At 36.4% G+C, this 115,343-nt stretch carries 95 protein-coding genes, 2 tRNA genes and 1 other annotated feature (1 of these 98 running past the window's edge); of the genes, 71 read left to right on the top strand and 26 right to left on the bottom strand.

The genetic code is table 11. The features are described 5' to 3' along the window. Both FC89_RS08745 and FC89_RS12905 read left to right on the top strand, forming a co-directional pair. Positions 1-579, top strand: the end of a protein-coding gene (locus tag FC89_RS08745) for an adenylosuccinate synthase (RefSeq protein WP_057872172.1). It extends 714 nt beyond the left edge of the window; 579 of the gene's 1,293 nt are visible here — the last part of the coding sequence; its start codon lies off the left edge, out of view; its stop codon occupies positions 577-579. Positions 580-821: 242 nt separating this feature from the next. After that, positions 822-944 (top strand): hypothetical protein, encoded by a 123-nt coding sequence (locus FC89_RS12905; protein WP_268872026.1) that lies wholly within the window; start codon positions 822-824, stop codon positions 942-944. Here the strand turns inward: FC89_RS12905 and FC89_RS08740 are convergent. Beyond that, positions 941-1,420, bottom strand: a complete 480-nt coding sequence (locus FC89_RS08740) for an acyl-CoA thioesterase (protein WP_057872171.1) — start codon at positions 1,418-1,420, stop codon at positions 941-943. The genes FC89_RS12905 and FC89_RS08740 overlap by 4 nt on opposite strands. Before the next feature lie 180 nt (positions 1,421-1,600). After that, positions 1,601-1,803, top strand: a binding site (T-box leader). A gap of 132 nt (positions 1,804-1,935) precedes the next feature. Between FC89_RS08740 and nhaC the strand changes: the two genes are divergently transcribed. After that, positions 1,936-3,348 carry a Na+/H+ antiporter NhaC gene (nhaC, locus tag FC89_RS08735; protein WP_057872170.1) on the top strand — a complete coding sequence of 471 codons (1,413 nt, stop codon included), beginning with the start codon at positions 1,936-1,938 and terminating at the stop codon, positions 3,346-3,348. A gap of 205 nt (positions 3,349-3,553) precedes the next feature. Here nhaC and FC89_RS08730 read toward each other — a convergent pair. From FC89_RS08730 to FC89_RS08710, 5 genes are all read right to left on the bottom strand, one after another. After that, positions 3,554-3,625, bottom strand: a tRNA-Asn gene (locus FC89_RS08730). A gap of 125 nt (positions 3,626-3,750) precedes the next feature. Continuing rightward, the gene (locus FC89_RS08725; RefSeq protein ID WP_057872169.1) at positions 3,751-4,590 is read right to left on the bottom strand and encodes an aldo/keto reductase; all 840 of its coding nucleotides are present in this window, start codon (positions 4,588-4,590) and stop codon (positions 3,751-3,753) included. Between the two features lie 573 nt (positions 4,591-5,163). Continuing rightward, a tRNA-Lys gene (locus tag FC89_RS08720) sits at positions 5,164-5,236 on the bottom strand. Between the two features lie 83 nt (positions 5,237-5,319). Continuing rightward, complete coding sequence (locus FC89_RS08715) at positions 5,320-5,874, bottom strand: ECF transporter S component (protein ID WP_057872168.1); 555 nt, start codon at positions 5,872-5,874, stop codon at positions 5,320-5,322. 12 nt (positions 5,875-5,886) lie between these two features. Next, complete coding sequence (locus FC89_RS08710) at positions 5,887-6,738, bottom strand: PfkB family carbohydrate kinase (protein WP_057872167.1); 852 nt, start codon at positions 6,736-6,738, stop codon at positions 5,887-5,889. 228 nt (positions 6,739-6,966) lie between these two features. Here FC89_RS08710 and yycF point away from each other — a divergent pair, with 228 nt between their 5' ends. From yycF to FC89_RS08640, 15 genes are all read left to right on the top strand, one after another. Next, entirely contained in the window at positions 6,967-7,683 is a 717-nt protein-coding gene (gene yycF, locus FC89_RS08705) for a response regulator YycF (RefSeq protein WP_057872166.1), read from the top strand. A gap of 32 nt (positions 7,684-7,715) precedes the next feature. After that, entirely contained in the window at positions 7,716-9,575 is a 1,860-nt protein-coding gene (walK, locus tag FC89_RS08700) for a cell wall metabolism sensor histidine kinase WalK (RefSeq protein ID WP_057872165.1), read from the top strand. Next, entirely contained in the window at positions 9,565-10,929 is a 1,365-nt protein-coding gene (locus FC89_RS08695; protein ID WP_057872164.1) for a YycH family regulatory protein, read from the top strand. Before walK ends, FC89_RS08695 begins: the two co-directional genes overlap by 11 nt. A 12-nt stretch (positions 10,930-10,941) precedes the next feature. Then, entirely contained in the window at positions 10,942-11,745 is an 804-nt protein-coding gene (locus tag FC89_RS08690; protein WP_057872163.1) for a two-component system regulatory protein YycI, read from the top strand. 46 nt (positions 11,746-11,791) lie between these two features. After that, positions 11,792-12,604: an MBL fold metallo-hydrolase gene (locus FC89_RS08685; RefSeq protein WP_057872259.1), complete on the top strand. Its 813-nt coding sequence runs from the start codon at positions 11,792-11,794 to the stop codon at positions 12,602-12,604. Positions 12,605-12,742: 138 nt separating this feature from the next. Beyond that, positions 12,743-14,026 carry a S1C family serine protease gene (locus tag FC89_RS08680; protein WP_057872162.1) on the top strand — a complete coding sequence of 428 codons (1,284 nt, stop codon included), beginning with the start codon at positions 12,743-12,745 and terminating at the stop codon, positions 14,024-14,026. A 213-nt stretch (positions 14,027-14,239) separates the two neighbouring features. After that, positions 14,240-15,697 (top strand): amino acid ABC transporter substrate-binding protein/permease, encoded by a 1,458-nt coding sequence (locus FC89_RS08675; protein WP_415600176.1) that lies wholly within the window; start codon positions 14,240-14,242, stop codon positions 15,695-15,697. Between the two features lie 469 nt (positions 15,698-16,166). Beyond that, entirely contained in the window at positions 16,167-16,646 is a 480-nt protein-coding gene (gene rlmH, locus FC89_RS08670) for a 23S rRNA (pseudouridine(1915)-N(3))-methyltransferase RlmH (protein ID WP_057872160.1), read from the top strand. A gap of 401 nt (positions 16,647-17,047) precedes the next feature. Beyond that, the gene (locus FC89_RS12900) at positions 17,048-17,182 is read left to right on the top strand and encodes a hypothetical protein (RefSeq protein ID WP_268872025.1); all 135 of its coding nucleotides are present in this window, start codon (positions 17,048-17,050) and stop codon (positions 17,180-17,182) included. 774 nt (positions 17,183-17,956) lie between these two features. Next, positions 17,957-19,291 carry an LA2681 family HEPN domain-containing protein gene (locus FC89_RS08665; protein WP_057872159.1) on the top strand — a complete coding sequence of 445 codons (1,335 nt, stop codon included), beginning with the start codon at positions 17,957-17,959 and terminating at the stop codon, positions 19,289-19,291. A 307-nt stretch (positions 19,292-19,598) separates the two neighbouring features. Then, a complete protein-coding gene (locus FC89_RS08660) occupies positions 19,599-20,852 on the top strand; it encodes a hypothetical protein (RefSeq protein WP_057872158.1) in 1,254 nt (417 codons plus the stop codon). Next, the gene (locus FC89_RS08655; RefSeq protein WP_235804404.1) at positions 20,845-21,687 is read left to right on the top strand and encodes an alpha/beta hydrolase; all 843 of its coding nucleotides are present in this window, start codon (positions 20,845-20,847) and stop codon (positions 21,685-21,687) included. Before FC89_RS08660 ends, FC89_RS08655 begins: the two co-directional genes overlap by 8 nt. A 30-nt stretch (positions 21,688-21,717) precedes the next feature. After that, on the top strand, positions 21,718-22,467 hold the full coding sequence (gene yaaA, locus FC89_RS08650) for a peroxide stress protein YaaA (RefSeq protein WP_057872157.1): 750 nt from the start codon (positions 21,718-21,720) through the stop codon (positions 22,465-22,467). A gap of 20 nt (positions 22,468-22,487) precedes the next feature. Beyond that, positions 22,488-23,351 (top strand): proline iminopeptidase, encoded by an 864-nt coding sequence (gene pepI, locus FC89_RS08645; protein WP_057872257.1) that lies wholly within the window; start codon positions 22,488-22,490, stop codon positions 23,349-23,351. A gap of 239 nt (positions 23,352-23,590) precedes the next feature. Then, complete coding sequence (locus tag FC89_RS08640) at positions 23,591-24,319, top strand: GntR family transcriptional regulator (protein ID WP_057872156.1); 729 nt, start codon at positions 23,591-23,593, stop codon at positions 24,317-24,319. Positions 24,320-24,595: 276 nt separating this feature from the next. Here FC89_RS08640 and FC89_RS08635 read toward each other — a convergent pair whose 3' ends face one another. From FC89_RS08635 to FC89_RS08615, 5 genes are all read right to left on the bottom strand, one after another. Continuing rightward, complete coding sequence (locus tag FC89_RS08635; protein ID WP_057872155.1) at positions 24,596-26,029, bottom strand: 6-phospho-beta-glucosidase; 1,434 nt, start codon at positions 26,027-26,029, stop codon at positions 24,596-24,598. After that, the gene (celB, locus tag FC89_RS08630) at positions 26,030-27,397 is read right to left on the bottom strand and encodes a PTS cellobiose transporter subunit IIC (protein ID WP_057872154.1); all 1,368 of its coding nucleotides are present in this window, start codon (positions 27,395-27,397) and stop codon (positions 26,030-26,032) included. It abuts the gene before it with no gap. A 130-nt stretch (positions 27,398-27,527) separates the two neighbouring features. After that, on the bottom strand, positions 27,528-27,854 hold the full coding sequence (locus FC89_RS08625; protein WP_057872153.1) for a PTS lactose/cellobiose transporter subunit IIA: 327 nt from the start codon (positions 27,852-27,854) through the stop codon (positions 27,528-27,530). Positions 27,855-27,856: 2 nt separating this feature from the next. Next, a complete protein-coding gene (locus FC89_RS08620; protein WP_057872152.1) occupies positions 27,857-28,171 on the bottom strand; it encodes a PTS sugar transporter subunit IIB in 315 nt (104 codons plus the stop codon). A 255-nt stretch (positions 28,172-28,426) separates the two neighbouring features. After that, positions 28,427-29,221: a MurR/RpiR family transcriptional regulator gene (locus FC89_RS08615; protein ID WP_057872151.1), complete on the bottom strand. Its 795-nt coding sequence runs from the start codon at positions 29,219-29,221 to the stop codon at positions 28,427-28,429. Positions 29,222-29,363: 142 nt separating this feature from the next. Here FC89_RS08615 and FC89_RS08610 point away from each other — a divergent pair, with 142 nt between their 5' ends. The 4 genes from FC89_RS08610 to FC89_RS08595 all read left to right on the top strand — a co-directional run bounded on the left by FC89_RS08610 (position 29,364) and on the right by FC89_RS08595 (position 35,138). Continuing rightward, positions 29,364-30,659 (top strand): PTS sugar transporter subunit IIC, encoded by a 1,296-nt coding sequence (locus tag FC89_RS08610; RefSeq protein ID WP_057872150.1) that lies wholly within the window; start codon positions 29,364-29,366, stop codon positions 30,657-30,659. A gap of 22 nt (positions 30,660-30,681) precedes the next feature. Then, positions 30,682-32,925 (top strand): glycoside hydrolase family 3 protein, encoded by a 2,244-nt coding sequence (locus FC89_RS08605; protein WP_057872149.1) that lies wholly within the window; start codon positions 30,682-30,684, stop codon positions 32,923-32,925. Between the two features lie 448 nt (positions 32,926-33,373). Then, positions 33,374-34,093, top strand: coding sequence for a deoxyribose-phosphate aldolase (deoC, locus tag FC89_RS08600; RefSeq protein WP_057872148.1), 720 nt, complete (start codon positions 33,374-33,376; stop codon positions 34,091-34,093). Between the two features lie 328 nt (positions 34,094-34,421). Further along, a complete protein-coding gene (locus FC89_RS08595) occupies positions 34,422-35,138 on the top strand; it encodes a GntR family transcriptional regulator (protein WP_057872147.1) in 717 nt (238 codons plus the stop codon). A 213-nt stretch (positions 35,139-35,351) separates the two neighbouring features. Here FC89_RS08595 and FC89_RS08590 read toward each other — a convergent pair whose 3' ends face one another. Continuing rightward, the gene (locus FC89_RS08590) at positions 35,352-35,792 is read right to left on the bottom strand and encodes a hypothetical protein (protein ID WP_157060695.1); all 441 of its coding nucleotides are present in this window, start codon (positions 35,790-35,792) and stop codon (positions 35,352-35,354) included. Positions 35,793-36,374: 582 nt separating this feature from the next. Continuing rightward, positions 36,375-37,241, bottom strand: coding sequence for a helix-turn-helix domain-containing protein (locus FC89_RS08585; protein WP_057872146.1), 867 nt, complete (start codon positions 37,239-37,241; stop codon positions 36,375-36,377). 127 nt (positions 37,242-37,368) lie between these two features. Here FC89_RS08585 and FC89_RS08580 point away from each other — a divergent pair, with 127 nt between their 5' ends. From FC89_RS08580 to FC89_RS08545, 8 genes are all read left to right on the top strand, one after another. Next, entirely contained in the window at positions 37,369-38,631 is a 1,263-nt protein-coding gene (locus tag FC89_RS08580) for a PTS sugar transporter subunit IIC (protein ID WP_057872145.1), read from the top strand. A gap of 30 nt (positions 38,632-38,661) precedes the next feature. Beyond that, positions 38,662-40,890, top strand: a complete 2,229-nt coding sequence (bglX, locus tag FC89_RS08575; RefSeq protein ID WP_057872144.1) for a beta-glucosidase BglX — start codon at positions 38,662-38,664, stop codon at positions 40,888-40,890. A gap of 762 nt (positions 40,891-41,652) precedes the next feature. Further along, the gene (locus tag FC89_RS08570; protein ID WP_235804403.1) at positions 41,653-42,807 is read left to right on the top strand and encodes an acyltransferase; all 1,155 of its coding nucleotides are present in this window, start codon (positions 41,653-41,655) and stop codon (positions 42,805-42,807) included. A 6-nt stretch (positions 42,808-42,813) separates the two neighbouring features. Further along, the gene (locus FC89_RS08565) at positions 42,814-44,325 is read left to right on the top strand and encodes an AMP-binding protein (protein ID WP_057872143.1); all 1,512 of its coding nucleotides are present in this window, start codon (positions 42,814-42,816) and stop codon (positions 44,323-44,325) included. 11 nt (positions 44,326-44,336) lie between these two features. Next, positions 44,337-45,308, top strand: a complete 972-nt coding sequence (locus tag FC89_RS08560) for an aliphatic sulfonate ABC transporter substrate-binding protein (protein ID WP_187329661.1) — start codon at positions 44,337-44,339, stop codon at positions 45,306-45,308. Between the two features lie 31 nt (positions 45,309-45,339). Next, positions 45,340-46,848 carry an AMP-binding protein gene (locus FC89_RS08555; protein WP_057872142.1) on the top strand — a complete coding sequence of 503 codons (1,509 nt, stop codon included), beginning with the start codon at positions 45,340-45,342 and terminating at the stop codon, positions 46,846-46,848. Positions 46,849-46,862: 14 nt separating this feature from the next. Then, the gene (locus FC89_RS08550) at positions 46,863-47,642 is read left to right on the top strand and encodes an ABC transporter permease subunit (protein ID WP_057872141.1); all 780 of its coding nucleotides are present in this window, start codon (positions 46,863-46,865) and stop codon (positions 47,640-47,642) included. A gap of 12 nt (positions 47,643-47,654) precedes the next feature. Further along, on the top strand, positions 47,655-48,377 hold the full coding sequence (locus FC89_RS08545; protein WP_057872140.1) for an ABC transporter ATP-binding protein: 723 nt from the start codon (positions 47,655-47,657) through the stop codon (positions 48,375-48,377). Between the two features lie 282 nt (positions 48,378-48,659). Here FC89_RS08545 and FC89_RS08540 read toward each other — a convergent pair whose 3' ends face one another. Further along, a complete protein-coding gene (locus FC89_RS08540; RefSeq protein ID WP_057872139.1) occupies positions 48,660-51,182 on the bottom strand; it encodes a PRD domain-containing protein in 2,523 nt (840 codons plus the stop codon). Between the two features lie 203 nt (positions 51,183-51,385). Between FC89_RS08540 and FC89_RS08535 the strand changes: the two genes are divergently transcribed. The 6 genes from FC89_RS08535 to FC89_RS08510 all read left to right on the top strand — a co-directional run bounded on the left by FC89_RS08535 (position 51,386) and on the right by FC89_RS08510 (position 55,437). Beyond that, positions 51,386-51,820, top strand: coding sequence for a PTS sugar transporter subunit IIA (locus FC89_RS08535; RefSeq protein WP_057872138.1), 435 nt, complete (start codon positions 51,386-51,388; stop codon positions 51,818-51,820). 15 nt (positions 51,821-51,835) lie between these two features. Then, positions 51,836-52,330, top strand: coding sequence for a PTS sugar transporter subunit IIB (locus FC89_RS08530; RefSeq protein WP_057872137.1), 495 nt, complete (start codon positions 51,836-51,838; stop codon positions 52,328-52,330). Between the two features lie 17 nt (positions 52,331-52,347). Further along, positions 52,348-53,220, top strand: coding sequence for a PTS mannose/fructose/sorbose/N-acetylgalactosamine transporter subunit IIC (locus tag FC89_RS08525; RefSeq protein ID WP_057872136.1), 873 nt, complete (start codon positions 52,348-52,350; stop codon positions 53,218-53,220). 2 nt (positions 53,221-53,222) lie between these two features. Then, a complete protein-coding gene (locus FC89_RS08520) occupies positions 53,223-54,068 on the top strand; it encodes a PTS system mannose/fructose/sorbose family transporter subunit IID (RefSeq protein WP_057872135.1) in 846 nt (281 codons plus the stop codon). Positions 54,069-54,099: 31 nt separating this feature from the next. Continuing rightward, the gene (locus FC89_RS08515; RefSeq protein WP_057872134.1) at positions 54,100-54,417 is read left to right on the top strand and encodes a hypothetical protein; all 318 of its coding nucleotides are present in this window, start codon (positions 54,100-54,102) and stop codon (positions 54,415-54,417) included. A 339-nt stretch (positions 54,418-54,756) separates the two neighbouring features. Beyond that, complete coding sequence (locus tag FC89_RS08510; RefSeq protein WP_057872133.1) at positions 54,757-55,437, top strand: fructose-6-phosphate aldolase; 681 nt, start codon at positions 54,757-54,759, stop codon at positions 55,435-55,437. Between the two features lie 130 nt (positions 55,438-55,567). On the opposite strand, the gene FC89_RS08505 is transcribed toward FC89_RS08510, so the two are convergent. Beyond that, complete coding sequence (locus FC89_RS08505; RefSeq protein ID WP_057872132.1) at positions 55,568-56,635, bottom strand: AraC family transcriptional regulator; 1,068 nt, start codon at positions 56,633-56,635, stop codon at positions 55,568-55,570. Between the two features lie 120 nt (positions 56,636-56,755). Here FC89_RS08505 and FC89_RS08500 point away from each other — a divergent pair, with 120 nt between their 5' ends. Together FC89_RS08500 and FC89_RS08495 are read left to right on the top strand one after the other, a co-directional pair. After that, complete coding sequence (locus FC89_RS08500) at positions 56,756-58,981, top strand: beta-glucosidase (RefSeq protein WP_057872131.1); 2,226 nt, start codon at positions 56,756-56,758, stop codon at positions 58,979-58,981. A gap of 40 nt (positions 58,982-59,021) precedes the next feature. After that, the gene (locus FC89_RS08495) at positions 59,022-60,278 is read left to right on the top strand and encodes an MFS transporter (protein ID WP_057872130.1); all 1,257 of its coding nucleotides are present in this window, start codon (positions 59,022-59,024) and stop codon (positions 60,276-60,278) included. 261 nt (positions 60,279-60,539) lie between these two features. On the opposite strand, the gene FC89_RS08490 is transcribed toward FC89_RS08495, so the two are convergent. Both FC89_RS08490 and FC89_RS08485 read right to left on the bottom strand, forming a co-directional pair. Further along, positions 60,540-61,196: a histidine phosphatase family protein gene (locus FC89_RS08490; protein WP_057872129.1), complete on the bottom strand. Its 657-nt coding sequence runs from the start codon at positions 61,194-61,196 to the stop codon at positions 60,540-60,542. A 186-nt stretch (positions 61,197-61,382) separates the two neighbouring features. Then, positions 61,383-62,825 (bottom strand): APC family permease, encoded by a 1,443-nt coding sequence (locus FC89_RS08485; RefSeq protein ID WP_057872128.1) that lies wholly within the window; start codon positions 62,823-62,825, stop codon positions 61,383-61,385. A gap of 225 nt (positions 62,826-63,050) precedes the next feature. On the opposite strand from FC89_RS08485, the gene FC89_RS08480 reads away from it, so the two are divergent. Continuing rightward, positions 63,051-65,174: a putative ornithine decarboxylase gene (locus FC89_RS08480; RefSeq protein ID WP_057872127.1), complete on the top strand. Its 2,124-nt coding sequence runs from the start codon at positions 63,051-63,053 to the stop codon at positions 65,172-65,174. A gap of 161 nt (positions 65,175-65,335) precedes the next feature. Here FC89_RS08480 and FC89_RS08475 read toward each other — a convergent pair whose 3' ends face one another. From FC89_RS08475 to leuB, 4 genes are read right to left on the bottom strand one after another with little or no spacing between them, the layout of a single operon-like run. Further along, entirely contained in the window at positions 65,336-66,685 is a 1,350-nt protein-coding gene (locus FC89_RS08475; protein ID WP_057872126.1) for an MFS transporter, read from the bottom strand. Between the two features lie 22 nt (positions 66,686-66,707). Further along, positions 66,708-67,292 carry a 3-isopropylmalate dehydratase small subunit gene (gene leuD / locus FC89_RS08470; protein ID WP_057872125.1) on the bottom strand — a complete coding sequence of 195 codons (585 nt, stop codon included), beginning with the start codon at positions 67,290-67,292 and terminating at the stop codon, positions 66,708-66,710. Position 67,293: 1 nt separating this feature from the next. Then, positions 67,294-68,670, bottom strand: a complete 1,377-nt coding sequence (gene leuC / locus FC89_RS08465; RefSeq protein ID WP_057872124.1) for a 3-isopropylmalate dehydratase large subunit — start codon at positions 68,668-68,670, stop codon at positions 67,294-67,296. Positions 68,671-68,677: 7 nt separating this feature from the next. After that, on the bottom strand, positions 68,678-69,727 hold the full coding sequence (leuB, locus tag FC89_RS08460; RefSeq protein WP_057872123.1) for a 3-isopropylmalate dehydrogenase: 1,050 nt from the start codon (positions 69,725-69,727) through the stop codon (positions 68,678-68,680). Positions 69,728-70,136: 409 nt separating this feature from the next. Between leuB and FC89_RS08455 the strand changes: the two genes are divergently transcribed. The 3 genes from FC89_RS08455 (at position 70,137) to FC89_RS12580 (ending at position 72,451) form a co-directional block, all read left to right on the top strand. After that, the gene (locus FC89_RS08455) at positions 70,137-71,174 is read left to right on the top strand and encodes an FIST signal transduction protein (RefSeq protein WP_057872122.1); all 1,038 of its coding nucleotides are present in this window, start codon (positions 70,137-70,139) and stop codon (positions 71,172-71,174) included. Positions 71,175-71,184: 10 nt separating this feature from the next. Next, positions 71,185-72,168 (top strand): methyl-accepting chemotaxis protein, encoded by a 984-nt coding sequence (locus FC89_RS08450; RefSeq protein WP_057872121.1) that lies wholly within the window; start codon positions 71,185-71,187, stop codon positions 72,166-72,168. Positions 72,169-72,289: 121 nt separating this feature from the next. After that, complete coding sequence (locus FC89_RS12580; protein ID WP_157060694.1) at positions 72,290-72,451, top strand: hypothetical protein; 162 nt, start codon at positions 72,290-72,292, stop codon at positions 72,449-72,451. Between the two features lie 81 nt (positions 72,452-72,532). Here FC89_RS12580 and FC89_RS08445 read toward each other — a convergent pair whose 3' ends face one another. Further along, a complete protein-coding gene (locus FC89_RS08445) occupies positions 72,533-73,006 on the bottom strand; it encodes a nucleoside 2-deoxyribosyltransferase (protein ID WP_057872120.1) in 474 nt (157 codons plus the stop codon). Between the two features lie 161 nt (positions 73,007-73,167). On the opposite strand from FC89_RS08445, the gene FC89_RS08440 reads away from it, so the two are divergent. The 3 genes from FC89_RS08440 (at position 73,168) to FC89_RS08430 (ending at position 75,917) form a co-directional block, all read left to right on the top strand. Then, positions 73,168-73,908, top strand: a complete 741-nt coding sequence (locus FC89_RS08440; protein ID WP_057872119.1) for a deoxynucleoside kinase — start codon at positions 73,168-73,170, stop codon at positions 73,906-73,908. A gap of 231 nt (positions 73,909-74,139) precedes the next feature. Beyond that, on the top strand, positions 74,140-75,066 hold the full coding sequence (locus FC89_RS08435) for a CPBP family intramembrane glutamic endopeptidase (RefSeq protein WP_057872118.1): 927 nt from the start codon (positions 74,140-74,142) through the stop codon (positions 75,064-75,066). Positions 75,067-75,464: 398 nt separating this feature from the next. Continuing rightward, positions 75,465-75,917 (top strand): universal stress protein, encoded by a 453-nt coding sequence (locus FC89_RS08430; protein ID WP_057872117.1) that lies wholly within the window; start codon positions 75,465-75,467, stop codon positions 75,915-75,917. Between the two features lie 311 nt (positions 75,918-76,228). Here the strand turns inward: FC89_RS08430 and FC89_RS08425 are convergent, their stop codons facing one another. After that, positions 76,229-77,311: a PTS sugar transporter subunit IIC gene (locus tag FC89_RS08425; RefSeq protein WP_057872116.1), complete on the bottom strand. Its 1,083-nt coding sequence runs from the start codon at positions 77,309-77,311 to the stop codon at positions 76,229-76,231. 858 nt (positions 77,312-78,169) lie between these two features. Here FC89_RS08425 and mnmE point away from each other — a divergent pair. The 9 genes from mnmE to FC89_RS08380 all read left to right on the top strand — a co-directional run bounded on the left by mnmE (position 78,170) and on the right by FC89_RS08380 (position 89,732). Further along, positions 78,170-79,561 carry a tRNA uridine-5-carboxymethylaminomethyl(34) synthesis GTPase MnmE gene (mnmE, locus tag FC89_RS08420; RefSeq protein WP_057872115.1) on the top strand — a complete coding sequence of 464 codons (1,392 nt, stop codon included), beginning with the start codon at positions 78,170-78,172 and terminating at the stop codon, positions 79,559-79,561. Positions 79,562-79,598: 37 nt separating this feature from the next. Continuing rightward, positions 79,599-81,506, top strand: coding sequence for a tRNA uridine-5-carboxymethylaminomethyl(34) synthesis enzyme MnmG (gene mnmG, locus FC89_RS08415; protein WP_057872114.1), 1,908 nt, complete (start codon positions 79,599-79,601; stop codon positions 81,504-81,506). 357 nt (positions 81,507-81,863) lie between these two features. After that, entirely contained in the window at positions 81,864-82,964 is a 1,101-nt protein-coding gene (pdhA, locus tag FC89_RS08410; protein ID WP_057872113.1) for a pyruvate dehydrogenase (acetyl-transferring) E1 component subunit alpha, read from the top strand. A 2-nt stretch (positions 82,965-82,966) separates the two neighbouring features. Then, a complete protein-coding gene (locus FC89_RS08405; RefSeq protein ID WP_057872112.1) occupies positions 82,967-83,944 on the top strand; it encodes an alpha-ketoacid dehydrogenase subunit beta in 978 nt (325 codons plus the stop codon). Between the two features lie 12 nt (positions 83,945-83,956). Then, complete coding sequence (locus tag FC89_RS08400; RefSeq protein WP_057872111.1) at positions 83,957-85,237, top strand: dihydrolipoamide acetyltransferase family protein; 1,281 nt, start codon at positions 83,957-83,959, stop codon at positions 85,235-85,237. A gap of 7 nt (positions 85,238-85,244) precedes the next feature. Beyond that, entirely contained in the window at positions 85,245-86,651 is a 1,407-nt protein-coding gene (gene lpdA / locus FC89_RS08395) for a dihydrolipoyl dehydrogenase (protein ID WP_057872110.1), read from the top strand. A gap of 27 nt (positions 86,652-86,678) precedes the next feature. After that, positions 86,679-87,692: a lipoate--protein ligase gene (locus FC89_RS08390; protein ID WP_057872109.1), complete on the top strand. Its 1,014-nt coding sequence runs from the start codon at positions 86,679-86,681 to the stop codon at positions 87,690-87,692. Positions 87,693-87,754: 62 nt separating this feature from the next. Further along, positions 87,755-88,894: an SGNH/GDSL hydrolase family protein gene (locus FC89_RS08385; protein ID WP_057872108.1), complete on the top strand. Its 1,140-nt coding sequence runs from the start codon at positions 87,755-87,757 to the stop codon at positions 88,892-88,894. A gap of 64 nt (positions 88,895-88,958) precedes the next feature. Continuing rightward, positions 88,959-89,732, top strand: a complete 774-nt coding sequence (locus tag FC89_RS08380; protein ID WP_057872107.1) for an epoxyqueuosine reductase QueH — start codon at positions 88,959-88,961, stop codon at positions 89,730-89,732. Between the two features lie 106 nt (positions 89,733-89,838). On the opposite strand, the gene FC89_RS08375 is transcribed toward FC89_RS08380, so the two are convergent. Beyond that, positions 89,839-91,191 (bottom strand): DHA2 family efflux MFS transporter permease subunit, encoded by a 1,353-nt coding sequence (locus FC89_RS08375; RefSeq protein WP_057872106.1) that lies wholly within the window; start codon positions 91,189-91,191, stop codon positions 89,839-89,841. Positions 91,192-91,469: 278 nt separating this feature from the next. Here FC89_RS08375 and FC89_RS08370 point away from each other — a divergent pair, with 278 nt between their 5' ends. From FC89_RS08370 to FC89_RS08350, 5 genes are all read left to right on the top strand, one after another. After that, on the top strand, positions 91,470-91,739 hold the full coding sequence (locus tag FC89_RS08370) for an ACT domain-containing protein (protein WP_057872105.1): 270 nt from the start codon (positions 91,470-91,472) through the stop codon (positions 91,737-91,739). Between the two features lie 13 nt (positions 91,740-91,752). Continuing rightward, positions 91,753-93,096 (top strand): PFL family protein, encoded by a 1,344-nt coding sequence (locus FC89_RS08365; protein WP_057872104.1) that lies wholly within the window; start codon positions 91,753-91,755, stop codon positions 93,094-93,096. A gap of 331 nt (positions 93,097-93,427) precedes the next feature. Beyond that, the gene (locus FC89_RS08360) at positions 93,428-94,183 is read left to right on the top strand and encodes a DeoR/GlpR family DNA-binding transcription regulator (RefSeq protein ID WP_057872103.1); all 756 of its coding nucleotides are present in this window, start codon (positions 93,428-93,430) and stop codon (positions 94,181-94,183) included. Continuing rightward, on the top strand, positions 94,180-95,097 hold the full coding sequence (gene pfkB, locus FC89_RS08355; RefSeq protein ID WP_057872102.1) for a 1-phosphofructokinase: 918 nt from the start codon (positions 94,180-94,182) through the stop codon (positions 95,095-95,097). Before FC89_RS08360 ends, pfkB begins: the two co-directional genes overlap by 4 nt. A 14-nt stretch (positions 95,098-95,111) precedes the next feature. Further along, positions 95,112-97,064, top strand: coding sequence for a PTS fructose transporter subunit IIABC (locus FC89_RS08350; protein WP_057872101.1), 1,953 nt, complete (start codon positions 95,112-95,114; stop codon positions 97,062-97,064). An 828-nt stretch (positions 97,065-97,892) separates the two neighbouring features. On the opposite strand, the gene FC89_RS08345 is transcribed toward FC89_RS08350, so the two are convergent. Beyond that, positions 97,893-98,345, bottom strand: coding sequence for an Lrp/AsnC family transcriptional regulator (locus FC89_RS08345; protein WP_057872100.1), 453 nt, complete (start codon positions 98,343-98,345; stop codon positions 97,893-97,895). Positions 98,346-98,435: 90 nt separating this feature from the next. Next, positions 98,436-99,914 (bottom strand): threonine synthase, encoded by a 1,479-nt coding sequence (gene thrC / locus FC89_RS08340; RefSeq protein WP_057872099.1) that lies wholly within the window; start codon positions 99,912-99,914, stop codon positions 98,436-98,438. A gap of 209 nt (positions 99,915-100,123) precedes the next feature. On the opposite strand from thrC, the gene FC89_RS08335 reads away from it, so the two are divergent. The 12 genes from FC89_RS08335 to FC89_RS08275 form a co-directional block, all read left to right on the top strand. Continuing rightward, positions 100,124-101,407, top strand: coding sequence for a homoserine dehydrogenase (locus tag FC89_RS08335; RefSeq protein ID WP_057872098.1), 1,284 nt, complete (start codon positions 100,124-100,126; stop codon positions 101,405-101,407). A 12-nt stretch (positions 101,408-101,419) separates the two neighbouring features. Continuing rightward, entirely contained in the window at positions 101,420-102,292 is an 873-nt protein-coding gene (gene thrB, locus FC89_RS08330; protein ID WP_057872097.1) for a homoserine kinase, read from the top strand. Positions 102,293-102,518: 226 nt separating this feature from the next. After that, entirely contained in the window at positions 102,519-103,163 is a 645-nt protein-coding gene (locus FC89_RS08325) for a sugar transferase (RefSeq protein WP_057872096.1), read from the top strand. Positions 103,164-103,185: 22 nt separating this feature from the next. After that, positions 103,186-103,962 (top strand): DUF4422 domain-containing protein, encoded by a 777-nt coding sequence (locus FC89_RS08320; protein ID WP_083485451.1) that lies wholly within the window; start codon positions 103,186-103,188, stop codon positions 103,960-103,962. 240 nt (positions 103,963-104,202) lie between these two features. After that, the gene (locus FC89_RS08315; protein WP_057872095.1) at positions 104,203-105,027 is read left to right on the top strand and encodes a LicD family protein; all 825 of its coding nucleotides are present in this window, start codon (positions 104,203-104,205) and stop codon (positions 105,025-105,027) included. A gap of 23 nt (positions 105,028-105,050) precedes the next feature. Beyond that, a complete protein-coding gene (locus FC89_RS08310) occupies positions 105,051-106,067 on the top strand; it encodes a glycosyltransferase (RefSeq protein WP_057872094.1) in 1,017 nt (338 codons plus the stop codon). A gap of 37 nt (positions 106,068-106,104) precedes the next feature. Continuing rightward, positions 106,105-107,250 carry a glycosyltransferase gene (locus tag FC89_RS08305; RefSeq protein WP_057872093.1) on the top strand — a complete coding sequence of 382 codons (1,146 nt, stop codon included), beginning with the start codon at positions 106,105-106,107 and terminating at the stop codon, positions 107,248-107,250. Beyond that, positions 107,247-108,209 (top strand): glycosyltransferase family 2 protein, encoded by a 963-nt coding sequence (locus FC89_RS08300; RefSeq protein ID WP_057872092.1) that lies wholly within the window; start codon positions 107,247-107,249, stop codon positions 108,207-108,209. The genes FC89_RS08305 and FC89_RS08300 overlap by 4 nt, the downstream gene beginning before the upstream one ends. Positions 108,210-108,236: 27 nt before the next feature. Continuing rightward, the gene (glf, locus tag FC89_RS08295) at positions 108,237-109,349 is read left to right on the top strand and encodes a UDP-galactopyranose mutase (protein ID WP_057872091.1); all 1,113 of its coding nucleotides are present in this window, start codon (positions 108,237-108,239) and stop codon (positions 109,347-109,349) included. A gap of 43 nt (positions 109,350-109,392) precedes the next feature. Then, entirely contained in the window at positions 109,393-110,592 is a 1,200-nt protein-coding gene (locus FC89_RS08290; RefSeq protein ID WP_057872090.1) for a hypothetical protein, read from the top strand. 524 nt (positions 110,593-111,116) lie between these two features. Continuing rightward, the gene (locus FC89_RS08280; protein WP_057872253.1) at positions 111,117-112,676 is read left to right on the top strand and encodes an APC family permease; all 1,560 of its coding nucleotides are present in this window, start codon (positions 111,117-111,119) and stop codon (positions 112,674-112,676) included. A 414-nt stretch (positions 112,677-113,090) separates the two neighbouring features. Beyond that, the coding region (locus FC89_RS08275; protein WP_420865002.1) for an N-acetylmuramoyl-L-alanine amidase family protein at positions 113,091-115,343 on the top strand (2,253 nt) is incomplete at its 3' end.

Below are 115,343 nucleotides of genomic sequence, written 5' to 3'. Positions count from 1 at the left end.
TCATCAAATCCAGTGGCCGGTGGAGTAACTATTGGTAGTGGTGTAGGTCCTTCAAAGATTGATAAAGTTGTTGGAGCTTGCAAGGCTTACACTTCAAGAGTTGGTGATGGACCTTTCCCAACCGAGTTAGAAAATGCTACTGGCGATTTTATTCGTGAGGCAGGGCATGAGTATGGTACGGTTACTCACCGACCACGCCGAATTGGCTGGTTTGACAGTGTTGTTTTACGGCATTCAAAACGAGTTTCTGGATTAACCAATCTCTGCTTGAACTGCGTTGATGTTTTAACTGGACTAGATGAAATCAAGATTTGTACGGCTTATGATCTAAATGGGGAACGAATTTATCATTATCCGGCTAGTTTAAAGCAATTGAGTCAGTGCAAACCTATTTATGAAACACTTCCAGGTTGGAAAGAAGATATTACGCATTGTAAAAAACTGGAAGATTTACCGCAAAATGCGCGTAACTATATTCATCGAATTCAAGAACTGGTTGGAGTTAAGATTTCAACTTTCTCAGTTGGTCCGGATCGTAATCAAACCAATGTTTTAGATAATATTTGGGCTAAAATTTAGTGAAATCGAGTTAAATAAAGACAGGAGTAAAGAGGAAACGAGACTTTTACTCCTGTTTTTTAGTTGGAAAAATCAGATTTGTAATAAAAAAGATTTAATCGCTAAAATGACTACTGCTAGTTAATCTGGACCTGTTTTAAAAATAATTTAGCAATAATTAAAGGTCGTTTTTTGAAAGGCCACGGTATAAAATAGCAAATAGAGTGAATTGACTCTCAGTTAAATTAAAGGAGAGATTTTTAATGGCTTTTTCGAAAACAACTAAACAAGCGGTGGAGATGGTAATGAAGCAGCGGTCTTGTTCATATGAAGAAGCTGTTGCCTTTTTAATTAAAGTTCTTGAGAAACAAAAATTAACAGATTAATTCAGAACAATTGAAGCTGTTAATTCTTTGTTGGCTAATAATTGTTGTTGCCGCAATTGGTGTCGTTGTTGGTAAGCATTGCAGACGGTTTGTTCTTCTTGGCTAACTGGTATTAATGTTGGGAAGGCTACAAGTTGTGGGGTAACAAAAGTTAAAAAAGCTGTTGCTGCTAAAAACTTTTTACCAAAAGTATCTTGATTGCCAATGATTTTGGCAAAAACTTCAATTGAACGTTTTCCAGCTCCACTAACATAAGATGTTATTTTAAAAGAGTCATGCAATTTAAGTGGGGCAATGAAGTTGAATTGATCAACAGCCGCTGTAACAGTTAATTGGTGAGCAAAATGGGCAGCAGAGATCGATGTTGTGCCATCAAGTAATTCTAATAAACGGCCGCCATAGACGGTACCATGTTCATTTAAATCGCCATTTATAATACGGTGCTCAGTAATTGCTAAAGTTTCTTGACATTTCATTGTGACTGACAGAATGATGCACTCCTTTTAAGTTGATTACTTATTATTTTGATACTTTTACATCTTTTGTGCAAGCAGCTTATTGGCTTGAAAATGTTCCACGTGAAACAGATTGGAAAATATTCTGTTATACTTAGTTGACAGATAAATTATAAAGTGTTAATCTTTCATTAATTTAATATGTGAACGTTGAAGACTGCATAAGTAGTTATTTTATCTGGGTGTCAGGAAGTTGGTGGTTGCTGCGAACCAATCAGGGTATGATAATGAAATACCGCAGTTGAGTTTTTGATAACGGGTGACACCGTTAATTGTCAAAAGAGTGAAAACTATTGATAGAAATAGTTTTAATTTGGGTGGTACCACGGATAATCGTCCCGATTGCGTTTAATGCAATCGGGATTTTTTTATATTTAAAGGAGTTTTTACTATGAGAAAAGTTGGGGGACTTCCGCGATATTGTATGTTTAATAATTATTTAGTCTAGAAAACAAACAATAGAGAGGAAAGCTAAAATGAAAAAACAGATGAAAATTAAGGGAATTGAGGCAGCAATCGTCCTAGCGATAGTTTTACTTATTATGGGAACAGGGGTTATTGTTTTTGGACTTTCGCCACAGGTACCAGTAATGCTGGCAATGAGTTTTGTAATTTTATGGTCACGCGTTCGTGGATTTGACTGGTTAAATGTTAACGCTGGAATTAGAGATGGTATTGAAAAGGGAATTGTACCGATTTTTATATTTATTTTGATTGGAGCAATGATCAGTACTTGGATTGCAGCTGGGACAATTCCTACCTTAATGGTTATTGGATTTAAATTAATCAGTGTGCGTTGGTTTTTACCTTCAGTATTTATTGTTTGCACATTGGTTGGGAGTGCAGTCGGAAGTGCGTTTACGGTAGCTTCAACAGTTGGAATTGCTTTTATGGGGATGGGAATTACTATGAATCTTAATCCAGCAATGGTAGCTGGAGCAATAATTGCTGGAGCAATTTGGGGTGATAAACTTTCACCTCTTTCTGAAACAAATAATTTAGCAGCGGCAGTAGTTGATACAGATTTATTTCAACATATTAAAGATCTTTTATGGACAATGGGGCCAGCCGGAATTGTTAGCTTGATATTATTTACCTTGATTGGTCATGACAATGCCCAGACAAGTCTGACAAAGATAAATCAAACAGTTCATGTTTTGCAAACTAATTTTAATATATCTTTTTGGGTCTTGCTGCCAATAATTTTGGTATTTGTTTGTGCAGGATTTAAAATGCCGGCAATTCCAACGATGTTATTAAATATTTTTATTACCAGTGGGATAATTTTTGTTCAGCAACCTAAATTAGGAATTACCAAGTTGGCAACAATTATTACTAATGGATATGTTGCTCAAACAGCTAACAAGTCGGTTAATATATTATTATCTCGTGGTGGAATTGTCAGCATGATGCCAACTGTTGCCTTGATTGTTTTGACACTTTCATTAGGTGGTTTATTGGTTAAATTTGGATTGATTACTGCTTTAATGGAACCGCTCAGTAAGCATTTAAATAGTCATCTTAAATTAATTATCGCAGGATTAGCGGCGTGTTTGGGGATAAATATTTTTGTTGGTGAGCAATTTTTATCTATTATCTTACCAGGCAGAGCATTTAAATCGGCTTTTAATCAAGGGGGATTAGCAAATGATGCATTAGGCAGAGTTTTAGAAGAAGGGGGAACAGTTATTAACTACTTAGTTCCTTGGGGAGTTGGTGGTGTTTTTCTAACAAATACTTTAGGAGTAGCTACCATTAATTATTTGCCATTTGTTTTCTTCAGCTTGCTTTGCCCGGTGTTTTCAATTATCAGTGCCTTAACTGGAATTGGATTATTAACCAAAGAAAAAAATCGGAAACTTAATAAAGTAGTAAAATCGAATGTATAAAATTAAATAAGCTTTTAAAAAAGATAGTTATGAACTTGTAGTGATCCTCCTCCAAAAAAAGTTAGACTAAAAATCTAATTGGAGAATTGCCAGATTAAGTACTATCTTTTTTAGTTACTTAAATTAATGTTTCATGTGAAACATTAATTTGAAAATAATTTAGAATATTAAAAAAGCATGGTATCAAATACCATGCTTTACTTAGCTGCTCAGGCAGGGTTCGAACCTGCGACCTCTTGATTAACAGTCAATTATTCTACCACTGAACTACTGAGCAATTAAATTATCAACATATATAATTAAATCATATCCTTAGCATTTTGTAAATACTTTTTTTGAAATTTAATCAAAAGGTTCAGTAATAGTTAATTGATTGTTTCAAATTCAAAAAGAAACTAGTAACTAATCAAATTCTTCGTACTCATTTGGATCTTGGTTGTTAATTCTTCCAGTTGGCTTATTTAAAGCGTTGATTGATTTGATTTCGGATGTGGTTAACTTGAAATCAAAAGTATCAAGATTTTGTCGTTGATGTACCAAACTGCTGGATTTAGGAATTGGGACAATTCCACGTAATTGATGCCAGCGGAGAATTATTTGAGCAGGTGATTTTTTATATTTATTTGCTAAGTCAATAATAACTTTTTCTTTCAAAGATTGATTACCACGACCTAATGGGCTCCATGCTTCTGTGACAATATTGCGTTTCTTATTCTCTAAGAGCATTTTTTCCTGTACCCAATAAGGATGAATTTCAATTTGATTAACGGCTGGGGTAACTCCCGTTTCAGTAATTAATCGATCCAAGTGTTCTGGTTCAAAATTTGATACGCCAATTGAACGAATCAATCCCATTTTTTGAGCGATAATCATTGCTTTCCATGCTTCAAGATAAAGCCCACGTTTAGGAAGTGGCCAGTGAATTAAATAAAGATCAAAATAATTGAGCCCCATCCGGCATAATGATTCTTGAATGCTCATCAAAGTATCATCAAAATGGTGATACCTTCCAGGAAGCTTAGTGGTAACAAAGAAATTGGCACGCGGGATACCTGATCGGCGAATAGCTTCACCCACGATTCCTTCACTATTATAATTGGTTGAAGTATCAAGCAAACGATAGCCATCTTGGATTGCTGAAAGAACTTGATCAATTCCTTGACCGCCACGGATTTGATATGTTCCTAACCCAATAGCTGGTAAAAAATGACCATCATTAAGTTCAACGTTGGGAATACTCATATAAATACCTCCTAAATCAAAAATGTAATTTAAGCGTATGCTAAAAAAGGACTTTTGTTAAATAAAGTGACTTGATAAAAATAAACAATATGAATGTAGCTGAGTGATTAAATAATTAAATTAAACAATAAAACCGAAAAAATAAAAGCAATGAGTTACATTAACAGATGTGACAATGCTCAGAGAGTAAGTTTAACTACATGAAAAATAAAGTGTACTAAATATTTTTGCAGAAAGCTATGGCTTAACGGTTGATTGATTAGCAATAATTTGACACATTGAAGTTGTAAAAAGTGAGTTAAACAGTGTTAGACACCTCAATCCGTTGCAGATTGGATAAGCTACACAAATTAGTATATTATAAAATAACCAGTCCATAATTGGATTGGTTATTTTTGCACTAAAAAACTGCTCTCGATTGAGTAACAGCCACCGCCGCCAGAAGATTATTTGTGGTTCTCTCTGTGGTTCTCTTTTTTTATTATTTATTAGAAATAGACGAACATATATAAAAACAAAACCAGCAATAAAAGCGATTGTAGCGCTTATTATTACTGGTTAGTAAACCTCTGATGGGTGGCCAGGGGATCGAACCCTGGACCCACGGATTAAGAGTCCGTTGCTCTGCCAGCTGAGCTAGCCACCCAATTCATTTATCAACAAGAAATATACTATCATAAATGAACCGAGTTTAGCAATAGCAAATCCAAAAAAAATGAAAAAAACTATTTAATTGCTGAAATGAGCAGCTAATAAAACTTTTTTTAACAAGAAATACAGCAGCGGAACACAAATGGCAGTTGAAATTGAGTTAATGACGGTTGCTGGTAAACTCAAAAAAGAGGCAACAATAGCAGTTTTAAAACTAGTTCCAACCATTAACGCTTCAATAATGGAGGTGCAATATGAGGTGAAAATTTTTGTTGCACCGGCAGCAATTGCAATAATAATAATTTGTTTTCGATGATCTTGATAATCAAAGAAGCGAAAGAGCAATTCGATTACAATGGCTACGACTAAAACCTCCAACATGGTCAACCATGATGTTGCCGCGTATCCGTTTAAGATATCGAATCCTCCAAGTCCAATTACACCAGCTAAAGTACCATTACGAAAACCAAGAAATAAAACAGCTAGAGCGGCTAAAGTGTTGCCAAAATGAATAAAAGGACGACCGACCATTGCCGGAATAGGAATTCTTAAAATAAAAATACCGATATAAATAATAGCTGCAAACAGACCAGTTAAAATAACACTTCTTAACGAATTCGGATGATCCCTCATAAAAGAAGCCCCCTAGAAAGTATTTAATTGTTTTAATAATAAGGGTAAACCATCGGAATAATCAAGCCCTAATCGAGAATCAATTTTAGGAAAAACCAATTCGCGTTGTTTAAGGTTGTCAGCAACAAAGTTCATTGCAATCTGAGCAGCTTTTTTTAGAGGAACTTTTTTTAAAACAGCAGCTGTTATGGCACTTGCAAAAAGATCACCAGTACCAAAATAATTTCCCGGTAATTTGGGTGTAGTTAATTGCCAGATTTCCCGGGAAATACCTTCACTGCCCAAAACAGCAATTTTTTGTTGAGATAAGTTTACTCCGGTGATCAGAATTGCGGAATGTTTGAATTTTTTTTGCAGATCCATCATTAATTGTTGAGCGTAGCCAATAGTTACAGTTCCAGAACTTAAAGGTCGCTGTAATAATAACTCTGCTTCGGTTAGATTAGGTGTCAGCAAGGCAGCATATTTAGCTAATTGGCAAACTTGAGCTGGATAGTCCTGATTAAAGCCCTGATAAAGCTTCCCATGATCACCCATTACAGGATCAAGTAGAATAGCTGATTCAGCTGTCAAAACTTGTTTGAGTTGATTTAAAATCACTGAGATAGCAGATTGTCCTAAGTAGCCCAAGTAAACATTGGAAAAAGTAAGTGGAATTGTTGACCAATGATTGATAATCTTTGTTAATTCAGAGCTTAGATCTAAAAAAGTGTTTTCACCAAAGCCCCCGGTGTGAGTTGATAGCAAAGCAGTTGGCAAAACGGTTGGTTGATACCCGGCAGCGCCTAGAATTGGAAGAGCACTACTTAATGAAACTTGACCAGCACATGAAAGGTCTTGAATTATTAATAATTTTTGGAGCAAAAAAATCACCACCCGACATTGAAGTATTTAAAAATCATTATAGCATGTAAAAATAAGCGGAAAGTGCCGTTTTGCTTTGATTTAGAGATAGGTTATAATATAGAAGGCGAACTTTGTAATTAAAGCAGGTATTTTAAAAAGTGCGATCTGTGATTTAATGCAAACAAGGCTTGAGTATAAAAATGAGATGGTTTCCCCTTGTGAAAAAAAAGAAGGGAGTTTGGACAGTTGAAAAAAATTTTAGTGGTTGATGATGAAAAACCGATTTCAGATATTGTCAAATTTAACTTAACTAAAGAGGGATTTGACGTTTATACAGCTTATGATGGGCAAGAAGCTTTGGATCAAGTTGAAGAAGTTAAACCTGACTTGATTTTATTAGATATTATGTTGCCAAAAGTGGACGGTCTTGAAGTAGCTCGAGAAGTTAGAAAAAAGTATGATATGCCAATTATTATGGTAACGGCTAAAGATGCTGAAATTGATAAAGTTTTAGGGCTAGAATTGGGGGCTGATGATTACGTAACTAAGCCGTTTTCTAATCGTGAATTAGTTGCTCGCGTTAAAGCGAATTTGCGACGCCAATCAACCGTAGCAGCCAATGCCAAGCAGGAAGAGGAAGAAAATAAGAACAGTGATATTACAATTGGTGATTTAACAATTCATCCCGAAGCTTATATGGTTTCTAAGCGTGATCAAAAGATAGAATTAACTCACCGTGAATTTGAATTACTTTATTATTTAGCCAAACATATTGGTCAAGTCATGACTAGAGAGCATTTATTACAGACGGTGTGGGGATATGATTATTTTGGTGATGTACGAACAGTTGATGTAACAGTTCGACGTTTGCGAGAAAAAATTGAAGATAATCCCAGCCGTCCTGTTTGGTTGGTTACGCGACGCGGTGTTGGTTACTATTTGCGCAATCCCGACGCGGAATAAATTTCCTCAGAGTTAATTGTTATGGAGCTTTCATGAATAAAAAAATACATTTTCTTCAATCAATTCATTTTAAAATAGCTTTAGTTTTTGCCTTGTTGTTATTGATAACTTTTCAAATCGTTGGGGCTTATTTTTTGCAACAGTTAAAAAGAGATGATTTGAAAACATTTAAGCAGCAAATTGAATTATCCAGTTATGTTGATAATTCTTTAATTGACAATTTGACTAAATCTTCCATTGGAGAAGCGGATGGCCGAATTCGCGATTTGTTGGAAGATATTAATAATGCTAATATTACTGAGGTTCAAGTCGTTGATACCAAGGGAACGATTCGTGGTGATAGCGATGTGAATAATCAGAACTTAGTAGGGCAAAAAACGACTGATGCTGATATTAAACAAGTTTTATATAATGCTAAAACGTATACTAAATTAACTTATGATCGCTCGGATAATAAACGTTATTATATTTCAATTACGCCGTTATTTAGTGCGGGTGGCAACAATAACACGTTAGTTGGGGCAGTCTATTTACGCGCGAGTTTAGAACCCGTCTATGCATCCCTCAACCGAGTAACCGCTATTTTTGTTACTGCATCTCTGATTGCAACCGGTTTAGGGTTGTTTTTAGCTATTTTGATTTCGAGTGCGATTACTAAACCGATTGATGACATGAAAAAACAAACTGCTCGAATTGCACGCGGCGATTACTCTGGTCAAGTCAAAGTTTATGGTCGTGATGAGCTGGGACAATTAGCGCAAGCAGTTAATAATTTATCGGTAAGAGTTGAAGAGGCTCAAGAAGCTTCAGAAGCTGAACGTCGTCGATTAGACAGTGTTTTGTCGCACATGTCCGATGGAGTTATCGCAACTGATCGGCGTGGAAATGTCATTATCATGAATGAAACTGCTTCAGAAGATTTGGATATTGATGCTAATACCGCCGAAGGTCAGTCTATTTTGGATATTTTAAAGATCCGCGGCCAATATACTTTGCGTGACTTGTTAGAAAATCAAGATCAAATTATTGTTGATTTGTCTGATGAACATCATGATCAAATTTTAAACGCCTACTTTTCTTTAATTCAGCGAGAGTCTGGCTTTATTAGTGGATTGGTATGTGTATTGCATGATGTTACCGAACAGCAGCGAATTGATCGTGAACGGCGTGAGTTTGTTTCAAACGTCTCACATGAGTTGCGGACGCCTTTAACGAGTATGCGTAGTTATATTGAAGCTTTAAATGATGGTGCTTGGAAAGATGAAAAGGTAGCGCCCGGATTTTTGAAAGTTACTCAAGATGAGACAGACCGCATGATTCGAATGGTTAATGATCTTTTGAGTTTGTCACGAATGGATTCAGGGACAGCTAAATTAGATTTGGAATTAGTTAATCTGAATGAACTTTATAATTACATTCTTGATCGGTTTGATATGATGCTGAAAAATGAACCAGATAATGGTAAAAAGAATAAGCGTTATAGCATTAAGCGGGATTTTACCCGGCGCGAGTTATGGGTTGAAATCGATACCGATAAATTTATTCAGGTAATTGATAACATTATGAACAATGCGATTAAATATTCGCCAGATGGTGGGATTATTACCTGCAGATTGTTGGAAACACACAGTCATGTAATTTTGAGTATTTCTGATCAAGGACTGGGAATTCCGAAAAAAGATATCGCACATATCTTTGATCGTTTCTTCCGGGTAGATAAGGCTCGTTCGCGAGCTCAAGGAGGAACCGGTTTAGGATTGGCAATCTCGAAAGAAGTAATTGAAATGCATGGCGGCAGGATTTGGGTCGACAGTATTGAAAATAAGGGTTCGACTTTTTATATTTCGTTGCCATATCAAGAGTACGAGGAGGATTTGTGGGATGAAGCTTAGAAATGTTTTGCTGCATAGCGGACTAACTATTACGGTTATTATCAGCATCTTCTTTACGGCAATTATTTGGCTTAATCCGGCAACTTTTCAGCGTAATTCAAAAGCAACAACGGCAACTGGAGATACATTTCAAAACAATGATCACAAAAAGATTGGTGATGTTTTTCTACCAACACAAACCGTATTAAATGAAAATGACGGTCTTTATCAATTATCTAGCAGTCGGATTGATTTAGTACAACTTTTTCGGCAGCAATTGGTTAAACAAAAAGTACAACGGATATCGCGACATGATTATCGAAGCTTGACGGATTATCAATCGCTTTTAAAACAAAGTAATGCGGTGGTTTTTAATTATGGGTCACCCATTACTGTAAAAATCTTTAATCAGGCTTTTAAACAAAAGATAAACAAATACCAGAATTTAAAATATAATCGAATTTTGGTCCCATTAAATAATAAGAAAGTAATTTATTTAATGAATGATGCTGACAAAAATGTTTTCAAAGTGACATTTAATAAATTGTCTTGGCATAAGCTGGAAAAGCAGTTGAAAAATAATGATATTCAACATTTGCCGGTTGATTATGAATTAGAGGGTAATCAGTATCGGTTAGCGTACAGACAGGCAATAACATTACCAAGCTATAGTTATTTAATCAATAAGGTTAATGCCAGTTCGTTAGTTCCAGAGTTATTAAATTCAGATGGTCAGTCAACGATAACCACTAAAGTTCAAAAAAATCAGACAATTTATTCGGATGGCGGTGATAATCGGATGGTGATCAGTAATCAGACCGGAAAAGTTACATTTTCTAGTTATTCTGATTTGAATTACTATACCGGACCGGCTGAATCGGCGCGAAAGCATGTAGAAAATTTAAGTTATAATGAATTGCTAAAACAAAGCTTTATGCGAATCAATTCAATTGGCAGTTCGCTAGATGATGTTCGTTTTGCCGGGTATGATTTAACTAATCAAACAGCTATTTTTCATAGTTATGTTGCTGGTTTTCCAATCATAAGTGATAATAATTATGGTGGTTTTAAAATTCAGATTTTAAATTCTGGTGCTCAGCAGTATAATTTTTCGATTTATAGTTTACAAGTGATGGTTCCATCTAGCGGCAAGGAAGTTACATTACCTTCCACATCACAAGTTTATCAGTCTTTGTTGCAGGAGGGATATTCCGCTGCGAAAATCAAAGGAATTAAAATTGGCTATCGCTGGCAGGTCAATCGTTCCTCAAAGCTGGTTGTTGATTTACTTCCGAGTTATTTTGTTAATATTAATGGGCAGTGGAGCAATTACCAGAATCTGCTGGGAAATTCTGCAACAGCTAAAACGCGTTAGGAGGAAAGTAGCATGAATTTTAAAAAGATCGAATTGATCTTCTTTATAGCCTTTATTATGCTTGATATATTCTTGTTTACCTCCTATATGCAAAAAGACGATTGGGTTGAATCAACGGTCAATACTTTTTCAAGTAACACGACGGATTCAATTATGAAAAGCATTAAAAATGATCAGATAACTTATGGTAATTTGTCAGTAAAAAAAAGTAGTGGCTATTATTTAGCAAGTCCAATTAAAGATAATTTACGAAATGAAGCAACTAGATTGCGAGATGTGCTCTGGACATATGATAATCAACGATTGACGGTATCATTTGATAATAGTGTGAAGTTGAAAAATCCTAAAGAACCGCAAACAACTTTGAACTCGCTAATTAAGGATAAAGCAAAAGTGCTGCATGGTGAGGACTATGTTTACAGTAAAGCACTTTCAACCAAAAGCATGGTAATATATACGCAAAAAATCGGGAAATTACCGGTATATTCACCTAATGGGCAAATTCGCTTTAATTTGCGGAATGGTTATATAACAGGGTACAGTCAAAGCTATTTATTAAATGTCCAAGTTCTTAAAGAAAAAAAGCCAGTTATTAGCCAAAAAAGAGCTTTAATTTGGTTATACCAGTACAACAAACTTGTTAATAATAGTACAGTTAAATGGGTGCATTTAGCTTATACTCGCTTATTAACGGTTAACGGAAGTGTAATTTATATTCCTACTTGGGTATTGGCGGTTGAAAGTAATTCTTCCGGCAGTGTTCAATATCGACGGATCAATGCTTTTACCGGTGCGTTCATGGAACAAAATCAATAACTAAGTTGGAAACAACAAAAGGAAAGCAGAAAGGTCGTTGCTAGATTTGACAGGTAAGCAAACAGATAATTTAAAAGTCAGTGTTTTAGCAAGCAGCAGTAGTGGTAATGTCACTTATATTGAAACACCCCAACGTCATTTATTAGTTGATGCAGGCCTGAGTGGGAAAAAAATCGCTAATTTAATGAAATCAATTAATCGAGATTTGAATGATGTTGATGATTTATTAGTTACTCATGAACATAGTGATCATTGTCGCGGAGTAGGGGTGTTGGCTCGGAGATATCATTTAAATGTTTATGCTAACCAGCCAACCTGGCAAGCTATGGCTAAAAAAATTGGCAAAGTTCCAGCTGACCAATGCCATATTTTTGAGATGGGTTCAACCAAGACTTTAGGTGATCTTGATGTTGAAAGTTTTGGTGTTTCACATGATGCGGCAGCTGCACAATTTTATCATTTGCATTACAATGGTCACTCTTTTGTTGTTCTAACTGATACCGGTTATGTTTCAAATCGGGTTGAAGGAGTGATCAAAGATGCTGATGGATATTTGATAGAGTGCAATCATGATCCTGAAATGCTGCAGATGGGTGCATATCCTTGGTCATTGAAACGACGAATTTTAAGTGATACTGGTCATCTTTCAAATGAAGATGGAGCTGAGACGATGATTGATGTTTTGGGCAATCGGACTAAAAAAATCTATTTAGGACATCTGAGTCAGGATAATAACATTAAAGAATTGGCACATTTAACAGTTGCTTCAATTATGAAGCAACATGATTTAGCAGTTGACCATGATTTTCAATTATTTGATACGGATCCTGAAAAAGCAACCAAATTAACAGTTATTTAAAATTAGTTAAACTCCCTTAAAACAAAAATAGGCTTTATTTCATGATTTTTTCAAAATTTATCGGTAAAATGAATATATCAAGATTGAAATTGAGAGAAGGGGGGAAGGTCAGGTTTAAGTCGGGCCTGACCATGACTCATGAACGATAATAAACAAGCTGATGATGAGGTGAAGACGGTTAAAAAAGCCCAAAAATCGCGATTCGGCTATGGAAAAATCTTTTTGGTTGCATTAATTGGTGGTATCTTAGGCGGTGGTATCGTAATTGGCGGATACCAATATTATCAGAATAATTCAGCAACAGTTGAAAACTCTAAAGGATCAACCAAGGTCAGCAATTTAAAAGTAAATGTTAGTACACAATCAACAAAGGCTTTTAATAAAATAAAAAATGCCGTTGTTTCAGTTGAAGCTTACTCTGAGAGCAGTAGCAACGATGCACTGGAAGGGGTATTTGGATCAAACCCAAGCAGCGGATCGACCGAAAGTGAAGGTTCAGGAGTAATTTATAAAAAAACTGGGAATACAGCGTTTGTGGTAACTAATAACCATGTGATTTCTGGGGCTGATAAAGTTGAAATTTTGTTGAATAGTGGTAAAAAGCTAAGAGCAACAGTAGTTGGCCATGATTCGATCACTGATTTAGCAGTTTTAAAGATTAATGACCAGTATGTTAAACAAGTTGCTTCATTTGGCAACTCCGATAATATTCAAGTTGGTCAAACTGCTTTAGCAATTGGTTCGCCACTAGGTTCGACGTATGCGACTTCGTTGACACAAGGAATTATTTCAGCTAAGAAACGGACAATTGATACAACCGATAGTTCCGGGATGACGACCGGGCAAACAACAGTTATTCAAACTGATGCAGCAATTAATCCTGGTAACTCTGGCGGTCCGTTGATTAATTTGGAAGGTCAAGTAATCGGAATCAACTCAATGAAGCTAGCTTCCACTGATTCAAGCAGCAGTACTTCTTCATCAACATCGGTTGAAGGGATGGGCTTTGCTATCCCGAGCAATGAAGTTGTTAATATTATCAATCAATTAGTGAAAAATGGCAAAATTAGCCGACCAGCATTAGGCATTTCATTGGTTGATTTGAGTTATGTATCTTCTTCAGATCAAAAATCAGTCTTAAAATTACCGAAGAATATAACCAATGGGGTCGTAGTTTTGAAGGTTTCAAGTAACTCACCTGCTAAAAGTGCCGGCTTGCAAAAGTATGATGTAATTACTTCACTGGGTGGAAAGAAAGTTAAGGGTCTAGCCAGTTTACGAGAAGCATTATATGAGCACAAAGTGGGTGATACAGTTCAGATACAGTATTACCATGATGGATCGTTAAAGACAGCTAGTGTTAAATTGAATTTGGAAGCAACTGATAAAAACACAACAACGTCATCAGATTCAGGAAATTAAAAATAAATAATTCAAAGATAAGCCTTGGTTGAAAATATTCAGTCAAGGCTTTTTTGAAGTCAATTAATATTTACTATCATAATTTAAGTTACAGAATGGTGTAAGCTCAGAGTTGTTGTTCTTTGATTTAGTTATATGGTACGATATAACAGTGCTTAAAATTCCATTAAGAAATTAAGCAGATTGTTAAGGAATTAATTAGAAGGGAATCTTTTGATGAAAAAGGGATTTACAGCCGTAGTTTTATCGTTGATGAGTATTTTTTTTCTGACACTGGGTTTAACAAACTCAGTTAAAGCCGCTAAAGTTTATCAAATTGGAACAGATGTGACTTATCCGCCATTTGAGTTTGCTAATGATCAAAATAAATATGTCGGAATTGATATTGATTTGATGAATGCAGTTGCTAAAGAAGAAGGCTTCAAGGTTAATATTAAACCAATTGGTTTTAATGCAGCGGTTCAATCTTTGGAATCTGGTCAAATTGATGGGGTCATGGCTGGAATGGCAATTACGCCGGTTCGGCAGCAGACTTTTGATTTTTCTAAACCGTATTACAAAACAGGGGTAATTATTGCGGTTGCTAAAAACAGTAAAATTAAAAGTTTCAAACAGTTGCGTGGGAAAAAAGTTGCCTTAAAAACGGGGACAGCAGCCGCAGCATATGCTCAATCAATTCAGTCTAAGTATGGTTTCAAAACGGTTACCTTTGATGATTCTGATACAATGTACAATGATGTAGTCAATGGAAATTCAGTCGCCTGTTTTGAAGATTATCCGGTAATGCAATATGCAATAAAAACTGGTTTGAAGTTAAAAATTGCAACTAAACCAGCCCAATCCGGCTATTACGGTTTTGCAGTAATGAAGGGTAAGAATCAAGTCTTATTACAAAAGTTTGATCGTGGATTGGTTAAATTAAAGAAAAATGGTACATATCAAAAAATTGTTAATAAGTACCTTGATACAGCGGCAACTAAAAAGGAACGTAAAGATAATTCTTCAGCTAAAGCAGCCAACCATACTTTTTGGGGATTGTTGCAGCAAAATCGTGGAGCTTTGTTCAAAGGCTTAGCCAAGACAGTTCAGTTGACGGTGCTGGGAATTATCTGTGCAACTATTTTTGGAGTTCTACTGGGGTTGTTGGGAGTAGTTCCGCATAAAACTGCTCAAGGAATTGCTGCTACGATCATTTACATTTTTCGCGGACTGCCGTTACTGGTTTTAGCGCTCTTTATTTATAACGGGTTACCAAGTTTGACTGGTGTGAAAATCTCTGCTTTTAATGCAGGAATTATTACTTTAATGTTGAATGAAGGGGCATATACCGCTGCTTTTGTTAAAGGTGGTATTGAAGCGGTCGATCCAGGGCAAATGGAAGCAGCTCGCAGCTTGGGCTTGCCGTTTAGTAAAGCAATGCGGCGGATTATATTACCACAAGGTATTAAAATTATGATCCCATCCTTTATTAATCAATTTATTATTACATTGAAAGATACTTCAATTTTGTCGATTATTGGGATTTTAGAATTGACGCAAACCGGTAAAATCATCATTGCTCGTAACTTGGAAGGTTTTCGTATTTGGACGATCATTGCGGTAATTTATCTGTTATTAATTACTTTGCTGACATTATTATCTAAAATGGTGGAACGACGAATTAAGGGTTAAGCTAGAAAATAAAAAAATCGAAAATTAAATCTTTAAGTGGAAACTCCTTCTTGGGAAAACAAACAATTAATTCAAGCTTGTTTTCGCAGAGAGGAGTTTTTAGCTTGTTTTAAAATTGAGCCCTGTGGACAAACTGTGATTAAGTTATAATTAACATGTTGAAAACTGAAGAGGTGACTACGAAAATAAGTTTTCATAGGATTTAAAAGTTATCCACAGACAGTGCTTTTACCTGTTATTAACTTTAAATTACACAATATTAATAAGCAATAAAAGCCGCTATTATAGTGTTTGTGCCATGGAAATAGTTAAGCTAGGACTTGTTGATAACTGTGGATAACTGATTTGGTATTGACAAAATCAGAATAAATAAATGTTGTGACGAAAACTTGTTCGTAACAAGATGTTGATTCAGTAATTGTGGATATGTGGATAACTCGGTGGATAAAGTGTGAAAAGGTGGTAAGTTATGAACATCAAATTAATTGTAGTTGGTAAATTGAAAGAAAAATATTTAAAACAGGGGATTTCAGAATATGCTAAACGAATGAGTAAATTTTGTAAATTCAAAATTATTGAGGTTGCTGATGAAAAGGCTCCAGAAAAATTAAGTTCAGCCCAAATGGAACAAGTAAAAGAAACCGAAGGAACGCGAATTTTGTCTAAAATTAAAGAAAAAGAGTTTGTCTTTGCTTTGGCTATCTTAGGTCAAGAACGAACTTCGGAAGAATTTGCTAGTGAGATTGAAAAATTAACAACCTATGGACATAGTGATTTAACATTTGTGATCGGTGGTTCTTTAGGCCTGAGTCCAAGCGTCTTGCAACGGGCTGATACCCAAATTTCTTTTGGGCGTTTCACCTTGCCGCATCAGTTAATGCGTTTAGTCTTGACGGAGCAAATTTATCGAGCATTTATGATTAATTCAGGCAGTCCTTACCATAAGTGATGCAGTTTTGTGAAATTGAGATTGGAGAAAATTGAAGATGCAAGCATTGATTAATTTCAACCAGTTTGTGGTTGCTATACTTGGCTCAGCTATTGGCGCAATTTTTAGTATTGTTGGACCGTTGGTTATTTATGCGTGTTAAGGAAAATCGAGAACGACGGCTTGAAGTGAAGCGGTTAGAGCCATGTATTGTGATTGATCATTCAGACGTCATAAGCATTTCTGATGATTATAAAGTGACTGATCCTAAAATTGAGGTATCTTTGTTCAACACTGGAAAAGGTTCAATCCTTACAATAGAACTAGAAATTGGATTCTCATAAAAATTGTTGGATATTCTTGATGTGCCAAATCCAAATGACGAACTCATAAAGTTGAATGATTTAGGGGGCGAGTCATGGATGAGAAAGTCGATAACATTAGAGCCTATTCCTGCTTTAGTTTCAGGCGAGTCAACTGTGATGACTATTCCAGGGTTGTTTTTGAAAACAATTGCAGGACGGTTAGTGAGAAAAAAATATAGAGAACCTAAATAATTTGATCGAACAAAAAAGATTAAATTTAGATGTCGGAATTAGTCTTCGTGATTCTTTGACGAATCAAAGAAGATACGCCGCAGAATCACAAGTACAACTAATGGTGATACATCCAAAAGGCAGTGGTATCCGAATTGATTGTAGCTTGGGGAGTTGATTCATTAGCTAGAGGTGGTTAGTCGATGTAGGCTGTGCTCAGTTATAATGGATATGAAGACGCTTATTCTTGAGAATCGAGAAATTTAGCGATGCACCAGTTAAAGTAATGGTCCTGATATATAGAAGTAAGACCTAGCACAGAAGTTTTACCCCATTAAATCATGTTTTTCGAAGTCAGCCCAAAACTCCAAGTACCGTTGTTTGGGGTTTTATTCTCGAGTTAGATGAGGATAGTTGGCTCTTAATTGGACCATATGCATGGAGTGATGTACGGATGTACGATACTGAAACAGGTGAAAATTACGAACCGATGATTTTGAACATGCCTAAGGGATATACATTTAAGAAACGATATCGCGCGTTTAAGAGAAATCAATGAATCAGATAGTTTTGGGCACCTCTAGCAACAGCAATTATCGTTGCAATATTTACGGCTTTGACGGATGCTTAGAATTTGAATTTTTCAGTGATGTTATGAATAGTGAAATACAGTCAATCCAGTACCATAATTTAGGTACTAATTATCTGAGGTTAGCATGTTGGCGTCTTTAGTTGATATGCGAGAAAATCATATAATCTGATCATAAACGTTATTTCAAATTAGGGGGTATGTGAATGAAAACAGTTACGGATTCTGATATTTTAAATTTGAGTATGATGACTGACTATTCAAGCGTACATGAAATTTTTAATGAGTATCAAGCAAATCGGATGAACTTTGAGAACAACGAACTTGAGATAAAATTTCTTTATGAATGTGGAAGTGCATTCCAAGAAGAACGACATCTCGTTCGACAAGTAATTCACCCCATGACTGATGATGACTACTTATCTGAATATTGCTACTTGTTGTTGCAACATAAGTTTGAACTGTTAAATAAGCAAAAACAAGCTGAAATAATTAATGTTTACCTAAGGAGCGTTACGAATCTAGGTGCAAATTATGCTGATGCATTTCGAACATCTTCAGCCATTCAAATGTTCACCAAAGCCTTGAAGCACGACGACCATTTTGATGTTGCCATTAGTGGACTATTGTTTGCTATTGACCGACATTATACAATGTTTGACTATCATGGTCATGCTGAGTTGTTTAATTATATGTTTCAGTTAGTACAACAGTTTGACACCAATCGTGCAAAGAAAGTAGCTGCGGCCGAGCTTGGTTCTTACTTTGAGGGCTTGAAAGAACATTTTGAAAATCTAAAAGAGTCTTTTATGAAACAATCGTGGTATGATCCATATGCAAAATTTGAATTGATGAGTAAAAATAATTCGTTTAAATATTGGAGCTGTCGAAATACTTTATTCTTAAACAATCTTAATGACCTAGGAGCTTTTCGCCAGGCAAGCTTTGACATTGATCTATCCAACCTTCTTTCCAAAGAATTTCTAGAATCTACTGTGGGAGGATGGCTTAATTCGTTAATTGTAAGCTATCAACGATCACGTAAGCAGGTATTTATTTTAAAGCAGTCACGTAAGGCTGATATCGAGGGTGTACAACGCGAATTTATTTGGTTATATGGTTTTTTCGATAAAGCCGCATATATTATTAACAAATACTTTAAATTAGGTATAAAAGATGAAAAAGTAAATTTTTATTCTATTTGGAATTCCGAAAGAATTCAACAAATTCCTAACACTTTCCTTCATGATCTTTTTTGGCTACAGAAAGAGGAAAAGAATCATCGGTACAATGGACTGATATCGCCCGATGCGATAAAGATGGATCTAGTAAGAAACATAATTGAGCATAGGCATATAGTGAGTACGACAGAAAATGGTGAAATTTCGTATACAAAACTAATTGGTGTTTCTATTCATTTATTGCTAGTTATCCGACATATGCTGATGAGTTTGGTAGGTACTATATACGTCGAAGAACAAAGTTCCGATATTCCAGAAAAGAAACGTTTGATAAAAATGAGTGAATTTGATCTATATTGATTTCTAGGTTCATTATTTTGAATTCAGAGGTAATATGTTAGAACTAGTTATTCTCGTATTGAGATTTATCAACCATTTTCAACTTTCTACCTGAATGGCGCATTATGATATGATACTTTGAACATGGTATGTGTGATAGTTTGATAAAGAGTATGTAGCAAACCGCCATATCGATTGATACGCAAGCCCTTACCATAAATAAGAATTCAGAGTCGACTTGCAGCGACGGTTGCTGTAAAATTTATGCCATAATTAATAAATTGAAGAGTAGAATTAGATTTGATTTTGGTGTTTAGAAGGTGCAGCAATGAAGTTAAACAATAAATTTGCTTTTTTAGCTAATTGGCGTGAAAGTTGTTGGCAGAGTTTGCGGTTAAGTGCCCCGCTGCTGTTGCTGGGATTATTTTTTGAGTGTTTGAATAATAGTTTTTTTCAACCAAGCAGTTTTTTTTATCAAATCTTTAATTTTAGCCATTGGCACTGGGTAATTGAATTTGGTGTGGTGACAACGGCTTTAAGTCAGATTTGTTTCAGTGCATTTTTGCTGCTGCTTTGCATGGCAACAGCAGCTTTTCATATTCAACGCTGCAGAACAGCTAATCAAACAGAAAGGCTGCAGAGTGCTTTAGCTGCCCTGTTGTTGTTGTTGACGATTAGTTATTCCCACCGAATTTTTTCAATCGGAGCCGGCTTGAATTGGTTAGGCGGACAAGCAACCTTTTTAGAGGCTATTTTAGTTGGCTTGCTGGGAGCAGCAACTTATTATGGATTACAGCGCTTATTTGTCCGAAAAAATTGGACATTGCAGCTTTGGCAAATTACGTTAGCTTCTTTATTTGAAGGAGGAGTGATTCGTGAAATAAACTATTTTCTGCAGTGTAATCATTGGTTTTTAAGTAATATTTTAAGTTATCTTAATCTTAGCAACTACCAATTGCCAGGAGTAATTGTTGCTAGTTGGCAATCCATTTTAAATACATTGCAATTATGGATTGGGGCTGTTAGTCCGGGAAATTTAACCGCTGATTTTAATGACGATGCAGCTAATAGTATAAATTTAGCGGCTGCACTGACTAAGAATAGTTTAAAAGATTTGCCACAACCGTTAAATGTCCACAGCTTGCTGGGTTCGTATGCTCTATTAGGTGGCAGTGGACAATTATTGGCCTTGCTGCTGGTGTTACTGCTGGTTGGAAAACAACAACAAAAAAGAGCCGCTGAACTTAATCTTTTTCCAGTATTTTTTAATTTAAATGGTGGCCTTTTAGCGGAATTGCCTTTGATCTTTAACTGGCGTTTACTAGGCCCATTACTGTTGGCACCATTAGTCAGTATTTGGCTGGCTGCGGCGGCGATAGCCCTTAATATCCTGCCGCCAGCAGTGTATTTGGTTCCTAATGGTACCCCAGCAATTTTAGGTGCTTTTTTAGGGACAAATGGCAGTTGGCGGGTTTTGATATTTACAATTTTATTGCTGCTCATTAGCATGCTGATTTACTATCCCTTTGTTAAGTCAAGTATGTGTTGTAAAACAAATAAGGGGGCGGCAAATCTTGCTTAAAAAGCAAAATTTAATTTGGGTGATTGGTTTAATTTTAATTACCATGATCTTAGCGCTGCCAGCGGCTGGCTGGATGAAAAAAGAAGTTAAATCAGATCGAGCTGCACATCGTTCAGCGCTTGATCCGATTATTATGGTGCCGGGTTCAAGCGCGACGCAGAACCGTTTTGATAGTTTAGTGAAAATTATTAATCATGACTCAGTTCATTCGCATAGTTTAATTAAAGTAACAGTCGAGCGAAATAATAAGTTGCGAATCAGTGGGAAATTATTAAGTCATGATCATCGACCATTTATGGTTATTGCTTTTGCTGATAATGCAGATGGTTATCAGCCAGTACAGCGGCAGGCAGCTTGGATGAATTTGGCAGTTAATCAACTTGAAAAAATTTATGGCTTTAATCGTTTTTCTGGAATTGGTCATTCAAATGGTGGACTAATATGGACTTTATATTTAGAAAAGTATTTTGATCAAAATCGTTTTTCGATTGATCGATTAATGACGATTGGAACTCCGTATAATTTTAAAGAACGTAATTTAAACAAGAAAACAAATATTTTAAAAGAATTAATAAACGGCAGAAAAAAAATACCCAAACATTTGATCGTTTATTCAATTAATGGCAGCATTAACTACTCAACAGATGGTCTGGTTGCCGCGGAGAGTGTTGCCGCGGGTAAATATGTTTTTCAGGGACAGGTAGCACATTATACCAGAATAACGGTAACCGGAGATAATACAGAACATTCTGATTTACCGCAAAATCGGCAAATTATCAAATTAATTGAACAAAATGTACTACGCACGCAAAAACCGCAATTAGAGCGAAAGTAACGACAGACGATAAACATTAAGGAGGTAGGAATGAAAATAGTTATTTCTCCGGCCAAGAAAATGGTGACCGATGATGAATTTGATTGTTCTAGTCAACCGCCTTTCTTAGCTGAAAGTCAGCGATTATTAGATTGGTTGCAATCGCTGAGTTATCAAGAAATTAAGAGTGTTTGGCGTTGCAGCGACAAATTAGCGCAGCTTAATTATCGAAATTTAATGTCACTTGAATTAAATCAGCCGCCGTTAACACCGGCAATCATGAGCTATAATGGAATACAATTTCAAGCAATGGGACCGCAGCTGTTTACTGCAGCGGCTTTGGAGCGCAGCCGGCATGACCTATATATTCTTTCGGGTTTTTATGGCATCTTACGGGCATTGGATGGAATAAAACCTTATCGTTTGGAAATGCAGGCTAAAATTAAGCTGGACGAATACCGGAACTTGTATGATTTCTGGGGTGATAAATTATATCGGGAACTTTTCAGGTCACATGATATGGTAATTAATTTGGCATCGAAAGAATATGCTAAAGCCGTCGAGAAATACTTGCAGCCAACCGACAAATGGGTGACATGTTTATTCAAAGAGTACCGTGACGGGAAATTACGTCAATTTGCAACTGCTGCGAAACGTGCCCGAGGGAATATGGTGCGATTTATTGTTGAAAATAAAATTAATCAAGTAGCAGATTTGAAAAAATTTTCAGTTGAAGGTTATTGCTTTTCAGCAGAATTATCAACGTTGACAGAATTAGTATTTGTTAAAAATAAACTATAAAGGAGACCTCAGTAGTGAAAATTCCTGTTACTACCGGCTATTTGCCATTTGGTAAATACCGGACTTTTTATCGTATCAGTGGTTTTAAAACTAATCAAGCTCCATTATTACTGTTGCACGGTGGTCCGGGGTCAACACATCAGTATTTTGAACACTTAGATGAATTGGCAGTTAAAAGTCAGCGACAATTGATTATGTATGATCAGTTAGGCTGTGGTCGTTCATCCCGTCCGGATCAGCATCCAGATCTTTATCAGGCAGCAACATGGGTTGCGGAGTTAATTAACTTACGGCAAAAATTAGGCTTGGCGCAAGTGCATTTGCTGGGACAGTCTTGGGGCGGAATGTTGGCAATTATGTACTTATGTGACCATGCTCCAACTGGAATTAAAAGTGTAATCTTATCCAGCACGCTATCAAATGCTGATTTATGGCAAAAAGAATTACATCGTCTACTTAAATTTATGCCACAAAACGAACAACAAATTATTCGCCAAGCAGAAGAACAGCAAGATTTTACTAGTGAAGCTTATCTACGAGCCAATCAACATTTTATGGAGTTGCACTGTCAGTCGGCAACCAAAACTGCAACAAACTTTGGTCAGCAAGCTTATTTGACAGCTTGGGGTCCTAACGAATATCACCCTAGTGGTAATTTAAGGAATTATAATTACACTGCTAAATTAGTTGAGCTCAAACTACCGGTTTTAATTATTAGTGGAACGGATGATTTGTGTACCCCATTAATTGCTAAAACAATGTTTGATCAATTACCACAAGCACGTTGGGAATTATTTGCTGGTTGTCGTCATCTGCCATTTATAGAGAGCCCTAGGAAATATCAGCAATTATTAAGCGAGTGGCTGCAGCAGCATGATTTTTAGAATTAAAGATGGGTACAATAGTTCAGCGAGTTATCAATGCTGTATTTACATTTTTAATAAATTAATTGTTGTAATTGGATTTGAGTTAAAACTTATAATGACAGGAAATGCTGGAGAAATCATGACATCATGCTGATACAGTTGAGAAATTCAGAATATAGATTACAGACGTGATGTTGCTTGCTTATTATAAGCATGTCATAATTAAAGTAGTAATTTATATGAAAGGAAGTCAAAACATGGTGCAGCATGAAAGGGCAACCGAAACATTAGTTAATAAATTAATTAAAGAAATACAAGCAAATAAAATTGGAGACGCAACAAATAAATTGCCTTCAGAACCAGAATTAATGGCTCAATATAATGTTACACGCTATACGCTTCGACAGGCGCTTGCTAAATTAAGTAACATGGGTTATCTATATCAAGCGCATGGAATCGGAACTTTCGTAAGACCACGACTAGATAATTCAATTATTTCTATTCAAAATTCTGCTGGATTAACTACTAAAGTATCTCGACAAGGCAAACGACTGACGACAGAGCATGCAAACATTAAAACAACTACTGTTCAAGAGGCAGAGTTCTTGCCATCAGCAAGCCGGCTTGATCCACAAGAATCGCTGTGGGCAGTACAACGTCTTCGATACCTTGATGGTAAACCATTTATTTTTGAGCGCTCGTATTATTTAAAAGATATTGTTGGTGATATGCCCGAGTCAGCCTTGTATGGCTCATTATTCGATTTCATAGAGAAAAATGATGCATTAAAGCCCGGATTTCAAGATGAAGCAATTGCTGCCGAAGCAATGAATAGTGCTATGAGTACTTTCTTTAAATTACCAATTGGCTCGCCAGTTCTATGTGTGTATGATGATTCGTATTTGAACAACGGGAAACTTTTTGCATTCTCTAAAATAAGTTATGACTCTCATTTGATGAAGTTATTTATGTTTAAGAAGATATAGGCACGATGATTTGATGAGCTAAATTTTATAATACAACATATATTTTTCAACGGGTTGTTTCGTCAAATTCTACTGTAATAACATAATTCCCTCCTTTAGATTTATATTTTAATTTGCATGCTAATTTTCATTAATACGCATCTGATTTTGATACCTACATTTTAAAGCAACGCTGAGTTTAGCTTTTTCAATAGACAGATTTTTATTTCGCAAACTAGATTAAACTGGGTATTAGAAAACGATATAAAAATAGACGGCTATGCCGTCTTGGATAAACTAGGCTAAGTTGTCACCATTTGAAGCAATGACTTGTTGAAACCATTTGAAAGAATCTTTTTTCATTCGATGCAAGCTACCTTCCCCGGCATCATTTTTATCAACATAGATTAAACCGTAACGTTTATCCATTTGACCAGTTCCAGCAGATACCAAATCGATAATTCCCCAAGGAGTATAACCCATCAACCGTACCCCATCAATTTTAACAGCTAACGCCATTTGTTTAATATGATCACGTAGATAAGTAATCCTATAAGGATCATGAATTTGACCAGCCTCCACTGTATCAAATGCACCAAGCCCGTTTTCAACGATGAATAGCGGTAAATCGTAGCGGTCTGTGAGCCAGTTTAACGCATAACGTAAGCCAATAGGATCAATGATCCAGCCCCAATCCGATGTAGGCAATGTTGGATTAGGGATGCTAGTGTCAGCATCTTGGGCCATAAAATCTACCGTTTCATTTTTGGAAGCTTGTACAACATGTGAAGCATAATAGGAAAAGCCAATGTAATCAACAGTTCCAGCACGTAAGATGTCTTGATCTGCTAGGGTTATATCTAGGTTATACTGTTGACGTTCAAAGTACTTAAGCAACCATGCCGGATATTTCCCTTTACATTGAACATCAGCATACCAATAGTTAGCTTGCATAGCTCGTTCAGATTTCATCATGTCATGTGGATCAGGACTTGCTGGATAAGCTGGTCCCATCGCTAACATGGCTCCAATTTGGAAATCTGGATTAATCTTGTGGCCAATTTGCACTACTAAGGCGCTAGCAACCATTTCATAGTGGCTTGCTTGATACATACTGCGTCGAATATCTTCACCAGATTGTTTGAGAATACCGGAGTTGGTAAAAAGTGACCAGTCATTCATCATACCGGATTGATTGTTAATTTCATTGAAGGTCATCCAATATTTAACTTTATTGCGATAACGTTTAAATACTACGGTAGCAAATTTGACAAAAAAATCGATTAGTTTTCGATTACGCCAACCGCCGTATTCGGTAACCAAGTGATAAGGCATTTCAAAGTGAGATAAAGTGATGACAGGTTCAATCCCATACTTTAGTAACTCATCGAATAAATTATCATAGAATTGTAATCCCATCTCATTAGGTTGATCTTCATCGCCATTGGGGAAAATACGAGTCCAAGCAATACTGGTGCGAAAACACTTTAATCCCATTTCCGCAAACAGTTTTACATCTTCTTTGTAATGGTGATAGAAGTCGATTGCTTCATGATTAGGATAGTTTTCGCCAGCTTTTATGCCGTTAGTGATTTGACGTGGCTTATTATTATCGCCAGCAGTCATGACATCGGCGATACTGATGCCTTTGCCACCATCTTGCCACCCACCTTCAAATTGATGAGCAGCTACAGCACCACCCCAAAGAAATCCCTTAGGAAATGTACTCATTTATTTATTACCTCCATTAATATTTTGAGTTAGATGAATCTTTTTTTGTTCATTGTAAAAAAGTTTATTGTCATAATGCTTGATGAATGGTAACCAGATTACAAATGCGACAATTACACAGACAATTGCTAATATTATGGTACGCCAGTCACCACCTGAGCCAATGAAACTGGATAATCCAATAGGCGTTGACCAAGCGACTTGCGCAATTGGCGGATTTACCATGTGCAATTTGGTTGCAAAGTACGCAATGGACATAGATGCCATTGGTGCTAGGAAGAACGGAATTGCAGTGTAAGAATTATATACTACAGGTGTTCCAAATAAAATTGGTTCATTGATATTAAATAACGCTGGGACTAGGGATGTTTTACCTAAATTACTAAGCTGTGCGGATCGTGCAAAAAAAGTTATATAAATTACCATGCCCAATGTTGCTCCAGAACCGCCAACAATAACGAAAGTGTTGTTGAACTCGCCAGCAAAGGGTAAATGTGCACCATTTTGATTAGCTGCTAAATTTACCAGCATAATCGGCGTTAGAAGTGATGTTACAATACTTGCACCATGAATACCAACAATCCATAAGACATGGACAATGAAATATACAATCAATAAGAACACCCAAGTATTTGTTAGGTTGGTCACAAGTTTAAATGGAATCGCAATAGATCTATATATATCAGTGTTGACTGCTATCAAGAAGCCATTAATTGTAACGACAACCAAAGCAATTAAAATAGTTGGGATTAAAAAAGCAATTGAATTTGATACACCAATTGGTACCATTTTAGGCAATCTTATTTTCCACTGATGTTTTACGCAATAAGTGTAGATTTTAACTGCAATAATTGCCATGACGATGGCGGTGAAGATTCCTGTAGCACCAAATCGAGTGATACCATTGCTGATGCGCCATCCATCAATGACAGTAGATGTATGGAGTAATGACATAACTCCTGACTTGAATACTAGTTCTGGTACACTGATGACGAAAGCCATCAGCGAAAGTAGTGCCCCATTCAATGGAACTAGATCAATTTTCTCTTCTTGTGCTTGAATTCGGGTGTATTCATATCCGAATGCTAAACAGAAGTATACTGCAACGATCCCCATGGTTGCAGTATTAATCAACTGGTATAAGTTAGCTACTTTATTCAATGATACTGACCAGAGTCCTGCTAAAAACGGAAAGCTTCGAGGAATAGCACTAATGAATATAAATATTGAGCCTGTGATAATGAAAGGCATAGATATCGTTCCAGCTGCTGTAATGCCCCTTACAATACGAAATTGTGAGAACTTTGTCATAGGTTCGGTTAATTGATTATTCAAAAATTGAAATATTTTGTTACTGCCGCTATTCATAGTTAGTCCTCTTTTCGGTTAATTCAAAACATTCTTCAGGTCAGTGAATCAACTAGCGCACTTTAAAGAAATAATATCTCATAATTATTTAAAAATTTGAATGGATTTCAAATTTTACTTCACCGATTCTTTATTTTGCTGAATTGTTGTCAAGACGTTGATATACGGAAACAAGTTCTCCAGCTAAATCACGGAAGGTAATAGCATTCATCACGTGATCTTGACCATGAACCATCAACAAGGATACTTGAGTATGTTGTCCTTGTGCTTCTGTTGTTAATAAATCAGTTTGTGCATTGTGCGCTTTGGCCAAAAAACTATCTGCTTCTTTTAATTTGGCTTGTGCCTGATCAAAAGCACCTTTTTTAGCTGCTTGAATTGCTTCGAAAGAGGAACTTTTAGCATTACCTCCATCCATAATTAGTTGCATTATGACTAATTGCTCTTCATCACTCATGACTAACCTTCTTTTTTAATTAATGTCAAAGCAAACTTCAATACTGCATCTCCGCGCATCATACCGTAATCTTGCATGTCGATTACTGCAACTGGGATAGAAAATTCTTTTTTAAATTTTTCCTCCAGAAATCGCACTTGTGGTCCTAGCAATAAGACTTCTGGATTTTCACTAGCTGCTTTATTAGCGGCATCTGCTGTAGATGTGGCAAAGATCGTTGCCTCGATTCCTTCAGATTTAGCAGCGGCGAGCATTTTCTGAACCAACATACTTGTTGACATACCTGCTGAGCAAACTAACATAATTTTATGTGCCATATTAACAATCTCCTTATTTTTAAACTCATCCGAATGACTTTCAACCGGATAAGCACAGTATATCACTAGCTAGATATATTTGTAAACGTATTCTTTTTATGTTTTTGTAAAAGCATTTTATTGTGTTGGTTTGTAAGTATTTATGATAATTTAATTGCAAAAATAAAATGGCTTAGAAATGTAAGCCATTAACATATATAAATTATGAAATTATTAATTGATGATGGTATAAGATTCTATTTATGGATAAGTTAATTAGCGTTGCAAAACAAATATTCTTCGTGCCATATAATCAAGTAAAAAGTTCATTGGATAGCTGCCAGCTTCAACATTAGTTTTTGAAGAGATTGGAAGGACTTCATCAAATACTCCAGTGTAAATATTACTACCAGGCATTTGTGTGACTAAAATTAAATGTGCATTTGATTGTACAATATGGCTGTACACTGTTGGCAATTTAGCAAAGAATGTTCCAAAGGAACTGAATACTATTGCAGTTGAATGTGATGTCAGATGTTTTGCTAGTTCAAGCTGAACATCAGGAGTTTCCCCTAGACGGACAATAATACCACAACTTAGCAAAGTAGATTGGAATATTCGCAACTCATCAATCATGATGTCATAACCAAATAGAATTACATCATCTGTCTGAAGAATGCGGTGTAACAGCATATCAATAGCCTCAAAGGGAAGAGTATTAACAGTGTCTTTGATTGATGTAATAATTCCATCAGCAAAAAGACGATAGAATTCATCAGGATGAGAACTAAGTTCCTTTAGACTCTGCTTAGTCATTCGATAAGTTACATATGGTTCTGAAATCGTCATTTCAGTAGCGATGCTATTTTTCATATCATCAAAAGAATGATAACCGAAATTACGGGCAAAACGGCTTACTGAAGCTGTTGAAACGTAACAACGTTGAGCTAATTCAATGATCGTCATATGTTGTAAAGTATGATAATGATTAAAAATAAAATGTATTAATTTGGTTTGGACATTCTCTTCTGTCTGATGATTTAGGTATTTAATCATGTTATGCGCTGACATTGCAATCACCTCAGTTCAATAATATCATATTTTCATGAATGTGAAAATAGCGCTATCAAATTGTAATACCGGTATGTTAGTTGAAAATCATATTGCTATGTAAGCGTTATACTAGTTTTATCAAATGAAAGGAGGAATTAAATTGACATTTGGTGAAAAGCTCCAAGCTGGCCTTGAAAAAACTTTGTCTCCAATTGCAGCAAAATTAGGTAGTAACAAGGTACTACGTAGCTTGTCTAACGGCATGATTATGACTTTACCATTAACATTAGGTGCGTCTTTATTCATGATAATTGCAAACTTCCCGGTTCCGGCATTCACAACATGGCTGACCAATATTGGTGTAGCGGCACAACTTAATGCAATTGCTGGTGGTACATTGAATATCTTGGCATTGTTTGTTTCTTTTACTGTTGCATACAGCTATACGAAAGAATTAGGAGGAAAGCCTGAAATTGGAGGTATGTTCTCCCTAGCAAGTTTCTTAATTGTTGCCCCTCAAACTATTGGTGAGGGGAAAAAAGCAATTACTGGATTTGCAGGTAGTTATCTCGGAAGTCAGGGTATTTTTGTTGGTATTATAATGGGTCTCATTGTGGCATTGTTATACGTCAAACTTAGCAATGTAAAGAAATTGACTCTAAAATTACCAGAATCAGTACCACCAATGATTGCTAATTCTTTTGCCCCATTAATGGTAGGAATTTTGATTTTTTTGGTAGATTTTCTTATTCGATTAGCTTTTGAGTTTACCAGTTGGGGAAATATTTTCGATTTTATTAATAAAGTAGTTGCTGCCCCTATTAGATCGGTTGGTGGTTCTGTCCCAGCTTTCATTCTGGTATATATGTTAGCCAACCTATTTTTCTGGTTTGGGCTACATCCAGCTCCTATTCAAGCAGTTATGGGGACTATTTCAACTTCGATGTTGTTAAGTATGGTTGCTCAAAGCCAGGCACATGAAACATTACAGTATCTTACTAATTACGTTGTTTTTGATTTTGTTAACAATGATGCAACTGGTAGTACGCTTAGCTTATTAGCAGCGTTATTAATCTTTGGCCGTTCTAAACGATATCGCTCATTTTCAAAGATTGCATTAATTCCTAATCTTTTTGGTATTAATGAACCGGTGGTCTTTGGATTACCTATTATGTTCAATGCAATTTTAGTAATTCCATTTGTTTTTAGCACATTATTTTCTGGTTTTATTGCTTGGATTGCAGTTAAAATCGGGTTTATCACAACGTTACATGCAACTGTTGCGATGAGCATGCCATGGACGATGCCAAAGTTTGTAATCAGCTTCTTCGTTTATGGGTGGCAAGGAATGGTTTTACGGATTCTGATTTTTGTTATTTTGATTTTTATATATTTGCCATTCGTTAAAATTATGGACAACAAAGAATTGCAAACAGAAGTACAGGTTAAGGAATAAATAATTTAGGGGTGAAGGATAAATGACATTATGTAAAGTTTCAAATAATGATGGTCCAGAACTAGTGTATGATTCTGAAAGTAGTCTTAATATTATTCAAAAAGACGGCTTGAACTTTAAAGATAATGACCGTACAGGTATATTAAAACCTTTTGAAGATTGGCGATTAACTCCATTGGAACGTGCTAAGGACTTGGCGGAACGGTTGAGTATTGAAGACATTGCTGGTTTGATGTTGTTTACATCTCATTTAGCAATTCCCGCAGTGGGGGATCGCAAGTCTAAATATAATGGTAAAGTATATGAAGAAAGCGGTAGCGCGCCAGATGCATTGAGTGATTTGCAAAAAAAATATTTCTTGGAAAGTCGAATAAAACACACGTTAGTTACTTCTGTGGAGTCACCGGAAATTGCTGCAAAGTGGAATAATCGTGTGCAAGCTTTGTCTGAAGGGATGCCTTGGTCATTACCAGTAGTCAATGCAACTGATCCACGCCATGGTTATAATTCAGATACTGAATTTAATGAGGGCAGTGGGGGAGTAGCTTCTCAATGGCCAGAATCAATTGGGCTTGGTGCTACATTTGATCCTGAAATACTTCATCAATTCGGTGAGATTGCTTCTATAGAGGATCGAGCGATGGGAATTTCTATGTATCTTGGGCCACAAGTAGACATGGCAACTGAACCCCGCTGGATGCGCTTAGAGGGGACTTTTGGTGAAAGTGCAAAATTATCTTCCGCACTTGCAAGTGCATTAGTATGTGGACTTCAGATTACGCGTAAGAAAAATGATTGGGGTAATGAAAGCATCAGCACTACGACCAAGCATTGGCCTGGAGGCGGTGTAATTGAAGGAGGACGAGATGCACATTTTGGATACGGAAAATATGGTGTATATCCTGGTGGTCATCAGCAGTATCAACTGAAGCCATTTGAATCAGTAATTGATGCTAAGAAACGTGACGTAGAACGTACTGCGGGAATCATGCCATACTATTCAATTTCAACGGATTTCGCTCCAGGACAAAGTGAAAATGTTGGAAATGCATACAGTCACTATTTAATCACAGATCTTTTGCGACATCAATATAATTATGATGGTGTTGTTCGAACAGATTGGTGTATTACGTCTGAGGAACCGACCGATATTGAAAACGTTCTATCTGGTGATCAGTGCTGGGGAGTGGAGGATGGTTTTACAGTCGGTGAACGTCATTTAAAATTATTGCTGGCGGGCGTTGATCAATTTGGCGGTAATAAGGATCCTAAACCAATTTTGTGGGCATACAAAGAAATGGGAAAATTGATGGGTAAACCTTGGGCTGAACGTCGTTTCCGTTTGTCTGCCCAACGAATTCTCAAAAATATGTTTCAATTAGGCCTGTTTGAGAACCCATATACAGAGCCAGAGATTGCTGCTAACGTTGTCGGACGTCATGATTTTGTTGCTGCTGGATTGGATGCACAAAAGAAGTCAATTGTGATGCTTAAAAATCATAGTGTTCTACCATTGACTTTAAAAACCAAAGTTTATATTCCCAAACGTCAATATCCTGCAACTCATGGATGGTATTTAGACCCAATAGCAGGGTATGTTAAGGAACCCTTCAATCTAACAATTGCGAAGCAGCATTTTGAACTTGTTACTGATCCTAATGATGCTGATGTTGCGTTGGTTAAAATTAAATCACCAGAACGGGATTTAAAAAAATATAATGGATATGACCCTGAGCGTGCTAATGCAGGTGAGACGGGATATGTTCCAATTACATTGCAGTATCGACCGTATAAGGCAAAATATGCGCGTAAAGTGTCTATAGCTGGTGATGCAAGGCCTGGCAAGGTACGCAACCGTACTTATAAGGATAAGACCGTAACAACATTAAATGAAAGTGATTTAGATTTAGTGATCAAGACGAAACAGCAAATGGGTAAAAAGCCAGTGATTGTTTCTGTAACAGCACAAAATCCTTTTGTTCTATCGGAAATTGAACCATATGCCGATGCTATTGTCTTAGACTTTGGGGTAAGTGATCGTGCGCTCTTTGACGTCTTAGATGGTACATTTGAGCCATCAGGATTACTTCCTGTTCAGATGCCAGCTGATATGAAAACTGTTGAGACTCAGAAAGAAGATACGCCATTTGATCTTGTGCCATTTACGGATAATGATGGTAATACCTATGATTTTGGATATGGTTTGAATTATTCAGGTATTATTCATGATTGGCGGACCAAAAAATTTACCAAGGATGTTTTTTGATTTTTATTGATGAACAAACAAGTTTATACGGGATTAGAAGTTAACCTACTTCTAATTCTGTTTTTTTACTATTCAGGTAATGTCAGTAAATTTGTGTAAAAATGATTTGTCTATTCTCTATAAAATTAAATCTTTTTAGTTAGGAAGTAACTCTATAATGTTTTAAATAGTTGGGAGAATTGCGAATGGAAAAGCCAAAAAAGCTAATAATTCATTTTCAATAGATTTTTTACTTTTGTGCAAATTATTTCATACTTTCTATTACTTGTATTATGTTCGTACATATAATTAAATTATGTTTTTTAAATATTTATTTGATTTAAAAATCCAGACCATTTTGTTTCTTTAACAGTATATTTGAAATGCAACTTAGTAATTGTTGACATTTTGAACAGCACCTCCTATATTAAATATGTACTTACATATTTAATATAGGAGGTGCTGTTTTATGGATTTTTCATTAGAGCAATTAGCAAAGTTTATCGATCATACTAATTTAAAGCCTTATGCTACATTTAAAGATATTGAAACTTTATGCGATGAAGCAAAAAAATATCATTTTAAGATGGTCGCAGTTAATCAATTTCAAACAAAATTTTGTCACGAATTATTAAAGGATACAGATATTCATGTTGGAGCTGCAATTAGTTTTCCTTTTGGTCAAACAACTATTGAATCAAAGATATTTGATGTAAGAGATGCTATAGGTAACGGAGCAGATGAAATTGATTATGTTATAAATATTACTGCACTAAAATGTAAAGACTATAATTATATAAAGAATGAGATGCAACAAATTGTTTCTATATGCAATGAAAAGCATGTTATTTCAAAGGTAATTTTTGAAAATTGTTATTTAACTGATAATGAAAAAATATTATTGTCTAAGATTGCTAAACAAGTTAAGCCTGATTTCATTAAAACTTCAACTGGGTTTGGATCAGGAGGAGCGATTGTTCACGATGTAAAGTTAATGAAGGATGTAGTAGGAGTTGATGTAAAAGTTAAAGCAGCGGGAGGAATTAGATCAACTAAAGATTTTATTTCAATGATAGAAGCTGGGGCAGATAGAATAGGTTGTAGTGCAGGAGTTTCAATAATAGAGAAATTTAAAAACCAGTTTAAACAAGACAATATAAAACGTTTAAAAATAGATAAAAAGTATTAGAATATATAGAAATGTTTTTTGAGTTGTCAAAAAGTGCAACAATCATAGAATTAGCTTATTAGCGATAATTTAGCCGTCTTTGATGTACCCAAATAGTCCATGGTGTTTTTAAATTAATATTGTTTCTAGTCACTTTTCGATTAAAATTCCGTTCAATCAGGGGGAGTTCTCGTAACTGTAAAACAACACAACACATCGTACTAAGAAAATAATTTCTTAAGCCAACAAGATTGGTACCTAGTGCTTATAGTTAGTTATTGTTAGTTAATAGAAATATAGTCAGACCTATTGGTTTATTGAATCGTGGGAAAAAGGGGATTTTATAGGGTTGAAATCTAATAAACCTAAATATCAGTATGTTTTAGAAGAAATATTTAAAAAAATACAAAATGAACAATATTCAGTTGGGGAATTAATTCCTAAAGAAATAGACCTATCTAAGCAATTTAAAGTTAGCAGAGCTACAATAAGGCAAGCTATTCAAATACTAGTGAATAAAGGATATCTTGAGAGGAAGAAAAGACGTGGAACAATAGTACGACAAAAAAAGATAGAACAAGATTTTACTCATATTATTGAAAGTTACAGTAAAGAGATGTCTTTTAAAGGGCTTGTTCCGCAAACCAAAGTTCTTTTTTTTAAAGAAACACGAGCTGATAAAAATGTAGCTCTTCAATTAAAAATTAAACAAAGTGATTTTGTGTATAAATTAATTCGTTTAAGATATGCAAATGAGCAACCAATTGTATTAGTAGAAAGCTTCATTCCAGAGAAAATTTTTCCTGAATTAATAAATTATGATCTAGAAAACATGTCATTATATGATTTAATGGAAAAAAACAAGTTAAAAGTTCGATATGTAAAAAGAACCCTTGAAATTATGAAAGCAGATGAAACAGTCTCAGAATTACTAAATGTTTCCAAGAATGATCCTATTTTTTTATTCCACACAGTAGGTCATATTGATAATGAGATACCCATTGAATATTCTATAGCTAAATATAGAGGAGATATTAATTCCTTCAAAATTGAAATAAGAAAATAATTTTAGTGATAAATAATCAAATGTTGTTCAAAGTAAAGGTGAAATTTACAGTTATTGCTATAACTACGCATAAAATTATGACGCTCAAAAGTACTTGTTTGATGATTAGCTACAGTGCCATGTTATCAAGCCAGTCTTCTTTCGGAACACCATTCATAAAGTGAAAAGCCTCTATCAAACATTCAAATAAGGTATCTTGTTTTTGATCAAGTATTAATTTAATAAATTTTCTTTTTGAATATGGTAATACATAGAAAAAATGCTGAATGTATGTTTCACGTTATTTTTGTTATACATTAGCACTTTTTCTTTCCAATCAACTTGGGGACTAAGATCAATTGTACGCTCGATATGTGTTGTAGCTTTCTTGATTTCTTTTTCCTTGTATTGTCTGCAGTAGGTTTTAACAATTGTATATTTTCCTTGAAATCCTTTTCCACAAATGAAATTAAAAATAGCTCTGACTGAACATCCTGCTTGATATTTGACTTTAATTAAATCTCTGAAACCATCAAGTTTACTTTTCCTGCTTTTTCTTGTTCTTCTCTTTACTATTCCACTCAACGCTCGTTGATAAGCTGTTTTAACAGTTCGAGGATCAACTTCAAGCTGCCTTGTGACTCCACTATAATTAAGTTTTATTTCATCAACCACGAATTTTTTCATCCTTTCAAAAATATCTCAATGTATGATTTTATACTCACTCCTTAACTTAAACATTAGGATAAATATAAAAAATACAGAAAATTCAGCAATTTTATTCCCCCGATTTCCTACATTTTATAACTGCCCGTTACACCCAGCTTATCGTTGTCCTATTTGTCATCGAAAAAAGCTGCGTAATGGTTTTAAAATGATTAAATTTTATTGAGTATGCTTGCCAATATTGTTTTGGATGACATCAAGTCAGAAATAATTGTTCAAAGTAATATAGGATTTTTAGTGGTAAACATCATTAGAGGTAAGACAAGTTTATATTTAGAAAACCTTTTTCAGCTAGACAGGTGGACACACGCTTAGCGAAATTGTATTAGATGTGAATCACATCAAAATATCAATTAGTCTAGAAGAATGCTACTTTTTCACAAGATATGCAGAGTATTCAAGGTCGCATGTAGCATAGTTTACAACGTAATCAAAAAGATTGAGGAAGCCATAATCACGCTGTAAAGAAACTAAGAATTTGGGAATTTTGATGTCTTAGTGTTTTTTTGAAGATTAATTATGAACAAAGGGCTAGATTGAGAAATATTGTCTTGAATTTTTGCGATATTCATTGGGGGATACTTGATATACCCTACAAAAAGCATTATAGAAGTTTCGATAAGTGATAAAACCACTTGATTGAGCGATAGAATCAACACTTTGATCACTATTGACAAGTTTACTGACCGCATCATTAAGTCGTATTGAAGTAACAAAATCATGAAAGTTCATATTGAAGTTTTGTTTAAAGATGCGTGAGAAATAACTATCAGAGTAGTTAAACTCCTGCGCAACGCGATGTAGGGAAAGCTGTTCGCTCACATGATTATTAATAAAGTGCGTGACTTGATTCATCAATTGAAGTGAACTCGAATGATGACTGTTCGATTTTGTGAAAGTATAAACAGCGTTAAGTGATAATATATTAGATATTACCGTTAATATAAGTGCTTCCTCTTCTACTTTATCTACTAATGGCCATTCATGGCATTTATTTTCATAAATATCAGCTAGTCTAATTAGTGAATTACGTACTACCGTAAAATCGTCTCGATGGTCTTTGACTGTATTAACATTAAATCTAAAATTTAGGTTAAATTGATTCTCTGTCAGTTCCTGAAGGAATGTTAGAGGTAACTGAACAACGAGTACATGATTGGCTATAGGGCTTTGAGTTGAATGAACAGTATTCGGGTTGATAATTAATAAATCTCCCTTGGACATACGATAATGCTTTCCTTCAATCCAAACGTCTAGTTGGCCACTCTGGCAGTTGATTAACTCAGTGCTTTGATGCCAGTGTTGTGGAATTAAACGGCTTAAATCACGTGCACGGAAAGTAAATACATTAAATGGTAACGCAACAGTTTTTTTAATTAGTTCATGTTCAAGTTTCATTTTGCCACTCCTATATCAAAATAATACATATATGACGTCATCTAAAAGCATTGTTGCATAGATGAAACCGTTTTACAATTACATTGCAATCATTGAGATGTATTTAATAAATATTGGGAGGATAACCATGAAAGACAAGGTAAAGAACTTTTTTAATAAAATTTCACCAGTACTTAATAGAATTGGATCAAACAAATATTTACAGACAATAACTGCTGCTATGATGGCTACATTGGGACCAACTATTCTTGGATCATTCGCTATTTTGCTAGGTGTTTGGGCAGGAAACGAGAAATGGACGAAAATTGCAACTATTGCTAATAATATTGGTAATGTCACAATTAATTTGCTAGCACTTTATATTGTATTTCTGATTGCAAAAAATTTAGTGCCACACTTTTTAGAGAATGATGATGGGAATGCGGCTGGTATTATTGCCATGATGAGTTTCTTCATTTTGACGCCAATGGGCCAAATCAAGGATGGTAATAACTTAATCAATGCATTACCAACAACTTGGCTTGCATCACAAGGTGTATTTTCAGCTATGATTGTTGGTGTTCTGGTTGCACGGTTATATGTATTCATTAAACAGCATGGTTGGACAATAAAGATGCCGGCAGGCGTGCCACCAATGGTTTCAGATGCGTTTGCCACTCTAATTCCAGCACTTGTTTGTGGTATTATTTCTGGATTAATCAGTTTTGGATTTCTGTTTACAGATTGGGGAAGTTTTCATCAGATGATTTATTCTTTGATTCAAGTCCCATTACGCGGTTTGGGTGGGTCTCTTGGAGCAATGATTCTCATTAGTCTTCTTCAGCAAATTATATGGTTTTTTGGCATTCATGGCAGTAACGTAGTAATGCCAATTGTTACCCCAATTTGGCTATCAATGGATATGCAGAATCTAGCTGCATTACAAGCGGGGAAACCTTTGCCTAACATTATTGGTTTAGCCTTTTTTCAGATTATTACTTGGAGTGGAACGGCATTAGGTCTTGTCTTGCTAATGTTAATTGCAAGGTCAAAACGTTATCGAGACTTGGGCCGATTAGCAATTGTGCCTGCTTTATTTGGAGTTACAGAACCGATTATTTTTGGTACACCATTGGTCCTTAACTTTGATTTAGCGGTTCCATTTATTACCAACAACACTATTGCGTTAATTATAGGTTACATTGTAACGCGAATTGGATGGGTAGCAAGATTCCCTGGTGTCCAGCAAGTATTTGGTTTACCAATAGGTTTTCACGCGGCAGTTGAAGGTAAAGTGTCTATCATTGTTCTGCAGTTAATTATTCAACTTATTATCTCCCCGTTACTTTGGTATCCTTGGCTTCGACATGCTGACAACAAGGCTCTTAAGTTAGAGAAAGACATGGGTTGATTAATAAATATATTAGGAGATGATGAGAAGTTGAAAAAAACTAAACTTAAGGAATTACTGAATTCACTTACGCTCGAAGAAAAAATTGGACAATTAATCCAATTGTCAGGGGAATTTTACAATGCATCAGATATATCGCTAGGACCGCAGCATAAGCTGGGGATAACTCAACGTATGGTAGATCTCTCGGGTTCAGTTTTAAATGTTACAGGTGCTAAAGAAATTCATCGGTTGCAGCAAAAACATTTAGCGAAGAAGGGACACGCAATCCCATTACTGTTTATGTCTGATATCGTATACGGCTACAAGACTGTCTACCCAATTCCGCTTGGGATGGGTGCAACTTGGAATCCTGCTCTTGTTAAAAAGGCATATGAGAACGCTGCCGAGGAGGCATATGCCGGTGGTCAACAGGTGGCTTTTGCACCGATGGTTGATCTTGTACATGATGCAAGGTGGGGTCGAGTTTTGGAGTCTACGGGAGAAGACCCGTATTTAAACTCTTGTTTTGCTAATGCTATGGTAAGTGGATTTCAAAGTGGTCTTGAAGATGGCAAGGGGATTGTTTCTTGTGTCAAACATTTTGCAGCTTATGGTGCTGTAGAAGGCGGCCGTGAGTATAATTCTGCAGATATGTCTATAAGTAACTTATTTCAAAATTATTTACCATCATATAAAGCTGCCATTCAAGCCGGAGCCAAAATGGTAATGACATCACTCACAACTCTAAATGGTGTGCCAGCAACGGCTGATAAATGGCTATTAAATAATATATTGCGTAAAAGTTGGGGATTTGATGGTGTAGTAATAAGTGATTATGCCTCCATCTATGAACTAACTCAGCATGGATTTGCATTGAATGACCAAGATGCTGCGTACAAGGCGCTTGATGCAGGTGTTGACATTGACATGAAATCGCCTTGTTATGCCAATGGGTTGAAGCCGTTATTAGAAGATGGCCGGCTTAGTGAGTCCAAGATAGATGAAGCGACATGGCGGGTTCTATCGTTGAAGAATGATTTGGGCCTGTTTGAAGATCCATTTCGTGGGTCTTCAGAAGAATTAGAAAATCAAGATTTGCTGACATCTTCAAAGAGAAAACTTGCAAGAGAACTTGGTCGAGAATCCATGGTCCTTCTCAAGAATGATAATAAAGTTTTGCCCCTTAAGGCTCATAGTAATCGAAAAATTGCCTTAATTGGGCCTTACGCTGATGAACAGAGCATGTTGGGGCTATGGGCAATTCATGGTGATACTAAGAATACAGTAACTTTTAAAGCCGGTATCAGTGAGTATGTAGATACCGATAATCTTGTAGTTGAAAAAGGAACTGATATTATTCGTGATAAAGACTTTTTCATCCACTCAGGTAGAGATGAAGACAGAGTGGAATGTGTTATTTCAGATGCTGCAACTGAAAAGTTGAATCATGATAGAGCCATTGCAGCTGCAGCGGACGCTGATGTTATCATTTTCGCAGGGGGAGAGCATACACTTCAAAGTGGTGAAGCAGGCTCTAGGACCAAGCTGCGACTTCCTGACAACCAGCAAGAGTTACTCAATGAACTAGCTACATTGGGAAAGCCTATCATCTCCGTTATTATTAGTGGCAGACCGCTAGTTTTGACTGATATAATTGCTGATTCTGATGCGGTGATTGAAGCTTGGTTTCCTGGCATTGAGGGCGGTCATGCGTTGGCTGATATCGTTTTTGGAACATATAACCCTTCCGGTCGATTGTCTATGAGTATGCCTTATGTTGAGAGTCAAGCACCTATCTACTACAATCACCTTAGCACTGGACGCCCACAGAAAACCTCTCAGCATGTCGGAAGATTTGTTTCTAGATATACTGACGCACCAACGGGTCCATTATTTTCGTTTGGATATGGTCTATCGTATGGTTCGGTTATCTATCATAAGCCAAAGATTGACAAGACCAGCATCAAGGAAGGCGAATCAGTTACGTTAAGTGTTGCAGTGGAAAATTCGTCTAAGATTGACAGAACTGAAACAGTTCAACTGTATTTTCATGATGAAGCAGCATCAGTCGTTCAACCTGTCAAACGATTAATTAACTTTAAACGTGAAATAGTACCAGCTGGGAAAACAATCAATGTTGTTTTTGAAGTTAAGCCCAAGATGCTTGGATTCTATAATCAGTTAGGCGAATATATTGTTGAACCCGGGAAATTTGAATTAATGGTTGGACAAAACTCGAACGAGACACAAACAGTTAAATTTTATTTAGAGGACTAGTTTAAATGGTGTTAAAGGCTTAGAGGATCGCTAATTTAATGAACCACGGCAGCTACCACGACTGGAAATAGCTATGCTTCTCAAGATCATTTGCGAGCGTTCAATAACAGACTGGTTTATAAACAAAAAATAGATCCAATACTGGTGAATGAATTATTTGATTTGCAATTTAGATTGGTATACCTTGTATGCTTAAACTATCTGTTTCTCGGAATAGATAGTTTTTTGATGCAACAATGTTAATTCAAGTCTACGTATTTTAGACTGAACAATATTAATATTTCTATCAATACCAAATATTATAGAACCCATTCTGGCAATCTATCTCACGCTGAGATCAGATTTGCCATTTTTTTGTTGCAATAATATACAAGTTTCTCTATAAATATAATATTTTTGCAAGATAGGTAATTTAAAAACCACTTTCTTATGCTTACTGTTTTGTTAATATCAATGCTTGAGTGGTCATACTTTTCTGCTTAGATGATCCATGTATAAATCACTATTATCGTAAAATATTAGGTTCTGGATTGATTCTCTTCTGAGGTTTCTTAAATTTATTCACTTATTAATCATGCTTTTTTCAATAAATAATTAAAAAAAAGTAATAAATTTATAAGAAAATAACGATAGTAAAAGTAAAGTAAGTATTTACTGATAAAAAAATTACTAAGTTTAAGTTGAATTTTTATAATTTTAGGACTTAGTTGGTAAATATCTTTTCGAAGTTTATGAAAAAAGTTGTTCTGGAGGAAAATAAGATTGGGGACAAAGAAGAAACATCCGTACCTATATGAAGTGGATTTGATGCGCTGCATTTTTATTTTTGGAGTTTTGGCAAATCACACAACATCAGTTTTTATTGCAAATATGACGGATAGCTATCCGCGATTGATTCTTTTAGCAACGCATTTGATGCTTCATTTTACCCGGATGGGATTTATGTTCATTACTGGTTTAGTACTTTTTTTGCAGCACTACAATAATTTAGACATGAAGTTATTTAAATTTTGGAAGAAAAGATATAAGGGCTCAGGTATTCCCTACTTATTTTGGAATGGGTTTTTCTTATTTTTTACGGCTTGGATGACCGGAGAAAAATTAGGCTGGGGAAATTGGTTTAGTAATTGGATTTGGGCTGTAATTCATGGCGATCATTTTTATATGTACTACATTTTAGTTACCTTTCAGCTTTATTTACTGTTTCCTATGATGTTATGGCTATTTAGAAAATTCAAAAATTATCATGTACTTATTTTGGTTATTAGTGCTTTGATCCAATTGTTTTTCTTAATTTGGGCGAAGTATATTTATCCAATCCAAAATCATGATAATTGGCCGTATTTGTTTCGTTATTATGGAAACTTTGTTTTTTCATATCAATTCTATTTTATTGCCGGAGCTTTCACATCTATTCATTATCAAAAAATTAAACACATCTTTACTACACATCGGCGAATAATTTACTCAATAACAGGGTTGTTGGCCTTAGGGACTTTAGGACTTTATTACATTAATGAACGAATTTTAAAACTCAGTGAGCATTATACCGAATTAATTCATCAACCGTATTTGATGATTTACGCGTCAATGATGATCTGCAGCGTCTTATGTATTAGTTGGGCATACGATCAACATCGGCTGGAACCTAGATGGAGCTGGTTTGAACAATTAGTGTCTATTTCATCAAAACTTTCATTTGGTGTTTATTTAACGCAAACGGTGGCTTTAACTTTTTTGCTTAAGTTTCTGGGATCCCTAAAAGGAGAGCTGTCTAATTGGTTGTTACTACTTGGATTGCCCCTAGGCTATATCGCTGTTTTAGGAGGAGCATGGCTGATTTCTTATTTTTGTTACAAGGTTCCGCCATTTGGAATATTGATTGGTCGCCCTCAAAAAATTTTTAGAAAGAAGTAATTTAAAATGACTAGATTAACTGATGAATTGACAAAGCATATGGAAAAGAATCGAAAGCGAAAATTTGTTAAAGATGAACGATTGAATAAATGGTTTGATGGATCAGAATTGACAGCTGATATACAAAAATTGAAAAAAATATTTTCAGCTGCCGGTTTAGGTCGAGGCGATGTTGTTTTTATGTGTTTGGACAATTCGGCGGTGTATTTGCCAATCAATCAAGCACTTTGGCAACTTGGTGTAGTTGCTCATCCAGTCTCGGCGACAACTTCGACAGTAGAATTAGTAAAAGATTATCGTGAAAATAATTACTTAGCGATGATTTTTGAACCACAGACTGCTACCGCATTTATGAAATTTTCTGAGTTAGCTCGACAAGACGTTAAATTAAATACTTTTGAGGACTTGGTTATTTTTAACAAAAAGAATTTGGTCAATAATAACAAGGTAAAAACACCCCTTGAAAGTTCGTATGGTTGGATCTTAAATACCTCAGGCACAACCGGTAAACCCAAGAAAGTTGGGTTGACTCATGAAATGATGTGGCGAGCAGCTCAATATGATTTGATCAGTCACCGTTTAACCAGTAAAGATACTGTTCTAATTGTAATGCCCATGTTTCATATCAATGCGCAAGAATTGATAGTTATTTCAACTTTGCTAACAGATGGGAAACTAGTAATTGCTCCTAAATTTAGTGCTCATAAATTCTGGCCACAAATTTTAGATAATAACGTCACTTGGTCCTCAGTTGTTCCAACAATCGTAACTATTCTATTAAAAAATGAAACTGCTAATGCAGCTTTTTCACCAAATCATAAATTGCGATTTATTCGTTGTGCTTCTGCAATTTTATCAATTAATCGCCAAAAAGAATTTACAGAACGCTATGGGGTACCAATATTAGAAGGCTATGGAATGACAGAATCATGCAGTCAATGTACGTTAAATCCATTAGATCATATTAAGTTGGGCTCAGTTGGTAAACCATTTCATACTGATGTTGCCATCATGCAAGAAAATGAATTTACAACCGAACCGGATATCCATGGCGAAATTGCCGTTCGTGGGGATCATGTAATTACGGATTATTTAGATCATCATCCCGAGTCATTTAAGGCTGGTTGGCTAAAGACAGGAGATTTAGGTTACTTTGATCAGGATGGCTATCTTTGGTTAGATGGTCGTCAAAAAGATATTATCAATCATGGTGGCGAAAAAGTCAGTCCAGCGGTAGTTGAAATGGTGATTAGTGAGTTGGATTTTGTTAAAGATGTGGCAGTTGTTCCAATCCCGAATCCCGTTTATGGGGAAAATGTTGCAGCAGCAATTATTGATGAAAGCACAGATCTGAAGATACAAGCTGAACATAAAAGTAAAATCCTGGAATATACTGAAACACATTTAGCTAAATATCGACGTCCAACAGAGATTTTTTTTGTTAAAGATTTCCCCCGGAATGCCACCGGTAAAATTCTACGTTCGCAACTAGCAGATAGTTTAATTAATTTACAGTAAGAAGGTGCACAATGACACACACACTAAGAAAAACACTGCTCTTTATACTTTTGTTTTTTTGGATATTAATAACAGTTTATGGTTGGTTCCAAATTCGCGAAGAAAGCAATCCGACTTTAAAGACAGTAACAATTGGTTTTCAAGCCGGAGATGAATTTGATATCGCTAAAAGCCGTGGTAAATTTGCTACCAAAATGGAAAAAAAAGGTTACAAAGTTAAATTTAAGGAATTTCAAAATGGTGCAGCAATGATGCAGGCTTTGGCAACGGGGAATATTGACTATGCTCGAGTGGGAGATACCCCACCGGTTTCAGCTTTGGCTGCAGGTACTAAATTAACATATGTAGCTGCAGGCGGTACAAAGGAAAAAGGTAGCGGTATTGTGGTCAAAAAAAATTCTGGTATTAATTCAATGGCAGATTTAAAAGGCAAAAGAGTTGCTTACACTAAAGGTACTAGTTCCCAATATATGGTTTTGCGTGCTTTAAAAACTGCTGGATTAGGAATTAATGATATCAAATGGGTCAATTTGGATCAAGACGCTGCGGCAGTCGCGTATTCCAAGAATAAAGTTGATGCTTGGGCAAACTGGGATCCAACAGTTGCTCAGGTTGAGATAACAGAAAATTCTAAGTTGTTAGTTAATGGTCAGCAAGCCGGAGCGGTTAATCGCAGTTTTATTGTTTCTCCAAGTAAATTTGCTAAGAACCATCAGTCACTTAGTAAGTTGGTAATTAAGTATGGTGAACAAGATATGCATTGGGCTAATACCCATCATAAACAAGTTATTAAACTGATGACGAAGGAACTAAAACTGTCTAAAAAGGTTGTTACTCTAGAAATCGAACGCCGCACCTTTGGAATTTATAAAATGAATGATAAATATGTTAAAGAAGAACAAGAAATTGCGGATATGTTTTATCAATCGGGTGTTTTAAATAAACAAGCTACAGTTGCTAAACACGTGGATTATCTGAAATAAAACTTTTAGATAAGAGAGGAGGCAGGATCAAGTGTCGAAGCTAACTTCAAAGATTTCAGAATTATTATTAGACCAACCAAACAAAAAGCTGATTAAAGATTTAACCAGAAATGTATGGTTGACTCGTTTTCAAGTTGAGCAGGCTGTTCAACAATTGTTAAATTTCTTTCATGAGAAAAAGTTACAGCCAGAAGATAAAATCTTGCTTAGTTGTTCAAATAGCATTCTTTACCCGTTAGTAGTGTTGGCAGCAAATCAATATGGTCTGGTAGTTCACCCTGCTGCACCAACGTTGACCATAACTGAATTTAACGACCTATTAACGGATACTGATTTTAAATTAGTATTTCCAGCTGAAATTCAAGTTCCTTGGCTGCATAAAAAGCAGGCTTGGAGAAAAAATGAACTTACATTGTTGGATTTAGATGCAACGGTTGTTTTTAATAAAACATCAGCGTTAGCAAAATCATTTAATGATTCTGCTGCACCTACGGACAATACTCCGTCAATTTTAATGTATACCTCGGGTACAACTGGAACACCCAAAAAGGTAATTTTAAATCATGCTAATCTTTTAGCTGCTGCACAATATGTTATTAAAGGTCAAAGCTTAACGGAAAATGATTGCACTTTAATTGTGTTGCCGCTATTTCATATAAATGCGCTAATAATCGTGATGCTGTCAACCATATTAAGCGGGGGTAAATTAATTATACCTGCCAAATTTAGCGCAAGTCATTTTTGGCAGCAAATCAAACAAGAAAAGGTTACATGGGTTTCTGTTTCACCCAGTGTAATTTCAATCTTGTTGATCAATCAGCAGGCTCAGAAAAATTTTTCACCAATTCGATCTTTAAGATTTTTAAGAAGCGCATCAGCGCCGTTGAGTGCCAAGACGCAACGACGATTTGAAGATAGGTATCAGGTACCAATTATCCAAGGATATGGGATGACAGAGGCAGCTGGGCAAATTTGCGTAAACCCGCTTGATCATCCGAAATATGGATCAGTTGGTAAACCGGTAGGAACTCAGGTCAGTGTGTTATTTGATGGAAAGCTAACTTTAAGGCCGCATGTGACAGGTGAAGTTGTCTTAAAAGGGAAAAATGTAATTTCCATGTATGTTGGTCGTAATTCAGCACAAGATTTTATTGCCGGTTGGTTAAAAACAGGAGATACTGGCTATTTTGATGAAGAAGGTTATCTTTTTTTAACGGGAAGAACTAAGGATTTGATTAATTACGGTGGACATAAGATTAGCCCAATTAAAGTTGAAACAGTTTTATTGCAGGCAGATTTTGTTATAGAAGTGGCAGTAGTTGGGATCCCAGATCAGATATTTGGTGAGAAAATTGTTGCTGCGATCGTTTTAAAAAAAGGAATTGTCCAACAAGTAGCACGAGAAAAATTAACTAGAATAATTAGAACGAATTTAGCTGAGTTTGAAAGGCCCAAACAGCTTATTTTTATACCAAAGATTCCAAGAAATAGAATTGGAAAGATCTTACGGATTCAGTTGCAACGGGAATTAAGTAGCTAGGGAGGTTATCCATTATGGATAATACAATAATATTAAAAAAAATAAACTTTTCATTTCGAAAAATTATTCCATGGATTATTCCAATAGTAATTATTTTGTTTTGGCAATTAATTGTCAGTGTCGGCTGGGTGTCAGCAACGATTTTGCCTTCACCTTGGGATGTTTTAAAAGATGGGGCCGAATTAACGGTTAGTGGTGAATTGCCTAAGAATATGGGTATTAGTTTGTATCGAGCGACTGTCGGATTTGTGATCGGTGGAAGTATCGGTTTTGTTTTGGGGTTCATCAATGGTTTATCTAAAATTGCTCGGCTAGCTTTTGACAGCACGGTACAGATGTTACGCAACATTCCACATTTAGCCTTGATTCCATTGGTAATTTTATTGATGGGAATTGGTGAACCGGCTAAGATTTTTTTAGTAGCAATTGGTTGTATGTTTCCAATATACATTAACACCTACCATGGAATTATCTCGGTAGATCAGAAAATTATTGAGATGGGGCATGCATACGGCTTGAAGCAGTCGGCAATGATTCGCAAAATAGTTTTTCCGGCAGCACTGCCGACAATTCTAATGGGATTTCGGTATGCCCTTGGTGTAATGTGGACGACTTTAATTGTGGCGGAAACAATTTCTTCAAGTTCAGGAATCGGTTATATGGCAACTAATGCAGAACAATTTATGGATATGAAAACGATTATCTTATGTATTTTGATTTATGCTTTACTAGGAAAATTATCAGATTATATTGCCAAGAATTTTGAAATTATTTTTTTAGAGTGGCGCGGATAGGAGGAAAAGCGAATGAAAAAAGAAATTTTAATAACTATTCGTGGTGTTAATAAATCTTATGTAAAGCATATTGTTTTGCGTGAAATTGATCTTGATGTGTATCGTCACGAGTTTTTAGCATTTGTTGGGAAAAGCGGAGGAGGAAAGAGTACACTATTACGTTTAATTGCCGGACTTGAACAGCCAAATGCCGGAAAAATCAAACAAGGTGGGCATTTGATAAATAAAATTAATGACCAAGCACGGATGATGTTTCAAGAAGATCGACTATTGCCTTGGATGTCAGTTCAAGATAATGTTACTTTTGCCAGTAAAAAGCCTGATGATCAGAAAGAAGCTAAAAAATTATTATCTTTAGTTGGCTTGACAGAATATGCTAATGCTTTTCCAACTAAGCTTTCTGGTGGTCAAAAACAGCGACTAGCTTTGGCCAGAGCTTTGTTTTCACACCCAGATCTGTTGTTACTGGATGAACCACTTGGAGCACTAGATGCACTGACGCGACGTAATATGCAGGATCTGATAATGAAAATTTGCCAGCAAAGAAAAATTACCACCATTTTAGTTACACATGATATTAATGAAGCTGTAAGGATGGCCAATCGAATTGCCTTGATAAAGGATCAGCTAATCAAAGAGATTTTTGACAATCCATACAGGGGAATTGATACGAACGAAGCCAAAGAGAAAAGAGCTCTAATTTCTGATGAAATATTAAATAAAATTTTAAATTAGCGATTACAATATAAATAATACTTATAATGATGACTTAAGATAGTTTGTGTAAATAAAAATTATGTTGAAAGAAGGATAATTCTCTCACCCGATTGGATTATCAAGTTAAATTCAAGTAAAAAATTTCTTCCAAACCTTATTAGCAAATGATAAAAACGTTGCGTATTATTTTGAAAAGCTGAATTCATTAATTAACATTGATATGCTTGAAATAAAGCCCCCAAAAAATTTAAATTTTTTGGGGGCTTTTTTGAACACATACAAAGGTCATTGCTTAATAGCTTAAGCAAAAATGAAATCTTTAAGCAGTTGATAAAGCAATTCTATTTCATAATCTTGAATTTTAATATTGAACTTTTGCTCAACTGGTTGGAGTATTCCTTTTGAAAGAGAGATAAATTCTTTTTCTCTTGGGCTTAGTGACATATCTTTTAATGAAGTTGTCGAACTTGTCGAACTCGTTAGCATCCGTTCAACCATCAGCGATAAGTGCATATACAGGTTAAGTTTTAATTTGGGTTCAAACCGTACATTATAAAAATCTTCGTAATGCGATACGATCGTTTGGCTTTCTTGGATAACAATGTCTGGATTTAAAATCTTCAAACGATCACGAATACCCTCGATTGATAAGAATTTTAACATTTTTTCAATTAATGAATTGCTGGATTGCAGGCTTTCTCCGGCATGAAGTAAAATTCTTTGTAATTTCAACGAAACTTGTTTATCGAAAATATTGTAAACATTTATAATATTAATTCCCATATCATCATCAATATTTGTGGTTGTTAAGATTAATTGTGTTTTAGAGAAAAATTGCCGATTGTTATTTTTTAGTAGGACATATAGGTGCTTATAATCAAAAGTAATTACTTCTAGCGAAGGGGAAAGAGTTGTTTCGATCAGTTTCTTTATCTCTTTTGAAAGTCCCACTCCAGAAATGCATGAAACAATAATATTTTTTTTATTTGATAATCCTTCATAATATTGTGCATCAGTTGTTGAGCCATATTTTTGACTGTTTTCAGCAATTGATTCGAACATTTCATTTTGTTGAATGCGAAGACCGATATCAAGAGCCATTGCAGTTGTAATGTTATTTACAACTAAAAGCTTTTGATCAGATACTTTCTTGATTTCTCTAAATATTTGTCTCAGAGAGCCCATATCAAATAAGATAATATTTCCCTTAGTAGATGGTCCCTGATCTACTAAGTATTTTTGAACATAGGAGCTTATTTTATCAGCAGAAATATCGATCGGCATATTAAAAGCTTCAAAAATATAATTACCACAGAGTGTATTAATAACTTGTTGAATGCTTGATGCAGTAGATTCTCCATGTGCTAATAAAATTGCATTATAATGTATAGATTCTATTTTTTCTACATGTTGTGCCATAAGTACAAAAAAGGGGATGTAGTAATAAGGATCTTTTACATATTTAGGGTATATCTTGTTAATGAATTGCTTATATAAATAATAACTTCTAGGATAACGACTTTTAGTTTCAAACTGAATTGAAGACTTTGTTTTAATAGTAACTGAATTATCATTACACATATTTGCCAGTATAAATGCAAGTGCAACATAACGCCAAAATTCAGTTTCTTTTTGGAAGGTAATCCCGTATCTATGAGTTATATTTTTTTTAACACTTAACTGGATCGTTTGTATAAGTGAATTTAATAAAGATTCATCAGTCCCGATTTTAATTTGATTAAGGACTTTAAGCACAAGAAAATTTTGTTCAACTATAGTTTCTCCATTAGTAAGTGATTCAATAACTTTGTTAAGCAAATCGTTAATGGCAGGGCTTAATTGAAGCGCTTTAGTGATTAAAGCAGCTACTTCTTTTTGCAATGATTGTTGATTTGGCGTTATGCGAATGGTATTTTGATTAGCTAGTTTGCTAAGAATTAACTGCTTATCTTGAGGAGCATTAGCATATTTTTCTGCACATAATAGCTGAATGTGGTTGTTAAGCTCAGTAATGCTATTGATCGTAAGGTTGGCTAACTTGATTATAAAATGGAAAGATGTTAAAAACTGTCTGTTTAATTTATTGGCTTGATTTTGCAGAAACAAACAACTAAAAGCTATTCTTTCCGCAAATGGTCGTTTATTAAACGGATTTAAATTAATTTTAACAATAGCGTATTTAAAATTCTCATATTCAGTATCAACGGATTGGTTAGTTGTAGAAAAAATAAAACGAGTATTTAATTCTTCTTGATTAATAGCATAGTTAAGAAGATAACGTTGTGTTTCATGATTAAGGACTTGTAAATTTTTAACATACAAATATCCATTTATATTTTTTTGGGATACAGAAAAATATTCATTAAATGTTTTTTTGTTTTGAAGTAATGTATTAATTTTATTTTTGTATTCTGCACAATCAATTATTTTAAAGAGTGAGTTTTCAGAGAATATTTTCCTGCGAATGGCTTCGCGATAAATAGTATGGGCAAATAACAATTTTCCGGTACCACGAGAACCACTAATAAGAATAGGCAGTCCATTAGTTGGATAAATGATTGCTTCTATAGCGTGCTTGATATCTTTTTTTAAGCTGCCATGGTAACCAATTAATTTGTCAAAAGCAGTTTCTTCGCATTTAACTTGCCAATATACTGGACGACTACCGGTTTTTAATAATTTACCTTGTTTTTCCAGCTTTGATAAATAACTACTTGTTACGCCCCGAGTTAGACCTACAGCATTAGCTGCTTGAGCAGTTGTAATGCGTTCATCAGAAAATTGTTGAGAAATTATCGTATAAACCCTTTCAAGTGCCTTCAATATAATCCACCCCTTAAGCACTATTATTAATAATTAAGCACAACATTCAAGTGACTTTTTGTTGTTATATGCTTAATATAATCATTGTAAGCATTTTCTTTATTTAAGTCTAGACAAATAATGAGAAATGATTTTACAAATTTTTAATAAAGAGAAGGGAAAACAGCTTTCAAATTATACTTTTGCAGTGAGAGGGAATTCAAATGAAATATTTATTATTAGTTAGTCACGGTGATTTTTCAAGTGGATTGAAACAAACGCTAAGCATGTTCTCAGGGGATGTTATTAATTCAGTGATTGCAGTGGGATTAAAGCCTAATGAAGGCAGTCCACTTTTAAAAAGTCGCGTAGAATCAATTATTAGCAAACTGCCAAATAGTTCAGAGTTTGTTGTTTTGGCTGATATTATTGGCGGCAGTCCACTTACTACTGTTTGTGACGTCTTGAATGATCACGGGAAATTAAACGATAGCTTGATAATGGGTGGTATGAATTTTTCAATGGCATTAACTGCAGTAATGTCGAAGGATTCGATGAAAAATGATGAATTGAAGGCAAAAATATTAGCAGAGGCTAAACAAGCAATTAAGGTTTTAGACATAGTCAAAACATCAGAAACATCTGATGATGATATTTAAAGGAGAGTGTGGATAATGTCGATTTCTTTTGTAAGAATTGATGATCGTATGATTCATGGACTAATTACAGTTCGTTGGGGTAAAGAATATCCTTGTGATGGGATCATTGCAGTGAATGATAAAGCTGCTAATAATAATATTTTATCTGAAGCATATAAAGCTGCTTCAGACAAAAAAACATTTGTTTGGACATTAGATCATTTCGAAAAGGTAAAGGATAGAGTCTTAAGTTCTAAAACAAGATACTTTTTGATTACTAAAAATCCACAGGATATGAAAAAAATTCTGGTTGATATGGACTTTAAACCAAGTGATATAAAAACTATTATTGTGGGTCCAGGTAATGATCGAGAAAATACCATAAAACTTGGAGATAATCAGTCCTTTAATCAAGAAGAGGGCGCTGCTTTTGAAGCAATTGAAAATAAGGGATATAAAGTAGAATTCGCATTGTTACCAGATCAACACTTAGGAGATTGGGGTAAATTCAAATCGAAGTTTGGTTATTAAAATAAAGGGGTACAATCATGACGATTAGTTGGATTCAAGCGGCAATTTTAGGATTGTTTGCATGTTTATGTTCTAATTCTTGTATGGCTGGTCAAGCAGTAGGTAATTATACCATTGGTCGTCCTTTGGTAGGTGGTCTTGTTTGTGGGATTGTTTTAGGTAACCTCAAATTAGGGATTGCTTGTGGTGTAGCTATGCAGTTAGTTTACATTGCGCTTGTTACTCCAGGCGGAACAGTTTCAGCTGATGTGCGGGCGATTTCTTATATCGGTATCCCATTAGCTATGGTTGCTATTACATCGCAAGGATTGAATCCACTGGCAGGAAGTGCTGCAAACCTTGCAAAATCAATCGGGACGTTAGTTGGAACTGTTGGTACGGTTCTTTACTACGCAGTTGCAACTATGAACTTGGTTTGGCAGTCATTTGGATGGAAAGATGTTCATAAGGGGAAGCTTGATAAGTTAACAGCTGTTAATTTTGGTTGGCCATGGATTTCTCACGCAATATTCTCATTTTTGCCAACAATGATTCTTACTTACTACGGTGCAACAGCTGTAACAGCTTTGCGAAACGCTTTACCAATGGATGGAATAGCTATGAAGACGCTATTCACAGTTGGAGGTATGTTGCCTTGTGTCGGAATTGCAATTTTGCTTCGTCAGATAGTTAATCATGCAGCTGACTTTATCCCGTTTTTCGTTGGCTTTACATTAGCAGCTTCATTACATTTGAACTTGGTTTCGGTCACCGTTGTTTCACTCTTGTTCGCGGTTATTATGTATGAAGTTGAAATGTCTAAGGGTTCACAGGGACCACAAGGACCTCAGGGAAAGAGTGGTCCTGTTCCTGAAGCAGCAGGCACTGATAGTGAAGAGGAGGACATTTAACCATGGAAAATACGAATAATTTAAAAAAACTTGATAAAAAAACATTAACAAATTCTTTTCATCGTTGGTTTTGGGGAGCGTTAACCTGTTTTTCACAAGAACATATGCAGACATTCGGTTATATGGCTTCTATGTTACCGATTCTGAGAAAATTATATCCGGAGCATAAGGATCAGGTTAAAGCAATTAAAGCATATACAGCATTTTTCAACACTAATCCAATGCTGGGTTCGGTCATCGTTGGTATTACTGCTAGTATGGAACAAGCGAGAGCAAATGGTAAGGAAATTGATGGGGAAACCATTAATGATATGCGTGCTGGTCTTATGGGACCAATTGCCGGAATTGGTGACTCACTAATTGATGGAACACTTATCCCTATTCTTTTAGGAATATCTCTTGGGATGTCAACCGGCGGCTCGCCATTAGGAGCAATTTTCTATATTGTTGCATGGATTCTCATTGCTTATTTTGGACAACGTTTCTTGTATTTTCGTGGATATAAATTTGGAGATCAAGCTGTTAGTTTCTTAGTTGGAAAACAAGGTGCAGCTGTACGGCGGGCAATAAGTATTGTTGGAAGTATGGTTGTTGGTGGTGTCTTGGCTTCTTGGGTAAATGTTACGACTTCACTTAAATTATATGGATCAAACGGTAAAGTATTTCTAAACCTTCAAGATAAATTAAACAGTATCTTCCCCGGATTATTAACGGTCGTTGTAACTTTGTTTTGTTGGTGGTTAATGACAAAACGCCATGTATCAGCTATTTGGACCATGTTAATTCTCGTTGTTATTTCATTCATTGGTGTCTTGGTCGGTTTCTTCAATCCTGGTCTTTCTTATTGAGGTACAGCAGATAAAAAAGGAGAAGGTAGATATGACAATTCAAGAAATGGAAAAAGGATATAAAGAAGAAATCACCTATCAGAAGCGTATGCTTAAAAACTTAGGATATTGGTTTCAACTTAATGCTATTATCAGTGGCATTGGTATTGTCTTAATTTACTTTTTTAATCACCATAATTTATGGCTCAATATATTGGGAATTGCTTTATTTATAATAGGTGCCTTAGGGATGTTGATGTTTGGATATGCAGGATGGAAGGGACAACAGAATATCCATGCAATAGTTAATGATTTTGATCAGAAAATTAATTATTTTCGTAAGAATTATCCTAAAAAACAAGTTCATTAGTAAATACTGATTTTCAGAATCTTGATTTTACCGCAATTTATTATGAGGGATGCTTACGATAACACCAAATATTAACACACTAAAAGCAATCATTGGTTTCAAGAAATTTTAAGTAACAAATGGTTGTTAGGCTTTAATTATAAAAAAGCAAAGTAAGTAGTGAAAAATAATTATAACCAAAGTTTTACTTGGTAGCATTATTTTCCAATAAGACTTTAGCTGGATTTTTAGCAATCTTCATGGAGAATCTCTTCGTCTTTGATAATCATACAGGGGGAAGAGATTCTTTTTTAATTTAGTTTTTATTTATTTCTATTAATTATGAAAGAGGTGGTTATAGTGGAATTTATGTTAGATACTGTCAATTTACCGTTAATTGAAAAGTATAGTAAAATAATTAAGCTTAGTGGGGTAACTTCTAATCCATCTATTATCAAAAGAGAGGGAAAAATAGATTTTTTCAATCATTTACGTAAAATCAGAAAAATAATTGGTCAAACTGCTAAATTACATGTTCAAGTAACCGGAAGATCAACCGCTGATATGATTACTGATGCACATCGGATTCTTGCAGAAATTGACAACGATGTTTATATCAAAGTTCCAACTAATGAAGCGGGTTTAGCGGCAATAAAGCAATTAAAAAATGAAGGAATTCATATTACCGCAACGGCTATTTATTCAGAGTTGCAAGGCTTTTTAGCAGTAGCAGCCGGTGCAGACTATTTAGCTCCGTATTATAATCGAATGTTAAATATGAATATTGATGCGGCCTATGTTATACGGGCTCTAAACCATGAAATAAGCCAAGAGCGGTCTGCAACAAAAATTTTGGCTGCTAGTTTTCATAATTGTCAACAAGTTAATGAAGCAATTGAAAGTGGTGCCGACGCGGTTACAATTGGACCGGATATATTAAAAACAGCACTTACTAATCCTGCTATAAATGCTGCAATAAAAGATTTTACTGATGACTGGGAATCCATTTATGGTAAAGATTCAATAATAACTAAATTATAAAACATTGCAATCAAGAAAGTAATAGCTGAAATATAACAGTGGCCCCCAAAAGCTAGACTAAAATCTAATTTCTGGGGGCTGCTTTATTATTGATGTTTTTTATTTTGGCACAGAACTATTAAAACGATGTTTAATATGCAACGATATAATTCTTGTTATTTCGGTAGTAAATAGGAGAAGTTTTTGTAAAAGCTTTAAAGGTTTTAGTGAAATAGCTTTGATTACAAAAACCTAACTTGTAACTAATTTCACTTACAGATAAAGAAGTATTGCAAAGTAAAAATTTTGATTCTTCGATCTTCTTTTGCTGTATAAAATTTTTCAAGTTAATATTAACTTCTTTTTTAAAAAGGGCGGATAGATAAGGGTAGGATACACCAATATAGTCAGAAATTTCTTTTACGGTTATTTTATCGTATATATGATGTTCAATATATTCATTCGCCAGCTTGATAATATGTGAGGTGTTGACTTTTTTATTCTCTCTAAAGTAAAGAGTGTATGATTTAAGCATTTTTTTAATAAAGGAGTCTAACTGACTATTTGCGTAAAGTTCGTCAACTTCATTAATCAATTTGTCAGATAGGTCGTAGGAATCTTTAATGGAGTAACCGTTAAAGATAGCAGATCTGGTTATTAATGTAATAAAACATACTAATTTATATTTATTGGATTGCAGACTGTTGGCAGACAGGACAGATTTTGAAGATCCGGATAATTGTCTAATTAAAGAATAGGCGGATTTGGAATCTTCATTTTTTAAGAAGCGGATAATAAGTTGTTCAACATAAGTGTTATTACTAATATCTACTTGGATGTCTTTGTCTGAAGAACTTAATTTGCTTTCTTTATGATATAACGGAATTTGATTTTCTTCTAGAATTTTAGTAATCAGCGTTATGGTTTTTTGAACATTTTGAATATTTTTATGCGTAATTTGCTTAAAGGTAAGCGGCACAATGAGTAATATTTTTATTTTATTACCACGATAAGCATGACAATAAAAAAACATAGTGTATGATTTATGGCTTTGATAATGAATATATTCATTAGAATAATTAATTAGATTTAGTGACTTTTTTGAACGAGATAAGTAGCTATTATTAAAATCGTGCGTGTAAATACACGTGCGATTTTTATATATTATGCAAGGATAATGTATTAATTGAGTTAATAATTGTTTGCTTAAATTGTCCATAATAGTATCCCCTTTAAAAAATGATAAAAATCGTAAATAAATAACATCTTTCTTTGCTCCCCTATTATATCCTTTATTTGTAAGCGAATACAAATATATGCAAGGATTGAGGAGAAAAATATGAATACAGAAGCTACTTTGAAGAAAATGACTTTAAGAGAAAAAGCAGAATTAGTATCAGGCTATGCACTTTGGTTTATTAAAGGTGTTGATAGATTAAATGTTCCTTCCATAATGATGTCAGATGGCCCTTCAGGTTTGAGAAAGCAAGATGATCCGACAAAAGTTGAAGAGTCGGTTAAAGCAGTGAATTTCCCTGCATCAGCTCTTACAGCATGTTCCTTTGATGAGGATAAATTATATAAATTAGGGGAAAATTTGGGTAGTGCAGCTAGAAAAGAAGATGTAAATATCCTTTTAGGACCAGGAGTGAATATTAAAAGAACACCATTAAATGGTCGTAATTTTGAATATTTTTCTGAAGATCCGTTATTGGCTGGCAAATTAGGTTCAGCTTATGTCAAAGGAGTACAAAGTCAAGGTGTAGGGGTAAGTTTAAAGCATTTTGCGGGTAATAATCGAGAATTAACTAGATTTACATCTACGTCTAATATTGACGATCGCGCTTTACGGGAAGTGTATTTAAAACCTTTTGAGTATGTAGTAAAAAATGCAAACCCGACAACTATAATGTGTTCTTATAATGCGTTAAATGGTGTTTTAAATTCACAAAACAAAACATTATTAACAGACATTTTAAGAGAAGAATGGGGTTACAAGGGTGTTGTAATGTCTGATTGGGGTGCAACCGATGATCATATTGAAGCCCTTAAAGCAGGATTGAACCTGGAAATGCCTGGTAAAGGAGAACTGTCAGTAACTGAGGTAGTAGATGCAGTTCGTAACGATCGGTTAGAAGAATCTATCTTAGACAACTCGGTATATAGAATATTGGAACTGATTGATAAATGTAAGTTTGCTGAAAAAAATAATCATGAAGTAAAAAGTCTGACAGAACAACATGAATTTGCTTGTGATTTAGCAGCTAATAGTATGGTTTTATTGAAGAATGACCATGATGTTTTACCTATTAAAAGCAATGACAATATTTTAGTAGTTGGTGAGTTAGCCATCAATCCCCATTATCAAGGTGGAGGAAGTTCACACGTTAATTTGTACTCCTTAATAACTCCGCTAGATGGTATTAAAGATCATCATGGTATGGTTGGTTTTTCAAAAGGATACGAAGAAAACGGAAAGAATAATCAACAATTAATCAAAGATGCAGTTAATGAAGCGAAAAATTACTCTAAAGTTGTCGTTTTTGCTGGAACTACAAATAGTTCTGAATCTGAAGGCTTCGATCGAGAAAATATCTCATTACCAGATTATCAAAATGACTTAATCTGCAAATTAGCTGAAGCAAATAAAAACATAGTCGTAGTACTTCAAAACGGCTCGGTCGTAGAGATGCCATGGATTAGTAAGGTTGCTGGCGTTTTGGAAACTTATTTAGCTGGTGAAGCAGTGGGCGAGGCGACATGGAGTGTTTTGAGCGGAGCAGTGAACCCTAGCGGCAAACTGTCTGAAACATTTCCAATTTCGTTAAAAGATACATCGGCTTATGGAACATTTGGAACTTCTAAGGTAGAAGAAAACTACCATGAAAGTATTTTTGTGGGGTATAAGTATTTTGATATAAAGGATAAAAAGGTACTGTTTCCTTTTGGATACGGGCTCAGTTACACCAAATTTGCATATTCAGATATTTCTTTAGCGGATCTGGATGGAGAGCTGCAAGTTAAATTTGTTTTGAAAAATGTAGGTGCATGCGCAGGAAGCGAAGTCCCACAAATATATATTAGTAACTTAACATCAGATTTTGAAATGCCCAAGAAGGTATTAGCCGGCTTTACCAAAGTATATTTGAATAGCGGTGAATCTAAAGAAGTAGTTATTAATATCAAAAAAGCGGAGTTTACGTATTTCAATCCGATTAAGCAGTCTTGGTGTTTTGATAACGGTGAATATTTAATTCAATTAGGGGAATCTTCAAGAGAAATGCATTTTTGCGAAAAAATAAAATTGGAATGGAATACCGATCCAGTTGCTTTGATCAACAGAGATTCTTATTTAGATGATGTTATTGAAAACGAAAAACTATTTAGTTTATTTAAGCAAAGCAAATTATATGCGGGACTGTATCAACCAGTTAAAGACAATAATGATGCTACCTTAAAAATGATGCGTTACACACCATTGAGATCGGTATTAATGTTAGGTTCTTACAAAACCAGTTCAGTAGTAGATGAATTTGTAAACGATGCTAATGCTTTAGGCAAATGATAATGATTTATAAATCTGGATTACAAGGAGAAAAGTAATTATGAATGAGAATACTGATAAAAATGTTACACCGTTCAAAAACTTATCTTGGGCATTATTTATTGGTAGCACATGTATGTGGACTGCCTTTATGACGACAGTTATGCAGTTGACTCTAAAGATGGTAAGTGTTGATCCAAGTGGATATACTAAGTCTTATGGGTTAGTTACCAGTATAGGGGCATTGATTTCTTTGATAGCTAATCCCTTAGGTGGATTTATTGGTGATCGAACTCGGGCAAAATTTGGTAAAAGAAGAACATGGATTTTAATCGGTTCTATACTGGGATCAATTTTAATAGTGCTGATGGGTGTATCTACTCAAATATGGCAAGTAGCGACAATATTTGTTCTTTTACAATTAGTTTATAACTTCGTCGTAGCTGCATTTACTGCTCTGATACCCGATCAATGTCCTGAAGAAAAAAGAGGAACATTATCCGGGATTAATGGTATGACACTGGTAGCAGGTGTGATGATCGGAAATGTGTTTGTCCACTTTGTTTGGAATCACAGTCAGTTAGGATTCTATATTATTTTAGCCGCAATTGGTATTATTGGTGCGCTTATCAGTGTTTATCTTTTAAAAGACAATCCAGCAGAAGTTAGAAAAGATAGTTCCGAGGCTGAAATAAAAGATAGAGGACAAATTTATCCCAGTTTTAAAAAATATCCTAGTTTCACTTGGGCATTATTAGTCAAATTCTTTTATGCTTTAGGTACAGGCGGAGCTAGTTACATTACCATAATGTTGATTAATAAAATGCATCTTTCGAGTGCTTACGTTGCCAGTGTTTTTTCAATAGTTACTATGGTAGCTACTGTATTGAGTGCTTTAACCAGTTATGCGGGCGGAATATTGTCTGATAAGTTCAAAAAGCAAAAAATATTTATGTATGTTGCAGCCTTAATTGCGATGTTGGGAACACTTATGTACGCATTTTCTAATAACATCACAATGGTTATTGTAGCAATTATTATAACTAACATGGCAGGTGGAATCTTTAATGCAGTTGATTCAGCCTTGGTAACTCGGGTACTTCCTCCAGATGGAGATAATGGTAAAAACTTTGGCATAATGAATGTTGCAAATAGTCTGCCGCAAACAATTGTACCAGCGATTGCGCCGATGTTATTACAACTAGGGACCAAAACAGCTATGGGACAATGGCCATTCTTTTATGTTGTTTTGGCAATTGGGGTTAGTCTCAGCTTGATTTGCTTAAAACCAATTCCAGACATTGGAAAAGAGTCCTAGATTCCTGATTAATAATTAAGCAAAAGCGCATATTATTAACAATGTGAGTTAGTAAAGATGAACTTTTGGTAAGCTCCCCTTTCTCAGTAATAAAAGAAAGTCCTGATATGATATTTCAGGGCTTTTTTTAGTTTCTCGAACTAATAGATAAATTCGTTTTTCAAAGGATTTCCAAGTTTCATAAATATTTACACTAATTCGGCAGTATTTCCCAGGAAATGCTTGATGACGGTCAAATAATTCTTGATTTACGCTTAGCAATTATTGATTAAAGGAAACCACTTGAATCTGGTGGTCATTGACGGCTAATTTAGTTAGGCTGCCATTGGCTGGTCGCTGGGTAACATCAAATTTTCCTGCACCAAATCTTTCAACCAGACTCAGTAATGTATTACCATGGCTGACTAATAGAACCTTACTTCCATCATGAATCGTTTTAGTTTGTTTAATCAGTTCCAGACCTTGGTCCATTCGTTTCCAATATTCTTGATTATTTTCGGCATGATGAAACGGGTCAGCTGCTTTGAGAAAATCTTTGGCCTGACCGATTGAGTATTTTTCAACAATTGCTTTGAAGGTTGCAACACCATGTGGAGCACCAGCAACATACCAAGCTTGATTCATATCGGTACCTTCAAAGTAACCATAAAATTCTTCTCGAAAGAATGGAGAAACAGTCGGTTTTTTCAATTTCGCAAACCGATTATGATTTAAAATTTCAACGGCTGTTTGTTCAGCTCGGGGCAGATCACTGCAAAAGGCTGCATCAAACTTGATGTTTTTCAATTTTTCTCCAACATCACGTGCGTTTTGCCAGCCCTTTTCGGTCAAGGGGGAATTGCTCCAGCCTTGAAGTTTGTTGTAAATATTGTAGTATGTCTGACCATGGCGAATTAAGTATAATGTAAATTGACTCATTTTGCGGCCTCCTCTTATTTTTGCCTTAAGTATACCAGCAAAAAGGGGTTTGAAAACATTTTAACAGCAATTAAGTTAGCGCTATCAAAAAATGTTGCAGCTGTCCTTGATGAAAATCGGCAGCTACTAAAATAGACTACCCAAAATTAATTTTTTGAGCAGTCTATTTTGCTTTTTAGTCAATAGTTATCGTTGCTTTTTAAGTTCATGTTTACGTAATAACGGCAACAGCAAGCCAACCCCAAATAAAATAAAGACCGTGATGAAGTTTAGCAGCAGTTGATGATTAAATGCCTTAGTCCCAAAAGCAGCTTCTTGGGGAATAAACCCTAAAGTTGCGCAGACAAAGGTAAAGGCTAGGCACCAGCCGCCAACTAACAGTGCACCGGTTCGATTGCGGATAAAAATATAATCCGAATGAAAATCCTTTTGGCGCCAGCGAATAGCCAAAAATGAAAAGAAGACCCAGCAGGTTTTATATGGTGAAACGATCCCGTTGATGTTCAACAACCAATTATAAATGGTGTTAATATTGGGAAGTGTGCCGGTTAATAACAGTAAAAACAAACTAAGTCCAGTGGTCATTAAATATGAATTGATCGGACGACCTTGTTTATTTTTCTTAGTTAGCCAACTAGGCATAAATTTATCAGCAACATCACCAGCGAAAACACGACTAGAAGCATCCAATAAAACGGCTAATTGAGCCATCATGAAGATAGCTTGAACGACAGCAAATAAGTACATCAAGATTTTACCGAGCCCTAATTCTTGTCCAAGCAAAGAAAAGGCATAGTAAGGTCCATTCATTTTAAAATCATGCGGAATATGGTTAGCGTTAAAGAAGACCGCTAAAGATAAAGTTCCAAAAATAGTTAAGAAGGCGGTCATAATTGCTAATAACCACATTGCTTTGGGAAATTCATGTTTAGGGTCGCGCATTTGAACAATATATGGTGCGGCTAATTCAGCACCGGACATAGCAAAAATCAATAAACCGGTCGTTGAAAAATATTTAAGACTGAAATGTGGTAAAAAAGCATGAAAATTAAACGGTTGTGTTGCAATTTTGGCTCCATGCAACAGGGCATAACCGGCCAGTAAAACGAACAGAACTGACATGATAAACATTGCACCACCACCGATTAAAGATAAAACTTCAAGCGAATTTTTAATCAGGTTTTCAAGCAGAATAAATAATAAAATAATAATAAAAGTTAGCATACCAAATTCAAAAGTTGACATCTTTTGACCCAACGTATTATTTCCAAGGATCATCCAACTAAATGAGACGATGACGGAATTAGAAACATCGACAATATAAGGTACACTTTGAATCCAATACATCCAAGAAGTCCAATAGCCCAGCGTATCGTTGCTACCGCGTCGGACCCATGACGCTAAGCCACCGCTTTGATTATCAAAAGTTAAACTAAGCTGGCTGACGATCAATTCATAAGGGATAACATAAGCAAATAGTAAAAAAATCCATGAAATAACAACAGAAAGACCTTGATTTTGAAATGGATAAAAAATGTTTTCAAAACTAATAATTGTTACAAAATCTAATAAGGCAATAACCGGCCAGCTCATATAGTGCTTTTTTGGCTGTAAAAGATTATCAGGCATAAAAAAATTCCTCCAAAAATAAATGATTTAATTGAATTAAGACTAAATCAAATTATTCGGCGGCTTATGTAAATTTTTAGCGATAATTAAGTCCACTTGTATCAATCCTTACACGTTATATAATGAAGTCAAAAATAATTTTGACATCTAATTTTAAATTGTAGTCTATAAAGATGAAATAATACAGAATTTTTTTGAAAAGCAATGAAAGAAAGGAATTCCTAAATGAAATATTTGAAAATTGCCGCTGAAAAAAAGCTGTGGCCGCTGCTGCCATCAGAATGGGAAAAAGTGACCTTGGAATCGCAACCAGCAGCTGCGGAATTAGCTGCAATTGTGGCAGCTGCGGGCGATTTGCAGCAACTGCAACAAATAGAAAGATTCAAACGGCAAGCACAATTGCCACTACCGATTATTAAAATCAACCGTGACCAATCACCAGAACAAGCACGTTCTTTAATTCGCCAACAAGCCGATCAATATGTAAAGCAGATGGTTCCGGCTTTTTTAAGTGATTTGGTTGATTTTGCTGATCAAAGACCGATCAGTTTTACTACTCCGGGACATCACAATGGTAAGTTTTATGCTAAACATCCAGCGGGAGTAGTTTTTGATCGTTTTTTTGGTAAAAATCTCTTATTTGCGGATACTAGTGATACAGTGGCTCAATTGGGTGATACGATGACGCACGATGGGGCTCCTTTAACTGCTGAACAGCAAGCAGCACGGGCCTATCATGCAGATAAAGTTTATTTTTGTACGAATGGTACCACAAGTGCAAATTCAATTTGTGTCAGTGCGCTGTTAAATCCGGGTGATGTGGTTTTATTTGATCGTAATAATCATAAATCACTTTATAATAGTGCATTATTAATGAATGGCGCCGTACCGGTTTATTTGCCGGCAGATCGCAATGCATTAGGCTTGATCGGTGAAACTGACCCGGCTGCTTTTTCAGAAAAAAATTTGCGACAAGAAGTTGCCAAGAAATCTCCCCTGAAAGCTAAGGCTAAACGACCATTTCGCGTAGCCATTTTACAACTGGAAACTTATGATGGAGTTTTTTATCAGGCAGATTGGATTTTGAAAAAAATTGGTCACTTATGTGATTATATTTTATTTGACTGTGCCTGGGGCGGTTATGAACAATTCTCCTCTTTATTAGCCGACCTTTCGCCATTAAATCGAGATTATCGACCACAAGATCCGGGAATCTTAGTAACCCAATCGATCCATAAACAGCAAGCGGGAATGGGGCAAGTCTCACAAATTTTAAAAAAAGATAGTCATTTAAGGGGCCAGAAACGTTATGTAGATCATAAGCATTTCAATCATGCGTATTTAAAATATGTAACATCGAGTTATTCATATCCGTTGTATGCTTCTTTGACAGTTAATGCTGCAATGGCGGCTAGTTCAGCGAACCGGCAATGGTGGCAGCAATTATTAGTTCGCGGGATCAAGTGGCGTAAAGAACTATTAAAACGTTCACGCTTATTTCATCCTTGGGTGCCAGCCCAAGTCGATGGTCGTCCCTGGGAGGAAATTCCGACTTCTGAATTAGCCAGCCAGATAAGTTATTGGAAACTTGATCCAGTCGATAGGTGGCATGGATTTCAGTCCGTAACAGCTAGTCAGGTGCGGTTGGATCCATTTAAATTAACGATTACCACACCAGGGATTGATTATCAGCATGCTGTATATCAAAAACAAGGAATTCCTGGAGCAGTAGTTGCGGAATTTTTAATGGAAAATGGAATTATTCGTGGGAAAGATGATTTGAATTCACTATTATTTTTGCTAACACCAGGAGATGATGAACCGCAATTTCAGCAATTATTGGAAAAATTGCTGGTATTTGAACAGCTGTATTTTAAAAATGCTGATGTAACTAAAGCTTTGCCACAATTATATCAAGCCAATCAAGCGCGCTATAGAGGCTATGGGTTACAACAATTATGCCAAGAGATGCACGAATATTATCGTGCTCATCAAACATTTAAATTACAACAGCAGTTATTTCAAGCGGCTGCTTTCGAACCTAATTATGTGATGTCACCACAAGCAGCTGAACAACAATTCAAACGTAATCATGGTAGGCTTTGTCTGTTAAGTCAGGCGGCAGGAAAGATTGCTCTGGAAGGTGCGCTGCCTTATCCTCCTGGTGTTTTTGTAGTAGCACCGGGTGAACGGTGGCAGCCGGCTGCACAGCAGTATTTTGAAGTTTTGTTGGGTGCTGCTGCAAAGTTTCCAGGATTTGAACCTGAAATTCAGGGAGTGTATTATCAATTGAATGATCCAGCGGCAGCTAAGGTGTATGTACTGGATGAATCGGAAAGTAGGAATTGATGAAAGCTAAATTGGGTGGAGTTTTTTATGGAGCTTTTTTGGGAATATTAGTTAATTGGCTATTTCCACCGAGGATCAGGAGTCAAAAATCAAAAACATCAAAATAATTTATGAAACAGGAATTGGGAAAGCTATCAAAATTGACAGTTTTCCCAATTTTTTTATTCCAAAATTTGATTATTAGTTTCAGGGCCAAAGAAGAAAACGATTAGTCCGGCAATTATCGCAAAAGCACTGATTAAAATAAAAATCATATTTGCGTTTGAGACACTTAACAGCCAAGAAACGACTAATGGCATGCCGACGGTAATTAATTTAGAGATACCATTGGCAATTCCCGATCCACGAAAACGATATTTGGTCGTGAATAGCTCAGAAACATAAACACCGACAACCGAAGCCATTAAAATATAAAAGCAAGATGTTAATAAAAAGCCGATAAACATAACCATTGGGGCACTATTTTGATGTGAGTAAATCATGCCTAAGGCTGCCGCAGCAATAAAAGCCGTGACGATTGTTGGTTTTCGACCAATTCGATCAACTAGCTGAGACCCCAAGAATGCGCCAACTGGAGCACCAAGCATCATAACAGTGGTGAAGCCTAACGAAGAAACAATATTAATACCTTGTTTAACTAACAAAGTTGGTACCCAAGAAGTAAAGGTATATTGGCAGACAATGGCGGCTGAAACTGCGAAAATAGCCACGAATAAATTACGACCAAAGTGAGCATTAATGTCCTGAGCGGCTTGTTCAGCATTTTGTTCGTTGGGCAACGGAGCTTTAGCAATTCCAGCGGCGGTCATTTCAGTTTCTAATTTGGTAATTACCGTTTGAGCAGCTTGATATTTTTGGTGGGTAATACTCCAACGCGGTGATTCCGGCAAGTTTCGGCGAAAGTACCATAAAATTAAAGCAGCTGCACCAGAAAGTACGAACATGATCCGCCAAGAAAAGCGGGGAATCAGCAGCGTGCATAACAGCATCGTAATGGGAGCACCACAGTTGGCAATGAATGACGTTAAGGCACACCAGCGACCACGACTTTTAATCGGTGCAAATTCATTGATCATTGAAAATCCAGTAACGATTTCAGTACCTAACCCGATACTAGCAATTAAACGGCAGACAATTAAGAAATACATATTTGGTGCAAAAGCTCCAATCAGAGTGAAAGACCCGAAAACTAATAAATTTAACTGATAAGCTTTTTTGCGTCCGAAAAAATCACCAATTAAACCAGCAAAAACTGATCCAAGGAATAAACCGAAAAATCCGACTGACAGAAAAATCGAATTAAATTTTAAGTTTGACCAACCGGTTTTAAGTAAATAACTGCTGACCCCACTAGCCAAATAAACATCAATTGCATCAAGAAACATTCCGGCTGAGACTAAGATGAAAATTTTATAAAAGGTTTTAGTTGGCTGAATTTGGTCCATTCGGGTCTTTAATTGCCGCGCTTGAGCTGAATAGGTACTTTTTTGAATATTAGCTGATTCTTCCATAAATTAATTTTCCCCCTCTAAATTAGTTAAAAGTCGGAATATTTTGTTCAAAATCATTAATTTCTTGAGCATGCTGCAGCGTCAAATCGATATCATCGATCCCTTGAATAAATTTGTTTTTCCAAGTGGCATCGATTTTAAAGAAATAAGTTTGATCTGGGCAACTGACTTTTTGCTGCGGCAAATCAACGGTAATTACTTGATCTGGAGCTAATTTAGCTAAATGTTGTCGGGCGGCTTGAGGTAGGATAATGGGCAACAATCCATTTTTAGTGCAATTCATAAAGAAAATGTCACTGTAACTACCGGCAATAATTATTTTGAATCCCCAGTCTTTCAATGCCCAAGCAGCGTGCTCGCGTGAAGATCCACAGCCAAAATTATCGCCACTGATCAAAATAGTTGCTTGCTGTCGTTCAGGTGCATTTAAGATAAAGTCAGGATTAGGCGTACCATCATCCAAGTAACGCCAATCATGAAAAAGATGTTTACCGTAACCAATCTTCAAAATATTTTTTAAAAACTGTTTGGGAATAATTTGATCGGTATCAATGTTATTGTTCATTAATGGGATAGTGGTTCCTTGATGAATTGTAATTGCATCCATATTAAATTGCCTCCTTTTGGCGAATATCAATGAAATGACCATAAATAGCAGCAGCTGCGACCATTGCGGGGCTGGCTAAATGTGTGCGGGCATCTTTTCCCTGCCGTCCCTCGAAATTACGGTTGGTGGTTGAGGCACAGTGAATGCCAGCTGGAACCTTGTCGGGATTCATTGCTAAACAAGCAGAGCAACCGGGATCACGCCATTCGCAACCAGCGTCTTTGAAAATCTTATCTAACCCAAGTTTTTCAGCTGCATTTTTGACGGCTCGTGAACCAGGGACGATCCATGCAGTAACATTAGGAGCAATCTTTTTACCCTTTAAAACTTTAGCAGCTTCTTTTATATCAGCTAAGCGACCATTAGTACACGAACCGATAAAGATCCATTGAATCGGGATTTCAGTAGCTTTGCTGGCTGGGCTTAAATCCATGTAATTGTAAGCTCGTTGAATGTTCATATCGGTAATTTCCGGCAATTTTCCGGTCACTGGGACAGCCATAGCCGGATTTGTTCCCCATGAAACATATGGTGCTAATTGACTAACATCAAAGTCGATCACACGATCGTAATCACTAACATCATCGGTATAAAATTGTTGCCAATATTCAATTGCTTTTGCCATATTTTGCGGAGCATATTTCCGGCCGCGCAGATAATCAAAAGTAATTTGATCTGGGCGCATCATCCCCATTTTTGCTCCACCTTCAATTGCCATGTTACAAATGGTCATTCGATTTTCCATTGATAACTGCTGTAAAGTATCTCCAAAGAACTCAACTGCATAACCAGTACCGAAATCCACGCCATTTTGTGCAATTAAAGCCATAATGATATCTTTAGCAGCAACACCTGGTTGTAGTTGTCCATGCAGGTGAATCCCCATGGTTTTAGGTTTGAGCTGCCAAATGGTCTGGGTAGCCAAAACATGTTCAACTTCAGAAGTTCCAATTCCAAAAGCAATTGAACCAAAAGCACCATGAGTCGCGGTATGTGAGTCACCGCAAACTACAACTTGACCAGGCTGAGTCAATCCAAGCTGTGGCCCGATAACATGAACGATACCTTGATCAGCATTGCCCATATCAGCCAAGCGAATCCCAAATTCCTGACAGTTTTGCTGCAAAGTTTCAATTTGTTTGCGGGAAATTTGATCTTGAATGTTGAAAATATCTTTAGTTGGAACATTATGATCCATGGTTGCAAATGTCTTATCTGGTCGCCGGACTTGACGATGATTGATTCTTAAGCCCTCAAAAGCTTGCGGTGAGGTAACTTCGTGAACTAAGTGCAAATCAACATAAATTAATTGTGGCTGGCCAGCAGGACCGCTGATAACGTGTTTTTCCCAAAGTTTGTCAAATAATGTTTTCCCCATTTTTTATTCATCCTTTCAAATTCTTGATAATTTGTTCAGTTACTACCTGAGTAGAGGCCGTACCGCCCAAATCAGGCGGTAAAACTTTGGCAGCAATTGTTTTTTGAACTGCCTGAGCTATTTGATCAGCTAGCTGATTTTCTTGAAAAGATTCGCGCAGCATCATTTCAATACTTTGAATCATAGAAATTGGATCAGCAACTCCTTTTCCGGCAATATCAGGAGCTGAACCATGAATTGGTTCATAAAGGCTAGGACCAGTACTTCCAGAACTCATTGATGGAATTGTTCCCAGTGATCCTGTTAAAACGGAAGCCTCATCGCTTAAAATGTCACCAAATAGATTAGCAGTAATAATTACGTCGAAGAAGGTAGGCTGTGAAATGATTTTCATTGCGGCAGCGTCCACATAACAGTAATCCAAAGTAACAGTCGGATAATCACGGCTGACTTTTTCAGCAACTTGCCGCCAAAGTTTGGAGGTTGCTAGGACGTTAGCTTTATCGACGATCGTAACGTGTTGTTTTCGATGTTGGCTCATCTGGAAACCTACACGAATAATTCGTTCGATTTCTTCGGCGGTGTATGTCGAAGTATCTAGTGCTGCATCAGCGGTTTGGCTTCGTGGTTGACCAAAATAAATACCACTGGTCAACTCACGGACGATTACAAAATCAGTTCCAGCAATTACTTCTGGTTTGATGGGGGATCGTTGAGCTAAAATTGGATTAATTTTAGTTGGCCGGATGTTAGCAAATAAACCAAGTTTGTTTCTGATTTCTAATAGACCGGCTTCAGGACGCTTAGGAGCCTGATCCCATTTTGGTCCACCGATGGCACTTAATAAAATAGCATCAGCTGCTTGGCAACCTTGAATGGTTGTTTCAGGTAGCGGAGTACCAGTTTGATCGATCGCCGCTCCGCCAAAAGGATAATCAATTATTTGATATGAAAAATCACTTTCTTTAGTTGCGGCTGTAAGTACAGCTAAACCGGCTTTCATGATTTCGGGTCCAATATAATCACCACGTAAAACAGCAATTTTTTTAATACTCATAGTCAGCTTCCTTTCCGTTTATGGATACTTGATTAGAAATGATTAAAAACGATTTAGGCAAAAAGAAAAGCGCCTCATTCATTCAGAATGAGACGCTTAATGCTTACTCGAGCCCCACTCCTATAACTGCAAATAGGACTCGACTAAAATGTCAGAGTCCTCAGCTATAGTAGTAGGGCAAATACAATTGTAAAGTTTTTAGTTGTATTGACTACCATTTGAAGAACTCCCTTCGTCTTTGTTTAAAAATAATTTAACGCATTTTTAATCTTATGTCAACATTTAATTAATAAAAATTCTAAAAAACAAGAAATAAGTTTTTTAAATAAACTCAAAGAAAAATGTTTAATTTTATTGATATTAGACGATATAAAAACTGAATCAAGAATAAAAATAATAGGAGATAATGATGGAAACAATTTCATTTTCTGATGCAGATTCGATCAAACAATACGCATTAAGCCATTCTGATCAAGACTTAATCCTTTTTGGTAAGAATCAGTTAGTTGCTCAGGCAATTAAATTCATGCCTGAAAATGTTGTGCTTTGTTCTAGTGAAAGTTTAGTAACGGCAACTCAAGTTAGTCAAACGGGTTTTTCGGGATTGACCTTTGCGAGTCAGTACGCGCAACTGGTACCGATTAGCGAGCCGCCAATTTTGTCATTAACACGTTTACAGCAGGCTTATCATCGGGTCGAAACAAAACCTAATGCATTTTTATTTTTATTGTGTGATGGTTACCGAGCACATGAAGAGATGATACTAACGACTTTTTATTTTTTGAATCATCGATTTAAAATGATTGGTGGCAGTGCCGGGGACATCCAGCAGGGTAAAACATTGCTTTCATTGGGAACTCGACGGTTGACTAATTTAGCGATCTTTTTTGATCTGCCAGCTGAAGTTTCTCTTATCAAAGAAAATCTGTATTTACCGACCGGCAAGCGGATGCTGGTCACAAAAGCTGATCCGTTAAAACGGGTAGTTTATACGTTTAATGGTCGACCAGCAGCTGAAGAATATGCAAGTCAGTTGGGAATCAGTGTCGCTAAACTAGCCGACACTTTTATCAAGCATCCGTTAGGGAAAAAACTGGATAATGAGATTTACATCAATTCACCACAAAAGATTAATGCTGATCATTCGATGAGTTTCTATGCCCAAATTATTCCAAATACTTTTTTAGAAGTACTGGCTCCAGGAAACATTGAACAAATTTTAGCCCATACCCGACAGCAAATTGACCATGCCCAATTAATTTTTTCAATTCATTGTACTTTGCGTAATCAATATTTATTGCAAACGCAACAATGGCCGAAAGTTTTAAAATCACTAAATCAATCAGCAACGCAACAGTTAGGGTTTATCAGCAATGGTGAACAATTTAATTGGCAGCACTTTAATCAAACGATGGTTTTATTAGCAATTAAAGAAAAAAGGAAATGAGTGATGGAAAATGTTATTTCATACAAATCGAAAACAAATTACCAAAGCGGTGACGCAAGCTACTGAGCAGGTATCCAGTCCTAAAGACCCGGATACTTCAGAATTACTGGCAGTTCAAGCATTGGCTGGGCAAACACAGCAACAATTTAAAGAGTTGTTGGAAAAAGAAGGTGTCACGTCATTAGGCTTGAATGACCTTTCAAAAGGAAATCAGCAAACTGTCACAGAAATTGAAAATGTCTCTCAACAGGTTGTTCAAATTTCAAAAGGAAATGATCATTTAGAACAACAGATTGCTAACATGTCTGATCAACTTGATTTAACAGGGATAACGGTTGAATCTTCACAGCAAAATTTTAAACAGACTTTGGAACATTTTAATCAACTAACCAATATTTTGCTGGGATTTTCAACCATTATTACTAAACTAGGGACAGAATTTAATCAAATTGAAGCTAAAGTTAAAAATATTAATGAGATAGCTGAAAGTACATCGTTGTTAGCTTTAAATGCCTCAATTGAAGCTAGCAAGGCTAGTGAAGCAGGACGAGGATTTGCGGTAGTAGCTCGTGAAACCACGTCGCTTTCTCAAGAAACGCAATCATTTTCTAAAGAAATTTTGAATGGAATGGAACAGTTAGCTGAATTGGTTCGAGGTTTGGAGAAGCAGGTTACTCAAGGTAAAACCAGTGTCGATCAAGCCAATGAAATGGTCAATCGCTCTAACCAAGATATGGGGACGATCAGTGATGCTAAAAACAAACTGAGTCAAAAGATGAGTAGTGTTGCTGAAATTCAACAACAAAATGGGAAAGCACTTCAAAGTGCGACTAAAAGTGTTTCAGAAATTGTTACGCGAGCACAGACAGAAAATCAAAAATTAAACGAATTAGTTGAAAATATTGATCGGAAAGCCAGCCATTATAAAACAATTACGAATCATTTAGAACAATTGAATCTATTAACTGAGAAAGAAAAAAGGGAAACCGACTAAAATCTAATTTTTAAAACATTTTTTATCGTTTTATATTTACAAAAGCTAAATTTAGGTATACCTTAAAACTGTAGAAAGTTTTGAGGTTATTCAACTTAGCTACAGAAAGGAAAGCCTGTGATTGATTTCAATTGTTAATTCTTTAACGCTGATGATTCTGATAGTATTACTGGCAATTTTCATCGGAACAGTAATCGAATTAATTGCGTTTAAAGAAAAAGTTTCTGAGTTGTTGAAGAAAAGACATGCGAATGTTCGTCGAGCAGACCACCGTTTCTTTTAGCTATGTGGTTAATAGCTAATCTAAAAAGGATCATCAGCACTTTGTTGACTGACGGTCCTTTTTAGATTATATTAAACTATTTTAAAAAACTTCACGATCGGCAGGTTTAGATTTTAGCTCATCAAAATTATATGCAGCCAATTCAGTCAGTCCTTGGTGACTGGCATCAAAATAAGCTGTTAGGCTCTGAGCAATCATTAAATTCAATTTTTTCTGAGGATCAAATTGAACGACCGCAATTGGTATACGTGCCTGAAAAGCCGTGCCGATTTCAAACATAGTTCCTGAATCACCTTCATTATCGCCTTCTTCTAATTTGTAATCAAGAATGGCTACCAAAATATCAGCACGTTGAATTTGACGAATATCAGAAGCAAAAACATATTGCTGCCAAGCACGACTGCCGAAAGGCTCTTCTTCAAATTGGTGTTCTTGCGGAAGAAAAACATTTTGTGAATCGATCGTTGGATTAATTTGCAGCTTTTGTTTGACTAGCTGGATTCGCTGCTGCTGCTGGTCACTAAAGAATGGGGCGGCTAGATAAACTTTATTCAAGATAAAAAACCTCACTTTGTAAAATACTTAGGATTGGATAGTGCTAACGTTATAATACTATATTTTGGTTTAAGAGTGCTTTATTTTTAACCAACCATCTAGTAAGATGGTAGTTAGTCTGTAAAAGCAAATTAAAGATACGAAAGGGTGGAGCAATCATTTTGATTACATTATCTGGAATTATCGGCTCCGGTAAATCGAGTTTAACAGGAATTTTGGCTAAAGAATTAGGAACGAAGGCTTTTTTTGAACCAGTCGAAGATAATCCGGTATTACCGCTTTTCTATAAAGGAAATGAGATTGCGGCACAAAAACGTGCGGCGGGTGATGAAGAAGCCACTAATCCCTATGCTTATCTGTTACAAACATATTTTTTGAATCGTCGTTTTAAAATGATCAAAGAGGCGATGCAAGATGACAATAACATCCTTGATCGATCGATTTATGAAGATGAACTTTTTATGAAAATGAATACAGACTTGGGAAATGCAACTCAAGTCGAGTATCGCATCTACAAAAGTTTATTAAATAATATGATGGAAGAATTGCCATATGCGGCAAAAAAGAAATCACCGGATCTGATGATTACTATTAAGGTTTCCTACGAAACAATGATCAGCCGAATTAATAAACGCGGCCGTGAGTATGAATTAGTTAAAAATGACCCATCATTGGTAAGTTATTACCATCGCTTACTAGGTTATTATGATGAGTGGATGAAATCTTATCAGATCTCGCCACTGTTGGTTATTGATGGTGATCGTTACGACTTTGTTGGTAGTCCGACCGACCGGATTCAAGTTTTGGAGATGGTAGAAAGAAAGTTGCAAACTTTAGGCAAACTTTCGGTTGAACGGACGACGCAAATGCTGGCACGTCATCAACAGTTATTGAAGCAATAGTAAGCACAAGGACAACGATCAGTGATAGATGGTTGTGCTGGGTAATTAAGAACGATTTATTCATAATTATTACAAATTGGAAAAGTGGGGATGATCAATGATTATCTTCACTTTTTAATTATTTCCTGGGTTATTTTTTATTGGTTGGGTATTTATGGATTAATCAATAAAGGAGATTTGTCAGCTAGTTTTGAAACTATTATACTTAAGTAACCAGAATGGGGTGAATTGATGAAACTTTTTAAGAAACAGCAGCTCAATGAACGACAAAAAATCAACCGAACCATTGGAGCAACACTGATTTATTTTTTGATTTTTCAAATCAGTGCTTTAGTAATGATGGTGGTTTTAAAAAAATATGCTGGTTTTTCAAATGGATTGCTTCATCGGAGTGGTCTTCCTTATTTAGTGGCGATCGCCTTAGGATTTTTGTTTGTCATGATCATATCTTCAAAAAAAGATTGGCGGCAGTACGTGCAGCCCGGTCAGCAAAAGATGAAATTAAAAATATTTATTAGCTTATTATTGGTATTGATGACTGGTCAAATCGTGGCCAGCCTTTTAGGCCAGCTGTTAGAAGTGATTTTTCGACTTTTCGGTTTGAGTGTATTGCAGCAATTGGAAACGGCAACTCAGCATAGTCAAAGCTGGTCAATGCTGTTATATGCAGCGTTACTGGGACCGCTGATGGAGGAACTGGTTTTTCGAGGAGTGGTACTGCGCAGGTTTAGTCAAGTAAATTATCGGTTAGCAATCATTGCTTCAGCATATTTATTTGGGTTATACCATACCAACTTTGTCCAAAGCCCATTTGCTTTTCTAATTGGTTTGGTTTTAGGTTATACGGCCTTGACTTATGGTATTTTTTGGTCATTAGCATTGCATATTTTTAATAATTTTATTTTAGGTGATTTTATGTATTTTATCCTGCAATCTTTGCCGCCTTTAGTTGCTTCTGAAATCAGTGGAGCTATTTTAATGTTAGGTGGAATAGCCGGCTTAGTCGTTTTATTGTATTTTCGTCCCCAAATCCAAAGGTGGATGGATTTGCATCAAATGCCTTCGCCAGTTTTGCGGAACTTTTTTACTAATAAGTTGTTAATTACAGTGACGCTGGCCGTTGTTGTTTTGGCCAGCTTGAGTTTGAGCACAGTTTAGCCGACTTATTTAAAATTAGGACTATACTGATTATAATTGTAACTGAATCCGTTAGCATAAGCTTATAATATATTATAAGTTAGGGGGTGAAAATAAATTGAGTCCAGTGTCGAAATTAAAATATTATTACGTTTAAACCAGTCTGAATTTATCTAAGAGATAAGAAAAGATTTATTCAAAGCAATGACCGATGCCAGTATCCTTAATTGAGGCTGCCGATGTATAAAATTTAAAAACAGCAATTTAATGCTGCATCACGTTAAAAATTACGATGTCAGTGTTCACAGATGTTGATAATTAATATGCCGAGCATGTATTTTCTGTTGAGCATTAGCGAGATGGTTGATTTAGGTCAGAAGTGCGGTTGGTAAATAAAGGTAAAAGGACAGGTGGAGCAAATGGAAATAAAATATCAACGAATTCTAGTAGCTGTTGACGGATCCGCTGGAGCAGAAGCTGCTTTAAAAAAGGCAGTTAAAGTTGCTCAACGTCAGCAGGCACATTTAGATATCTTACAAGTGTTGAATTTAAACTCTTTATCTTACGATGGAAATGGTCTGTCTTTAGATGGAAAGAAAGTCTATCAAGTTGAACAGGTTAATGAAAGCTATTTGCAAAATTTAAAGCAGAAATTGATTGATGAAAAACAGCTACCAGCAGCTGAAATTACTACTCATTTGCGGTTTGGCAATCCCAAGACAGTGATCGTCAATGATTTTCAGCCAGAATATCAGAATGATTTGATTATTGTGGGTGCAACCGGCAAGAACTTTATTGAGCGATTGATTGTTGGTTCAGTGGCATCTTATGTCATTCGAGCAGCCCGATGTGATGTTTTGTTAGCACATTAAAATAGAAAAGACATTAAGAGCGATAGGTGGTCAACCATCGCTCTTAATGCTGAATATAACTAACGGCCAAATAATTACTGTTCAATTGGCTCAATCAACGATTTATGGATTTTGCTTAAATGCCGCTCTAGTTATTCAGCGGTTAAAATTTTAAGTCAAATAAAATCCTGTCTTTCGTACCCACCAGATCGAGAGCAGGTTATTGATATAGCAATTATTACTGGTTTAAGTTATATCTATCCCTAATATTAAAGCCCGTACTTTGACTGATATTAAACAATTTTCATTTTTCTGATTACTTGCGAAATCAATTAGACGATTTCCAGATGCAGTTGGTTATCTTTGATTAAGCCAGCTTTTTTCATCATACCGTAAGCCGTTAAAGAAATTACAGCTGGTAAGACAACTCCGGTGAACATATAGATTGCAAAGGGTCCCCACCCTTGAGCAGCATATGCCAACGGGGCAATGAGTGAATTCAAACCTAAGCCAGCCAGTTTATAAGTAGAACGGAAACTAAACAAAATTGTCGCTACTGGAGCACAAACAATTGCTGAGAGTAATGAAGGAACCAGCAATAATGGGTTAACCAGCAAATTTGGAAATTGAACTTTAGGTGTCATTATTCCTTGTGCGATGTTAGCTCCTAAATTATTTTGCCGGAAAGACATTACGGTGAAAGCCACGAATTGTGATGTTGTTCCAATTAAAGCGGCAGCTGAAGAAATCGGATCAAGCGTTAAAGCAATTGCCAAAGCAGCTGATGAAGCTGGTGTCATTAAGAATAAGGCCCAAACGAGTGAAACGGAGATCGAGCCGACTAATGGGTTGATCTGCATTGTTTTGGCAATAAAAGCACTCACATTCAACAGCAAAGGTGTCGTAACAGCTGCTAAGCCTAATCCGGCAATTCCACCGACCAGAGTAGCTCCCAAAGGAACCAGCATCATATCTAATGGTGTTTTACCAGTTAGATATTTTCCAACTAAAGCGGCGATCAACCCAGCTAAAACCGCACTGACCGGCTGACCAGTGGCAAAAACGGCACTTCCAGCTGTTTGCATCAATGATGATCCGGTAGCGGTCGTCCCATTAACTGCGGCAGCAGTAAAATGAACGGCATTTGCACCAACAGTTGAAGCAATCATAGAACTGAAAATAACTAATGAATTAGTTTCCAGTTGTGAGGCAATTGCAACTCCTAGTGCCGGAGCCAGTAGATCGTTAGCCATTGTCCCAACTTGATAAAGTGCATTCCAGTGGACAAAAGAAGCAAGTGTCTGCAATAATAATCCAATTCCCAGTGTTACCAAAATAGCATTTGCGATAGCTGCACAGATACGATAAGTATATTCTTTAACGGTTGTGGTGTGAGCAGTAGCTGTATTTTCCATTAAACGAATCCCCCTTGTTAAGTTAACAGAATTAAATTGATTTATTTGATTTAATTAAGCTGATCCCCTATTACCAGTTGATTAAGTCAGAATAATTACGGCATAAAAATTGATTAAGCAAGTAATTGGAAAATGATCCCTCCTTTAAAACGATTATTAAATTGAAATGCTAAGTGAGAGAATAATTAAAAAGCACCCATCGTTTTAACTTAAAACGATGGGTGCTGCTAAATAGAAAAAACCATCGCTCCAAGTTTTTGCTTAGCGCGATGGTTTTCAATGTCAATGCAGTTTAACTAGCCGAGACATTGAGTAGCACATCGCGCGTGCTAATAATGACTAGGCTCACTAGATATTGAACTGCGTTAGTATTGTTATTGTTCAAATACATTCGAGATACAGGCGACATGCTGCTCAACCTCCTTTAATAAAATTCAACTTGATAATCGTTACTCATTATTATAGCTACCAAAATTAAAATTGCAAGCTTTTTTTAATAAAAATCACATTTTAGTGAAAAATTTTCAAAAAAAGTTTTGTTTACATACCTTTACGATAGAACAAAGCTGGTTTTCAGTAGGAATCAGTTTGTGAATGGAAACTAAACTGAAAATCAACTAGTTGCCCATTTAAACTAAATCTTCGTATTTGATCAATTGGAATTTTGACTGATGACTTCCGGGAATGGACTGATTTTGGTCAGTTGACAATTGATAGAATTGCCAGTATATTAAAGACAATCATTCTTATCTTAACCGATGAAGTAGTCAAAGTGCTTTATCCATGCTATTGTTTTTCAGCATGGAGTGGCGCTTTTTTTATTGTCTAAAGTTGGATTTTCAGGAGGATAGAATATTCATGAAAATGGTTACGGAATTTGATACGATTGCAGCTATCTCAACACCGCCTGGTGAGGGAGCTATTTCGATTGTCCGTTTAAGCGGCGATCAAGCTGTTGCGGTTGTTCAAAAAATTTTTGCGGGGCGCGATCTGACGAAAGTGGCTAGCCATACCATCAATTATGGTCATATTATTGACCCAGCAACTAAACAAGAAGTTGATGAAGTTATGGTTTCGGTGATGCGAGCGCCTAAGACATTTACTAGAGAAGATATTATTGAAATCAATTGTCATGGTGGAATTGTACCCACTAATAAAATTTTGCAGTTAGTTTTAAGCAATGGGGCTCGTTTGGCTGAGCCAGGTGAATTTACTAAGCGGGCGTTTTTACATGGGCGGATCGATCTATCCCAAGCAGAAGCCGTGATGGACTTGATTCGTGCGAAAACGGATCGTTCAATGAAAGTAGCGTTAAATCAGTTAGATGGAAACCTAGGGCATTTAATTAAGCATTTGCGCCAAGATATTTTGGATGTATTAGCTCAAGTTGAGGTCAATATTGATTATCCTGAATATGATGATGTAGAGACCCTGACAACTAAAATGCTGCAAGAAAAAGCAATTGAAGTCAAACAGCGAATCAAACAGTTGTTAACGACTGCTCAGCAGGGGAAGATTTTGCGAGAAGGACTAGCAACGGCAATTATTGGTCGGCCGAACGTCGGCAAATCTAGTCTGTTAAATCATCTTTTGCATGAAGATAAAGCGATTGTTACCGATGTTGCCGGCACGACCCGTGATGTAATTGAAGAGTACGTTAATGTTCGCGGAGTGCCATTAAAGCTGATCGATACAGCAGGTATTCGACAAACGGAAGATAAAGTTGAAAAAATTGGTGTTGAACGCTCTAAAAAAGCAATTGAGCAAGCTGATTTGGTAATGGTTATTTTAAACAATAGTGAACCATTAACTAAAGAGGATCGGCAATTACTGGAATTAACTGCAGCTAAAAAAAGACTGATTATTTTAAACAAAGCTGATTTGCCAAGTAAGCTGGAACTTAAACAGGTTCAGCAGCTAGTTAGTCAGCAGACAAAAATTCTGCAGGCGTCGGTCTTAAAAAATCAGGGACTTGATCAGCTTGAACAAGCAATTGCTGATTTGTTTTTTGGAGGAATCGAAAATAGTCAGACAACCATCATGGTAACTAATGCACGGCACATTGCTTTGTTGCGACAGGCTGAAGCGGCTTTGGATGATGTTTTACGTGGTATTAAACAAGGGATGCCAGTTGATTTAGTTCAGATTGACATGACAAACTGTTGGGATTTATTAGGTGAGATAACTGGTGACAGCTATCAAGATGAATTATTAGATCAATTATTCAGTCAATTTTGTTTGGGTAAATAGCTTTAAATCAGAATAGGAAAATTTAGGAGAATTAAGAATGGAAGTCAAAGAATATCAAGGGAAAGATTATGATGTAATTGTTGTCGGAGCTGGTCATGCCGGCTGTGAAGCCGCTCTGGCAGCTGCCCGGATGGGTAATGAAACATTACTAATTACGATTAATTTGGAAATGGTTGCTTTTATGCCTTGCAATCCGTCAATTGGTGGGCCGGCTAAAGGGATCGTGGTTCGCGAAGTTGATGCTTTAGGTGGTGAAATGGGCCGAAACATTGACAAGACGTACGTTCAAATGCGGATGCTAAATACTGGGAAAGGCCCAGCTGTTCGTGCTTTGCGGGCTCAAGCTGACAAACGAATGTATTCAATTGAAATGAAGCATACCTTGGAACGGCAGGCACATTTGACTTTGCGGCAGGCAATTGTTGATAATTTGATTGTTGAAGATCAGGTAGTTAAAGGTGTGATTACTAATACTGGAGCTCGTTACAAAGCTAAAAGTGTGGTGTTGACTACCGGAACTGCAGCTCGTGGTAAGATTATTATTGGTGAATTGATGTATTCTTCGGGCCCCAATAATACACAACCGGCAAAGAAGCTGTCAGGTAATTTAGAAAAACTTGGTTTTGAACTGAAACGTTTCAAGACTGGAACCCCACCACGAGTTGACGGCAATACAATTGACTATGACCAAACACAAGAACAACCGGGTGATCAAAAGCCAAATCATTTCAGTTTTGAAAGTAAAGATGCTGATTATTTGCCGTCAGATCAGCAACTGCCTTGCTGGTTGACTTACACTAATGAGAAAACACATCAGATTATTCGTGATAATTTAGATCGAGCTCCGATGTTTTCAGGTGTAATTGAAGGGGTTGGTCCGCGTTATTGCCCATCAATTGAAGACAAGATCGTCCGTTTCGCCGATAAACCACGGCACCAGATTTTCATTGAACCGGAAGGTCGGGAAACAGATGAGTATTATCTCCAAGGACTATCAACGTCATTACCAGAAGAAATTCAACAGGAAATGACTCATTCAGTTCAAGGATTAGAACATGCTCAATTGATGCGTCCGGGCTATGCAATCGAATATGATATCGTTTCTCCATATCAGTTGCGCCCAACGCTAGAAACGAAGTTGGTTAAAGGGCTGTATACTGCTGGACAAACCAACGGGACTTCGGGCTATGAAGAAGCAGCCGGACAAGGCATGTTGGCCGGTATTAATGCTGGACTGCACGCTTTAGGAAAAAAAGAAGTGATTTTAAAACGCAGTGATGCTTATATTGGAGTAATGGTTGATGATTTGGTAACTAAAGGAACAAATGAACCATATCGTTTATTAACTTCAAGAGCTGAATATCGGCTGATTTTGCGGCATGATAATGCTGATCTGCGGTTGACTGAATTAGGGCATCAAATCGGGTTGATTTCAGAAGAACGCTATCAGCAATTTTTAGCTAAAAAGGCAGCGATCACCGCTGAAAAGCAACGTTTGCAAGAAATACGAATCAAACCTAACCAGCAAGTGAATGATTTCTTAGCTGAAAAGGGTGTTGCACCATTAAAAGATGGTGTGATGGCAAGTGAATTTTTGCGGCGTCCAGAAGTAACTTATGCTGATTTGCAGCGATTTATCCCAGCACCATCCCAGCCACTTGATCAAAGAGTTATTGAACAAGTTGAGATTCAATTTAAGTATGCCGGATATATTAAAAAAGAATATCATAAGGTAGAAAAGCTTAAAAAGATGGAAGCTAAGAAAATTCCTGATCGAATTGACTATGATGCGATTGAAGGACTGGCAACTGAGGCTCGGCAGAAATTGCAGAAAATTCAACCAGAGACTTTAGCTCAGGCCAGCCGCATCAGTGGGGTTAATCCGGCAGATCTATCGATTTTAGCTGTTTATATTGAACAAGGAAAAATTGCTAAAGTTAAATAAATTTTAAGTTTGCTAGTTTGATGAAGTCCAGTGGAATGACCGCTGGATTTTTTTTTATATAATAAGCCGATTAAAGCCGAATCTAAATAGTGATTGTTAATTTAATCACAATGACAAGAAAAATAATAAGATTTTTCTAACTTTGGGTAACTTTTTAGGAAGTAATAATAAGGTTGCTGGCAAAAATAGATTGTTAACAACCTAACAATCTTTTAAAACGGTTTTATTAGCGTTAGAATAGTAATGTAAGCGGTTATAGTGATTGAATTCAAATGATATTTCACAAGTACTTTATATGTTATATTGGTACTATGGTTTTGACTTTTAGATGTTAAGCAATTTAAGGAGGTTGGGCAAATGTCTCAAAACATTATTGATTTTAGCCAACTGGATAAACTAGCTAAAGAGTTTAAGACAGTTAAAGTTTTAAATGAAGACGGTAAAATTATTAACAAAGATTGGGAACCAGATCTAAGTGATGATCAGTTAAAAGAGCTGTTTCATCAGATGGTTTGGTCACGAACATTAGATGAACGTTCGACAAAATTAAATCGCCAAGGGCGGCTGGGCTTTTATGCACCTACAGCCGGTGAAGAAGCCAGTCAGATCGCTTCAAATTTTGCGTTGGATAAAGCCGATTTCCTCTTACCGGCTTATCGTGATGTCCCACAATTGGTACGACACGGATTACCTTTGTATAAAGCTTTTCTTTGGTCAAGAGGACATGTTGATGGCAATAAATATCCAGCTGATTTGGCAGCTTTACCACCACAAATTATTATTGGGGCACAGTATGTCCAAGCAGCTGGAGTTGCTTTGGGAATTAAATTAAAAGACCAGCGCCAAGTAGCTTATACTTATACTGGTGATGGTGGTACATCCCAAGGTGATTTCTATGAAGGAATTAATTTTGCTGGTGCCTTTAAAGCCCCAGCCATTTTCATTGTTCAAAATAATGGCTTTGCGATTTCAGTACCGCGTAACAAGCAGACTGCAGCACCAACACTGGCTCAAAAGGCTGTTGCTGCAGGAATTCCGGGAGTTCAAGTTGACGGCATGGATGCTTTGGCAGTTTATAAAGTAACTAAGGAAGCACGTGACTATGCTGTTGCTGGCAACGGACCAGTTTTAATTGAAACTTTGACTTATCGTTATGGACCACATACGCTTTCTGGTGATGATCCTAAACGTTATCGGACTAAGGAAACGGATGATTTATGGCATCAAAGGGATCCGTTAGTTAGAATGCGTAAGTACTTAACAGCTAAGGGACTTTGGACACAAGCAGAAGAAGACAGTTGGATCGAAGAAACACGTAATGAAATTAATGAAGCAATTAATAAAGTTGAGAATATGCCAAAACAAAAAATTAGTGAATATTTGCAAAATACTTTTGTAGATTCACCGGTAGAAATTCAACAAGAAATTGAACGTTATACGGCAAAGGAGGCTGATTGATCATGACAAAAACTACGTTGATTAAAGCAATCACGGCAGCAATGGATGAAGAATTGGCTCGCGATGAGAAAGTGCTTGTTTTTGGTGAAGATGTTGGCAAAAATGGTGGAGTTTTCCGGGCAACAGATGGTTTACAAAAAACTCACGGCGCTCAGCGGGTATTTGATACACCATTGGCAGAATCGGGAATTATTGGATTGAGTACTGGTTTGGCATTGAAAGGTTTTCGACCGGTACCGGAAATCCAATTCTTTGGTTTTGTCTATGAAGCAATGGATGAGATCGCTGGCCAGTTGGCACGAATTAGATTTCGTTTGGGAGGCACCCGTAAGATGCCGATCACGATTCGCGCTCCATTTGGCGGCGGGGTGCATACACCGGAATTGCACGCTGATAGCTTAGAGGGATTGATTGCTCAGGTTCCAGGTCTGCGAGTAGTAATCCCAAGTAATCCGTATGATGCAAAGGGATTGCTGATTTCGGCAATCCGGTCAGATGATCCGGTCTTTTTCTTGGAACATATGAAATTATATCGTTCAATTAAGGCAGAAGTTCCAGATGAAGCTTATACAATTCCGTTAGATCAAGCGGCAATTGCTCGTGAAGGTCAGGATGTATCATTGATTAGTTATGGTGCAATGGTTCAAGAATGTTTAAAAGCAAGCGATGAACTGGCTAAAGCCGGAATTTCTGCTGAAGTCGTTGACTTACGAACGATCTCACCGTTAGATGAAAAGACAATTTTAGCTTCTGTTGAAAAAACCAGTCGGGCAATTGTTGTTCAAGAAGCGCCAAAACAAGCTGGAATCGGTGCGCAGGTAGCAGCATTGATTGCTGAAAAAGGTATTTTATATTTAAATGCCCCAATTGGCCGAATTACGGCACCAAATACGCCATATCCATTTAGTGAGGCGGAAAGTGATTGGCTACCAAACAAAAATGACATTATCGCTAAAGCTAAAGAAATTATGGCATACTAGGAGGCAGATCAGATGAGCACATATCAATTCAAATTACCAGATATTGGTGAAGGAATTTCAGAAGGAACGATTGCTAAATGGTACGTTAAACCAGGCGATCAGTTAAAAGAAGATGATGACTTATTAGAAATTGAAAATGATAAATCAGTCGAAGAAATTCCGGCACCGGTTTCGGGAACAATTAAGCAGATTTTAGTAGATGAAGGCGAAACAGCAGAAGTCGGACAAGTTTTAGTTGAATTTGAAGTGGCCGGAGAAGTACCAGCAGCGGCAGCAACTACGGCAACAGCACCAGAAACGGAAACCAGCACAGCTTCAACAGCAGCCGCAAAACCAGAAACTGAGCCAGCGGTTACTAAACCAACTTTGCAACCTCGTGATACTAGTTTACCGGTATTAGCTATGCCAGCAGTGAGAGCTTATGCACGTGAAAAGGCAGTTGATCTAACAAAATTGAGTGGCACTGGCAATCATGGGCAGATTACCAAAGCTGATGTTGATCAATTCTTGCAAAATGGTGTTGTCCAAGCAGATCAAGCAGCTGATACGACCCAAGCAGCGGCACCATCATTACCGCCGACTAGTGAAGCTTGGCCGGAAACTCGTGAAAAAATGTCAGGAATTCGAAAGGCTACTGCTAAAGCAATGATTCGCAGTAAACAGCAAATTCCACATGTAACGGTCTTTGATGAAGCAATTGTCGATAAACTGTGGGATCATCGAAAGAAGTACAAGCAATTAGCAGCCGATAAGGGAGTTCATCTGACTTTCTTAGCTTATGTCGTAAAAGCTTTAAGTTTGGTTATGAAAGAATATCCAATTTTTAATTCACAAGTTGATATGGATAGTCAAGAGATTGTTCATCGTGAATATATTAATGTGGGTGTAGCAACTGATACTGATCGTGGATTGTTTGTGCCTAATATTAAGCATGCTGATCAGTTGAGCCTGTTTGATATTGCACGCGAAATCAGTGCAAATACTCAGAAAGCTAAAGATGGCAAATTAGGCAGTGAGGACATGAAACATACAGGGATGTCGATCACTAATATTGGTTCAATTGGTGGTGGTTTCTTTACACCGGTAATCAATTGGCCAGAAGTCGCAATTCTTGGCTTGGGTCGAATCACTAAAGAGCCGGTTGCAGTTGCTGATCAAGTACAGTTGGCTTATGTCATGAAACTGTCATTGTCATTTGATCATCGAGTAATTGATGGTGCAACTGCTCAACGGGCTATGAATCGTTTCAAGGAATTATTGTCGGATCCAGAGTTATTATTAATGGAAGGGTGAGCAGAAAATGGTTGTAGGAGATTTCGCAATTGATTTAGATACAGTCGTAATTGGCGCCGGCCCTGGTGGATATGTAGCAGCTATTCGGGCGGCAGAAAAAGGTCAAAAAGTTACAGTAATTGAACGTGAATTTATTGGTGGCGTTTGTTTGAATGTCGGCTGTATTCCATCAAAAGCTTTGATTGAAGCTGCTCATCGTTATCAAAAAGCTATGAATTCGGCGGAAATGGGATTACGAATTACCGCCGCAACACTTGATTTTAAACAGACTCAGACTTGGAAACAAGAAAGTGTAGTTAATAAGTTAACTGGTGGAGTGGCCAGCCTTTTTAAAAAGCATAAAATTGATGTTATCTGGGGCAGTGCTTTTTTGAAAGATGATCATAGCTTACGAGTGATTAAAGACGATTCAGCTCAGACTTACACTTTTAATAACTTGATTTTGGCAACTGGCAGTCATCCCATTGAAATTCCAAATTTCAAATTTGAAAAACGAGTTTTAGACTCGACCGGAGCCTTGAGTTTACAAGAAGTTCCCAAAGATTTAATCGTGGTCGGTGGCGGATATATCGGCTGCGAATTGGCTTCTGTTTATGCTAATTTGGGAGCCCACGTTTCAATTTTAGAAGGTACTGACCGAATTCTGGCGAATTATGAACGTGATTTGGTTTCAGTTGTTGAACATCATTTCAGTAAACAAAAAGTTGATATTTATACTAAAGCAATGGCAAGAAAAGCAGAACAAACAGCTGATGGGGTCAAGATTACCTTTGAAGTTGCTGGTGAAGAAAAGCAGTTGCAAGCTGATTATTGCATTGTTTGTGTTGGTCGCCGGGCTAATACAGCAGATATGGGTTTAGAACATGTTGGAATTGATATTGATCAACGAGGGCTGATCAAAGTTGATGCTCAAGGAAGAACCAGCGTAAATAACATTTATGCAATTGGCGATATTGTTCCGGGAGCAGCATTGGCTCATAAAGCAAGCTATGAAGGCAAGGTCGCAGCTGAAGCAATTTCAGGTTCGAAGGCAGTAATTGATTATCGCGCTATGCCGGCAGTTTGCTATACTGATAGCGAAATTGCGACAACAGGTCTGACAATGGCTGAAGCTAAAGAACAGGGCCTGCAACCAGAAAAAGCTCAATTCCCGTTTGCTGCTAACGGCCGGGCAATTTCTATGAACAGTACTGATGGGTTTATTCGTTTAGTGTTTGAGAAAGATAGTCATCAGCTGTTAGGCGCGCAAATTGTTGGACCAAATGCTAGTGATTTGATTACCGAATTGACATTAGCGGTAGAAACCGGCACGACGGTTGAAGATATTGCTTTGACCATTCATCCGCATCCAAGTATTAGCGAAGCGGTCATGGATGCTGCTGATGTTGGTTTGAAATTACCAATCAATATTTAAAAAAAACTGGTAAGAGGGCGTGATAAAGTGCAGTATTTGGCAATGCGTAGTTATGATATTCGACAAAATTTGGCGACTGAACAGTATTTGATGAACAATGATAAAATCAAGCTACCGATGGTTTTGTTTTACATTGAAAAACCATGTGTGATTGTTGGTCGAAACCAAAACACAATTGAAGAAATCGATCAAAAATATTGTCGCGAACATCAAGTAACTGTTACGCGACGGTTATCAGGTGGAGGTGCAATGTACCAAGACTTGGGCAATTTGTGTTTTAGTTTTATTGTTGATGCTAATAGTCATCAATTTGGTGATTTTAAAACGATGGTGGCACCAATCGTTAATGCACTGCATGAGATGGGAGTCACTGGAGCTGAGGTTACCGGCCGAAATGACATTGTGGTCGATGGTAAGAAATTTTCAGGAAATGCGATGTATACTCGTGGGGGAAAAACCTTTTCTCATGGAACTTTGATGCTTGATGTTGATACCGCTGAAGTTGCGAAGGCTTTGCAGGTTCCACAAGATAAAATCGAATCTAAGGGTATTAAATCAGTTCGAAGCCGAGTAACAAATTTGCGGCCATATTTAGCGGAGGAGTATCGAGGAATAACAACGGAAGAATTTCGTGATTTGCTGATTATGAAATTACTGGGAGTTGATAATTTAACGGCTGCCAAGAAGCAAGAGTACCAATTGACTTCAGCGGATGAACAGCAAATTGCTGCACTACAGCAGCAATATTACAATAACTGGGATTGGGTCTATGGGCAATCACCTAAATTTACAGTTCAAAAGCGGCGGCATTTTGATAGCGGAACGATTGATGCCCGAATTTTGGTCGAAAAGGGTCATATAAAGACTATCAGATTTTTTGGCGATTTCTTTGGAACAAACGATGTTCATGAACTAGAAATTAAATTACAGGGAATTGCGTATAATGAAGCTGAGATTGCCCGGATATTAAATGAAGCTGATTTAAACAGTTATTTCCAAGGAATCCCACGGCAAAAGGTTATTGAGTTACTGGCAGATTAAAAAAATGCAGTGAAGTGCAGACTTTGCTGCATTTTTTATGTAAAGGGAGGACGTTAAAAAAGATGCACTGGCAAATAGCTTGGTATCACCAAATTAACGATTTCAGTTCTTTACCGGTAACATTACCAGAATTGACTGAAATTATCCAAGTGACTAGCAACTTAAATGGTGGGGAACTACGGATAACATTAACCAATCAGTTTGGCCGACAGCCTTTGATTTTTGATCGAATCGAGGTTGGCCTTGATCCATTGTTTCATGTGAAACAGCCATTGATTTTTCACAACAGTCAAGTATTTAAAATCCCAGTCGGACAAATAATTAGTAGTGATCCTTGTCAATTACCGGTTCATTCAGGACAAAAATTGTATTTTCGAATCAGCAGCAGTTTCAAGCAAACATATTGCGATTTTGCAAGTACCTACAATACCGAATTAACTAATACCAGCTTAGTTCGTCGCTGTGATCATTTGCCGACACTCAGAACAACTTTTAATGCTCGCCGTGGTTGGTTTAGTTTAGCACAAGTCGACATTTTAAGCGGCACAAGTGCTAAAATAATTGAATTTACTGGTGATTCTTTGACTGAAATGGGGTTGATTTCAGATAGTCTGACCAAGATGCTGTATGCTAAATATCCAAAACAATTAACGATTTTAAATTCGGGTATTTCCGGCAACCGATTAATATGGGATGCACCACAAGATCAACCGTTATATCAAACTTTTGGCCCAAGTCTGCAGACAAGATTGCCAAAACTTTTACACCAGCATCATCCAGCAGTGGTAATTTGTTTTGCTGGTGGAAATGACTTAATGTTGCCATTAATTAGCCAACAAGCGTTAAGTCAACAAGTAATGGCACCACAATTTATGGCTCATGTTGAGCAGTTGTATAAGTTAGTTGAAGTTAATAACAGTCAGCTGATCTTCAGTGATTTATTGCCATTTAAACTAAGTCATGGTCAGGTTCACCATTCAATGGCATATGATCAAGCTTTAGCGACTAGGCAAAAAATCAACTGGCACTTAGCTCAGCACACAGGAATTTTTGCCAGCACAGCTACAGCAGTGGTTGATAAAAACCAATTAGTTGCTACTTATGATTTGGGTGACCATCTTCATCTCAACAAAACGGGAGGGCAATTGTTGGCTCAGCAACTATTACCAGTAGTTGAAAAAATTATTGCCGTAGATCAATAATTGCTAGCAGCCGCCGGCAGGTATATACTTAACAACAGAAAATCTGAGAGGACGAGTAGTAAGAATGATTGATTTGCATGAATTTTTGGATAAAATGAATCCTAATCAAAAAATAAACTATGATAAAATTTTGCAAAAAATGATTAAAAATTGGCAGATTAATAATCAGCGACCTAAAATAATGCTGCATAGCTGCTGTGCACCGTGTAGTACGTATACCTTGGAATATCTAACAAAATATGCAGATGTAACGATCTATTATGCTAATTCAAATATTCATCCGCGAGCAGAATACCAACGGCGCGAATATGTTCAACAAAAGTTTATTCATGATTTTAATCAACGAACGGGAAACCAAGTTAAATTCATTGCCGCACCTTATCAGCCGCAAGCATATTTTGAAAATGTTCGCGGTCTAGAAAAAGAACCCGAAGGCGGTAAACGCTGTCGGGCTTGTTTTACTTATCGGCTTGATTTGGTAGCTGCTAAGGCAGTTGAACTGGGTTTTGATTATTTTGGCAGTACTTTAACCATTAGTCCACATAAAAACTCTCAGGTAATTAATAGTGTCGGAATCGAAGTTCAAAATTTCTATGCTACACAATATTTGCCTAGTGACTTTAAAAAAAATAACGGTTATCATCGTTCGGTTGAAATGTGTCATGAATATGATGTTTATCGTCAATGCTACTGTGGTTGTATTTTTGCTGCCAAAGCGCAAGGAATTAATTTACCACAAATTAGACAAGAAGCTTTGAAATTTATGGCAGGTAAAGATGGAGCACGAGAATTTCCGGAAATCAGATTTGTTTATCATGACCAAGAAGTATTAGAATAAGCTATTTTCTTTGAAAGAACTAGTAATTGTTGTCATTCTTACATTAAAATATAAATTTTAGCAGTTTAAATCTTTAGCTTGAATTAGTTATTCAGTTCAGCAAGGTTTAAGCTGATTTTTGTTTGAGATAATATTTAAAGGTCAATGCCATGATAAAGAGTAGTCCAAATGTAAATAAAATAGACCAGTGAACACCTTGAGTAAGTGATGCAGGAATGTCAGCCAAGACGACCATTAAAGTTGTCGAAACTGAGCCGGCGACTTGCCGTAAAGCATTATTCAAAGCAGTGGCGTGACTGATATTTGCCGGAGCAATATCAACAAAAGCTTCCGACATGGCTGGTGAAAATACACAAGAATTACCAATCATTCGGATCATGTATGCTATAACGATCAACCAGATGGGGGTAGTTTTAGTCATAAACAATAACGGAATGGCTGCCAGTACCATTAAACTGATACCGCATAAAATTAAGCGTTTGGCACCGTGAGCATCATAGTAGCGACCTGCCCAAGCAGCAAAAACAGCATTAGCTAATGCACCGGGAAGTAAAATTAATCCGGCTTGCATACTATTAAGGCCCACTACTTTTTCGACAAAAATCGGGATAATTTGCTCAGTACCAATTAAAACCATAAATGCCAGCATGCCGACTAGCGTCATTAATGAAAATGAAGGCAATTTAGCTATTTCAATTCGCAATAAAGGCTGTTTTAATTGCAATTGGCGTTTCCCGAAAATATAAAGTAAACCAGAGCCGATTAATAAAGCAGCTAATCCAATTAAAAATCCTTGTTCAAATAAGGTTAAACTGGCTAAGGCTGAACTTGAGCCGATTAATAGCAAAAAGACGGACACCATATCAATTTTTAAGGGCTTAGGTTGAGAGAAATTAGGAAAAGTAATTAAACCGACTATCCATAAAATAATAAATAGTGGCAGAACTAAAATAAACAAATAATGCCAATTGAAGAAATCAAGGATTAAACCAGAAATCGTTGGTCCCAACGCAGGACCAGAAGCAACTACTAAACCGGACATTCCTAAGATGGTGCCGCGTTTATCCGGAGGGAAGATAACAACTAACGTAGTCATTTGAAATGACATGATAATTCCGCCAGCAACAGCCTGTAGAATTCGAGCCATTAGTAAGATTGCAAATGAATGAGCAATACTTCCCAAAAAGGTTCCAATAATAAATAAGCCAGTAGTTGATAAAAATAATTGCCGGTTAGTAAACTTCTCATATAAGTTAGACGAAAGCGGAGTGATGATTCCGATAATTAAAATGTAGCCAGTTGTCAGCCACTGAGCTTGAGTCAAGGGAACATGCATCTCTTGCTGAATGACGGGCAGAGCGGTTACCATCATTGTTTGACTGGTAAGGGATAAAAAAGAGGCGACTAATAAAACAGCAGTTACCACTGCTCGTTTTTGTTGACTAAGTTGTTTGATCATTGAGTGAACCTGCTTCCTAAAATTAACGTATCACTACTCATTTTACGTAGTTAAACTGAAAAATTCAAGCAAAGAACTAGCAAATCCTGAACAACTATCAAAAAAAGTAACTTATCATTCAGGCTGATAAAAAAATATTTTTCCGTTAGAGGTATAAAAAGCTGTTATAATAAGGATGATTAATTAGATAGTCTAAAAGTTTTCTTAAGCGGATTGCCATATAATTCGTGAAAAGCTATACTGAAAACTAATTTAACGTAATAATGGAGGTAGCTCTAATGAAAGCAATTCTAACTACAATCGGGAAAGACCAAGTTGGAATCATTGCCGGTGTGAGTCAGTTTTTAGCGAAAAAAGAAATTAATATTTTGGATGTTTCTCAAACAATTATGGATGGATATTTTACAATGATGATGATGGTTGAAATCCAGGGATCTCAGACCGATTTTACCGATCTAGCTCAAAAGTTAGCTGATCTGGGTAAAACGTTGGGGGTTGAAATCAAGATCAGACGTGAAGAAATTTATCATGCGATGCATCAATTGTAAGAGGAGCCGTTAGATGGAAACAAATAAAATTTTAGAAACAATTCATATGATTTCCGATGAGAAATTAGATATTCGGACGATTACAATGGGAATTTCTCTGCTTGATTGTATTGATAGTGATAGCGATCGGGCATGCGAACGGATTTATCAGAAAATCACTACCAAAGCGGCTAACTTGGTTAAAGTTGGTGAACAAATTGAAGCTGAATATGGGATACCGATTATTAATAAACGAATCTCGGTAACTCCAATTGCATTAATTGCGGCAGCTAGTTCAGATCAAAACTACTTTAAATATGCCCAAACATTAGATCGGGCTGCCAAGGCAGTTGGTGTTAATTTTATTGGTGGCTTTTCAGCATTGGTTCAAAAGGGATACCAAAGTGGTGATCGACGTCTGATCGCTTCATTGCCACAGGTGCTGGCTGAAACTGATCTAGTTTGTTCATCGGTCAATGTTGGTTCAACACGCAGTGGAATTAACATGGATGCGGTTGCTGAAATGGGTCGAATCGTTAAAGCTGCTGCTGAACGTTCGACAACGGCAAACACAAAATTGGTGGTTTTTTGTAATGCAGTTGAAGATAATCCGTTTATGGCTGGAGCCTTTCATGGAGTTGGAGAAGGTGACGCGGTCGTCAGTGTCGGTGTTAGTGGACCCGGTGTGGTTAAACATGCGCTGGAAAAAGTTAAAGGTGAGTCTTTAAATGTGGTGGCTGAAACTATTAAAAAAACAGCATTTAAAGTCACAAGAATGGGTCAATTAGTTGGGACGATCGCTTCAAAACGTCTGGGAGTTCCTTTTGGAATCGTTGATTTATCCTTAGCACCAACTCCGGCAGTTGGTGATTCAGTAGCTCAAATATTAGAAGAAATTGGTTTAGCTAAGGTCGGCACTCATGGTACTACTGCTGCTTTGGCTTTATTGAACGATGCAGTCAAAAAAGGTGGAATTATGGCATGCAGTCGAGTCGGTGGTCTATCTGGTGCTTTTATTCCGGTATCAGAAGATGCTGGAATGATTTCAGCAGTTGAAGCCGGTTCGTTAAATATCGAAAAACTGGAAGCAATGACAGCCGTTTGTTCAGTCGGATTGGATATGATCCCGATTCCAGGAGATACACCAGCTGAAACAATTGCGGCAATGATTGCTGATGAAGCGGCTATTGGAATGATTAATAATAAGACGACAGCGGTCAGAGTTTTACCGGTTAAAGGCAAAAAAGTTGGTGAAATGGTTGAATTTGGCGGTTTGATGGGTTATGCACCTGTTATGGCAGTTAATCCAGCTTCTTCAGCAACGATGATCAACCGTGGTGGTTCAATTCCGGCCCCAATTCATAGTTTTAAAAATTAGAATTGATTAAAGTTCAACTAGATGGTTGTAAATCTTTTATGTTAAACTAACAGAGCGTGGAACAGAGGAAAATTGTTCTAAGCTCTGTTTTTTGATTTGAAATTACAGTTTTTGACTTTTGCTGACTGATTATGAAGTGTTTTTTGACAGCTTTAATTCCTTATTTTCTTGATTGGCTATAAATATTCGGGTAAAATATGAGATAGTATGAAACCACAGGTCAGAAAACGCCAAATTAATTCATTTATTTGCAAAAACATGACTATTTTTGACTGATTATGATTGATTTTTAGATAACAGCATGATAAGATACTTAAGGAGGCTTTTGTAAGTGCTTGCAGAGGAACGACGCCAAATGATTTTAACAGCTTTAAAGGAAAAAAATATTTTAAAGTTGCAGGAAATTTGCGAATTAACTAATTGCTCTGAGTCTTCAGCTCGGAGGGATTTACAATTATTAGAACAGCAGGGTACTTTACTGCGGGTTCATGGGGGAGCGAAGGTTAAACATTCACTTCAACAAGAACCGGATATGACTGGTAAATCACTGGAAAATATCCAGCAGAAAAAGTTAATCGCTAAACAAGCAGCTGAATTGGTGAAAAAGGAAGATGTAATCTATCTGGATGCTGGAACGTCAACACTGGCGATGATCCAATATTTAAAGGCTGATTATCATTTAACGGTTGTTACCAACGGGGTAGTACATGCCTCTACGCTGGCAGATCGAAATATTCGAACTATTTTGATCGGTGGTGAGTTGAAAAATACTACTAAGGCAATTGTAGGGGTACAAACTGTTAGAGAGTTGCTTAAATATCGTTTTGATAAAGTATTTTTAGGAATGAACGGTATTCATATAAAATGTGGATTTACAACTCCTGATCCGGATGAAGCTGCAGTTAAAACAACAGCTAGTCTGCAAGGAAATCAAACTTATGTTTTGGCAGATGATTCAAAATTTTCACAGGTTTCTTTTGTTAAGGTGGCAGATTTAGCAGAAGCTACAATTATTACGAATAAATTGCCGCGGTCAGTTTTCAGCGAATACAGCAAGCAAACAAATATTCAGGAGGTTTCACTATGATTTACACGGTAACGGTCAATCCTTCAATTGATTATATCGTACAATTACCAGAATTAACGCTGGGTGAAGTTAATCGGATGTCTTACGATACTAAACTTCCCGGAGGTAAAGGAATCAATGTTTCGCGCATTCTGAAAGAACTGGGTCATAAAAATGTGGCTTTAGGTTTTGTCGGCGGATTTACCGGTGAGTTTGTAGAAAAGGCGTTGAAAGAAAAGGCGTTGACGACTAATTTTACTCACGTAGCAGCTGATACACGGATCAATGTTAAGATCAAGGCGCAAAATGAAACCGAGATCAATGGTCAAGGACCGCAATTAACTGATACAGAAATAGCTGAGTTTAAACAGCAGTTTGATCACTTAACAGCGGAAGATGTTGTTATTCTTTCTGGTAGCTTGGTTCCTAGTTTGACGACTGATTTTTATTTTGAATTAATTAAAATTATTCGCGAACATGGGGCAGGGTTTGTAATCGATACAACCGGTGAAAGCTTATTGCGGACGCTCAAGGAACATCCGCTAGTTGTTAAACCTAATCATCATGAATTAGCTGAATTGTTCAATGTTAAGTTAGATGGTTTAGCTGATATTGTAAAATATGGTCGCAAATTATTAGTAATGGGAGCAAAACATGTTTTGATTTCAATGGCTGGGGATGGTGGACTCTTGATCACTCCAGACGAGGTCTATTTCAGTCCGGCTCCCAAAGGCAAGGTTATTAATTCGGTTGGTGCCGGTGACTCAATGATCGGCGGTTTTGTTGGAACTTTTGCAGCAACTCATGATCCAGTTGAAAGTTTCCGCTATGGGTTAGCTTGCGGCAGTGCTACTGCCTTTTCGGAAGATTTAGCTGATCGTGCCAAAATTAATGAGATTTTGCCGCAGATCAAAATAAAAAAGTTTAAAGATTAAAGGAAGTGTTTTCAATGGATATTCGTGAATTGTTGTTAAAAGATGCAATGATTATGGACATGAAAGCTTCAACTAAAAAAGAAGCAATCGATGAAATGGTTCACCAGTATCATCAAGCTGGTGTAATTGATGATGAAGAACTCTATAAAAAAGATATTATAGCTCGAGAAGCACAATCAACTACAGGAATTGGTGATGGAATTGCTATGCCGCACGCTAAAGATAAGGCGGTAAAGCGAGCAACTGTAATGTTTGCTAAAAGTGCTAAGGGAATCGATTATGATGCTTTGGATGGGAATCCGGTTCATCTGTTCTTCATGATTGCCGCTCCAGAAGGCGCAAATAATACTCATTTACAGGCTTTAGCAGCTCTTTCAAGTTTATTGATTGATCCTAAATTGGTGGCAGCTTTGAAGAAAGCACAAACACCAGATGAAGTTCATCAATTATTTGCTGATGCCCAAGCGCAAAAAGAGGCCAAAGAAAAGGCAGATGCTGCCAAAAAGGCAAAGCAGACAACTGTTAAAGTTGATAATAAACCATATGTAGTTGCTGTTACGGCTTGCCCGACAGGAATTGCACATACCTATATGGCTGAAGAGTCGTTGAAAAAAACAGCCGAAGCAATGGGTGTTGATATCAAAGTTGAAACTAACGGTTCAGAAGGAGTTAAACATCAATTAACGGCTGATGAAATTAAACGAGCAGTTGGTGTTATTGTTGCAGCTGATAAAAAAGTTGAAATGACTCGTTTTGATGGCAAACCATTAGTTAACCGTCCGGTAGTTGATGGAATTAAAAAAGCTGAGCAGTTAATTAATGAAGCAGTTAAGGGTAATGCTCCGGTTTATCATGCAGCTGCAGGTGAAAGTACCACTGAAGATACTAGTGCGAATGGTAGTGCTTGGGGAGAAATTTACAAAGATTTAATGAACGGTATTTCGCATATGCTGCCATTTGTTGTCGGCGGTGGTATTTTAATGGCCTTATCTTTTGTTATTGAGCAATATTTTGGTGGTGCAAAATCATTACCGTTTATTTTCTTGAACAATGCTGGTAACTTAGCTTTTGCTTTCATGATTCCGGTTTTAGCAGGTTACATTGCTGAATCGATTGGTGATCGTCCGGCGTTGATGCCTGGGTTTGTTGGTGGCTTTATGGCGACCGTATATAGCGGATCTTTTGGCGGTGTTTATGTTGCTAATGTAATGACGGGGGCTAAAAGTTCAGCTGGATTTCTTGGCGGGATTGCTGCCGGCTTTATTGCAGGTTATTTAACGATCTTCTTGAAGAAGATTTTTGCAAAGCTGCCAAAATCATTGGAAGGCATGAAACCAATGCTTCTTTATCCGATTTTTGGTTTACTGTTGGTTGCTTTGATTATGTTCTTCATTGTTAACCCAATTTTCTCAGTTATTAATACATGGGTAACTATTTTCTTGAACCATATGGGAACAGGCAATGCTGTCTTATTAGGTGTAATTCTTGGCGGTATGATGTCGATTGATATGGGTGGTCCTTTCAACAAAGCAGCGTACGTATTTGCTGTTGCTGCCTTTACTTCAACTAAAAACGGTGATTTGATGGCGGCTGTTATGGCAGGTGGTATGGTACCACCGTTTGCGACTGCGATCGCAACTGCTTTCTGGCCGAAGAAATTTACGGATGATGAACGTAAGGCTGGGATTACTAACTGGGTATTAGGTTTCTCATTCATTACTGAAGGCGCAATTCCGTTTGCAACTGCTGACCCATTACATGTTATAGTTTCATGTATTTTAGGTTCAGCTGTTGCTGGTGGTTTAACTCAGTGGTGGCATGTAAGCGTTCCAGCACCGCATGGTGGCTTATGGGTAACTCCATTAGCAACTAATCCATTTGGTTACATTATTGCAGTTGTAATTGGTGCAATAATTGCTGGTGTTATACTTGGTTTCTGGCGTCCTGAAAAATCTAGAGTAAAATAAATTAATTTTATAAAAAAAGCACTTGGAACTTTTCAGTAAATTCCAGGTGTTTTTTTTGAAACAAAGAAACTAAAAAATTACCAAGTATTTTTAATCGATAAAGTGCTCCGGAAAGTTGGACACTAAATCAACCTTGGAAAATTACTATGCCCAGATTTGATTTAGAATTTTGTACTAAAATAGTTGCTGAGTATTTGCAGGAAAGAGTTTATTATCATTAGTTAAAAAATCTGGCGTTGGCAATTGAACTATAGATCACTAAAATTCTACGTAGTATGTATTATTATGCCAAAAGTCATTCCAGACGTGTATTTGAGGATGATCAGTTTCTATAACAAACATCGTATTAAAACAAAACTGAACGGAAAGTCCTCAGTAAAGTACCAGGAACTCACCATTTAGAAAACAGTTTAAATATAGTTGTCCAACTTTAAGGGCTCACATCACGACTTTGGAGCAGAACTGGTAATATTTTTTGGTGGGTGCTTGGTTTGTTTTTATCTTGGTATATTTGTTTGTAGCTCTAAAAAATCGATATTGAGTAGAAATTCTAGTAAAAGTAGTTTTATTTTTGCTAGAATTTTTGGGTATTACACTACCATTGACAGTATATTATCAACTTGTAAAGTGCTAATTTTATACTGAACTGAATCATCCGCCATTTTTAATACCGGCTAATCAGAATCAGTATGCATTGTTTGCACGTAAATAATGATTGTGCTCATAATGCTACTTGATTAATTACAAACCCCAACATCAAAAAGACTTACGATCAAAACAGCAAACGTTGTTTTTGATCGTAAGTCTTTTTTTAGGATATTAATAAATTTAAAATGAATTCTCAGTTGGATTTAACTCTAATGGCCGGGTATTAACGCTTGTTGAAAAGACGATTTGTGTCTTAGTTTCACCAAAGCGTTGAATATCATTAATGAAATTATCTAATGCTTTCGTAGTTTTAAAATAGCAAGTGATAATTTGAGAATAACTGCCGGTTACACAATCACAAGAAATAACATTACCAACTGATTTGATATAAGGATAGAAAGCATCTTTGTCTTTGGGTGATAGTCGCAAGCTGACATAAGCTTTGATTGGATAACCTAAAACTTTATAATCAATTTGTGTTTGATAGTTAGTGATAATTCCCCGTTCTTCTAAGTGAGTCAAGCGGGTTGAAACTGCTGGAGCAGAAATGAAACAAATATCAGCCAGTTTTTTTAATGAGATTCGAGCGTCTTTTTGCAAAGTAGAAACAATTTTTAAATCAATTTCGTCCATTAAGAGTCCCTCCAAGCATTTCTATGTAATATAATATAACATAAACGATTAATAATAGCACTTCTCCGACTTAAAAAATTTGCTTCTAAATTAATGATCGAATAGGACGTCAACAATTGCTGACTTCATTTTTGTTGGTGCGATAGACTGTCTATCTTTAACAGTGGCTGTCAGCAACTGTTTAATCGCTGGCGGATAAGGCAACTTGATTAATTTTTGCAGTTCTGCCAAGGCTTGTTGTCCATCAGCTAAAGGAATAGTGGTCAGCGCTGACCAAACGGCCTGTGGGAACTTGTAAGGACTGGCAGTGGCAATGATTACTGTTGGCGTATCGTGCAGCCATTCCTGTGCTACATAAGAAGCGACAGCAGTGTGTGGATCTAAAGTTGTGCCATCAACTGCAAAAACACGTTTAATTTCAGCAGCTGTTTGATTTTCGTCCGCAAATCCAGCGGCAAAGTCAGTCAATTTTGTTTTCATTGCAGCAGATATTTGATAATTGCCCGTATGCTGTAACTGTTCCATTAATGAACGGGTCGTTTGCGGATTTCGATCACTCAAATAATATAACAAGCGTTCCAAATTGCTGGAAACCAGAATATCCATTGAAGGTGATGAAGTCACATAAAATGGTCTTTGCTTGTCATAAGTGCCACTGTTGAAAAAGTCAGTTAATACATGATTTTTATTTGAAGCACAGATCAACTTTTTAATCGGTAATCCCATTTTCTTTGCATAGTAACCAGCTAAAATATCACCAAAATTACCAGTTGGAACACTAAAATTAATAGCTTGACCAGCTGTTATTTTGCCAGCATTCAATAATTGACCATAAGCATAAAAATAATAAACTATTTGCGGCAGTAAACGGCCGATATTGATAGAATTAGCTGATGAAAAACGATAGTTATGCTGTGCCAGATAATCTTTAAATTCTTGATCATTGAAAATGTTTTTAACATTGGTTTGTGCTTGATCAAAATTGCCGGCAATTCCAAAGACAGAAGTATTTTGCCCCTTTTGAGTCAGCATTTGTTTTTCTTGAATCGGACTAACGCCGTCTTTAGGATAAAAAACAATGATTTTTGTTTGCGGAACATCAGCGAAACCTTCCATAGCAGCTTTACCGGTATCTCCTGAAGTCGCAGTTAAAATTACAATTTCTGCTTTTAATTTGTTTTTGCGGGCAGCAACCGTCATTAGATGTGGCAACAGTTGCAAGGCAAGGTCTTTAAAGGCAATGGTTGGGCCATGGAATAATTCCAAATAAAAAGCATTGGCATGTTCAGTTAAAGGAGCAATAGTCGAAGTGTCAAAGTTGCTTCCGTAAGCCGCAGTTAAACAAGTTTGTAATTCTTGGTCAGAAAAATCAGGCAAATAAGGTTTTAAAATTTTGAATGCTAATTCTTGGTAAGACAGTTTAGCCAGTTCAGTTAAAGGTGTCTTAATAGCAGGAATTTCAGTTGGTACATACAAACCGCCATCAGGACTTAATCCTTGTAAAATTGCCTGAGAAGCAGTAACTTTTTTCGCATTGAGATCACGTGTACTTTGGTAACGGATTTCCATAGCAAATAATATCTCCTTATTATTTTTTAATTTTCATCTTATTAGGAAGAATACCATAAATTAATGTTAAAACCAATTATCACTTATGATTCGAAAAAAACAGTTTAGTAAAAGTTAATTAAATTTTAGATTGAGTGTAAAAAAATAATAAAGATATGATAGAATAATAACAATTAAAAATAATTTATAATTTACACTTGGAGGAAACTATGCGGGGCATAAAAATTGGAGTTCTTGGATTAGGGACGGTCGGTAGTGGGGTTGTCCGCTTATTACGGGACCATCAAGCAAAAATTTCCAGTATTACCGGCTGTCAATTGGAAATAAAAACAATTGTTGTTCACAATTTGAATAAACAGCGGAACGTTGATTTAACAGGAATCGAATTAACTGATCAATTTACAAAAATTTTAAATGATCCAGAAATTAAGATCGTCGTTGAGGTAATGGGGACGGTTGAAACAGCTAAAAACTATGTTGAGCAGCTGTTGCAAGCCGGTAAACATATTATCACGGCTAATAAAGATTTGATTGCTACCTATGGCGCGGAGTTAGCTGAACTTGCGCGAGCTAATGGCTGTGATTTGTTTTATGAAGCCAGTGTAGCTGGGGGTATCCCAATCTTACGGACAATTGTCAACTCCTTTGCCGCGGATCGAATTGTTGAAGTTAAAGGGATCGTCAACGGAACAACTAATTATATTTTAACGCAGATGAGTCAGCAACAGGTGTCATTTTCTGCTGCGTTGAAAGCAGCACAGGATCTAGGTTTTGCTGAACCAGACCCAACGAATGATGTCGAGGGAATCGATGCGGCATATAAAATGGTGATCTTGACACAATTTGCTTTTGGAATGAACATTTCAATGAAGCAATTAAAAATTAGCGGGATCAGTGATGTTAAATTAGCTGATATTCAGCAAGCTAAAGAACTAGGTTATAATATCAAATTATTAGGGATTGCTAAATTGATCGATGATCGGGTCGATGTTTCAGTTGGACCAGTATTGGTGCCTAAGGATCAACCTTTGGCAGCAGTGCAAAATGAGAATAATGCTGTTTTAGTTACCGGTGCCGCAGTGGGCGAAACTATGTTTTATGGCCCTGGAGCAGGAGAATTACCAACAGCTAATAGTGTTTTAAGCGATATTATTGCGGTCGCGAAAGATATCGTTTTGGAAACTACCGGCAGCCGTTTTAATGATTTTCAGCGTGATTTGAAACAAGCACGCCCGGCAGATGTTTGCTACTCATACTATTTTTCATTAAAGGTTAAGGATCAGCCAGGCCAAATGCTGAAAATTACACAAGCGATGAGTGAAGCACAAGCAAGTTTTCATTTGATTATTCAAAGCGAATTGGATAATGAACACGCGCGAATCGTGATGACAACGCATCAGATGTCAGAAGCACAACGTAATCAAGTTGTAGCGGCTTTTAGCACCTTAAAGGATGTTGAAGTTATTGCGGCTTACAAAGTTTTGCCGGAATAAAGGTGGGTAAATATGAGTTTTGAAATAATTGTACCGGCTACCAGTGCAAATCTTGGCCCCGGCTTTGATTCGATCGGGATTGCAGTTTCCAGATATTTGAAAGTTAAGGTGGAAGCATCTACAGCTTCTTGGCAGGTTGAACACCAATTAGGAAAAGATGTGCCAACTGATGAACGCAATTTGATTGTTAAGACAGCTTTGCAAATAGCTCCGGCAATTCAACCACATCACTTGATCGTTGATTCAGAAATTCCATTAGCACGTGGTTTAGGCAGCAGTTCATCGGCAATTATTGCTGGGATCGAGTTGGCTGATCATTTGGCTGAGTTGAATTTAAGCCAGCTGGAAAAATTACAATTAGCGACTAAAATTGAAGGTCATCCAGATAATGTGGCCCCAGCAATTTTGGGGGATTTAACAGTTTCAACCTACACTGCTGATCAACAAGTTTTTAGTATCAAAGGGCATTTTCCTGAAATGGCGTTAATGGCTTTTGTGCCACCAACAGAGCTGTTGACAACCGCCAGTCGGTCGGTACTGCCGGCAAAATTGAATTTTAGTACAGCTGTCAAAGCCAGCAGCATTGGCAATACTTTAGTAGCTGCATTATTTGCTGGCGATCTTAAACAAGCTGGTCAATTGATGGAACAAGATCAATTTCATGAACAGTACCGAGCTCATTTAGTTCCGCATTTGGCAAAATTAAGGACATTAGGACATCAGGCTGGAGCGATCGCTACCTATTTAAGTGGTGCCGGACCGACAACTATGACGGTGATTGATTTAAAATCTTGTCAGCGGTTTGCAGATTTAGTAGCAGCTAGTGGTTTGTCAGGTGAATTGCTGCAGTTGAAAGTAGAACGTCAAGGTGTAGTTATACGATAATCAATTTAAATAGTATAAATAAGATTTGAAAGAAACGAAGCTGATCTGTTGATGAGGTTCGTTTTTATTTGAAATGAGAAGACAAAATTGGTTAAATAATTGTGCCAATCTGAGCGATAATTGCTAAATAAAAAGAATGGTATTATAATACACCTTATGTACGGCCATCATAATTAATTTTAAAGGGTGGTAATCTTTTCAAGAGTTCTTTTTACAGGAGAAAAAAATGAATCAAGGAGACAGGACTGCAGGCAAAATGGTCTATTTATTTGTTAAAAGAGCGATTGATATTGTTATTGCACTGCTTGCTCTTACTTGCATGATTCCATTGTTTTTGGTATTACTGTTGATTTATAGATTTGGAGAGAACCGGGGTCCACTCTTTTACAAACAGGAACGTGTCGGCAAAAATAGACGAAAATTTTTAATTTATAAATTCAGATCAATGGTGATTGGCGCAGAAGAAAAACTTCGTCAAAATCCAGAATTGTATCAGAAATATGTTGAAAACAGCTACAAATTACCACCGGAAATCGACCCACGAATTACCAGGTTAGGCAAATTTTTGCGTAAAACATCAATCGATGAGTTACCTCAGTTCATTAATATTTTAAAGGGTGAAATGACTTTAATTGGTCCACGACCGATTATTGAAGAAGAATTGCAGGAGTATGGTGATCAAGTCGATAAGTTTTTGTCGGTGACTCCGGGAGCAATGGGATATTGGCAGGCTTCGGGTCGGAGCAATATTAATTACCCGGAACGGTGCGATTATGAATTATATTATGTTGATCATGCATCGTTCTTATTTGACACAAAGATCTTGTTAAAAAACATTATGAGTATCTTTAAAGGTGAAGGTGCTTATTAGATAAAGGAAAGTGGGTTTGACCTTGAAAGCTGAGGTTTATATTGTTAGCCATAAATTAGTCAAAACACCGCAGGACCAGATGTATGTGCCATTGCAGGTAGGACCGGCATCTGAGAATTTTCCGGGATTTGTCCGTGATAATACTGGAGATAATATTGCTGCCAAAAATCCCAATTATTGTGAATTGACAGCTCAGTATTGGGCATGGAAGAATAGAACTGCTGATGTTAAAGGTTTAGTACATTATCGGCGTTATTTTTCTAACGGCAGACGCAACTTTTTTAAATCATATGAAGGTAAATTTGCTGATATTATGACTTCAGCGACACTTGAAAAACTGTTAGATCAAGCACCGCTGATTTTGCCGCGTAAAAGGAATTATTATATTGAAACGTCATGGTCACATTATGAGCATGTACATCATATTGAGGGTTTAAAGGTAGCTCGTCAGGTAATTGCTGAGAAGTGTCCTGAATACTTGCCAGCTTTTGATAAGATGGTGCAGCGCAAGGCAGTTCATATGTTTAATATGTTGATTGCGCGGGCTGATTTGTTCGATAGTTACACAGAGTGGCTATTTCAGATTTTACCTGAAATTGAAAAACGAGTTGATATTACTGAGTATACTGATTATGAAAAACGAATCTATGGTTTTGTTGGTGAGATATTGCTGGATGTCTGGGTGGAAAAAAACCAGATTAAATATGTTGAAGTTCCGGTAATGTTTATGGGTAATCAGCATTGGGTAAAAAAGATCGCTAGTTTTATTTATCGTAAAATTAAGGGTGTTAGTGACTAAATATTTGATATTATTAAATTATATCCTTTACCCTTTAATTCTTAAAAACAAACGGCAAGTTTTAGTTGACTTAAAGTGAAGACAAGTTGTGTAGTTGTACAGCTAAGAGTAAGGTGGCGAAGGCAAGTTGATTGCTTTCGCCATTTATGTTGAAGTTACTTAAAAATGCAACTTAGTGTATTGTTATAGGGAAGGTTACGTAAAAATTAAGTTCTTGATTGGAAGATTAGGGTGTAATCTATGCATGATCAAAAAAATATAAGAAAATTGCAGCAAATTGAGTTAAATCTAGCAAAAAAAATTATTTCGATATGTGAAGAAAATCAAATTAAATATATTATGCTTGGCGGAACAATGCTGGGTGCGATTCGTCACCATGGGTTCATTCCGTGGGATGATGATATTGATTTTGGGATGTCCCGCAATGACTATGATAAATTTTGTCAGATAGTACTGGAATTAAATGATGATAACCTTAAGTTACTGGATTTTCGATTTAATAATAATCATGATTATCCGGCGAAGGTTATTGATCAAAGTATTGAATTGGTTAACAATAATGTTGCCAGCAAAGAAACGATTTATCCATGGATCGATATATTTCCTTTAGATGGGATGCCGGCCAATAAAGTTTTACGCAAACTGCATGGAACAAGGTTGATGATGGATCGCGCGTTGTTGAAGTTGTCACAATTATCTAATGGAGTTGCTCTTAATAATCCGTATCGAACTTCTCTTGAAAAATTGATAATTAAAATTGGTCTTTTGGTTCGCTCAGATAAATTTCTTAAGGAACAAAAAATGATGCAGGTTTTAGATCGAGATCTGCGTAAGTATAGCTATAGTAACTGTCCATTTGCGGTCAACTTTATGGGGGCCTATAAATTAAATGAAATGTTTCCACGGAAGATTTATGATCAATTAAAAAGCTATTCATTTGAAGATACTCAATTTATGGGAACTGTTTTTTATGATGAGTACTTAAAACAACTCTATGGTAACTATATGCAGCCACCAAAAGAAAACGATCGTGACAAGCATAATGTTGGTATGAAGCAGTCTTAATGTTGTGATTATAGGAGAAACTAATGAAAAATGTTATTATGTCTTCAATTGTTAATAAAAACAATAAAGATGCCGGACCTAAGGCCAAAAATGATATTGAAAAAATTTTAGTTGCTGAAGGGTTCCAACCGTTGAATTTGGAACTTTCTCGGAATAAATTTAAAAAACTATTGTATGCTTTGGTTGGTTTGAATAAGGTCTTTAAGGGCAAAGAAATTGATAATTTGGTTTTTCAGTATCCAATTTATTCAATTTTTTTAACGCAACGTTTTATTCATGCTATTAGAAAATATACGCATGCTAAAATTTATTTTATTATTCATGATATTGAAAGTTTACGAGCTTACAAAGGAAACCAGAATTATCAAAAAAAAGAGCTGGCTATTTTCAATAGTACCGATGGGATGATAGTTCATAATGAAGCAATGCATCGGTGGTTGACGGAACAAGGAGTAACTGTTCCAATGGAAGAACTGGGGATTTTTGATTACCTTAATCCGATTCCGGAACAAAATCAACCTTCATATGATTATTCGGTTTGTTTTGCAGGTAATCTGAAAAGTGCTGGTTTCTTACAAAAATTAAAATTAAAACAAGGCCGACTTGATGTTTTTGGACCTAACCAAGCAGATGAATATCCAGCAAATGTAAATTATCAGGGACTTTATCCAGCAGACCAACTGCCTAAATATCTAAAAACTAGTTTTGGATTAGTTTGGAATGGTGATTTATTAACCAAGTGTGATGGTGATTTTGGTGAATACATGCAGTATAACATGCCGCATAAAACGTCATTGTATTTAAGTAGCGGAATTCCCGTCATTGTGTGGAAAAAAGCAGCAGCAGCAAAATTTATTGAGGATAATCAGGTCGGGATAGCAGTTGATGATTTAAATGATCTTGAACAATTGTTGACAAAGATTGATCACCAGCAGTATGAGACATTCAAGCAAAATTCGTTGGAAATTAGTAAATTATTGAGAAATGGTTCATTTGTAAAAAAGGCAATTCATAATTTAATGCAACAAACAGCTGATTAATGAATAGGAGTTACTAACGTTCAATGAGGTCTGAAAAATGAATAACCAAACAATAATAGTTTTAGGAAGCTTTAACTCGAATAATGGAATTACAACTTTTGTAAAAAGAAATTATCGGCAATTAGCGGCTGCTGGTTGGAATTTTCGCTTTATTAATATTGCCAATGCTAAACCGGCACGTGAATTAGAAAAAATAGGAAATTATACAGAAATCACTCAATTAAAGCGTGGACCGTTACAGCATTTTAGCGAGTTAAAACAAGCGTTAAAATCAAATTTAAAATATAGTAAAACTATTCACCTGCATTTAGATTCACTGCATAATTTCTTGCCGATTATTTTGGCCAAAAGGGTCGGCTATAAAAGGATTATTATTCATGCTCATTCGGATCAAAGAGGTCAATATGGTAAACTAAAATCATTGGCGCACCGGCTGGGAATGAAGGTAGCTGCCCATGAAGGCACCGATTTTATTGCATGTTCACAGTATGCTGCCGATTTTTTCTATTCAAAAAAAATCCAAACACAACCTAATTTTAGATTTATATATAATGGAATTCTGTTAGAAAATTATCAGTACATAAGCTCAGCCGCACAAAATTTCAGAGAAAAACATGCTATTCCTGAGAGTTCAATTATAATTGGGCATTGTGGACGTTTTTCAAGACAAAAAAATCATCAATTTTTGTTGGCTGCCTATCAGCAATTTCATAAGCAGTATCCAGACTCTTTTTTAGTTTTGATTGGGAATGGTGAGAAATTTGAAGAAATAAAAGAAAAAGTGGCAGCATATCATTTAAACAATAATGTTATTTTTACTGGATATACTAATGATGTAGCGGTGTTACAAAATGCGTTTGACATCTTTGCATTCCCATCTTTATACGAAGGTCTCTCACTGTCATTGCTTGAAAATTTAGCCAACGGTACCCAAGCTATTGTTTCCAAAAATCAATCTCCAGAATTATTTGAAATGGAGAATGTGCACCCACTAAAAATAACTCCAGTTTCGGCGACTCAAGTTTGGGCAGCTGAAATGGAAAAACTAAGTAAAATAAAACAAAACAAGCAACTTGAAAGTTTGCGTGCAATTGATTACCTAAGGAAGAAAGGCTTTACCTTAGAGAAAACAACCGAAGAATTAGCTGATCTATATAGTGGCAAACTAAGGGGGAAAAAATGAAGATTGCAATCTTAATGTCAACTTATAATGGACAAGAATATTTGCCAATGCAACTTGATTCGCTTCAACAGCAGACGTATGAAAATTGGGATTTATATATTCGTGATGATGGATCAACTGATGCAACTTTGAAAATTATTAAGCAATATCAAGAAAACGATAGGCGGATTCACTTGTATCAAGGTGCAGCAGGAAAGAATCTGGGAGTAGTTGGTTCTTTTTTTGAGCTTTTTAGAAATGTTCAGGCCGATTTTTATATGTTTTGCGATCAAGATGATGTTTGGTTGCCAACAAAAATAGCAACTACCTTGGCTGCTATGCTAGAATTAAGAAAGCAAAATGATTCTGGAGTCCCTCTTTTAGTACATACGAACAAACTAATCGTGGATCAACAATTAAATTTGTTGCATAAACCGTCATTTGAAAAACGACCACATGATTTAATTTCGATCGTTTTCTTTAATAATGTAACAGGTTGTACCGTAATGGTTGATAATAACCTCAAAAAATATGCTTGTCGCGCAGATCTAAAAGATGTTTTTCTTCATGATCATTGGGTAGCCTTAGTAGCAGCACTTCTGGGCAAGATTGCCTTTGTTGAAGAACCATTGATTAAATATCGCCAACATGGTAATAATCAATACGGTGGTCAAGATTTTTTTGCGGTTTTAAAATCTAGTAAGTTGAATAAGAAAATAGCAAGTCTTAAGCGTAAATGGTCTGATAAAAGCTGGCCGACTAAATCGCTTCCGGTAAGACAAATTAATCAATTATACAAATTGTTTTTTGCTGAAGCCAGTGCTCAGCAAAAGCAGCCATTAAAAGCTGTATATCAAGCATTGAACGGCTCTAAGCTGGAACGGCAGCGATTTATAAAGAAAGATTTGCCACACCAAGGTACGACAAGTCGGCGTATCTTATCAGATTTATTTTTTGTGTTAGGTGGAAAAGGAATTTAAACGATAGATTATTTATGAGGTGAAAAAATGACAAATTATTTAGTAGTAGGAGCTGGCTTATTCGGAGCGACTTTTGCCTATGAAGCAGCTAAACGTGGTCATCAAGTCAAGGTGATCGAAAAAAGAAATCATATTGCTGGTAATATTTATACTAAAGAAGTAGCTGGAATTCAGGTTCATCAGTATGGAGCGCATATTTTTCATACTACCAATAAAAAGATTTGGGATTATGTTCATCAGTTTGCGGATTTTAACCGGTATACAAATACGCCAATTGCTAACTATCATGGTGAGATCTATAATTTACCATTTAATATGAATACATTCAACAAACTTTGGGGAGTGGTGACTCCTGAACAGGCTTTAGCTAAAATTGATGAACAGCGGGCAGTTTTGCATGGAAAAAAACCGGAAAACTTGGAAGAACAAGCAATTTCGCTGGTGGGGACAGATATTTATCAAAAACTCATCAAAGGTTATACCGAAAAGCAGTGGGGGCGTTCGGCTAAAGAATTGCCAGCATTTATTATTCGGCGGCTGCCAGTTCGCTTAACCTATGATAACAACTACTTTAATGACCCATATCAGGGGATTCCGATCGGCGGGTATACGCAGATCGTTGAAAAGATGTTGGCAAATGACGCCATTACAGTTGAAACTGAGACTGATTTCTTTGAACATCAGGAAGAATATCTGAAAAATTATGATAAAGTAGTCTTTACCGGAATGATCGATCAGTACTTTGATTACTGCTATGGGGAATTGGAGTATCGCAGTTTGCAATTTGAAACTGAAGAGCTTGATCAAGATAATTTCCAGGGAAATGCAGTGGTTAATTATACGGATGCCAAGACACCATTTACCCGGATCATCGAACATAAGCATTTTGAGTTTGGCAAGGGTGACAAACATAAAACGATTATTACCCGGGAATATCCTAAGACTTGGCATCGTGGCGATGAACCATATTATCCAGTTAATAATTCAGCCAACAATGCACTGTATAAAAAATATAAAGAATTGGCCGATACTAAGGCTGGTAATGTGATCTTCGGCGGCCGTCTAGGACAATATCGTTATTACAACATGGATCAGGTAATTGGTGCAGCTTTAGTAACGGTGGAAAAGGAATTGGACTAAGCACTGACGTGAACAGATTTTCTGATTAAGGTGGAATTATCGAATGGAGAAACTTTTAAAAAAAAATAAGTTTGCAGAAAAGCTAAGAACTAATTACAATTGGCCGCAGATTGCGGAAGTAGTTTATTTGGTAGCTTTGGCTGCATACCTGATTAGTAATTTTATTGGTGGAACAATGTTTAGTGTTTACGTTTCTAAGTCGCTATTAGCCAATATTGCTGAATTAGCCAGTGCAGTTGTAGCTATAAAAATTTTTGTGGTCGATCATTGGAATTGGGAAAAAGCTTTGATTATTCTTTTATTTGGATTGCTTTTTTGGGGAGTTTATCAGCGATCTATGGATCCAAGCTTTTTTTACTATTTTGTGTTTGTGATCGGTGCCAAAAATGTATCTTTTAAAAAGATTTTAAAGCTATTTTTGTACTTGGAAGTATGCATGATTATCATTACATTAATTGCAGCCGCAGCGGGTTGGATAACTAGTATAACTATTGGCCGTCGTGATGAAGCGACTGTTCGTTTAGCTTTGGGGATGATTTATCCAACAGATTTTGCTGCTCGAACATTTTATTTGTTGGTAACTTTTGCTTTATATCGCAATTTTAAGTTTAATTTACCAGAATACATTGGGGCTGTGGCTTTAACATTTACGATGTATTTTTTGACGGATACACGAATTGACTTTATTTTAATGTTGTTATTAATTATTTTAATAGCTGCTAAAAAGCAAGTATTTCGTTTTTTGGCCTTTTTTAATCGACGAATATTGACTGGTTTGATATTTATTTTTATTATGCTGAATGTTGTCCTGGCCTATCTCTATTCCCCTACTAATCCAATTCTACGGATAGCAAACAAATTGTTATCTGGTCGATTGACATATGGGCATGAAGCTTTTAAACGCTTTAATGTAACTTTATTTGGTCAGGTTGTGCCGCAAGTTGGTAATGGTGGAATTCATCATGGAGCATTTGATTACTTCTTTATTGATGTTTCGTTTATTCGGGTCTTAATGATGTTGGGAGTATTTTGCTTTATAGTTTTAATGTACTTTATCTGGTATTTATTAAAACGTTATGATCAATTGCAATTATATTCATTTACGGTAGCGTTGCTATTAGTAATTTTAAGTTCAGTGATCGACCAGCATTTATTGGAATTATCATTTAATATTATCTTCCTGAGTGCTTTTGCTAATTTAAGTTATTGGCAACACTCAAATTCCGCTAAGCTTAAAGAATAATAAGCTGAACTGATTTAAGGCAAAAAAACTCCGAACTTTTAAAAGTCCGGAGAGATTCATTTACCATAGGGGGAGTAAATGAAAATTGTTTAATATCAGGTTACACTTCGTTATTTTAAACGGTAATTGTTAATTTTGTGTGAAGAATAACTTAAGATTTTATAAAGAGGCAGTTACTACGATTGATTGCTGGAGGTAAAAGTGGGCCAATTAGGTAATTTGAAACAGATAACAATTCGGTGCGCTCTTAATTTGAAAAAGTTAAGAACGTTTTTTTCGGTATGGTTGAAAAAACATTCCATAAAGCCAGTCAACAATTGTTACTCAGTTATGAGGTTTGATTATGGATATCAAAAACAACCAACTGTTTCATATCAATTTAGTTTGAACAATAAAAAAGTTGAAAAGCCGCCTGGAAGGAATTTGATTTACCGCAATTAAAAATAAAGCTTGAGGTGGAAAAAGTGGAAAATTTTTCAACAGATAAGGCAAAACATTATATTAGCTGGCCGGTATTGGCATTAATGTGTTTTGTAACAGTCATTGGTTTTGATGACTTAATTTATAATTTTAAAAATCAAGGAATGGGTGTTATTACTTCTTGGGTCTTGATGCTCTTTTTGTATGTAATTCCTTATTCATTAATGGTAGGACAATTAGGCTCGATTTTTAATCATGAAGGTGGCGGATTAAGTTCTTGGATTCGCGGAACCAATGGAGAATTTCTGGGATATTTTACGGCTTGGACATATTGGGCGGCATCGATTCCCTATGTGGTTGATACTGCTAATTCAGTAGTTGTCGGGATCGGTTGGGCTGTTACCGGCAATAGTAAGTTTCAAGATACGATTTCTAATAGTCAATTTGCTTTATGGACATTGCTAACATTTGTTGTTTTCATTTTGGTCCAATCACGTTTTAAACGTTCGCTTGAGCTGTTAAGCATGGTTGGTGGAATTGCAATGTTTGGTATGACCGTTTTGTTTGTAATTATGTCTATTTCTTCGCTGGCACTTGGCGGTCACATTGCAACTCAACCCATGAATTTAGGTGCGATCGTGCCTAAGTTTGATTTAAAGTATCTGACAACGGTTGGGCTGCTGATCTATGCTGTTAATGGTTGCGAGCTGATTGCTCCATTTGTTACCAAGATGAAACGCCCACAAACCGAGTTTCCTAAATCTATGCTGATGTTGGTTGGCATGACGGCTTTCTTGACGATTTTTGGATCATTTTCATTAGGAATATTCTTTAATGCTCACCATTTGCCGAATGATTTGAAAATGAATGGTTCTTACTATGCCTTCCAAGCGCTGGGACAGCAATATCACGTGGGCAACTTATTCATGTATTTGTTCGCTTGGACTGAAGTCTTTTATTTAGTAGCGTTATTAGCTGTTTTGCTTGATGCAATGACACGGATGTTGATCTCTGATACTGGGGAGCGCTACATGCCGAAGTTCTTGCGGAAAACTAATGCAGCGGGATTGCCAGTTAATGGTTACTTGCTGACATGCGTTTTATCAGGTTTTATTTTGTTACTGGGAATTTTTCTGCCAGATATGAATGATATTTTTAATTGGTTGTTGAATTTAAACGGAATTATTTCTCCTGGAGTAACTTGCTGGATCTTTTATGCTTTCATGCGAGTGCGAAAAAATTCGGCTAAATATCCTTCAAGCTATATCTTTATTAAAAACGATAAATTGGCTTGGTTAGTTGGCTTTTGGGCTTTAGCAGTGACAGCAATCGCTACTGTTTTTGGAATTGCTCCGCAAGATGTGGCCGAGTTTAGCACAACTTGGTGGTATGAATTGATCATTAATATTGTGGCGATAATTGTTCTAATTGGTTTAGGAGCAATTTTGCCATTGATTACCAGACGTGAAAATAAATATGGTCAAGCCTTTAGTCGTGGTCAATGGTCTGTAATGCTTATTTTGTTGATTGTTGCAGTTGTTGGCGGAGTTTATCTTGGCGGGACACAATTACCTAATCGTGGTCTTTGGATTGCAGTCGAAGCAATTTTAGCTTTGTTCATAATCTGGCTTGTAGGTCGAAAACACGGTACAGTCAAACATTGAGAGTCTTTTAATTTAATATTATTGAGGAGTCCGGACAAATAATAACTTTGACGGGCTCTTTTTGTAACTAAATTTTATTTTTAATGACGATTTGAAAAAAATGAATCAGCGGCTAACAGATTAATTAGCCATATTTGATTGCAACAGCGTAATTATTTAATATAGTTTCTTATTTTATTTATTAATTTAATAAATTGAAATAATTTCTGCTCAGGGGTATTTTTAAAGATTGATATTTAGATGCAAGTGTTGTTTTAAAGTAACTTGAGTCTTTTTTGTTTTGAATTAAAAATAAAAAGGGTAATAAAATAGATTAAATTTTGATTGATTAAAACAAAAGTAAACCATATAATAATGTTTGGAAATTATTATTTCAGGTGCAATTTAGGGATAGTGCGCTGGAAAAGGGGAAAAATGGGGAAGAATTGTAAGAAAGATAATAAGTATAAGTTAGCTAAAGTTGGCAAATATGTTGGTTCGATTTTATTTGCAACGGTGGTTACATTAGGTTTGACGACTCAAATTCAAGAAATTCATGCGGATGCTACAACCAAGACAGTTAGTCAGTCCTCAAGTACTGTTTCCAGCAGCACTTCAACAAGCAGTGCCGCAACGAGCAGCAGTGTAGTTAATTCAAGTTCAAGTAATAACGTAACAACAGCGAAAAGTATAAGCAGCAGTGACAACAGTACAGCAAAAACTGCTGCAGTTCAAACAAAACAAAATACAGACACTAAATCAGCTGCCGCAAGCAGCGATGCCGAAAGTGTGGCAGTAACCGCTGCAACGCAAACAAAACAACAAACGAATGCCAAAGCGGCAAAAACCGCCGCAAGCGTAACGCTAAGTGCCCAAAGTTCATCAACGGCTGATTCGGCAACATCTAAGGCTGAGCAGTCACAAGCTACTTCGAGTTCTGCTGCTTCAAGTTCAAGCGCAGCTACTAATGCTGATGCTAACACAGATTCAGAAACGAATGACATGTTTAATTTTAATGATGTAAATTATATTTTGCACGGAGGAGTAACGGTCAAGGGAGTTAATAAAACGGCTTTGAATGAAGCCATGAAAAATGCTTACTCTAAATATAACCAAGCTTATAATGATACCTCTGAAGAAGATTATTATGATGGAATTGATAATTTAATAACAATTCTAAGTAAATCGGCTGTTTTAAATCGGACATTAGGTATTTCTCAAGGAGAAGCAGATGCAATGACTGCCGAATTGCAACAAGCTGTCAATAACCTGCATCTTAAGAAGCGAAAACTGGATTTTTCAAAATTTGATAAAATTAATTCTAAAATAGATAGCCTTTATCAAGATGGAAATATTGTATATTTATATTCTAATTCCAGTGTTGAACCTGAAAGTGCAGTAATTAAATATTCTGATGACAGTTTTCGAAATTTAATGTATGTTTCTGGCAATGTTAGTAATGAATACGAGGACTATAATTCACAAAGTGATATTGATAGTGCAGTTTCAAAGCTTACCAGTGCATTTAACAGTTTGGTTACAATAAATGAGCCTGTTTCGATGGCAACTATTACAAATGCGGAGAAAACATATAATGATTTATTCAGTGATAAAGTAGAATCAGAGTTGTATGATGCTGGGAGTATTCTAGTTGATAAAGATCAAACTTCTGAAGCAGATATAAATAATTACATTTCAGCTGAAGATGCTTATCATAAAGTAGATCCTGGGTATGGTCATGAAGGTGAGTCTGATTATGAAGGACCTGTTACATTTTCAAAAGAAAAAATCTTAGCCGCAGTCAACCAAATTGTAGCTGCCACTAAAAAATTAAAAACGCCAAACACAACTAATGTGCAAAATTTATTTGAGCAAGCGCAAGATATACAGGATACTACAACGACACTTTATGAAGATACCTATAAAGATTTCATTGCGCTGGAACAGGCTGCTGGAACGGCTGTCGATTTTGTTGGCATTGATGATATGATTCAGGTTTGGGATCATTATTATTTTGATTTCCATGGCTTTAACGGTGGTGGTGGTGTAGATGAATTGCCATATGGTAATTCTGGAGTAACTTCACAATCTTACATTAATACAGTAGCTGCTAACTTACAAAAAGCTCTTACGAACTATCAGCAAGCAGTAGCAAATCATAACAAGCCGGCAAATAATACTGTAAATAATCAGACTAATAAGAACAACCAGCCAGCTACAAATAATCAGACTAATAAGAACAACCAGCCAGCTACAAATAACCAGGCTAATAAGAATAACCAGCCAGCTACGAATAACCAGACTAACAAAAATAATCAATCGACTACTAATAATCAGGCTAACAAAAATAATCAGCCAGCTACAAATAACCAAACTAATAAAAATGGTCAAGTTAAAGAAAATGGTCACTGGTATTTGTATAAAAATGGTGTTAAACAAACAGGTATGCAGACGATTCCCGACCAGCATAAGACAGTCTACTATAGTTCCAATGGTCAGATGCAATATGGCCAACAAAAGATTAATGGTCACTGGTACTTATTTGACAAAGCAACTGGTGCAATGAAGACTGGCTTACAAGCAATTCCGGAACAGCACAAGACAGTTTACTATAATTCAAATGGTCAGATGCAGTATGGTCAACAAAAGATTAATGGTCACTGGTACTTATTTGACAAAGCAACTGGC

Origin of the sequence: Liquorilactobacillus ghanensis DSM 18630, from assembly GCF_001435235.1 — a bacterium.
Taxonomy (GTDB): Bacteria; Bacillota; Bacilli; order Lactobacillales; family Lactobacillaceae; genus Liquorilactobacillus; species Liquorilactobacillus ghanensis.
The sequence above is the reverse complement of the archived record's forward strand: the minus strand, read 5'-3'. Positions and strand labels throughout refer to the sequence as shown.

Coding starts and splice junctions, on each gene's coding strand:
- celB (WP_057872154.1), bottom strand. CDS start 27,397: ATGAATAGCGGCAGTAACAAAATATTTCAATTTTTGAATAATCAATTA.
- FC89_RS08435 (WP_057872118.1), top strand. CDS start 74,140: ATGAAACTTTTTAAGAAACAGCAGCTCAATGAACGACAAAAAATCAAC.
- FC89_RS08280 (WP_057872253.1), top strand. CDS start 111,117: ATGTGTTTTGTAACAGTCATTGGTTTTGATGACTTAATTTATAATTTT.
- FC89_RS08370 (WP_057872105.1), top strand. CDS start 91,470: ATGAAAGCAATTCTAACTACAATCGGGAAAGACCAAGTTGGAATCATT.
- pfkB (WP_057872102.1), top strand. CDS start 94,180: ATGATTTACACGGTAACGGTCAATCCTTCAATTGATTATATCGTACAA.
- FC89_RS08520 (WP_057872135.1), top strand. CDS start 53,223: ATGGAAAATACGAATAATTTAAAAAAACTTGATAAAAAAACATTAACA.
- FC89_RS12900 (WP_268872025.1), top strand. CDS start 17,048: ATGAGAAAGTCGATAACATTAGAGCCTATTCCTGCTTTAGTTTCAGGC.
- FC89_RS08560 (WP_187329661.1), top strand. CDS start 44,337: ATGACACACACACTAAGAAAAACACTGCTCTTTATACTTTTGTTTTTT.
- FC89_RS08335 (WP_057872098.1), top strand. CDS start 100,124: ATGCGGGGCATAAAAATTGGAGTTCTTGGATTAGGGACGGTCGGTAGT.
- lpdA (WP_057872110.1), top strand. CDS start 85,245: ATGGTTGTAGGAGATTTCGCAATTGATTTAGATACAGTCGTAATTGGC.
- FC89_RS08385 (WP_057872108.1), top strand. CDS start 87,755: ATGCACTGGCAAATAGCTTGGTATCACCAAATTAACGATTTCAGTTCT.
- FC89_RS08315 (WP_057872095.1), top strand. CDS start 104,203: ATGCATGATCAAAAAAATATAAGAAAATTGCAGCAAATTGAGTTAAAT.
- FC89_RS08605 (WP_057872149.1), top strand. CDS start 30,682: ATGACATTATGTAAAGTTTCAAATAATGATGGTCCAGAACTAGTGTAT.
- FC89_RS08425 (WP_057872116.1), bottom strand. CDS start 77,311: ATGGAAAATACAGCTACTGCTCACACCACAACCGTTAAAGAATATACT.
- FC89_RS08500 (WP_057872131.1), top strand. CDS start 56,756: ATGAATACAGAAGCTACTTTGAAGAAAATGACTTTAAGAGAAAAAGCA.
- FC89_RS08585 (WP_057872146.1), bottom strand. CDS start 37,241: ATGAAACTTGAACATGAACTAATTAAAAAAACTGTTGCGTTACCATTT.
- FC89_RS08640 (WP_057872156.1), top strand. CDS start 23,591: ATGGTGCAGCATGAAAGGGCAACCGAAACATTAGTTAATAAATTAATT.
- FC89_RS08580 (WP_057872145.1), top strand. CDS start 37,369: ATGAAAGACAAGGTAAAGAACTTTTTTAATAAAATTTCACCAGTACTT.
- FC89_RS08535 (WP_057872138.1), top strand. CDS start 51,386: ATGAAATATTTATTATTAGTTAGTCACGGTGATTTTTCAAGTGGATTG.
- FC89_RS08690 (WP_057872163.1), top strand. CDS start 10,942: ATGAATTTTAAAAAGATCGAATTGATCTTCTTTATAGCCTTTATTATG.
- FC89_RS08380 (WP_057872107.1), top strand. CDS start 88,959: ATGATTGATTTGCATGAATTTTTGGATAAAATGAATCCTAATCAAAAA.
- FC89_RS08405 (WP_057872112.1), top strand. CDS start 82,967: ATGACAAAAACTACGTTGATTAAAGCAATCACGGCAGCAATGGATGAA.
- FC89_RS08620 (WP_057872152.1), bottom strand. CDS start 28,171: ATGGCACATAAAATTATGTTAGTTTGCTCAGCAGGTATGTCAACAAGT.
- FC89_RS08375 (WP_057872106.1), bottom strand. CDS start 91,191: ATGATCAAACAACTTAGTCAACAAAAACGAGCAGTGGTAACTGCTGTT.
- FC89_RS08740 (WP_057872171.1), bottom strand. CDS start 1,420: ATGAAATGTCAAGAAACTTTAGCAATTACTGAGCACCGTATTATAAAT.
- FC89_RS08455 (WP_057872122.1), top strand. CDS start 70,137: ATGGAAACAATTTCATTTTCTGATGCAGATTCGATCAAACAATACGCA.
- FC89_RS08495 (WP_057872130.1), top strand. CDS start 59,022: ATGAATGAGAATACTGATAAAAATGTTACACCGTTCAAAAACTTATCT.
- FC89_RS08325 (WP_057872096.1), top strand. CDS start 102,519: ATGAATCAAGGAGACAGGACTGCAGGCAAAATGGTCTATTTATTTGTT.
- FC89_RS08365 (WP_057872104.1), top strand. CDS start 91,753: ATGGAAACAAATAAAATTTTAGAAACAATTCATATGATTTCCGATGAG.
- FC89_RS08660 (WP_057872158.1), top strand. CDS start 19,599: ATGAAGTTAAACAATAAATTTGCTTTTTTAGCTAATTGGCGTGAAAGT.
- FC89_RS08565 (WP_057872143.1), top strand. CDS start 42,814: ATGACTAGATTAACTGATGAATTGACAAAGCATATGGAAAAGAATCGA.
- pdhA (WP_057872113.1), top strand. CDS start 81,864: ATGTCTCAAAACATTATTGATTTTAGCCAACTGGATAAACTAGCTAAA.
- thrC (WP_057872099.1), bottom strand. CDS start 99,914: ATGGAAATCCGTTACCAAAGTACACGTGATCTCAATGCGAAAAAAGTT.
- FC89_RS08305 (WP_057872093.1), top strand. CDS start 106,105: ATGAATAACCAAACAATAATAGTTTTAGGAAGCTTTAACTCGAATAAT.
- FC89_RS08475 (WP_057872126.1), bottom strand. CDS start 66,685: ATGGAAGAATCAGCTAATATTCAAAAAAGTACCTATTCAGCTCAAGCG.
- FC89_RS08480 (WP_057872127.1), top strand. CDS start 63,051: ATGAAATATTTGAAAATTGCCGCTGAAAAAAAGCTGTGGCCGCTGCTG.
- thrB (WP_057872097.1), top strand. CDS start 101,420: ATGAGTTTTGAAATAATTGTACCGGCTACCAGTGCAAATCTTGGCCCC.
- FC89_RS08665 (WP_057872159.1), top strand. CDS start 17,957: ATGAAAACAGTTACGGATTCTGATATTTTAAATTTGAGTATGATGACT.
- FC89_RS08635 (WP_057872155.1), bottom strand. CDS start 26,029: ATGAGTACATTTCCTAAGGGATTTCTTTGGGGTGGTGCTGTAGCTGCT.
- FC89_RS08490 (WP_057872129.1), bottom strand. CDS start 61,196: ATGAGTCAATTTACATTATACTTAATTCGCCATGGTCAGACATACTAC.
- FC89_RS08430 (WP_057872117.1), top strand. CDS start 75,465: ATGGAAATAAAATATCAACGAATTCTAGTAGCTGTTGACGGATCCGCT.
- FC89_RS08725 (WP_057872169.1), bottom strand. CDS start 4,590: ATGAGTATTCCCAACGTTGAACTTAATGATGGTCATTTTTTACCAGCT.
- mnmG (WP_057872114.1), top strand. CDS start 79,599: ATGGAAGTCAAAGAATATCAAGGGAAAGATTATGATGTAATTGTTGTC.
- FC89_RS08345 (WP_057872100.1), bottom strand. CDS start 98,345: ATGGACGAAATTGATTTAAAAATTGTTTCTACTTTGCAAAAAGACGCT.
- rlmH (WP_057872160.1), top strand. CDS start 16,167: ATGAACATCAAATTAATTGTAGTTGGTAAATTGAAAGAAAAATATTTA.
- FC89_RS08715 (WP_057872168.1), bottom strand. CDS start 5,874: ATGAGGGATCATCCGAATTCGTTAAGAAGTGTTATTTTAACTGGTCTG.
- walK (WP_057872165.1), top strand. CDS start 7,716: ATGAATAAAAAAATACATTTTCTTCAATCAATTCATTTTAAAATAGCT.
- yaaA (WP_057872157.1), top strand. CDS start 21,718: ATGAAAATAGTTATTTCTCCGGCCAAGAAAATGGTGACCGATGATGAA.
- leuB (WP_057872123.1), bottom strand. CDS start 69,727: ATGAGTATTAAAAAAATTGCTGTTTTACGTGGTGATTATATTGGACCC.
- FC89_RS08680 (WP_057872162.1), top strand. CDS start 12,743: ATGAACGATAATAAACAAGCTGATGATGAGGTGAAGACGGTTAAAAAA.
- FC89_RS08515 (WP_057872134.1), top strand. CDS start 54,100: ATGACAATTCAAGAAATGGAAAAAGGATATAAAGAAGAAATCACCTAT.
- FC89_RS08350 (WP_057872101.1), top strand. CDS start 95,112: ATGGATATTCGTGAATTGTTGTTAAAAGATGCAATGATTATGGACATG.
- FC89_RS08505 (WP_057872132.1), bottom strand. CDS start 56,635: ATGGACAATTTAAGCAAACAATTATTAACTCAATTAATACATTATCCT.
- FC89_RS08695 (WP_057872164.1), top strand. CDS start 9,565: ATGAAGCTTAGAAATGTTTTGCTGCATAGCGGACTAACTATTACGGTT.
- FC89_RS12905 (WP_268872026.1), top strand. CDS start 822: ATGGCTTTTTCGAAAACAACTAAACAAGCGGTGGAGATGGTAATGAAG.
- leuD (WP_057872125.1), bottom strand. CDS start 67,292: ATGGATGCAATTACAATTCATCAAGGAACCACTATCCCATTAATGAAC.
- glf (WP_057872091.1), top strand. CDS start 108,237: ATGACAAATTATTTAGTAGTAGGAGCTGGCTTATTCGGAGCGACTTTT.
- FC89_RS08530 (WP_057872137.1), top strand. CDS start 51,836: ATGTCGATTTCTTTTGTAAGAATTGATGATCGTATGATTCATGGACTA.
- FC89_RS08300 (WP_057872092.1), top strand. CDS start 107,247: ATGAAGATTGCAATCTTAATGTCAACTTATAATGGACAAGAATATTTG.
- FC89_RS08615 (WP_057872151.1), bottom strand. CDS start 29,221: ATGTCAGCGCATAACATGATTAAATACCTAAATCATCAGACAGAAGAG.
- FC89_RS08400 (WP_057872111.1), top strand. CDS start 83,957: ATGAGCACATATCAATTCAAATTACCAGATATTGGTGAAGGAATTTCA.
- FC89_RS08525 (WP_057872136.1), top strand. CDS start 52,348: ATGACGATTAGTTGGATTCAAGCGGCAATTTTAGGATTGTTTGCATGT.
- FC89_RS08450 (WP_057872121.1), top strand. CDS start 71,185: ATGTTATTTCATACAAATCGAAAACAAATTACCAAAGCGGTGACGCAA.
- FC89_RS08290 (WP_057872090.1), top strand. CDS start 109,393: ATGGAGAAACTTTTAAAAAAAAATAAGTTTGCAGAAAAGCTAAGAACT.
- FC89_RS08625 (WP_057872153.1), bottom strand. CDS start 27,854: ATGAGTGATGAAGAGCAATTAGTCATAATGCAACTAATTATGGATGGA.
- FC89_RS08310 (WP_057872094.1), top strand. CDS start 105,051: ATGAAAAATGTTATTATGTCTTCAATTGTTAATAAAAACAATAAAGAT.
- mnmE (WP_057872115.1), top strand. CDS start 78,170: ATGAAAATGGTTACGGAATTTGATACGATTGCAGCTATCTCAACACCG.
- FC89_RS08485 (WP_057872128.1), bottom strand. CDS start 62,825: ATGCCTGATAATCTTTTACAGCCAAAAAAGCACTATATGAGCTGGCCG.
- FC89_RS08545 (WP_057872140.1), top strand. CDS start 47,655: ATGAAAAAAGAAATTTTAATAACTATTCGTGGTGTTAATAAATCTTAT.
- leuC (WP_057872124.1), bottom strand. CDS start 68,670: ATGGGGAAAACATTATTTGACAAACTTTGGGAAAAACACGTTATCAGC.
- FC89_RS08550 (WP_057872141.1), top strand. CDS start 46,863: ATGGATAATACAATAATATTAAAAAAAATAAACTTTTCATTTCGAAAA.
- deoC (WP_057872148.1), top strand. CDS start 33,374: ATGGATTTTTCATTAGAGCAATTAGCAAAGTTTATCGATCATACTAAT.
- nhaC (WP_057872170.1), top strand. CDS start 1,936: ATGAAAAAACAGATGAAAATTAAGGGAATTGAGGCAGCAATCGTCCTA.